Below are 115,343 nucleotides of genomic sequence, written 5' to 3' on the forward strand. Positions count from 1 at the left end.
GCCGAGATCACCAAACGCTACGGCTTCGATAAACCGCTGCACGAGCGCTACTTCACCATGCTGTGGAACTATATGCGCTTCGACTTCGGCGACAGCCTGTTCCGCGGCGCTTCGGTGATGCAATTGATTGGCCAGAGCCTGCCGGTTTCCATCACGTTGGGGCTATGGAGCACGCTGATTATCTACCTGGTGTCGATCCCGCTCGGCATCCGCAAGGCGGTCCGCAACGGCAGCGCTTTCGATACCTGGAGCAGCACGCTGATCATCGTCGGCTACGCCATTCCCGCCTTCCTGTTCGCCATTCTGATGATCGTGGTGTTCGCCGGCGGCAGCTATCTCGACTGGTTCCCGCTGCGTGGCCTGGTCTCCAGCAACTTCGACACTCTGCCCTGGTACGCCAAGATAACCGACTACCTGTGGCACATCACCCTGCCGGTGCTGGCGACGGTGATCGGCGGTTTCGCCACCCTGACCATGCTGACCAAAAACGCCTTCCTCGATGAGATCCGCAAACAGTATGTCACCACCGCCCGCGCCAAGGGGCTGGACGAGAATAAAATCCTGTACCGCCACGTGTTCCGCAATGCCATGCTGCTGGTGATCGCCGGCTTTCCGGCCACCTTCATCAGCATGTTTTTCACCGGTTCGCTGTTGATCGAGGTGATGTTCTCGCTCAATGGCCTGGGGCTGCTGGGCTACGACGCCACGCTGCAGCGCGACTACCCGGTGATGTTCGGGACGCTGTACATCTTCACCCTGATCGGCCTGCTGCTGAACATCCTCAGCGATATCACCTATACCCTGGTCGATCCGCGCATTGATTTCGAGGCCCGCCAATGAGCCGCCTTAGCCAAAACAATCAGGCGCGCTGGGCGCGTTTTCGCAGCAACCGCCGCGGCTACTGGTCTCTGTGGATCTTTTTGCTGCTGTTCACCCTCAGCCTGGCGGCCGATCTGATAGCCAACGACAAACCGCTGCTGGTGCGCTATGAGGGCCGGCTGTATCTGCCGTTTATGGTCAACTACAGCGAAACCACCTTCGGCGGCGAGCTGCATACCGCCACCGACTATCAGGATCCCTTCGTGCTGCGGCAGATAGAACGCCACGGCTGGGCGCTGTGGGCGCCGATCCGCTTCAGCTACGACACCATCAACTTCGCCACCGAGGTGCCGTTCCCCTCTCCCCCTTCGCGGCAAAACCTGTTGGGCACCGACAGCAACGGCGGCGACGTGCTGGCGCGCGTGCTGTACGGATTTCGCCTCTCGATGCTGTTCGGCCTGGCGCTGACGCTGTTTTCCAGCCTGATTGGCATTTGCGTCGGCGCCACCCAGGGCTATTACGGCGGGCGGTTTGATCTGTGGGGGCAGCGCTTTATCGAGGTATGGTCCGGCATGCCGACGCTGTTTCTGATCATTTTGCTGTCGAGCATCGTGCAGCCCGATTTCTGGTGGCTGCTGGGCATCACCATTCTGTTCGGCTGGATGAGCCTGGTGGGCGTGGTGCGCGCCGAATTCCTGCGCACCCGCAACTACGACTATATCCGCGCCGCGCGCGCCATGGGCGTGCCCGATCGAATCATTATGCTGCGGCACATGTTGCCCAACGCCATGGTGGCGACCTTGACCTTCCTGCCGTTTATTCTCTGCGGCTCCATCACGACGCTGACCTCGCTCGATTTTCTCGGCTTTGGCCTGCCCATCGGCTCGCCTTCGCTCGGCGAGCTGCTGCTGCAGGGCAAAAACAACCTGCAGGCGCCGTGGCTCGGCATTACCGCTTTCCTGGTGTTGGCGGTGCTGCTGTCGTTACTCATCTTTATTGGCGAAGCAGTGCGCGACGCCTTTGACCCCAGCAAGGCGCATTGATATGGCTAGCACTCCATTGCTTTCGATTCAGGATCTCAGCATCGCTTTTCGTCAGGGAGAGGCGCTGAATCCGGTGGTCAACGGCCTGTCGCTGCAGATAGAACAGGCGGAAACGCTGGCGCTGGTGGGGGAATCCGGCTCGGGCAAAAGCGTTACCGCGCTGTCGGTGCTGCGCCTGTTGCCCTCGCCGCCGGTGGTTTATCCCAGCGGCGATATCCTGTTCAACGGCGCCTCGCTGCTGCATGCGCCGGAACCCATGCTGCGCAGCGTGCGCGGCAACCGGATTGCGATGATATTTCAGGAGCCGATGGTGTCGCTCAACCCGCTGCACACCATCGAAAAACAGCTGGCGGAAGTGCTGATCCTGCACCGCGGCATGCGGCGCGACGCGGCGCGCAGTGAGATTATTCAATGTCTGGATCGCGTCGGCATCCGCAACGCCAAAGGCCGGCTGAAGGATTACCCGCATCAGCTGTCCGGCGGTGAACGCCAGCGGGTGATGATCGCCATGGCGGTACTGACCCGGCCCCAACTGCTGATCGCCGACGAGCCCACCACCGCCCTCGACGTGACCATTCAGGCGCAGATCCTGAAGCTGTTGCAAGAGTTGAAGCAGGAGCTGGGCATGGGGCTGTTGTTTATCACCCATAACCTGAACATCGTGCGCCGTCTGGCGGACAACGTGGCGGTGATGCGCGAAGGGCGCTGCGTGGAACAAAACGGCCGCGCGCTGCTGTTCAGCCAGCCGCAACATGCCTATACCCGCCAGCTGCTGGCCGCCGAAGACGTGGGCGAACCGCTGCCGCTGCCGCAGCAACCCAACGGCCGCCCCGGCGATGCCTGGCCGCTGCTCAAGGTGGAAAACCTGCAGGTCCGATTCCCCATTCGCCGCGGGCTGCTGCGCCGCACGGTGGATTATCACTATGCGTTGAAAGCCTTGAGCTTTGAGCTGCAACCCGGGGAAAGCCTGGGGCTGGTGGGCGAATCCGGATCGGGGAAAAGCACCACCGGGCTGGCATTGCTGCGCCTGCTGGCCTCGCAGGGCGCGATCTGGTTCAACGGCGAACCGCTGCACCAGCTCAACATGAAACAAATGCTGCCGTACCGCAGCCGGATGCAAATTGTCTTCCAGGATCCCTATTCCGCGCTGAACCCGCGGCTGAACGTGCAGCAGATCATCGCCGAAGGGCTGGAAGTGCATCAAAAGCTGAGCGCCGAACAGCGGGATCAACGGGTGATTGAGGTGCTGTGCGAGGTCGGGCTGGATCCGCAATTGCGCCACCGCTACCCCACCGAATTCTCCGGCGGCCAACGCCAGCGCATCGCTATCGCCCGTGCGCTGATCCTGCAGCCGCAGCTGTTGATCCTCGACGAGCCGACCTCTTCACTGGATAAATCGGTGCAGGCGCAGATCCTGACGCTGTTGAAATCGCTGCAACAACGCTACCGGCTGGCCTATCTGTTCATCAGCCATGATTTGCAGGTAGTGCGTTCACTGTGCCATCAGGTGATCGTACTGCGGCAGGGGGAAGTGGTGGAACAGGGGGATTGCAGAGCGATTTTCGCCTCGCCCGCAGCCGACTATACCCGGCAACTGCTGCAGCTGGCGGATTAGCGGCCCGGTCAGAAAGGGTATTGCGCGCTGAGCTGTTCGGCGATCGCCGCACCGACGTTTTTCAGGCGGCACATGGTGGCGCTTTCGTCGCTGCGCTGCACGAACAGGCAGGGCTCCCCTTCCCACTCGACCACGGCGCAGTCGACCTGGATCTCCTGCAGCGACAGATTGAGCTGCTGCATGACCTGCCAGGCTTCGGCGCCCTCATGGCTGAGCAGTTTCAGGCCAATCAGGTTGTTATCCTCGTCTATTCCGCTGAGCGGGATCGGTTCAACCTTGACGCCGGTAAAACCAGATAGCCAACGATAACTTTGCGGCAAGCGATGCACTACCGAAAGTTGGATACTCTCCACATGAAATCCCTAGATTAAAAAAGGTGAAACACGGTTACCTGACAGGGTTACTAAAGTTATAGCCGCTGACCTGCGACTTTGCCGCGAACAAATGTTATTTAAATGTAAATTTGCTACAGCCCATTAACCTAACCCTGCGCTTGCTGATGTCATACTGTTTTCATGCGCCGTGTGGTGTCGTTTCACGGCATTTTGCGACTCAGCTCGCATTTTTGCGTTATATGTAACCCTTTCCAGCGGCGATCTCAACTCTTTTTTCTTGCAATACGGTTACTTATTCGCCGTCATAATTTTACATTGCAGAAACATTTAACTTACTGCGCAGCCGCAAGCCTTGTTCTTAATATATTGATTTAATAAGGACATAAGGGAAATCGACATGCAACGACGCGCCCGGCGAGCGCCTGTACGGGAGGTGATAATCACGCAGCGGAACACCGCGATTTTTTAACAAAAAGCACACAGTCAACGAGAGGGGTAATTAATTACCAAGAGAATATTTAGCAACAAAACAATTATTGCCAATGCGGCGGCAAAACAACAGGCCCGGTCATTGGAACAGCCAGAGCCTGGGGCTCTGGCTGAGTAATGCCTCAGGCGGCGCCGTTGCGTGGCCGGCTGGCGTACAGATAGAACAGCACCGCAACGATGCTGCACAGCGCCATCGAAGAGACCATCGGCCAGGCGCTGGTGCCCGGCGCCATCGCCAACACCGCCCCCACCAGCGCGCCGATGCTGAAACGCAAGGTACCGGCCAGTGAGGAGGCGGTGCCCGCCATATGGGGGAAATCATCCAGGATCACCGCCATGGCGTTGGAGGAAATCATCGCAATACAGCCCAGATAAACCGCCACGCCGATGACCAGCGCCCAGAAGCCCAGACCGACGGCGCTGACCGCCAACAGCCACAACCCCATCGCCAACTGCACCAACAGCCCCAGGCGGAACATCCTGACCGCGCCTACCCGCCGCACGTTGCGGCTGTTGACCAGCGTGGTCAGGAACAGGAAGACGATGTTCAGCGCAAAGTAGTAACCAAAATGCTGCGGCGATACCTTGTTCAGCTCGATGTACACAAAGGGCCCGGCGCTGAGGAACGAGAACATGCCGGCAAACGAGAAGGCGCTGGCCAGCATGTAGCTCAGCACCCGCTTGTGGCGGAACAGCGACGCGAAATTGCCCAGCGTGGTGCGCAGGTGGAACTTCTGCCGCCGTTCTTTCGGCAGCGTTTCCTTGATAAACAGCGCCACCAGCAGTGAACCGATCAGCGCCGCGGCGCCCATGGTCCAGAAGATGGCGTGCCAACTGAACCACAGCAGCAGCGCGCCGCCGATCATCGGCGCCAGCAGCGGCGCAATGGTCATCACCAAAATGACGAACGACATCATGCGCGAAAACTCGTCCTTGGTGAACATGTCGCGCATCAGGGCGTTGATCACCACGCTGGCCGCCGCAGCCGCCAGGCCGTGCAGGAAGCGCAGGGCGATCAGTTGGTCGATGGACTGCGCCATGGCGCAGGCGCAGCCGGCGATGGCGAAGATCAAGGTGCCCCACAGGATCACCGGCTTGCGGCCGATGCTGTCCGACATCGGCCCATAGAACAGCTGACCGAAGGCGAAACCGAGCATATAGGCGCTGAGCGTCATCTGCACGCTGCCTGACTCGACGCCAAACTGTGCGGCGATCACCGGCATGCTGGGCAGGTACATGTCGATGGCCAACGGCATCAGCATGGAAAGCAGGCCCAGAATAAAAATCAAACCGAGGTGAGATGTCCGGTTCTGTTGCACGTTCAACGACTCCTTAGTCAGCCGCAATGGTCAGTCCTGCAGGTGCGGCGCACCCACGCTGGCGATTTCTTCTTCGGTGAGCGGGCGGTATTCGCCCGGCGCCAGATCCTCATCCATCACGATGGCGCCGATGCGCTCGCGGTGCAGTTCGATCACGCGGTTGCCGACCGCGGCAAACATGCGCTTCACCTGATGATAACGCCCTTCGCTGATGGTCAGACGCACCCGGTTTTCGTCCAGCTGCTCCAACTGCGCCGGGCGGGTCAGATCCTTTTCGTTGTGCAGCTGTACGCCTTCGGCGAAGCGCTGCGCGGTGTCTTCCGCCAGCGGATGCTCCAGCGTCACCAGATAGGTTTTCTCGCAGTGGTGCTTCGGCGAGGTCACGCGGTGCGACCACTGGCCGTCGTCGGTCATCAGCACCAAACCGGTGGTGTCGATATCCAGCCGGCCGGCGGCGTGCAGCTTGTAGGCGACCGGCTCATCGAGGAAATACAGCACCGTTGGATGATCGGGATCGTCGGTGGAGCACACATATCCCTGCGGCTTGTTGAGCATGAAATAGCGCGGGCCGTTCAATTGCAGCAGCGGATTGCCGTCGAACGCCACCTCCTGCTCCGGGGCCAGCTTGAGCGCCCCGCTCTTCACCACTTCACCGTCCACGGTGACGCGTTTAGCCCGAAGTTCGCGCGCTACCAGCGCACGGCTAATACCTAACTGCTGAGATAAAAACTTGTCCAGTCGCATTGGATCTGCTTTGCCTGTCGTTGTTATGATCGCATTGATCGTATTGCCAAAATATGACGCCCGCCGTTGCACCGGGTGCAAATGGCAGGTTCGAAGGGGAAATCGCGTGGGGAAACAGCGATTGCTGTCACGCCAGTATAGCGGCGGAAACCGCCCCCTGACAGGGGTAATTTCCACGCTTCTCGCACCGCGTGCGCTCAGAGGGCATAATAATAGAAATTTTTTGGCCGCCTGTGGAGTAAAATGTCACTGCTTCAGAGGGTTCAGATGTTACAAAAGCTGTTCCCGGCCGCTCACTTCAACCAACGGCGTTAATTTATGGCATTTACCCTGCGCCCCTACCAACTGGAGGCGGTTGAGGCCACCATCACGCACTTCCGTCGGCATCCCGAACCGGCGCTGATCGTGCTGCCGACCGGCGCCGGCAAAAGCCTGGTGATCGCCGAGCTGGCAAAACGCGCGCGCGGCCGGGTGCTGGTATTGGCCCACGTCAAGGAACTGGTGGCGCAAAACCACGCCAAATACTGCGCCTACGGCCTGGAGGCCGATATCTTCGCCGCCGGGCTGCAGCAAAAAGACAGCGCCGGTAAAGTGGTGTTCGGTAGCGTGCAGTCGGTGGCGCGTAACCTGCCGCTGTTCGACGGCGCCTTCTCCTTGCTGATTATCGATGAATGCCACCGCATCAGCGACGACGACGACAGCCAGTATCAGCAAATCATTCAGCATCTGCAAAAGTCCAACCCCCAGCTGCGGCTGCTGGGGTTGACCGCCACCCCCTACCGGCTGGGCAAAGGCTGGATCTATCAGTATCACTACCACGGCTTTACCCGCGGCGACGGCAGCAGCCTGTTTCGCGACTGCATTTATGAGTTGCCGCTGCGCTACATGATTAAAAACGGCTACCTGGTGCCGCCGGAGCGGCTGGACATGCCGATCGTGCAATATGACTTTAGCCGCCTGGAGGCCAGAAGCAATGGGCTGTTCAGCGAAGTGGACCTGAACCGCGAGCTGAAACGGCAAGACCGCATCACGCCGCACATCATCAGCCAGATAGTGGAGTACGCCGAAGCGCGCAAAGGGGTGATGATATTCGCCTCCACCGTTGAGCATGCGCGCGAGATCCACGGCCTGTTGCCGGCCGGGCAAGGCGCGCTGGTCAGCGCCGAAACGCCCGCCGCCGAACGGGATGCGCTGATCGAGGCCTTCAAACGGCAGCAGCTGCGCTATCTGGTCAACGTGGCGGTGCTGACCACCGGGTTCGACGCGCCGCATGTCGATCTGATCGCCATCTTGCGCCCCACCGAGTCCGTCAGCCTGTATCAGCAGATAGTCGGCCGCGGGCTGCGGCTGGCGCCCGGCAAAGAGGACTGCCTGATCCTCGACTACGCCGGCAACCCTCACGATCTGTTCACGCCGGAGGTCGGCGTCAGCAAGCCGCATGGCGACAGCCAACCGGTGCAGGTGTTTTGCCCGGGCTGCGGCTTCGCCAATCTGTTTTGGGGCAAGTGCACCGAAAGCGGCGACATTATCGAGCACTACGGCCGCCGCTGCCAGGGCTGGCTGGAGGATGACGAGGGCCATCGCGAACAGTGCGACTACCGCTTCCGCTTCAAGAGTTGCCCGCACTGCGGCGCGGAAAATGACATCGCCGCCCGCCGCTGCCACCAATGCCAGGAAGTGCTGGTCGATCCCGACGATATGCTGAAAGCGGCGCTGAAGCTGAAAGACGCCCTGGTGCTGCGCTGCGGCGGCATGGAACTGCACAGCGGCCGCGACGACAAGGGCGAATGGCTGAAGGCCACCTATTACGACGAAGACGGCACCAGCACCAGCGAACGCTTCCGCCTGCAAACGCCGGCGCAGCGCAAGGCGTTCGAAATGTTGTTCCTGCGGCCGCACCAGCGCGCGCCGGGGGTGCCGTTCAGTTGGCAAACCGCCGCCGACGTGCTGGCGCAACAGCAAGCGCTGCGCCACCCGGATTTTGTAGTGGCGCGCAAACGCGGCCAATTCTGGCAGGTGCGGGAAAAAGTATTCGATTATCAAGGCCGCTTCCGCCGCGCCAGCGCGCTCTATTAACGACGAAGGCCGGCTGGTTGGGCAGGTTTTCATTGCCCTGCGGGTGGCTTTCAGCTAAAATGCCGCCCGCTTTGCCCGGGTTCGCCCGGCGTTGAAGCAGGTTATCGAACTTGCTACTGGGTCGCCTGTAGCGAGGTAAATTTTCTTTTTAAGAGAAAAAACAATGTTCACTATCAATGTAGAAGTACGTAAAGACCAGGGTAAGGGTGCGAGCCGCCGCCTGCGTGCAGCTAACAAATTCCCAGCTATCGTTTACGGTGGCAAAGAAGCTGCAGTTTCCATCGAGTTGGACCATGATTCTGTAAAGAACATGGAAGCTAAACCAGAATTCTACAGCGAAGCAGTAACTCTGGTTATCGACGGTAAAGAAACCAAAGTTAAGGTTCAGGCTGTACAGCGTCACCCGTTCAAGCCAAAACTGGCTCACATCGACTTCGTTCGCGTTTAATCGCAACGTTTTCGAACCTTTCGGGACGCCGAAGTAGAAAACGCCGCAATTGCGGCGTTTTTTATTGTCTGCAATTCGGCAAACTTACTTATTGCCGCCGTTCAAACGGCGTTGCAACTGATCGCGCAAATTCGGCGGCGTGCCTTTAATGGTCAGCGTGTCGGTCGCCGCATCCCAGAAAATACGCTCGCCCAGCAGCATGGCGTCGAAGTTTATGCTGATGCCGCCGCCGCTGCCGGCAAACTTGGTCAGCTGGCGCAACGTGCCGCGATCCGCCGGGAAGCTGTCTTCCAGCTGATAGCCCTGTTCGCTGGAGAACTGCATGAAATCCTTCTCGCCGACCGGCGCGATTTCCTGCGACAGCGCCTGCAGCTCAATCTCTTCACCGGCCTGCAACTGCTCGTTGCAGTAGCTGTACACCTGCTGGCGTACCGACTGGCGTTCATTTTTGTCCAGCTGCGCATCGGCGCAGTAGTCGTCGACCGCCTGCAGCAGCCCGCGGTTCTGCGCCTTGGTGTCCAGCCCTTCGGCCGCAGCCAGGAAATCCATAAAGAAATCGGAGACCTTGCGCCCCACCCGCCCTTTCAGGAAGGTCAGGTAGCGGGTTGATTCCGGGTTGGTTTCCCACTCGGTCAGATCGATGCGCGCCACGATGTCGGCGTGGTTGATGTCCAGATAATGGGTGGTGTTGATATCCAGCTCTTCGTTGACGCGCATGCTGTTGCGGCTGTTCAGCACCGCAATCAGCAAATATTCCACCGCCAGATAACGGTATTGGCCAAACAGCACCACGCCGCCCTCGGCGAACGGATACTTGGCCAGCTCGTCGCGCAGGCGCCCGGTGGCGGCGCGGCTGAAGGCCAAAAAGTCTTTGTCTTCCTTGCGGCAGGTGCGCAGCGCTTGCGCCAGTTCGCTGCCTTCGTTGAACAGGCCATAGGCCTTGCTCTTGGCGCTGTAAACGCGATGCAGCTCCGCCATCATCTCTTCCACCGCCGCATTGGCCGGAAGCAGGGAATCGCGCAGCACCACGTCCAGCGTTTGCTCGTCGCGTTTAACCAACTGGTGCAGAGCGATCTGGTCGATATCCAGACTCATGGTAAATCCTCCTGTTCTTTAGCCGCGTATTCAAACACTGAAGGCCCCGCCCTGCAATACTAAAACCCGAAACACCCCGGGCAATCCGCAAACCGAACGATGCGACAACTTCAAGTACGAAAGGAGGCGATAAAAGAGCGGAAAATCACTGCCCTATACGGTAAGATATGGGACTTTGTCAGGTTACTAAGCGCAATTTTATGCCACAATCATCTCGTTACAGTGACGAACACGTTGAACAACTGCTCTCGGAGCTGGTCAATGTTCTGGAAAAACACCATGCTCCCACCGATCTTTCTCTGATGGTGTTGGGCAACATGGTCACTAATCTGATCAACACCAGCGTTGCTCCCGCGCAGCGGAAAACCCTGGCAAGATCGTTTGCTGAAGCCCTGCAGGCTTCTATTCGTGAAGATAAAGCGCATTAATACTTACTTATGGTGACAAACCGTCAGCGTTATCGTGAAAAAGTCTCCCAGATGATTAGCTGGGGGCACTGGTTCGCCTTGTTCAATATTTTGCTCGCCCTCGGGCTGGGCAGCCGCTACCTGTTTGTCACCGACTGGCCCTCTTCGCTGCTGGGCAGAGTCTATGCGCTGGTCAGCCTGTTGGGCCACTTCAGCTTTATCGTGTTCGCCGGCTATTTACTGGTGATCTTCCCGCTCACCTTCGTGGTGATGTCGCAGCGGCTGCTGCGATTTATTTCCGCGGCGTTGGCCACTACCGGGCTGACGCTGCTGCTGGTCGACAGCGAGGTATTCTCCCATTTCCACCTTCACCTTAACCCGGTGGTGTGGGAACTGGTGGTCAACCCGGATCAAAGCGAGCTCTCTCGCGACTGGCAGTTAATGTTCATCTGCGTGCCGATCATCTTCCTGGTGGAGATGCTGTTCGGCACCTGGAGCTGGCAAAAGCTGCGCAGCCTGAACCGCCAACATTTCGGCAAGCCGCTGGCGGTGCTGTTTATCAGCGCCTTTTTCGCGTCGCACCTGATTTACATCTGGGCCGACGCCAACTTCTATCGCCCAATCACCATGCAGCGCGCCAACCTGCCGCTGTCGTACCCGATGACCGCGCGCAAATTCCTTGAGAAGCATGGCCTGCTCGACCAACAAGAGTATGAACGGCGCCTGGTGCAGCAAGGCAATCCAGAGGCCGTGGCGGTGGAATATCCGCTCAGCGACCTCAGCTACAACGATAAAGGCAGCGGCTATAACCTGCTGATGATCGTGGTGGATGGCATGCGCCCGCAGGATATGACGCAAGATATGCCTGCCCTGACGCGCTTCGCGCAGGAAAACGTCCGTTTCAGCGACCACTACAGCTCGGGCAACCATGCCGATACCGGTTTGTTCGGCCTGTTCTACGGCATTTCGCCCACCTATCTGGACAGCATTCTCGCCGCGCGCAAACCTTCCGCGCTGGTGAACGCACTGGGCGATCAGGGTTACCAATTCGGCCTGTTTTCGTCTGACGGCTTTAACGCCAGCCTATATCGCCAGGCGCTGCTGACCGACTTCTCGCTGCCGGCGCCCGCCAAGCAAAGCGACGAGATGACCACCCAGCAGTGGCAGCATTGGCTGGCGGATCAGGGCAGCAGAGAGCCCTGGTTCTCCTATATCAACTTCAGCGGTGCGGAACCGGCTGACGGGGCGAAAACACCGGCGCCGGCCGACTTTATTCAGCGTTACCGCAGCGGCGCGCAAGACGTGGACTCGCAGATAGCCCAGGTGCTGGAGACGCTGAAACAACGCGGCTTGCTGGATAAAACCGTGGTGGTGATCACCGCCGAACACGGCGTTGAATTCAACGATACCGGCAAGGGGCAATGGGGCGCGGGCAGCAGCTTCAGCCAGCCGCAGCTGCATGTGCCGTTGGTGATCCACTGGCCAGGCACCCCGGCGCAGACCATCAATAAGCTGACCGGCCATAATGACGTGATGCGCACGCTGATGCAGCGCCTGCTGCACGTGAAAACTGCGCCGAAAGATTATTCGCAGGGTGAAGACCTGTTTGCCGCCCAGCGCCGCAACAACTGGATTGCCACCGGCGACAGCAACCTGTTGGTGATTACCACGCCAACGCAAACGCTGGTGCTGGACAACAACGGCAACTACCGTGCGTACGATAAAGACGACAAAGAGATAAAAGACGAAAAACCGCAGCTTGCCCTGCTGTTGCAGGTGCTAACCGATGTAAAACGCTTTATCGCCAACTAACTGCTTAAAACAAAAGCAATCGGGCGACATGGCTATTGCATTAGCATCGGGAATAGGTAGTATGATTTTCCATAGCGTCGGCATGTAGCGCAGCCTGGTAGCGCACCGTCATGGGGTGTCGGGGGTCGGAGGTTCGAATCCTCTCATGCCGACCAGATTCAAAAAAACCTGCTTTCGAGCAGGTTTTTTTATGCCTGCTATATGCCTTTGACCCGCATTGCAAAATTCTCTCGCCTCCCCTTGCCAAGGCCAAACCGCCGGGGCAAAATACTGTATATTCAATCAGCATTATAGGTAAGCCATGTTTGTAGAATTGGTGTACGACAAGCGCAACGTCGATGGGCTGCCCAACGCAGCGGAAATTATCCGCAACGAGTTGGAAAAACGGGTGCATGTGCTGTTTCCGGACGCGGAAGTGCGGGTGAAACCGATGCAGGCCAACGGCCTGAATTCCGACGCCAGCAAAAGCGACCGCGAAAAACTGAACCGCATGTTGGAAGAGATGTTTGAAGAAGCGGATCAGTGGCTGGTCACTGATATTTGACGGGAACATACTGCCTTCGCAGGGGAGAGCCCTCACTCAGCGAGAGCCCTGCATTGCCAAACGGGCGGTTAACCGCCCGTCCCTATCAGCCCCGTGATGCGCGGCGTAATGGCTGCATCACACGCCGCGCCGGGGAGTTAATCCGATTAAACCTTGAGTTCGCTTACCGGTTCCGCCTGGGCAGTACCCGGCGGCAGTTCTTCGGTTATTTCGCGTTCAGGCATGGCAAGACGCAGATCGATCCAGCGGCCCTCCGGAATATCCATCGGTTCACCGGCCACGATCGCCGCGGTATCGACGTCAAAGCGGCGTTTGCTGACCTTCAGCGTAATTGCCCCATCGCTGTCGATGGCAGTTTCTACAAAGCACAGACGGTTGCCGTTGACGTCCTGGGGCACTTCGATGGTCCAGCCTTCCACCGATAACCCCAGCGAACCGGTAATCTGGTAAACGCCAGTGGACATTCGTTTCGCCGAGACCCCTGCGGCTTCGCCGTTAACGGCTGCGTAGCCAGCCAGGGTAAAACCGCCGTCCAGGTAACCAGGCTGCATTTTCTCCGGCGCATTGGACAACCTGGCGATAGGCGAGGCCTTTTTGATAAAGCCGTTGCTGTCGACCGTAGTGTTAGCCTCCGACCACATCCAGACCCACGGCGAAAACACGGTACCATTCCAACTGCGCACGGCGATTTTGCCAACCTGAGTCGCGCTGACACCATAACCGTAGCAGGTTTGCACCGTTCTGAAACTGTCATCCGCTCCCGTCTGCGTAACTGCCCATGAGCGCGTATCAAGGAAATAGGTGCCGGTATCCTTGAAAGGGTTGCCAACGGGATCGGTGGCGACATAGCCGCGTCGACTTTGCATTTGCGCGTTGAAATCGCCTTTTGTCGCCGCAGTGACGCCTTTACTCAATCCCCAATCTTTGATGTTGCCAATATCCGCAACCATTGGCTGGTCTGAAGTGCTAAATAACCGAGACCAGGTGATAGATGAAGGTGAAGCAGTGCCTGAACTGCCTACCCATGCCTGTCGCGAAGCCGACGCAGCAAAATACGAGCACGACGGGCCACCATCCACCGGCAGCGTTAATACGCCCCCGGAAACGTTACCTGGTCGATTGACCGTCGCGCTGGTGTAACGCTGGATCGCAGATTTATTCTCTTTCGCAAATACGTCGGCAGTATGGATAGGACCAGAGCCAAAACCGGCAAGCGAGGGTTGAGCAACAGATGCATAGTCAGGTAACGCTAGCGTTTGCGGAAAGGATACGCCCGTGCGCATATCAATTTTCATTACCCCGACCGGATCCGCCGATTGTTTTTCTGCTTTATGCTCCCAGCGCAATCCCGCTGCATTGGCGTAGGTAATTTGTTCAACCCGATACCAACAGTTGATGGTAAAGGCGTTCACTTTCACATAAATATCGTAATTGTCACGGCTAGACTCGATAACCTGAATATCAGAAATCATGGTCCCAGTATCGTTGATAAAATTCCCGCCAATGCGATTGACCTTATTTGTCGTATCGCTGGCGACAAGATTACCCGTTCTTAACATTAACCGCGATATACCGGCGTTATACGTAAAACCGTTAAAACCACTTGAACCATAAAAATCAATCGCAATACCCACGCCATTTTGACCGGCGTTTTTAAATCGCCCAAGCAGGAACCATGCTGCAGCATTAGTATTATTTTCCGGGAATTTGAATCGCACATTATCGAAAGCAGTCGCGACCTGAGCTGCACTCTTTGCCGCATTCTGCTCACTGGCTTTCGCCGCTGCGGCAGATGCCGAAGACTTGCCGGCAGAAGCTGCAGCATCCGCACGGAGACGATCGACGGTTTGAACAATCTCCGGTGTGATGTCATTTTCCCCCGGCCGACGCAAGAAATCATTGAGCGTCCCAGGCAAAGAGTCGTTATAGACCTCGATGCTGCCCACTCGCTCCGGCTGGGAGCCGTAGACCGAAATAATGACGTCATAACCCCCTGGTTCCACAGACAGGGAATATTTACCAGCGTCATCAGTCACAGACTGAGATTTTGCCAAGCCCAATACCGTTGACGATGTTTTTACTGCGCGCATCGAAATAGTTACACCAGAACGGGGATCGCCATATGGCCCCTTTAATACACCGCTGATTAATGTCATTGTAATTTCTCCATTAGTTCTTTGATTAACTCATCTTGCCGGTCAATTCTATCCAGTGCCTGATTAAGTGCTGCCACTGCCACATAACCCAACGTTGAATAATCGACAGACTTTACTCTCTCAACAGTTTCACCATTCTGTAACTGCAAAGCCCCCCCCTCAGCAACCACCTGAGGTAATTTCCTTTCTATTTCCTGAGCAATACCACCGATGAATGGTTTGCCATCGCGTTTTCCAGTGTAAAGTTTTAGGCCACGAATTAATTCCAGGGGATTTTCAACTTCTTCGACTTCAGTTTTAATTCGCCGGTCTGAACCGGTAACCCAGTTTCCGGTGAGGTTGTTAAAGTCTCCATTGTTCTGTAAGCGAACCTCATGCCACGAACCGCGAAAATCACGGTATGATAAAAACATGTAATCCGTCACATTGATCTCCTGACGGACGGACATTATTGCTACCTTTTCCGTATTCTGTGCAGTCAAACGACAAAATACCCCACCCCCATCAACGGTACCTGATCCAGAAGTATATTTCCGAGAAATGCTGATAGCAGGATTTACGTTGTCATTATCCGCCCCCTCGATCTTTATCCCCTTTGGCGACCAAATAGTGTCATCAAAGGTGGTCGACTTTCTGAAGCGAGAAAAACCACTAACATCAAGGTTAGCCGCTGGCCCCATAACTAAAGATCCCAACAGCGACAACGGGCTCTTAACTTCCTGCGCTGTAGAGACTTTTTTATCTATTTTATTACTTAGCGAAGCGGTAAAACTATTCCAGGATGGCCCCGTAAAGGTACTGCCGTCTGGTAATTTAACGGCAATGTTTTCGTTACCACTAAATACCTGCTGCCAATTGTCTTTATCGAAGTTGAGGCCGCGCAGCGCCTTGGCGGTCTCGGCCGCCAGTTGGGCAGTGATGGCATTCATCGCATCTCGCGGGACGGCATGCCATGCGGCGCCGGCCTGCGTCGGGCCGTCATAGGCCTTAATCAGCGTCGCCTGCGTGGCGCTATCCACTGTTTTCACCGGCAGCGTATAGGTGACACCGCCGACGATACTCACCATCATATCGCCGGGTTTTAGCTCGGTGTTAAACGCCGTACCGCTGCCTTTTACTATTACGGAGTTGTTTGTTAGGGTAAGAGTGCCTGCTGGCATTGGTATTCTCCTAATTTAAATCAATTAAACCCTCGCCAAGGAAACGAAGATTATTCCAAGCGAAATGCCGTATATTGCGGAGTAGTAAAAATATTCACCAAGAAAGATGTTTTTTGATTCGAACCTTGGTTTAATTCCCCGGCAGCCAAGTGCCAAAAAACAGACTCTCCTCTTCCCGCAGAAATGTCGACATAGACGACCGAGACAGAAGGCTGATTATACCCTGAGCTTATTATCGTCTCGGGCAAATATCCGCCGTCCGTTCTGTTTTGACGCACGCCACCATAACCATGCGCGCCGTTATTTCCTCTTCTTGTTATCTGAATCTGCCCAAAAACGCGAACCGGGATGACATTATTACCGCCAAAGCGCAATACTCTGCTTGCATTGGTATGTACCCCCGTCCAGGTGAGCATGGAACCATCCATAATCGCGCCTTCGATATTAGCGGCGGATAGCTTGCCCTCAATAGAACAGTTTTCAAGGATCCGGCAGTTACCGATAACACCGTTTTTAAACTCACCGGTGTTTGCATATATCGTCCCGCGAGCGGTAATGTTGTTGAACTCGGCCCCGCCATCTTTATTTATCGCCCAGCCGCGCTGGCCACTTATCCAATTTGATGACTGAATATGCTGCGCGATCTTGGCGCTATCAATGGTGCCATTACGAATAAACGCATCGCTGATAAACACCTGACCATCAACGACGGCAAACGGCGAATATTGTGTGCCGCCGCTTCCACTCATCAACACGAACTGGTTGGCGTTAAACCCGACGCGGGTCGTGACCGGCCTGCCGGCCTCCGCCAATACCGCGATCGACATGCCGGCATTGTAGAAGACGCCGTTCACCCGCACGCCCGCTTTCAACGTATGAATGGCCGTGGCGCCATCGGCGTCTACCGTGGCGGTCAGCTTGTCCTCCAGCACTGCGCTGACGTCGTCAATCTGCGCCTGCACCTGGGTTTTCATCTCCGCCAGCCCGCGATCGACTTCCGCAACCGTGGTTTTCACCACCAGGATATCGGCGCGCACCGAGCCAAACTGTTCCCACTGCTGCTCCACCGTCGCGTTATTGGCCAGCGCATTCTGCAGGATGCCTTCGATATTGGTATCGATATCGCCGACCAGGCGTTCACCGTCTTTCGAGGTTAGAAGTCCGTCGCCGATGTTCTCCAGATAATCGCCGGCATCGGCGTTCGATTGTCCGTCGATCCAGCCGGTCCAGTCGCCCTGATTGCCGGTGCGATCCTGCAGCCGCGCGCGGAACCAAAACGTCTGGCCCGCCTTCAGCCCGGTCATGCTGTGCGTGTGCAGCGGGTACGGGATATCGGCCAACAACAGCGCGCTTTGGCCCGCTGCGTTATCCGCGTACTGAATCTCGGTTTTCAGCGTATCCTCGGCGCCGGCTGGGAATGCCCAGTCGAGCTGAATCCCCCACAGCAGCGGAGTGGCCTTGAACCCGACCGGCACCGGCGGCTTGCCTTCTTTGCCCTTGAGTATGGTTTCCGGCGCATTGGCCCAAATACTGGAAATCTCGGCAGCGTTAACCGCACGCACCCGGGCCTGATAGCGACCGGCGTATATGCCCGGCACCTCGAAACCCTGCGCCGACGTTCTGGCGGCCGGTATCCAGTTGCCGTTGTCTCTCCGCCATTCCGCCTCATACGCAATGGCATTGTCCGCCGGTTCCCAGGTTATGCGCAGGGTGGTAATTGCGATCCCCTGATTCACCGTTGAGAAACTGCCGATTGCCACATTCTTCGGTGGTGGCTGTACCCCTGGAGGGATGACCGTGATGGGGCGATCCTCAATACGCGCACCTGTATCGATCCGGGTATACTTGCCCGGGTCATGCTCGATAGCCGTAATATCAAAGGATACGCCATCGTCATTTTCAGTCACGCCGGTTACCCGAAACAGCTGTATAGCCAGGTCGGTAGCATCAATCGCCCATACGCATTCCGCGGCCGGCGTCTCAGCGTATGCCGTGGTAACCGTGACGGTACTGCCATTCACAGCTTGAATGGTTCTGGCCTGAGATTTACCCGATGGCAGGTTAACGATCAGACGCTCACCGACGGCGGCAGACGACTCACGATCAAGGGTAATATTGCGGCCGGAAACGGCGCTGATGCGGCCGCCGAGCGGCCGGCCGGCGAAAGTTTCATCCGCCACCCCGACGATATAGCCCGGCAGTGGAATATTACCGTCCATACCGACGGTAAAATTAATCACCCGATCCTTGTCGTTGGTCAGCAACAGCCATTTCCCGCGGCGGATAGCTTCCGTTTCGCGAGTACAGCCGATCGCCGTAATATCCGCCTGTTTAATGCCATAACGGCGAATAAGTGAGTTTTCAAATACTGGCGCCACAGAATCCTGGTAACCATTCGCAGGATCGGCCCAACTGACCATCGCCGTACTGTAGTGTGCCTTCTCACTCGAGCTGGAGTCCCTGAACTCACCGTCTTTCACATTGGCACGGGTATAGATGTAATCCAGATCGCGGGGCATATCGGCCAATGCGTTCATACTGCTTTTGGCCCAGTAAGTCATGCCGCGGAAAATGTTCGCGAAATCACGCAATACTGTCCAGGCTTCCTCCTGCGACTGAATATAGGCGTCGCAGAGAAAGCGCGGCTCCAGGCCATTACCGCCCCGTCCATCCGGCACCAGCTGATCGCAATATTGCGCAATGGCGTACAGATCGAACTTCGTCATCACCAGATTTTCAGCTTTAATGCGCTCGCCGATGCTGTAACGGTCGTTGACCAGTAGATCGTAAAACACCCATGCCGGATTGTTGCTCCAGGCCCACTTGAATGATCCGTCCCAGATGCCGGTATAGGACCGCGCAATAGGATCGTAGGTGGTGGGAACGCGTACGATCCCCATTTTAGGTTCACAGGTTACGGCCGGAATATTCTGGAATTGTCGGGCGTCGAACTGCACGAACAGTAACGCGGTATCCGGGTAACAGAGCTTCACGTCGATCAACTCGGTGATAGATTCGATCATCATTTTATCGGCAATGCGGTTGCTGGTGCTGTCAGGCGTCAGACGGCGGACGCGCACCTGCCACCCGGTGGTTGCCTTCGGCAGATCAATACGATGACTGCGCTCATATTTGGTGGTGGTCTTACCATCGACAGCGGTATTCAACACTTCCTGGTAGGCGCCGCCGTCCGTCGCAACATCTATCGCATAATTAATGCGGTAACCCACCACATCACCGTTATCCAACTGTTGTTGCAGCTGCTGCCAGGAAAAGCGCAGGCGAAACGCAGAAAGCTGAGGATTGGTCAACGAACGGACCCAGGGGCCCTTGCCGGTCAACTCCGCGCCAATGCTGATTTCGTTCTCGACATCGGGCATACCCTGAATGTATTCCTGATCCGGCGTACCTGGCCGAAACTCCCACTTGACGCCTGGGAAGTTGACCGTGCCGTCCTGGCTAATCAGCGGCGTGCCGTCGAGGAAAATATTCGTGCCGTCCAGGCCGCCTTGCCACTCCCCCTCACCCAGCGCCAACAAGATTTTGGCGTAGGAGGTGGATTGCAGGGAGTCCGGCGATTCCGTCGGGGTGGTTACGCTATTGCTCCCCCCTTTATTACCGCTGATAACCATCGTATTTCTCCAGGCATAAAAAAACCCGCACGCGGCGGGTCAATGGCTTATTCAAAACTTACTGTTGATCTTCGGCGTAAATGCCGGCTGAAATAATTGCGCCACCGACCCGGCGTTTGCCGTAACCAATCGGCACCGGGTTACCCTGCGCAATAGTGTTAACCGGCCCGCCAAAGGCATAGCTGGGTTTATTGTCCGGATCTTCTCGGCGGGCTAATCCATTTGGCATGGGGGACAGCATTTGGACGACACCACCAAGCATCATGACGCCACCTATTTGGAAGCCGTACGTTGAATAGGGATTGCCTGGTGCAAAGTAGTAACCAATAGCCGATGCGGCGACAATTACTGCGCCTAAAATAGTCTGGAAGATCCCGGCCTTTTTACTTCCAATAATCATTGGTGCAATTCGGATATCTTCACTGCCAGTAAATTTAATTTCATCCAGATCGATATTTTTTTTCCCATTAAATACAGCAAACGTCAGCCCTCGGTTCTTTGCTGTTTGCAAGAATCGCTCAAAACCAGGAATAGTTACAGACAAAGCCTTAATGGCTTCTCTGGGAGTATCAATTACCAAGCGATGTACGCGACCAAAAGTTGCCCCCAGAACACCATATAAACGTACTGTTCTGTATTCTTGGATGATTTTCGTCATATTATCCTCATAAAAAAAGACCGCATAGCGGCCTTATCATGGATGGGGTTTTATTTTACCGTTGTGGGTTTTATATCAACATTACCATTATTATCAGTAAACACTCTCAGAGTTTTGTCTTCACTAGGCTTAATGGTAAATTCACGTTCTTGCCTTTCTTTCCCCGTAGCGCACAAAGCTTTACCTTCATGGGAGGCCCCCACAACCCATGTACCGCTATTTACATAAAAGGTTACCTTCTCTTTTGGGTCAAGTTGTGCTGCTCTTTCACCGTTTAAAAAGACTGTTGTAAAACAACCACCACCGACAAACCCACTATCTCGAACAACCGTCATTACGGCATCCCCTTTGGTGGGGTTTTGGTATTTAAAAATACGCTCTGGCGGTGCCTTTATAGCCTGGCTTACAGGAACAATTTCCGTAGAGCACCCAGATAAAATAGCCGCGCCCGCAATAGCTAAAATGATTTTCCGCATTTTGACATCCCTTTTTATATGGAACTCAAGATGATAGCAGATTACCCTTATGCCGCAGAGTGATAATCGTTCGCGCCAGCCAGTAACCGCCATAGGGGACGCGCTGGCTAAGGCGGCCGTACATATGGTGGATGATGACGCCTTCGCCCAGGTATACCGCCGCATGGTTAGGCTCATCGGCACGCACCTGCATGATAACCACGTCGCCACTTTGCATCTCGCCCGAAGCCAGCACGAAGCCCGCCTCGGCGTAATGCTTCATGTAGAGATTCTCGCCACGCTCCCACCAGCAATCGGTGCGCTCAAAATTGGGCAAGGTGATATCGCGCTCCTGCGCATACCAATCGCGCACCAGAGCATAACAGTCCCAAATGCCGTGAACGAAAGGCCTTCCCAGCAGCGGTTTTATCCCCTGCGTCGGCATGATCTGCCGGACATCTCCCTCCGGCCAGCTGGCAATGATCCACGGCACCTGTGACAGATCGCACTGCGCCAGGTCGAGCTGGCTGGGCTGTGTCGTGGCGTCCGGGTGGCTGTGAACGATAGCGATAACCTCACCGCTGTCCTCCGCCTCAACGTAGTCCTCTGGCGCCAAACTGAACTGCTCGCTCGGTTCCGGCGCCAGGTTGCGGCAGGGCACATAGCGTTGCCGGCGGCCGCTTTGCACAACCACACCACAACTCTCATAAGGATACTCAGCCTCGGCATGCGCCAAAATGGCGCTGACAATGTACTTGCGCATGGCTACCTCTTCAGTAACGCGGAGCCGGGGAAGCCGCCGAACGGCAACGGATTCCCCTTCCCCCAACGTGGTTCGCAGCCGGTAGACAGCAACCCCGAACACTCATCTTTCGAAGGATCATCGACTGGATTACCATCGGCATCAAAGTACTGGCTACCGGTATACCCGCAGGATGCGCCACGATACTGCCCGCGCATGCACCAGGTGCAAAGACTGTGAATTTGCCGCGTCGGGATCATTAACCCCTGCAGATCCGCCGGCGAAGATAACGCAAACTCAATGACTTGGCTGTTGCCGCTTTGCTTGCTATCTATGTACCAGGTATCGATATTTTCCTGGGTGGGATCGGCCTCCGGATTGCCTTCGGGAAAATTGCGGGCATCCAGATAATGCGCGTAAGTATCTCGAATGATCACCTTTGCCTGAACCATATTCTGATAATGCAGACAAAGAGAGGCGATAGTGCCGTCGATATTGCTGACGGATAACGTAGGGCTAGGCGCCGAGCCGTCGCTCGTAACCTCCAGCCCTTCGACCTTTACCGGCCAGGGTTTGTACTCCCGCCCCTGCCACCAGATAGATTTAGCCAACAGCTTGCCGGGATCGTCCCCGGCTGCCGCCAAATCCTCTGCGGTATGAGGGATCGTATGGCTATGAAAATACAGATCCGGCCCGTTAAACCCAGTGCCATCCACCACAAACAGACGCACTTTGCTCCCAGGCTCCAGACGCTGGTGATCGGTGTTTATCGACATAATTAATCCTATGGACAGTAGGCGCGGCTAAAGGTAACGGACAGAGAGAAATAGGCTCCGCTGGCCTGCACCGTAAATTTGCCGGCTTGATACAGGCCCAGCTCAAACATCGGGTTTTGCCATTTAAAGGAGCGATACCCTTTATGTTCACGCAGAAACCTGACTATCGGCACGATTTCATCCCACACGCCGACAAACACTAATGGCCAGCTCTCTTTTTCACCGTTGATTCCGTCGCCGGTACTTTGTGCATACCCATCGCCGAATTGGGTTGTTCTCACCACCGGTTCAAAATCTCCGGAGGTACCAACCCGCGCCGGGAAATGGAACGTTTGTAATTTCATCTGCCCCCCTTAATGGCTCTGTTCAGCGTCCCGCCCTGGCCCAGGCTTCTATTCAGCAACAGCCGGAAACGCTGGTCGACATAGTTGGCAATGTCGTTGCCGGCGGACTCAAAGCCGCCGGTAGCCTGCACCTGGTTGACACCATCTGAATTGATGGTGATGCCGACGTTAATCAGCGATGAATTTCCCGTAATACCGTTAGCCTGCACCCCCAGCGAACCGTCCGCTCCACGCTTGAGCGGCATAATGGCTTCCGGCCCGGCTTCGCCCATCAAACCCGCGCCTCTGGCGAAGGCGAACAGGGTTGGGCTGCTGACAACCTGCCCGCTGTAAGCGCTCAGCGAAGGCGAGGTATAGACCCCGCCCCTGGCGTTGGGAACATAGCCTTGCCAGCCGGTCGGCATGCCCATCGCTCCGGAACCGGCGGCGCCTGCACCGGCGCTTGCCGCGCCGCCCAGCAGGCCACCGCCGATGTTCATAAACGTGGAGAGAATGGTTCTGGTCAACAGCGCCTGCATCGCCATATCGATCAGCTGCTGAACCACGGACTGGGTAATGGAGGAGAACAGCCCAAGCATGTTCTGTTTAAAATTTTGCGTGCCGGTCAGCAAATCGAACATCATGCCGGAGGTTCGCTCACGCGTCATATCCACCAGCCCCAGCGCCATTTTGTGTACGCGGTTCTGGCCGCCGTACAGGCTCAGCGCCTGCTGATACTGGGCGTCCGTCGATTCCTGCGTCGCCGCCTGCATCAGCTGTTCGTAGCGTTGTTTATCCAGATAGCCCTGCTGATAATAGGCCTGATATTGCGCCTGCTGCTGTACCAGTTGATTGCTCAGGCGGGCGGCAGGATCCACATCGCCGGCGATGCTCAGGCGCGGCGCAGCGAGCGCGTCGGTTTCTGCCTTCAGCCGCTGGCGCGTCGTTTCTTGCCGCTGCATCTGGCTGGCGGTCTGGTATTCGCGTTCGGTCAGCAACCGCCCGTCATACAGCGCTTTCAGCTCCTTGCTGGCCTCCTGCTCCTTGCGCACCGTCGCCTGCCCTGGGGCGTACTGCTCGGCCAGCCGTTGGCGCTGCCGCTGATAGCTCTCGGCATTCAGCGCCATCGCGCGCTGCACCTCCGCCTGACTGGCGCCGGCGGCCTTGGCCGTTGATGCCAGTTTGGTTTGCGAGCTCTGTTCGTCTCGGGTGATTTTGTCCAGGCTGCTCAGATGCGCCTGCTCGATCTCCTGGCGCAGCTGTTGGTACTGATCAAGAGCCTGCTGTTTGCCGTTATCATTGAAAATACGACTAACAGGAGTGGCACTTGTTTGATAGCCCTTAGGATTATCAGGTTTGGTCTCAACATGGCTGCCGTTACCATTCTGTGCATTAACGGCGTTGTTTCGCCGAAGCCGGATCGCTTTCTCGCTCTCAATGGCGTCTTCCAACTGCCCTTGTAAGACGTTCCGCTCTTTCCTCAGCTCTTTCGGATCAGAGTAGAGGGATCCCAGCATCCCTTTGCGACGGCGTTCCAGCCCAGCAAGACGGGTATCGCTCAAACGCGACAACTGACTCTCAATCTTGGCTTTTTCCTCTCCAAGCGTGCTTAACTGCTCGTCGAAGCTGTCAATTTTAATGGCGAGTTTTGCCTTGGATAACTTATGGAGATCTTCGGCCGTCTCGACCGCCACATCTTTCAATTCCAAAGCCGACTTACGAGCCAATTGGTTCTGCTCATGGAAATACAGCATCGCCAATCCCGCCTGGATGGCGACGCCAACCGGGCCGCCAAGCGCACCCAGGGCCACGTTGGCGACGCGGGATGCGGCGCCGACGCCGGCCGTTGCCTGGGCCGCCCCGCTCGCCGCCGCAGCCTGATCGCGCCAGGCCGCCGCGCTGTCGTTCAGGCCCGCGGCCAGTTTCAACACCTCCTCCGTTCGGCTGCCGCCTTCGCCGGAAGCGCTGCTGGCCTGGCGAGCCGCTTCGTCCAGCTGCTTCATCTGCGCCGTCGCGGCGACGGTTACCGACGAAAGCTCGGTGAGCGCCTGCCCATACTGGCGCGAGGTGGCGGCAAGCCCCTGCAGCGAAAGCTCGACGCCGGCCAGCCCCGCCAGTTTGCCTGCCAGGCCGCCAAGCGTGCCGCCGATGCGTTGATACGCCTCGTCGGTTTTCTTGGCGTCCTGCTGCGCCTGGCGGTTAAACTTGGCGGATTGTTCACCGGCGGTGCGGTAAGCCGCCGTCAGTTTGTTTTTAAAGTTGGTGTCATTCAGTTGCAACCCGACGACCAACAGTGCGGTATCAGCCATTTCCCAGCACTCGCATAACGTCAGCACACTGCATATCAATACTGCTTTGCGCGGGCTGACCGGATTGATGAACGGGGGCACGCTCCGCCGCATCGGCCGTCATGCCTTGCAGTTTGAAGTATGCCCGCCAGTGATTCAGGATTTGCGCCGGCATTGCGGCGATCTTGCGAGGATCCGACTCACCCCAGCGATCGGCCAGTTGGAACACCAACATCAGCCAGGGCGAGTCAGTCAGTTTTTTTCCGCTTCCTCCAGGCTGCCGACCGCGTGGCGCTTGACGGCGCCGATGGCTTCGACCAGCGTCGGGTTGTCGTGCGCCGCCAGCAGATCGTCCACGCTGGGCAAGGCGCTGGCCGGGATACGCTTGCCGTCCGGCGTCATCAGGCAAGACAGCAGCAGCTGAACGTTGAGCTTCGCGGCCTTGCTCATGTCGCCGCTGTCGATGGCGGCCTGCATGCCGTCTTCGTTTTCCTGCAGTTCCGCAGCCTTCAAGCGGCGGATAAAGGCCTTGGCGCCAAAGATTTGCGTTTCGAACACGTGGTCGTCGGATTTCAGCAACGCCGCTTTCAGCGCTTTCAGATCGTATTTCTCAGTCATGGGTATACCTTGTTATTCAATAATGTCTGGTCTGTAAAAAAGCTGCCGCAGGCTGCTTGCCTGCGGCGCGGTGGTCAGTGCGTCACACCTTTGGCGTTACCGCTCCCCAGGTGTTGCGGTTCTGCTTGCCCTGCACGGTGATTTGAATGACTTCGCTCGCCGGAGCGGTGATTTCATTCATTTTCCAGCCGGACAGCGACAGAATGGAGGTGGAAGTGCGGCCATTCGGCAGCTCAACGTAGAACTGCACCGTTTCACGGTTGTCCGCCGCGTTCAGCAGCGCTGCAAAATCTGCGTTGGCTGGGTCGTCGATAAAGCCGATGGATTTCTCCGCGCCTTCCGGCAGGTCGGAAATGAACTGCTTGGCGGTATCAAGCAGCGTGGTGCAGTCGACAAAACCGCCGGTTTGCCCCATTTCCCCTACCGCTTTACAGTTGGTCAGCGCCTTCATCGCCGTTGGCGCGGCCCCGACGGTGCCCCATTTGACGATAGTGCCGGCAGGCAGCATGGCGTATTCTGGCGAAGTTTTATCAGCCATAATTTTTCTCTCTCTCTTTTTTGATGATGGATGGTAGCGGTCGCTACCGGTTTTCGATGCCATAGCGGATGTTGGCCGCCAGGATGCGTAACACGTGGTTTTTGTGGTGATCCAGCGCAGGGCGGATAAACGGCGCGGCGGCTTGCGTCGCCGTGCCGTACTCCTGCGCCAGCGCTGTTTGGTAATGTTGCTTGCTGGGGCCGACGCGCAGCGTCACCCTGTCCCATCCGGCGAAGGCGGGCCGTATCGCGATGCCGGCGCTCAGCGGCAGGCCGCTTGCTGGCGCGCCTTGTTCGGCACTCTGCCGCATGGCGCCGAGCACCGGCGCCAACGCGGCATGGCCGGCATGCGGCAGAATTTGATTGGCGACATCGCGCCGAATCGCTGCCAACCGGCGGGTCAGCTCCGCCATGCCGGAAACGTTAATCGCGATCACACCGCCACCTCGGAATGAGTGATGAGGTAGTCTCGCGCCATGCGGTATTGAACTCGCTTATCGGCCAGCGTCGTGGCGCCTTGCAAAATAGTGCTGCGCGTTACCGCCTGTACCGGCCAGCGCCCGATATGGCCATGCTGAACCCCTTCCCAGGCGCTCAGAACGGCCCTGTCCAGGGCGATTAATCGGGGGTAATCGTCGATCACATACAGCACGACTTGAAAACGGCTCTGCACCAGCGAGGTGTCGACCAGGCCGGCATTCAGCTTCAAGTCGCTGATTTTCTGGTAGGTCACACCTTCCAGCCCGGGATCCGGCAGCATCAGCGGGTAAACCGGCAGGCGGGTTAACCCCTCCAGCGAGGTGTGAAGTTCATCTTCAATCATGTGGGTAAAGCCTCCATAGTATTGGCGGGCGAAGAGTTCTGCAGACGCACCCGGTCTGCAGGCAGTGTTCAGGCTGCGGCTTCAGGGGCAGGATAAAAACAACGCGCGTTCCGCCGCGCGCCGGGCAGCCAGCCCATCGAGCCGCACACCGCCCGCATTCACCCACCTGCCGAACTCGGCGGCGGCCCCCTGTCGATCGCCGGCATTCAATTTGCGCAGCAGCGTCGAATCGCCTAAGGCGCGCAGGCCGAGGTTATAGGCAAAGCTCACCAGCGCATCGAACTGCCCCTGCGCGATCGGCACTTTCACCAACCGGCTCACGCCCTGTTCAAATTGAACAACGCCGCATAGCAACAGGCTGTCGGCCATAGCCGAGCTAATCCTCATGCCGGCGCTCACCTTCCGCCCCGCAACCGGCTGAGTCCAGCCATAGCCAATCGTCCATACGCCGACCGGATCCTGATACGCCTGCAGCCGCACACCTTCGAAACGCTTAATCAGCGCAATCCCTTCGTCACTTATTTTCATGGTTTCCCCCTGACGCTTTATTGAGAAATCGGCGTTCCAGCGCCTTGATCAGCGATGCCCCCGACCAGCCGGCCATGCCGCACACGCCGCCCATCACTTCGGATGGCCAGTCGTAATGCAGCGCGATCATCACCATGGTCAAACCGGCGAAGATGGATACGAACAGCTGCAAAAACAACGTTCTCCAGCTGAAGGCCTCGCCATTCAATACCTTGAAGGAATAGCCGGCGATCGCTCCCAGCAACGTCATGCCAAAAGCAAGCAGCATTGAAAGAATGTTTGGTTCATTTTTCCACGGCATAGTTATCACCGCCCCTAATATCGGTAATTCAATATTTCTTGCAGGAAAATTTCATTGCTTATTCCCGAAACGAAAAACCCCGCCGAAGCGGGGTTTATTAATAGTATAGCGGCGTAAGTAACTAACCAGTTTTATCAGACTACAACCTTTTTTGCGTACGCGTTAGCGTTTTATTATAAAAATTTAAAGAAGCACAAAAAAAAATAAAACCTCGCCGAGGCGAGGTTTCTTAACAGCGTAACTACCTAAGCAACTAACCAGTTTTATCAGACTACAGCCTTTTTTGCGTACGCGTTAGCGTTTTATTAGTGAAATTCAAAAAACAGAAAATAAAAAAACACATAAAAACCATACTTTTCAACCAATTAACTGCACAAGCAACTCACTACCCTTATCAGACTACAACCTTTTTCGCGTACGCGTTAGCATTTATTATAAAATAAAAAAAATGTTATCATCACGGCTAAAAGTTTATTTAACAGCGTCATTTATTAATAACGTGAAATAGCAAGCCATCACCAAACGACAATACCAGCCGCTCCCAGGATTAATACTCAGGAGTCCATGCTCAGCTTTACGTCCAACATCGCCAGGCAACCGCCAATAAACCCCTCAGCAGTTTGCATCTCTTTACGTATCGTGCCGTCTGAGCACTTTCTCTTTAACGCTATCTTGCGCAGTGATATTCCATAAACATGATGCGCGATGAGCAAATCGAACTCTTCAGGTTTGTACTTCTTCAGCCTGCCGACGCAACCGTCGATCACCAAGCCATCGTCATCACAACATGAAAGTTCACCATTTGATTGATATGACAACAACCCTTTAAACCCGGCCGCGATAGGCGAATAGTCAATGCCACTGTGGTCTCTGGCCCATACTCCCCAGCGTTCCAAAATTTCGTTCATGTCTCTCATATTTTCATCTCCCGGCGTTCGCCAAATCGCCAATGGCTCCGTGTCGTCAACCTGAGTCGGTCGAGCAGTCCCTCTGCTTGTTGTGCACTGACGCGCGACATTTTCCAATCAGAGCGCGTCGAGGGAGACTCACACAAAACACTGTATAAATAAACAGTATTTAGTATACCCAAAGGTATTTTTTTATCAATACCGGAAAGCCATTTACCTGCCGGCAAATTTAGGTACGATGGCCTCATGAAAAATGAGCAGAAAATGCAATTGCAGGAGATGCGGCGAGAGCGCCTTGCCTTCCTGATCGATAACCTTGGCGTCGGGGGCCAAAAGCGCCTTGCCGAGGCGCTCGGCGTTGCCGCCGACTATGTTTCCCGGATGCTCTACCCGCCAGGCAAAAAAGGGAAAAAAGGCATCAGTGGCGACATGGCCAGAAGGGTTGAGCAATTCTTTGCCGTTCAAATTGGCTGGCTTGATGGCCTGGCGCAAACCGAGAAACGCCGCGTGAGGCAAACGCCCACGCCGCGCGCGAAGATCCATGCCAAAATGCTGCCGCTGCTGACGTGGGCATTGCCCCTGTCCCATGAGCAAAAAATCAAAGGCGAAGCCCTTTGCTATCCCGCCATGGTGCAGTGCAGTTCTCAGGCTTATTGGTTGCCGGTAAGGGATGACACCATGAGCGGCTCTGCAAGCGCCAATTACCCAAAAGGCACCTTGATACTGGTAGAACCCGTCACTGCAGGAGTGACCGAATTAGTGTCCGGCGATAAAGCTGTCGCAAAACGATACGATAACGGCGAGCTCATCTTCAGAATGTATATCGAAGACCACGGGCAAAGGTGGCTTAAGGGGCTCATGCCCGGTGGCCCTATCTTGAATGCTGATGAGTGCGATATTTTAGGTCTGGTACTCGGCGCCTGGCTTCCCTAAGCGCGCCCAGCGTGACGACACAAAGCAAAAACCCCGCTAACCTTTCGGCTGGCGGGGTTTCAGTAACGCAAATAGCGTTGGTGCTGCATGTTATGGTGCCGGCTACCGGAATCGAACTGGTGACCTACTGATTACAAGTCAGTTGCTCTACCTACTGAGCTAAGCCGGCTGAATTTGGCGGAAGGACAGAGATTCGAACTCTGGGAGCTGTTACACTCGACGGTTTTCAAGACCGTTGCCTTAAACCACTCGGCCATCCTTCCAATGGGCGCAGATATTAGCGATACCGTTATGAAATGTCTACCGTTTTCATGCAAAAAAATGCACATGAAAGCGCTTTTGCTTAAACTTCAGACCGCTAGCGGTGAAAAAATGAAAAACCCCGTAAAAACGGGGATTTTTTGTTCGACAAACTGCCGATTATTTAGGCTGAGAGTCGTAATCTGAACAGGTCTGATAGCCCTTGTTCATCACGTGGCCGGTGTCGTTGTAGCTGACAAAATAGGTTTGCACCTTGCCGTCACGCGGCGCTACCGCATAGGTATCACAGGTGCCCTGCGCATGAATCAGGGTCGCCGTGGTGGATGGCGCACCGGCAATGGCCCGCACCTGCTGCTTCGTCATCCCTACTTTTACATCGCTGACTACCGGTTCATCAACATAGCTGGCTGCACGATCGTACGCAGTACAACCAGCCAGAACGGAAAATGCCGCCGCCGTGCAAACGGCTAAAACCAGTTTCTTCGCCATAGCTTATCCTCTTGGAGTGCGTTTATTGTCCCCTAACTGTAGAAGAAGAAAGGCTTTTCGACAAATTTCGCTTTGTCTCTCGGTGCGGTTTCGCCTCTCCCCCGGCCGATAGCGCCGCGATAATCAAAAACCGAAGTCGCTCAGCGCCGGAATATCGTCGGGCCGGCGGCCAAGCGGCCAATGAAAGCGGCGATCCTGCTGGCGGATTGGCATATCGTTGATGCAGGCGTGCCGGTTGATCATCAAGCCATCCTGATTGAATTCCCAATTCTCGTTGCCGAAACTGCGGTACCAGTTGCCGGAGTCATCGCGCCACTCATACGCAAAGCGCACGGCAATCCGTGCGCCATCAAAGGCCCACAGTTCTTTGATTAGCCGGTACTCCAGCTCTTTGGCCCATTTGCGCTGCAGAAACGCGCACACCGCTTCGCGGCCATCGACAAACTCCGCCCGGTTGCGCCAGTGGGTATCCGGCGAGTAAACCTGCGAAACGCGCTCCGGATCGCGGCTGTTCCAGGCATCTTCCGCCAGGCGAACTTTCTCGATGGCCGATTCACGGGTAAAGGGCGGCAATGGGGGTTTGATGCTCATGATTCACCTCTGGGTTCGTTATGTAGACAGGTCTGTCTACTCAATTAAGCTAGCGCATGTAGACAGACTTGTCTACAATCGTCCCAGCAAATATTCAGGAGAGTTGCCATGTCCGTTGACCCCAACGCGCTGCCCGCCCGCGAACGCATCCTGCTGGCTGCACACGATCTGTTTTACCGTGAAGGGATCCGCGCCACCGGGATCGATCGGATCATCAAGGAATCGGGCGTGACCAAGGTGACGTTTTATCGCCACTTTCCCAGTAAAAATGGGTTGATCCAAGCCTTTCTCGCCTATCGCCATCAGCAATGGCTGGCGTGGTTCAGCGCGTCCCTGGCGCGCCATGTCGCACAGTCCGGCAATGTGTTGCAGGCTTTGCCGCCTTGCCTCGAGGAATGGTTCAGCGATCCGCACTACCGCGGCTGCGCTTTTATCAATACTGCGGTGGAGCTGGCGGACGTGCTGCCGGAAAGCCTGAGCGTTGCACATCAGCACAAGCAGCAGATGGCCGATGAAATTGCCCGCCACCTGCCTGCCGGCCCCGATCGGCCGCTACAGGCGGGCATGCTGGCAATGCTGATCGACGGGGCTATCGTTAAGGTGCAGATTGAGCAGCAGCCCCAGGGCGCGCTGCTGCTGCTGAAGGAAACGTTGAAAACGCTGGCGCAAGGCGGGTTCGCTCAGTAGTTGGCCCAGATGCCCGGCGTCACCAACTCCAGCAGGTGGCCATCGGGATCGCGGAAGTAAATGCTTTCTCCGCCGTGTTCCCAGCGCATACGCCCTTCTATCTCGACGTTATTGGCAGCCAGCTGCCGTTCCCAATGCGGCAGCTGCTCTTTCGCCACCGCCAGGCCGATATGCAGCGGCCCCACGCCGTCATGAGCGGGAATATACCCCTCGGGATAGTGGGCGCCGCGCAGTGAATCCCCCTCGATAAACAGCAGCAGCACGCTTTGGTCACCGACGTTGTAAGCGCGGAAGCGTTCGTTGGCCACCATCGCGGGCAGCTGCAGCACCCGCCGGTAAAAGGCGTCCGCTCGCTCGATATCGCTGACGTACAGTACGGTTTCAATCACCCGATCGATTTTGAGTTCCATATTCCCTCCTGATTTGGCTTCACTCATTCAGGCTAGTTCGCTTCTCCTTGCGTTAAATAGCATTCAGTGCCGGCCAGAGCACAATCTGTGCGTTATTGCGGGCAAAAAAAACGCGGCCCGAAGGCCGCGCTTTCATATTCACGCTGTTGCTTAGAACTGGTAAACCAGGCCCACTGCAACCACGTTGTCGGTGGTGATGCCGGCAGAATCGGTGAAGTCATTGTTGTCCAACAGGTTGATTTTGTAATCAACGTAGGTAGACATGTTTTTGTTGAAGAAGTAGGTCGCACCCAGGTCAACAAATTTGACCAGATCTTGATCGCCGTAGTCTTTGCCGTTGCCGGCGCGACCCAGATCTTTACCTTTGGTTTGGTTATAACCCACGAATGGACGCAGACCGAAGTCAAACTGGTAGTGCGCATAGGCTTCGAAGCTTTGCGCCTTGTTGGCGTAACCATAAACGTCGCTGGTTGAGTTGCCGAAGCGCGCCGCATTGTAAGACTGGGTGAACATGACGGCCAGGTAGGTGTTGTTGGCGTCGTATTTCAGACCGCCGGAGTAACCTTCCGCCTTATCGCCGCGGCCCATGATGTTGCCGTAGTTGCCGCCGCCGTTTTGCTCGTTGGTGCGTTTGGAGTTGAAGAAGGCACCAGCCGCGCTGATGCCGTAGCCCATGTCGTAGTTCAACGACATGCCGTAGCCTTCGCCGTTCTGGCCGAGCACGTCACGGCCGTTGTTGGTTTCTTCGGCGCTGCCGTTTTTACCCTGGTACTGCAGGGCAAAATTCAGGCCGTCAACCAGGCCGAAGAAATCGGTATTACGGTAGGTCGCCAGGCCGCTGGAACGCTGGAACATGAACTGGTCAGCGCCATAGGTGGAACCGTCGAACTCAGGCTGCAAGTCGGTGTAAGCAGCGACGTCGTACAGCACGCCGGTATTACGGCCGTAGTCGAATGAACCGTAATCGCCGAACTTCAGGCCGGCGAAGCCGTAACGGGTGAAGTTCTTGTTGTCCTGGCTTTCAGCGTGATTGAGGTTTGCCTGATATTCCCACTGGCCATAGCCGGTCAGTTGATCGCTGATTTGAGTTTCGCCGCGCAGGCCGAAACGCATATAAGACTGATCGCCGTCCACCCCATCGTCGCTAGAGAAATAGTGAAGACCATCGATTTTACCGTACAAATCCAGTTTATTACCGTCTTTGTTGTAGATTTCCGCCGCGCCTGCTGTGCCTGCAACCAGCAGAGCGGGTACTATCAGAGAGAGTACTCGAAGTTTCATCGTTATTATCCTCGTTTATTATGTCGAGCTATGGCCACTGCCCTTTTGAGCATTATTAGCACGACTGTGCATTACCATTCTGGTAACAAGGTTTATATTAATCCAGAAAGAAAATGATACCAAGTATCCGATAGTGTTTCATTGTAATTATTAAAGGTTTCAAAATGTAAAATTGCGCGAACTTTCACAAAACATTACCGACATACAAAATAAAGCACATAATGATAAAAAATACTTTACCTGATGAAAAATAACCAACCTATACAATTCTTTAAGAAAGAACAGGCAACTCTACAAAGCCGCAGAGCAATAAGCACGTTGTGACAAAACCGCTCAGTTTCCATAGCGCTATAATTACCCCGCTATCATCATTATTTTCATTATTACCTTCATTATCGAAAGATAATTTCTATACCTTTTAACCGGCTTCTGGCCGGTTTTTTATTTTCTCCACATTTGCCTCACAATTCCTCAACATTTCACCCTGCGGTAAAAAACAAATAACCTGATGATATTATTCCGCTAATTAACTTCCGCACTAATAGCTAATTTTTTTGGCTATTTTAGGCTACAACTTAACCGGTTTTGCTTTCGAGAGAACTTTCGCATTGTCGCGGCCGCAGGCTATAGCCAGTTTCCAGGGGAAATTAGCCGGCCGCCCGCGCATCTGGTAGCCTGAAAAAGTGAATCAGCCACAAGAAGACCCATTGATGATATTTAACCCCGACAGGCTGTGGCTCCGGCTGCAAAGTTCCCCCTTCCGCGCCAAATTCCGCCTTAATCCCAAAGACCGGCTTTATCTCGAGAGTAAAGGATTGCCTCTGATCCTCAGCCACGCGCGCGACTTTATCGAAAGTCGCCTGGCCGACGCCCAGCCAAAAAATGACGGCAAGCAAACCCCGATGCGCGGCCACCCGGTGTTCGTCGCTCAGCACGCCACCGCCACCTGCTGCCGCGGCTGCCTGGCCAAATGGCACGACATTGCGCTGGGGCAGCCGCTAAGCGAAGAACAAAAACGCTATATCGTGCAGGTTATCGCCCTGTGGCTGGTGCGGCGGGGTGGAGCGCAGCATGATGACTACGCGAATATTTTCGACCCGGATCGCGGATTGTGATAAAAACAGTTCATAACTTTCAGCCGGCATTTTCACCGTAGATCCAGACGCCCACATGACATCCACCTTGTGCAACGAACAGCAAACCCCCGGCGTGCCTCAACAGATCGCCACGCGTCTGGCCTTTTTTGTCGCCGGGCTGGGCATGGCCGCCTGGGCGCCGCTGGTGCCCTTCGCCAAAGCGCGCATCGGCATTGACGACGGCTCGCTGGGCCTGCTGCTGCTGTGCATCGGCGCCGGCTCCATGCTGGCGATGCCGCTCACCGGCTACCTGACGGGCAGGCTGGGTTGCCGCCCGGTGATCCTACTGGCCGGCCTCGCTTTATGCCTGGATTTGCCGCTGCTGGCGCTGATGAACTCTATCGGCGGGATGGCCGTGGCGCTGCTGCTGTTTGGCGCGGCCATCGGCATGATAGATGTGGCGATGAACGTGCAGGCGGTGATCGTCGAGCGCGCCAGCGGCAAGGCGATGATGTCCGGTTTCCACGGTTTTTTCAGCGTCGGCGGCATTGCCGGCGCCGGTGGCGTGAGCATTCTGTTGTGGTTGGGCCTGACGCCGCTGTTGGCGACGCTGGCCACCGTGCTGGTGGTGTTGGCACTGCTGGCGACCGCCAGCCGCAACCTGCTGCGCGAAAGCGGCGCCAGCGAAGGCGGCCCGATGTTCGCACTGCCGCGCGGCTGGGTGATGTTCATCGGCATTCTGTGCTTTATCATGTTTCTGGCGGAAGGCTCGATGCTCGACTGGAGCGCGCTGTTCCTCACCACGCTGCGCGGCGTCGAACACAGCCAGGCCGGCCTGGGCTATGCCCTGTTCTCGATAACCATGACGCTCGGCAGGCTGAATGGCGACCGGATAGTGAACTCCCTGGGCCGATACCGGGTGCTGCTGCTGGGCAGCCTGTGCGCCGCTATCGGCCTCGGCATGGCCATTGTCTTCAACCACGCCACCCTTTCGCTGGTAGGCTTTATGCTGGTCGGTTTGGGTGCCTCCAACGTGGTGCCTATCCTGTTCAGCGCCGCGGGCAATCAGCAGGATATGCCGGCCAACCTGGCGATCGCCTCCGTCACCACCGTGGGCTATGCCGGCATTCTCGCCGGGCCGGCGTTAATTGGCTTTATCGCCCAATTCTCCAGCCTGACGGTGGCTTTCGCCTGCGTCGCCGCGCTGCTGTTGGCGGTCACCGCCAGCGCCAAAGCCGTCACCCGCTGATCCAGGAAGGCGCAGCCGATTATGCAAAACAAACAACTGACCATCAGCTCAAACAATATTACCCGCTGCTTCTTGCTGTTCATCGTGCTGCTGACGATCGGCATCGGCCTCTACGGATACAACTACACCAATGCCTGGCTGGCGGAAAAAAAATACGCGCTGAACAACATTTCCAATTCGCTGCAAAAACGCATCGACAGCTATCGCTACATCACCTATCAGGTCTACGACAAATTCGGCAACGCGCCCTCGCAGAATGCCGATCCCAGCCTGCAGGAAACTCGCCTGCGCCCGGATGTGTACTATGTCGAAAAACCGCACAAAAAAACCGACGCGGTGATCTTCGGCAGCCATGACGACAATACGCTGGCGATGATCGCCAATATCTCGGACTACCTGGATAACCGCTGGGGCGCCAAGACCGAAAGTTACGCCATGTATTACCTCAACGGCCAGGATAACAGCCTCAGCCTGATCACCACCCAGCCGTTGAAAGAGTTGGCGTCGCGCTTCAGGGAAAGCTACCTGACCACGTCGGCGGAAGATCGCCGCGCGGAGATGCTGCAGCAGGCCAACCTGCTCGACGAGCGCGAGAGCTTCTCGGCCTTGCGCAAACAGCGCTTCCAGAACGCTTATTCGTTCTCTATTCGCACCACCTTTAACCAGCCAGGGCACCTGGCGACGGTGATCGCCTTCGATTTGCCGATTAACGACATCATTCCGGTCAATATGGCGCGCTCGAACTTTTTGCTGCAGCCGGACGATATCGATTTGGACGACGGCACCCTTCCGGCGGAAACCACCCTCGGCGCCGGCGTGGCGATGAGCGGCAGCTGGGTGGAATTCAGCGCGGCGCTGCCCAACGCACCGTTGAAGGTGGTTTACCGCGTTTCGGCCTTCAGTCTGGCTATCGATCTGCTGCGCAACAATATCTGGCTGATCGTCATCAACCTCCTGCTGCTGGCGCTATCGATGATGAGCATCTATTTCGTCCGTCGCCAATATATTCGCCCAAGCGAAAACCTGGCGGCCGAGCTGGAAACCGAACGCGCTCTGAATCAGGAAATCATCGCCAGCCTGCCTTCCGGCCTGTTGATCTACAACTTCGCCAGCAATACGGTGATCGCCAGCAACAAAATCGCCGAACACCTGCTGCCGCATCTCAGCCTGCAAAAAATCGCCCATATGGCCGAACAGCACCACGGCGTGATCCAGGCGACGGTCAACAATGAAGTCTATGAAATCCGCATCTTCCGCAGCCAGCTGTCGCCGGAAACCTACCTGTTCTTGTTGAACGATCAGGATAAAGAGGTGATGGTCAACAAACGCCTGCAGCAGGCGCGGCGCGAGTATGATAAGAACGTTCAGGCGCGCAAACTGATGTTGCACAATCTGGGCATCGAACTGAATCAGCCGGTGCGCCAGATGCACGATCTGGCCGATCGCCTGCGCAGCCAGCCGGATGGCGAGCAGCAGCAGGCGCTGCTGAATCAGCTGACGGCGGAGTCCTCCTCGGTGCTGGCGCTGATTGAAAACATCACCCTGCTCACCCGGCTGGAGACCCAGGACTGGCAACCCTCACGCCAGCCATTCAATCCGGCTGCGCTGATCGACGAACTGTTGCTGGAAGCCTTGCCCGCCATCAATCAAAAAGGGCTGGCCCTGTTCAACCATTTCCATCTGGATGTCGAGCAGAACTATATCGGCGATGCCCATGCGCTGCGCAAGGTGATCTCGCTGCTGGTGCACTACGCCATCATCACCACTGCCTGCGGCAAGATTTCACTGGTTGTCGATCATGAGCCGGGGCACCCGGATCGGTTGGTTTTCCATATCAACGATACCGGCTCCGGCATTTCCAATGAGGAAATCAGCAACCTCAACTATCCGTTCCTCAGCCAGACCCTGGTGGATCGATTCAACCACGGTTCCGGCCTCACCTTTTTCCTGTGCAATCAGCTGTGCAAAAGGCTCAACGGCCAGCTGGATATCCGCAGCAAGGTGGATATCGGCACTCGCTACACCATTCGCGTCGCCATGGAAATGGAGAAAAAAGAGGCGCAAGAGCAAGAGAAGCTGCTCGACGGCGTGACCGCCCTGCTGGACATCACCTCGGAAGAAGTGCGCGGCATCGTCACCCAGCAGCTGCAAGCCTATGGCGCCAGCTGCATCGTGGCAGAGGATCGCCAGATCAACCGCGATTATGACGTATTATTGACCGATAACCCGCAACGAGCCGACGATTACACGCTGCTGTTGGCCACGGATGAAGCCGGCTGGCAACAGCTGGAAAAGCGCTACATTCGTGTAAACTATAACCTGAATGGTGCAATGTTAGACGCCGTGCTGATGCTGATCGAACAGCAAATGGCCGCCCTGGAACAGGACGAAAGCCCGCTTTCTTTGACCGCCGAAGACATACAACTCTATGAAAAACAATTGAAATCAAGTGATTACTATAGCCTGTTTGTTGATACAGTACCCGATGATGTCAAAAAACTGTATACTGAAGCGGGCAGCAGTGATTTCAATGCTCTGTCACAAACCGCACACCGCCTGAAAGGCGTGTTTGCCATGTTAAATCTGCTTCCCGGCAAGCAACTGTGTGAATCGTTAGAACAGCACATCGCGGACGGTGATGCGCTCGAGATCGAGAATAACATCAGTCAGATTGATTTTTTCGTCAGCAGACTGCTGGAGCAAGGTAGCCAACAACATGAATAACCTGAACGTAATTATTGCTGATGACCATCCTATCGTACTGTTTGGCATCCGGAAGTCACTTGAGCAAATTGAATGGGTGAATGTCGTTGGGGAGTTTGAAGACTCAACAGCACTGATCAACAATCTGTCCAAGCTGGACGCCAACGTACTGATCACCGACCTTTCGATGCCGGGCGACAAATATGGCGACGGCATCACGCTGATTAAATACATCAAGCGTCACTATCCGCAGTTGTCGATCATCGTGCTGACCATGAACAACAACCCGGCGATTCTGAGCGCCGTGCTGGATCTGGACATCGAAGGCATCGTACTGAAACAGGGCGCACCCACCGACCTGCCTAAAGCGCTGGCGGCCCTGCAGAAAGGCAAGAAGTTCACCCCGGAAAGCGTATCGAAACTGCTGGAGAAAATCAGCGCCAGCGGCTATGGCGACAAACGCCTTTCGCCAAAAGAGAGCGAAGTGCTGCGTCTGTTCGCCGAAGGTTTCCTGGTGACCGAGATAGCCAAGAAGCTCAACCGCAGCATCAAAACCATCAGCAGCCAGAAGAAGTCGGCGATGATGAAGCTGGGTGTCGAAAACGACATCGCCCTGCTCAACTACCTGTCCTCCGTCAGCATGACGCCGTTGGACAAAGACTGATCGCCCTGGCGTTTAGCCTTTAAAAGGCACGGCTTCTGCCGTGCCTTTTGCTTTTTCAGGCCTCGGCGCGTGCGCGCCGCACCTGCTGGCTGTAATAGGCCAACGTCTGCTCAAGCGTTTCCAGCGTTACCGGTTTCGACAGGCAGTTATCCATGCCCGCCTCAATACAGCGCTGCTTTTCTTCCGCCAGCGCATTCGCCGTCACGCCGATCACCGGCGAAGTGAAGTTCAGCTGCCGCAGACGCTGCGTCAGACGATAACCGTCCATGTTCGGCATGTTGACGTCGGTCAGCACGATATCCACGCTATGCTGGTTCAGCACGCCAAGCGCATCGACGCCGTCATTGGCGGTCACCACCTGGTAGCCGAGCGAACCAAGCTGATCGGACAACAGCCGGCGGTTGATCGGATGATCGTCAACCACCAGCAGGTGGATATCGCCATTATCAATATCCACCGCGCTGGCCTTGGCCGGCACCGGCAGCTGCACCAAGGGGGCCGCGCCTACGGCGACGGCGCCGAACAGCCGGTTGAGCAGTGCCAACGTTTCGCGCGGCGTCGAGGTGCTGTGCAGCCAATAACCCGGCCGGGTTTCCTGCGACGGCCCAATATGCTCGGTCGAAAAGTGGATCTGCGCCAGCAACGGCGTGTTGATCATGATCGGGTGATCGCTGAGCATCACGTCGCCCTCGGCGGTGTCCTGCCCCTGGTGGCGCAGTATGCTGGCGCCGTAGCCGCCGAGGATCTCCATCAGATAGCTTTCCAACCGTTGGTTGCGGATATCCAGCCACAGGGTTTTTCCCTGCCAGGTGTCGCTGGCCTGCGGCACCGGGAACTGCGCGTTGAACAACGGAATGCGGATGCTGAACAGGCTGCCCAGCCCAGGTTCCGATTCGACGCCGATGTCGCCGTCCATCAGGTTGATCAGCTTCTCGCAGATAGCCAGCCCCAGCCCGGTCCCCTGGAAGTGGCGCTGAACGCCGGTGCCAACCTGGAAGAACGGATCGAACAAGCGGGTGATCTCTTTTTCCGGAATGCCAACGCCGGTATCGCGCACGCTGAACTCCAGGTAGCTACCCCGCGTGCAAACCTGCAACACAATGCAGCCGGTATCGGTAAACTTGATGGCGTTATTCAGCAGGTTGGACAACACCTGTTGCAACCGCACCGGATCGCCGTGAATGCGCTCCGGCACGTTCTGCTCGATAAAGCAGTACAGCCCCAGGCGTTTTTTCACCACCAGCGGCAAATAGTTACCGGCGATATGGGTAATCACCTCCAGGCAGGAAAACTCGCGCGGCTCAATCTTCAGCTGCTCTGATTCGATTTTGGAGAAGTCGAGAATGTCGCTGATGATTTTCAACAGCAGCCCGGAGGAGTTGTTCATGGCATTGACCAGGCGATCGACGCCCTGCGGCAGCGCCTTGGTCTGCAGCAGATCGAGGTTGCCGATAATGCCGTATAGCGGTGTGCGCAGCTCGTGGCTGACCGTGGCCAGGAACATCGATTTGGATTGGCTGGCCTGTTCCGCCGCCGCCGCCATCTCCTGCAGCGACTCTTCCATTTTCACGCGCGCGCTGACGTCCACCAGCACGCAGATCGCCACGTCCTCGTTGCGATAACGCGAATGCACAAAGCTGATTTGCAGGTTGTTGTTGTTGCTGGTCATGACATCGACAAAGTTCGCCTGCTGCTCGCAGATGATGCGCGTAATGCGGTCACGATCTTCGTGCGTCAACAGGTTGATGTAATTGTGCGCCAGCTCATTGCTCAGAATGTTGGTGCCGTCGCTGATGCGCAAGATACAAATACCCACCGGCGCCGAAGCCACGATCTTACGGTTGAACTGCTCATGCTCCTCCAGCCGGAAAGCGTTGTCCTCCGCCGGCAGGAACATCTTTCGTTCGAACAGCCAGGCCAGCGTGAACAGCACGATAGCCGAAAGCAGGTTCAGCAGCAGCGCGTTGAGGATCAGCATCTTGAAACGCTCCACCACGCTCTTCACCGGCAGCGCATAAACAATGCTGAGCGATGAAGGCGGCAGGGCCTTCTTCATGATCAGGTCGCGATAGTTATCCACATAGCCGAAGTAAGACGGCTCATTGGGGTAATGGTTAAGCGATGCGGCATAGCGCTCGCCATCGGCCAGGCGCAGCACCGGCTCGTTGTTCTCGTCCAGCAGCGTGACGCCAATCGGCAAAGCGCCGCCGGTGGCGAAATCTTCCAGCCTTATGGTCTGCTCAATACCGAGTAGCGCTTCCAGCTTGTTGCCGATGTAAATGGGCGTCAGCACGTACAGATAGCCGACGTCCGGCCGCTGCTGGCTGGGGCTGATCCAGTAAAGGTTGTTGTCTTTGTCCTGATTCTTGGCATTGCGGAATTTCAGAATACGTTCATGCAAAGATTTCAGCACGTTATCGCGGTTGGTTACGGGTTTGCCGCCACCGAACTCCGCCATGCACAGGCTGTCGCCGCCGATAAAGAACACCCGATTGAGATCGTAGGCCGCGACAAAGTTTTCTTTCCAGTACTGGATCAGCCCGCTCAGCGAATCAAGCGAGTTGCGGTAGGCGGTATTCAGCGTACAGTTGGATTCCGGGTACAGCGGGAAGAACTGCGGCGGGCTGCTTTTGCCGGGAAAGACGCCGCTGAACATATCCAGGCTGCTGACCGAACCGTTGAGGCGGTTCTCCACCATGTATTTGATGTCGCGAATAATATCGGCGGAATGGCGGACATACCCCTGCGCCTGATCGAAATCCAGGTTGTATTCCTGCCGCACGTCCGATTCTTTCTGATGCAGGATATTCAGAATATAAAAGGTGGTGAGCAGCGCCCCCAACGACCACAACATAAACGCCAGCACCCGGAACAGATAGCGGGATATTTTTAGCGTAGTTCGGAAAGAGGCTAAATATTTCAATCGGATACCATACAAAAGTCAGTGGCGGCGGCCGGCGGCTTGGTGCGCCAATTAAACCATATAACTGAAAAAGGGCCTAGCATCGCTGCCAGGCCCTTTTGTCTCAATGATGTTTCAGCCTTTAGGCGTTGTCATCATCTGCATCTGCGTCATCTGCGATATCCGCATCGTCGCCATCGTCCAGCGGCGTTGCGTCTTCCTCCACCGCTTCCGCGCCAGGTTCGAGACTGTCCAGCTCTTCGTCTTCCACCGGCTCGGCCACGCGCTGCAGGCCGACGACGTTCTCGTCTTCCGCAGTACGGATCAGCGTCACGCCCTGGGTATTACGGCCCACCACGCTGACTTCCGAAACGCGGGTGCGCACCAGCGTACCGGCATCGGTGATCATCATGATCTGGTCGGTGGTTTCCACCTGCACCGCACCGACGACCTGGCCATTACGTTCGCTCACCTTGATGGAGATAACCCCCTGGGTGGCGCGCGATTTGGTTGGGTACTCGGTGACCGCGGTGCGTTTACCGAAGCCGTTCTGCGTCACGGTCAGGATATCGCCTTCCCCACGCGGCACGATCAGCGAGATAACGCTGTCGCCTTCGCCCAGGTTGATGCCGCGCACGCCGGTGGCGGTACGGCCCATCGAACGCACCTGCGTTTCCGGGAAGCGCACCACTTTACCGTTGGCGGAGAACAGCATCACTTCGTTGCTGCCGTCGGTCAGATCAACGCCAATCAGCTCGTCGCCCTCATTGAGGTTAACGGCGATGATGCCGGCGCTGCGCGGGCGGCTGAACTCGGTCAGCGCGGTTTTCTTCACGGTGCCGCTGGCGGTCGCCATAAACACGTGGCGCCCTTCTTCATACTCGCGCACCGGCAGAATGGCGGTAATGCGCTCATTGGCTTCCAGCGGCAGCAGGTTGACGATTGGGCGGCCGCGCGCGCCGCGGCTGGCTTCAGGCAATTGGTACACCTTCATCCAGTACAGGCGGCCACGGCTGGAGAAGCACAGGATCGTATCGTGGGTGTTGGCCACCAGCAGGCGATCGATAAAGTCTTCTTCCTTGATGCGCGCAGCGGACTTGCCTTTGCCGCCGCGGCGCTGGGCTTCGTAGTCGGACAACGGCTGATACTTCACGTAGCCCTGGTGCGACAGCGTAACCACCACGTCTTCCTGATTGATCAGGTCTTCGATGTTGATGTCTGAAGTATTGGCGGTGATCTCGGTGCGGCGGCCGTCGTTGTACTGCTCTTTTACCGCCACCAGCTCTTCGCGGATCACTTCCATCAGACGGTCCGGGCTTTCCAGAATAAAGATCAGCTCAGCGATAAAGTTGAGCAGCTCTTTATACTCGTCCAGCAGTTTCTCGTGCTCCAGGCCGGTCAGTTTCTGCAGGCGCAGATCCAAAATCGCCTGAGCCTGCTGCTCGGTCAGATGGTATTTACCGTCGCGGATACCGAACTCCGGCTCCAGCCACTCTGGGCGGGCGGCGTCGTCACCGGCGCGTTCCAGCATCGCGCTCACGTTGCCCAGATCCCAGGCCTGAGCCACCAAGGCGATTTTCGCTTCGGCTGGGGTCGGCGCACGGCGGATCAGTTCAATGATCGGGTCGATGTTGGCCAGCGCGATGGCCAGCGCTTCCAGGATATGGGCGCGATCGCGGGCTTTGCGCAGTTCGAAGATGGTACGGCGCGTCACCACTTCACGGCGATGGCGTACGAACGCCTGCAGGATATCTTTCAGGTTCAGCAGCTTCGGCTGGCCCTGATGCAGCGCCACCATGTTGATGCCGAAGGTCACCTGCAGCTGGGTCAGCGAGTACAGGTTGTTCAGCACCACCTCGCCCACCGCGTCGCGTTTGACTTCGATCACGATGCGCATGCCGTCTTTGTCGGACTCGTCGCGCAGCGCGCTGATGCCTTCGACGCGTTTTTCTTTCACCAGCTCGGCGATCTTCTCGATCAGACGCGCCTTGTTCACCTGATACGGGATCTCGTGAACGATGATGGTTTCGCGGCCGGTTTTGGCGTCGGCTTCCACTTCTGCGCGCGCGCGCAGGTAGATTTTGCCGCGCCCGGTGCGGTAGGCTTCTTCGATGCCGCGGCGGCCGTTGATGATCGCCGCCGTCGGGAAGTCCGGCCCCGGAATGTGTTCCATCAGCCCTTCGATGCTGATGTTTTCATCATCGATGTAGGCCAGGCAGCCGTTGATAACCTCAGACAGGTTATGCGGCGGAATGTTGGTGGCCATGCCCACGGCGATGCCCGATGCGCCGTTGACCAGCAGGTTCGGGATTTTGGTCGGCATAACGGCCGGGATTTGCTCGGTGCCGTCATAGTTAGGCACGAAGTCGACGGTTTCTTTTTCCAGATCCGCCAGCAGTTCGTGAGCAATCTTGGACATGCGCACTTCGGTGTAACGCATCGCCGCGGCGGAGTCGCCGTCGACGGAACCGAAGTTACCCTGGCCGTCCACCAGCATATAGCGCAGTGAAAACGGCTGAGCCATACGCACGATGGTGTCGTAAACCGCGCTGTCACCGTGCGGGTGGTATTTACCGATCACGTCCCCGACGACACGGGCCGATTTCTTGTATGGTTTATTCCAGTCGTTACCCAATACACTCATCGCGTACAGAACGCGGCGGTGAACCGGCTTCAGCCCATCACGAACATCTGGCAGCGCACGTCCGACAATAACGGACATCGCGTAGTCCAGATACGAGTTTTTCAACTCGTCTTCGATGTTTACCGGTGTGATTTCTCTGGCAAGGTCGCTCATGGAGCTGCTATCCCTCTACTAATGATTCATCTGCCCGCTGCCATAGTGGCAAAGGTGTAAAACTATATCACAAAGCACGCTTTACGGGAAAATAACCGCCGCTGTTTGACGGAAATTGTGCAGATAAGTGCGCTAAAAACGCATCGGCGCAGACGTCGCTGCGCCGGAACATGTATAATCCGCGCAACGAGAACAAGGAGCCAGACACGCCCATGAATGCAGAATCATCCAGCCGCGCGCAAAACGTCGACCACCAGGAAATCGCCAAGTTCGAGGCCGTGGCCTCCCGCTGGTGGGACCTGGAAGGCGAATTCAAACCGCTGCACCGCATCAACCCGCTGCGCCTGAACTACATCATGCAGCGCGCCGAGGGTATTTTTGACAAGCAGGTGCTCGACGTCGGCTGCGGCGGCGGCATTCTGGCGGAAAGCATGGCGCGCGAAGGCGCACAGGTGACGGGCCTGGACATGGGCGCGGAGCCGCTGCAGGTGGCGCGCCTGCACGCGTTGGAAAGCGGCGTGAAGGTGACCTACGTGCAGGAGACGGTGGAAAGCCACGCCCATGAAAACCCGCAGCGCTACGACGTGGTCACCTGCATGGAAATGCTGGAACACGTGCCCGATCCGGCCTCGGTGGTGCGCGCCTGCGCTCACCTGGTGAAACCGGGCGGCCACGTCTTCTTCTCCACTATCAACCGCAACACCAAAGCCTGGCTGATGGCGGTGATCGGCGCGGAATACATCCTGAAGATGGTGCCGCAGGGCACCCATGACCATAAGAAGTTCATCCGCCCTTCCGAGCTGATCGGCTGGGTCGACGGCACGCCGCTGCGCGAAAAGCACATGATCGGCCTGCATTACAACCCGATCACCGATCATTTCAAGCTTGGCCGCAACGTTGACGTGAACTACATGGTTCATACCCGGCACGAAGGGTAATCGCCCTGAGCCGCGCCGGCCCTGGTTTGCCGGGGTTCGGCGCCCGTTCGGCATTAGGAAAAATACCCATTTTCCATATTTTCGATCAAAATCTGCGTTGTAAACAGTTTTTTAGAATATTAAATCAGATCAATATGCCGTTTTTTTCTAACGTTTAATAAAGCGGCAAACGATCATGTTTTTCAGGTTTTAAGGAAAATCTGATCCCGGTTATTGACAAGCTTGCCACACCAGTCACGGCGCGCACTCACAACGGCAAGTTACATTTCACCCCCAAGTTATCCACAAATTAGGCCGGTTTTGTTCACTTGCAAACGCCCTGTTTTCTCACTATCTTGTTACCTCACCGACATACAACCCCTATATATAGTGTTTACATACTGAGCAGAGCTACTACACTTCTGCTTAGGGGCACCATACGGACAGGTAAAACACCACATGAACCAAAGTCTGCTTGTAACTAAACGCGATGGCCGTAAAGAGCGCATCAACCTCGACAAAATCCACCGGGTCATCGACTGGGCCGCGGAAGGGTTAAACAACGTCTCGGTTTCTCAAGTAGAGTTGCGTTCGCACATTCAGTTTTATGACGGCATCAAAACCGCTGATATTCATGAAACCATCATCAAAGCCGCTGCCGATCTGATCTCCCGCGATGCGCCGGACTATCAGTACCTGGCCGCGCGCCTGGCTATCTTCCACCTGCGCAAAAAGGCCTACGGCCAGTTCGAGCCGCCGAAGCTGCTCGATCACGTGACCCGCATGGTAGAAATGGGCAAGTACGATAAACATCTGCTGGAAGACTACAGCGCTGAAGAGTTCGAGCAGATGGACTCCTTTATCGATCACTGGCGCGACATGAATTTCTCCTACGCGGCCGTTAAGCAGCTGGAAGGCAAATATCTGGCGCAGAACCGCGTCAGCGGCGAGATCTACGAGAGCGCCCAGTTCCTGTATATCCTGGTCTCCGCCTGCCTGTTCTCCAACTACCCGCGTGAAACCCGTCTGGACTACGTCAAACGTTTCTACGACGCGATTTCCACCTTCAAGATTTCTCTGCCTACGCCAATCATGTCCGGCGTGCGCACCCCAACCCGCCAGTTCAGCTCTTGTGTGCTGATCGAGTGCGGCGACAGCCTGGATTCCATCAACGCCACCTCCAGCGCCATTGTGAAATACGTTTCGCAACGCGCCGGCATCGGCATCAACGCCGGCCGCATCCGTGCGCTGGGCAGCCCGATCCGCGGCGGTGAAGCGTTCCACACCGGCTGTATCCCGTTCTACAAGCACTTCCAGACCGCCGTTAAGTCCTGTTCGCAGGGCGGCGTGCGCGGTGGCGCAGCGACGCTGTTCTACCCGATGTGGCATCTGGAAGTGGAAAGCCTGCTGGTGCTGAAAAACAACCGCGGCGTCGAAGGCAACCGCGTGCGCCACATGGACTACGGCGTGCAGCTGAACCGCCTGATGTACCAGCGCCTGATCAAAGGCCAGGACATCACCCTGTTCAGCCCGTCCGACGTGCCGGGGCTGTACGATGCGTTCTTCGCCGATCAGGACGAGTTCGAACGCCTCTACACCAAGTACGAGCAAGACGACAGCATTCGCCAGAAACGCGTGAAGGCGGTTGAGCTGTTCTCCCTGATGATGCAAGAGCGCGCCTCCACCGGCCGTATCTATATCCAGAACGTCGACCACTGCAATACCCACAGCCCGTTCGATCCGCAGATCGCGCCGGTGCGTCAGTCGAACCTGTGCCTGGAAATCGCTCTGCCGACCAAGCCGCTGGACGACGTCAACGACGAAAACGGCGAAATCGCCCTGTGTACGCTGTCCGCCTTCAACCTGGGCGCCATCGACAGCCTGGACGATCTGGAAGAGCTGGCGACTCTGGCGGTGCGTTCTCTCGACGCCCTGCTGGACTACCAGGACTACCCGATCAAAGCCGCTCACCGCGGTGCCATGGGCCGACGTACCCTGGGTATCGGCGTGATCAACTTCGCCTACTATCTGGCGAAGAACGGCGTGCGCTACTCCGACGGCAGCGCCAACAACCTGACCCACAAGACTTTCGAAGCCATTCAGTACTACCTGCTGAAAGCCTCCAACCGTCTGGCTCAGGAACAGGGCGCCTGCCCGTGGTTCAACGAAACCACTTATTCGCAGGGCATCCTGCCGATCGACACTTACAAGAAAGACCTGGATACCATCTGCAGCGAGCCGCTGCACTACGACTGGGAAGCGCTGCGTAAGGACATCCAGGAAACCGGCCTGCGCAACTCGACGCTGTCCGCTCTGATGCCGTCGGAAACCTCTTCGCAGATTTCCAACGCCACCAACGGCATCGAACCGCCGCGCGGCCACATCAGCATCAAGGCGTCGAAAGACGGCATCCTGCGCCAGGTGGTGCCTGAGTATGAGCGTCTGAAAAACGACTATGAGCTGCTGTGGGAAATGCCGAACAACGACGGTTACCTGCAGTTGGTGGGCCTGATGCAGAAATTCATCGACCAGTCGATCTCCGCCAATACCAACTACGATCCGACCCGCTTCCCGGGCGGCAAGGTGCCTATGAAGCAGCTGTTGAAAGACCTGCTCACCACCTACAAGTTTGGCGTCAAAACGCTGTATTACCAGAACACCCGCGACGGCGCGGAAGACGTGCAGGAAGACCTGCAGCCGACCAAGGCCGGCGATGACGACTGCGAAAGCGGCGCCTGCAAGATCTAAAGTTTGACACAGCGGGCCGGAATCTTCCGGCCCCTTCATTTAGCCACGTTACGATGGACTCAGGTTTATGGCTTACACCACTTTTTCTCAGAATAAAAACGACCAGCTGCTGGAACCGATGTTTTTCGGCCAGTCGGTTAACGTCGCCCGTTTCGACCAGCAAAAACATGAAATTTTCGAGAAACTGATCGAGAAGCAGCTGTCCTTCTTCTGGCGTCCGGAAGAAGTTGACGTTTCGCGCGACCGCATCGACTATCAGGCGCTGCCGGATCATGAGAAGCACATTTTCATCAGCAACCTGAAGTACCAGACGCTGCTGGACTCCATCCAGGGCCGCAGCCCGAACGTGGCCCTGCTGCCGCTGATCTCCATTCCTGAATTGGAAACCTGGGTGGAAACCTGGTCATTCTCCGAGACCATCCACTCGCGTTCTTACACCCATATCATCCGTAACATCGTCAACGATCCGGCGCTGGTGTTCGACGACATCGTCACCAACGAAGAGATCCTCAAGCGTGCGAAAGACATTTCCGGCTACTACGACGATCTGATCGAGATGACCAGTTACTATCATCTGCTGGGTGAAGGCACCCATCAGGTGAACGGCAAGACCGTTACCGTTAACCTGCGCGCGCTGAAGAAGCAGCTTTACCTGTGCCTGATGAGCGTCAACGCCCTGGAAGCGATCCGCTTCTACGTCAGCTTCGCCTGCTCCTTCGCCTTTGCCGAACGTGAACTGATGGAAGGCAACGCCAAGATCATCAAACTGATCGCCCGCGACGAAGCGCTGCACCTGACCGGCACCCAGCACATGCTGAACCTGATGCGTTCCGGCGCCGATGACCCGGAGATGGCTGAAATCGCCGTCGAGTGCCAGCAGCAGTGCTACGATCTGTTCGTGCTGGCTGCCCAGCAGGAAAAAGAGTGGGCGGAATACCTGTTCCGCGACGGCTCGATGATCGGCCTGAACAAAGACATCCTGTGCCAGTATGTGGAATACATCACCAATATCCGCATGCAGGCGGTCGGCCTCGGCCTGCCGTTCGAAACCCGCTCCAACCCGATCCCGTGGATCAACGCCTGGCTGGTGTCCGACAACGTACAGGTGGCGCCGCAGGAAGTGGAAGTCAGCTCCTACCTGGTCGGCCAGATCGACTCGGAAGTGCACGCCGACGACCTGAGCGACTTCGAACTCTAAGCGATGGCGACGCCAACCGTAACGCTGCGCGCCGCCGGTGCGCAGCTATCCTGCCCGAAAAGTGAAAGCTGCCTGCTCGACGTGCTGGAACTGCACGACGTGCAGGTGGAATATCAGTGCCGCTCCGGTTATTGCGGCGCCTGCCGCCTGAAGCTGGTGAAAGGGGAAGTGACCTATCGCCAACCGCCGCTGGCGTTTATCAACGACGGCGAAATCCTGCCCTGCTGCTGCATGCCGCTGACGGACATCGAGCTGGAAATCTAATAGGTTGGGTGCCTGAAACCGCGCCTGGAGACCAGAAGGCGGGGTTGCCCCCGCCCTATGATTTACCGCTTCACATACAGGTTAACGTCATTAGGACAGTGATATCTTTCTGGTAGATTTCCAACCCGCAAAAGCGATCTTTCATCATCCATACAAATATCAAAACCGTAATACATACAACAGTTAACGCGTATAGCGCATGTTTTTTATACATGCTTGCCTCCTTGCTGTGAAGGGGCTACCATACCGATGTCTAGGCGGTATGTGCAGCCCCATTCTGATTGAGAGTCAGTCTGGGGCTTTCATCTATCCGCCTTGTCACACAATGCCCAAGACGAACAGTCTCAAGCACCCGCACTGAGAGTAACAGCATTCTCCCACCGCGAATATCCCCTATAATATTATGATTAATAAGGGATATATCACTAAATCTAACGATTCCTTACTCGATGATCTCCACGATCTCCAGCCAGGCGTTTTTGCCGCATGCCTGCTCGCCATTCAGCCAACGGCGCAGCATGTCCAGTGCCAGCATCGCCACCGAATCCTGCCGCAGGCGCAAGCCATGGCGCGCCGCCCGGTAGCGTACCGTCTGGCCGATCCCCCCCTTCGGCGTGTGCAACGCAACGCTCACCCGATCGTCACTCATCGCGCTGACCGCCAGCGCCAACGACGCACCGGCCAGCTCCGCCAGCGAGCGGGCGCGCATTAGGGTGGCCTCCAACGCTTCCACACAGTGGGCGGGCAGCAGTTCGCCGCCGGCCAGCGGTGCGCCTTCGCTCTGCAGTTGCAGATTGATCAACCCGCCGCTGAACTGCTCGCTCAGCGCCAGCGTCAACCCCTGCTGCGTTAATCGCTGCGCCAGCAGGGCCGGCAAGCCAATCGTGCCTTCAAAGATGCAGTTGTCACCCGCCACGGCGCGTACTCGTTCCCAGGCCCGTTCCATCGCCGCACGTTGCCCCGCCGGACCGGTCAGCTTCAGTTCGATGATCGGGCTGGAAGATCGGTAGCCGAGCACCACTTCAGGCGGCAACGGCATGCCGTCCAGCTCGGCGGCCAGATCGCTTTCGGAGGTGCCGAACGTGGTCAAGCGCAAACACAGCGGCGGTTCGGGCAGGGTAAAGCGCTGGCGCAGACGCGGTACTATCTGCTGTTCGACCATCACTTTAAATTCGGAAGGAACGCCCGGGGTAAAAAACATCATGCACTTGTTCAACTGCAGCGCAAAGCCGCAGGCGGTGCCGACCGGGTTGTCGAGCATTTCGGCATTGGCGGGGATCAACGCCTGCTTGCGGTTGGAAGCGGCCATCGGCCGGCCGCGCGCGGCGAAATAGGCTTCGATGCGCGCCAGCCACTCGGCGTGTTCTGCCAACTCTACGCCGCTGGCTCTGGCGGCGGCCAGCGCGCTCAGATCGTCGCTGGTCGGCCCCAGGCCGCCGTTGACGATCAGCACATCGGCGATATGGCTGCGCTCCTGCAACGTTTCGATCAGAGAAGAGAGGCTGTCCCCTACCGTTTCGCGCCCGCTCATCGGCATACCTTGCTGGAACAGATAGTCCGCAAGCCAGGCGGCGTTAGTATCAATTATTTGCCCATGCAGCACCTCATCACCGGTGCTGAGCATCTCCACCCTTAACATTGATCTCTCCCACATTTTCGGATCATTCCACTATAGAAGGCCGTAAATAACTTTTCACTAGGCGCCGCCGGATAATTTCGGTCCGGGGCATTTTTTAGCGCGGGCGCGTCGCCCGCCGCAGTGTAAACATATCTAAACAGTAGCCGTAACGTCTGTTTGACACAAAATAGGCAATCAACTATCCTGCCGCACTCAGAATTAGTTACCTATAATTTTCCAAAATCTTTGGGCTGGTAGAGAAAAACGTGAAGAATCGCACTCTTGGCAGTGTTTTTATCGTGGCGGGCACCACCATCGGTGCAGGTATGCTGGCGATGCCGCTGGCGGCGGCCGGCGTCGGTTTCGGCGTAACCCTGGCGCTGTTGGTTGGCTTGTGGTTATTGATGTGTTACACCGCGCTGCTGCTGGTTGAAGTTTACCAGCACGAACAGGCGGATACCGGCCTCGGCACTCTCGCCAAACGCTACCTCGGCGGCGGCGGCCAATGGCTGACCAGCTTCAGCATGATGTTCCTGATGTATGCGCTGACCGCGGCCTACATCAGCGGCGCCGGCGAACTGCTGGCGACCAGCATCAGCCAATGGACTTCGCAAGACTTCCCTACCACGCTCGGCGTGTTGCTGTTTACCCTGGTAGCCGGCGGCGTGGTCTGCATCGGCACCCATTCGGTCGACCTGTTCAACCGTATCCTGTTCAGCGCCAAGGTGGTGTTCCTGGTGGTCATGCTCGGCCTGATGCTGCCGAATATTCACCAAACCAATCTGATGACCCTGCCGCTGGAGCAAGGCCTGGCGCTGTCGGCCATTCCGGTGATTTTCACCTCTTTCGGCTTCCACGGCAGCGTGCCGAGCATCGTCAATTACATGGGCGGCAACGTTCGCAAGCTGCGCTGGGTGTTCATCGTCGGCAGCGCCATCCCGCTGGTGGCCTATATCTTCTGGCAGTTGGCTACCCTCGGCAGCATCAGCTCCACCACCTTCGTCGGCATTCTGGCGCAGCAGGCGGGCCTGAACGGCTTGCTGCAGGCGGTGCGCGACGTGGTGGCTTCACCGCACGTCGAACTGGCGGTGCATCTGTTTGCCGATCTGGCGCTGGCGACGTCGTTCCTCGGCGTGGCTCTTGGGCTGTTCGATTTCCTGGCGGACTTGTTCAAACGGCAGGATAACGTGCGCGGCCGCCTGCAGACCGGCGCCATCACCTTCCTGCCGCCGCTGGCCTTCGCCCTGTTCTATCCGCGCGGCTTTGTGCTGGCGCTGGGCTTCGCCGCCATCGCGCTGTCGGTGCTGGCATTGCTGCTGCCGTCGCTGCTGGTATGGAAGACGCGCCAGAAGCATCAGGCGCAATACCGCGTATGGGGCGGCACGCCGGCGTTGGCGCTGGTATTTGTCTGCGGGGTGACGGTGATCGCCATTCAGCTGGGCATCGCCAGCGGTTTACTGCCTGCGGTAGGATAATAAAGGGGCCGCGGCCCCTTTTTTCTGCGTCAGAAGCTCAGGCCAACGCCGATGTACGGGCCATCGGCCAGCGTGTTGTCGCGGCGCCCGTCTTTACCTTCCATCTGCATATAGCGGTAACCCACGTCCACGCTCAGCGGGCGGAACTTCCAGCGCAGGCCGCCGCTGGCTTCGTTATAGGCCTTCACGCCGCTGGTGAAAGATTCAGGGGCGAAATAACCTTCGCCGTGCAGGCTGAAGTAACGGTTAATCTCCCACTCCAGGCCGCCGCCCAGTGCTACCGCTCCGCCGCTCTTCCCGTCTTTCGGGCTAAGGTACAGCGCTTTGGCGCCCACCGTCGCCGTCAACGGCCCCAGCGGCACGCCAAAGTTCAACCCCAGACTGCCGACGTTGCCGTCGTGGTCGCTGCGCGCCCAATTACCGGTCAGGCCCAGCCCAGAAGAGCCGGTGCTCATGCCGACGCCCAGGTTGGTGTAATGTTGTCCGGCTTCGCCCGACACGCTGATGGCGCTCGCCGAACCCGTTACAAACAGCAGTCCTGCCGCGCACGCGACCCAAGTCTTTTTCATTATCTTTCCCTCTGGTTTTGTCATCCATTCAGAATGATCGAGTCAACTGCTAATAATACCGTTACGAGTCTATACCAAAGTGCAACGACTCTTTAAGGGATAAAAGCGAAAAAATTCTTCACTAATCAAATAAATGTAAATTTATGAAAAGAAAAATCAAATTCAAGACGCCGACGCCAACGATAACTCAGACCTATTTGCCTGGCGGCGGCTAAAGGTCTACAACTAGTAATGGCATTGACCCAGGTCAGGGGGCGATGACCCTCTGCAGGATGATGATAACCAACGCTTAAGCCGCCCGAGTCTTAACTCAAGTGCAATACGATAAGGAGCAAGTGATGAGCAAGAAAGGACTGACCACCGCAGCCGGCGCACCGGTAGTCGATAACAATAATGTGATTACCGCGGGCAAACGCGGCCCCATGCTGCTGCAAGACGTGTGGTTCCTGGAAAAACTGGCCCATTTCGACCGTGAGGTCATCCCCGAACGCCGCATGCACGCCAAAGGGTCCGGCGCTTACGGCACCTTTACCGTCACCCACGATATTACCCAATATACCCGCGCGAAAATTTTCTCTGAAATCGGCAAGCAAACCGACATGTTCATCCGCTTCTCCACCGTCGCCGGTGAGCGCGGGGCCGCCGATGCCGAGCGCGATATTCGCGGCTTCGCGATGAAATTCTATACCGAAGAGGGCAACTGGGATCTGGTGGGCAACGATACGCCGGTGTTCTATCTGCGCGACCCGCTTAAATTCCCCGATCTCAACCACGTGGTGAAACGCGACCCGCATACCAACCTGCGCAACCCGGTATACAAATGGGACTTCTTCTCCCACCTGCCGGAGTCGCTGCACCAGCTGACCATCGACTTCAGCGACCGCGGCATCCCGAAATCCTACCGGCATATGCACGGCTTCGGCAGCCACACCTTCAGCTTTATCAATGCGCAAAACGAGCGTTTCTGGGTGAAATTCCACTTCCGCTGCGAACAGGGCATTGAAAACCTGATGGACGACGAAGCGGAAGCGATCATCGCCAAGGATCGCGAAAGCTCACAGCGCGACCTGTTCGAGGCGATCAAACGCGGCGACTTCCCGCGCTGGAAGCTGCAGATCCAGATCATGCCGGAGCACGAGGCCTCGCAAACGCCTTATAACCCGTTCGATCTGACCAAGGTATGGCCGCACGGCGACTACCCGCTGATCGACGTCGGCTTCTTCGAGCTGAACCGCAACCCGGACAACTACTTCTCCGAGGTTGAGCAGGTGGCGATGAACCCGGCCAACGTCGTGCCCGGCGTCAGCTTCTCGCCGGACAAGATGCTGCAGGGCCGCCTGTTCTCCTATGGCGATGCGCACCGCTACCGCCTGGGCGTCAATCATCACCAAATCCCGGTCAACGGCGCCAAATGCCCGTTCCACAACTACCACCGCGACGGCGCGATGCGCGTGGACGGCAACAGCGGCAACGGGGCGACCTACGAGCCGAACAGCTTCGGCCTGTTCCAGGAGCAGCCGGACTTCAGCGAACCGCCGTTGAGCATCGAAGGCGCCGCCGACCACTGGAATCACCGTGAAGACGATGATTACTACAGCCAGCCGCGCGCGTTGTTCAACCTGCTGAGCGCCGAAGAGCACCAGCGCATGTTCACCCGCATCGCCGGCGAGCTGTCGCAGGTACCGGAGCAGATCCAGCGCCGCCAGGTCGATCTGTTCAGCAAGGTGCATCCGGATTACGGCGCCGGCGTGGCCAAGGCATTGGGGCTGAAATAACCCCCTGCCGCCACCCACTCAGCCGCCCTTTCGGGCGGCTTTTTTATGCCTGAGAGAGGCGCTGCGCCGCCCACTGCTGCAATTGACGGCGCGAAATCTTGATGCCGCCGTTTTTCAGCTCGTCAGGCAGCGGGAGCAACGCCGCCGGGCGTTGGAAATTGGCCAGCTTATCCTGCGACCAGGCGAGCAACGTCGCCAGCGACAGCGACGGATCGCCGTCGATCACCGCTACCGGCCGTTGACCGAACTCCGCATCGTCCACCGGCACCACAAACGCCTGCAGAACCTGCGGATGCGCCGCCAGCACCCGCTCGATATCCTCCGGCTGCACGCCTTCGCCACCGCTGAAGAACAGATTGTCCAACCGGCCGAGAATGCACAGTTCGCCCCGCGCCATCACGCCGCGATCGCGGGTATGGAACCAGCCTTGTTCATCGGCCAGCGGCTGCACGGCCCCTCGTCGCCAATAGCCCTGCGCCAGGCTCTGCGCGCGGATCCACACTTCCTCGTTAACCAGCTTTATTTCGCGGCCAGCCAGCGGCAGCCCCACCCCCGGCCGCGCGTCGGCGCGCTTGGCGCACACCGTCGAGGCCAGTTCGGTCAGGCCGTAACCGCACCAGCAGCGAATGCCCGCCGCCTCGGCCTGCGCGGTCAAGGCTGGCGGGATCGCCGCGCCGCCCAGCAGCACCGCTTTCAGCGTCAGCCCCGGCAACGGTTGCGTCAGCAGGCGCCACAGCTGGGTCGGCACCAGCGAGGCATGAGTGCAGCCCGCCAGCGCCTCGGCCAGCGGCTGCATCTCGCGCACCACCAGAGTGGCGCCCACCGCCAACCAGCGCCAGACAATCCCCTGGCCGGAAACGTGAAACAGCGGCAGCGACAGCAGCCAGCGATCTTGCCGCTGAAAGTTCATCAGCTGCAATACGCCGGCGGCGCTGGCCAAATGAGCCGCGTAACTGTGCGCCGCCGCTTTCGGCGCGCCGCTGGAGCCGGAGGTCAGCGTCAGCGTCGCCAGCCGTTGCGGCTCCCAGGGCGCCGGGTCGGCCCTGCGCGGCTCGGTGGACGGCGGGGCCAGCGGAACAATCCCCGCCGGCAAGGGCGGCAGCGCGTCGGGACTGAAAGCGAAAGCCACGTCCAGCTCCGGCAGCAGCGTGGCCAGCTGGGCGGCCGGCAGCGCCGGGTTGAGCGGCAGCAGCCGCGCGCCGCACTGCAGCAGCGCCAAATAGGCCAACAGCAGCGGATAGCTGTTTTTACCGCACAATGCCACACCGCACTCCAGCACCACGCTCTGATGCTGAAAATCCCCCGCCAGCGCATCCACCTGCCGCTGCAGTTCAGCCCAGCTCACCGGCCGCTGCCCGACGATCAGCGCCGGTGCCTGCGGCCGCAGCTGCGCCCAGCGCCGCCACGGCCAATCATTCAGCTGCACCATAGGCGCTCCAGTTGATGCACATCCCACAGCGGCAGCGCGCTCTCCGGCCAGCGGCGCACCAATTGCGCCTGCATCAGCGCCAGCGTGTCCAGCCCGGGAAGGGTATCCGGCGTCAGCCAGCGGGCGATGCGCGCCAGCTGGGTCAGCCCCAGGCTGGATTCAATGCTCGAGCCGATCACCGCGGTCAGCCCCGCAGCGTGCGCCTGTTCCACCAGCGTACGGCAGCGCTCCAGGCTGCCGGTCAGCATCGGCTTGATGACTATCGCCGCGACGCCCGGCTCGGCCTGCACCACAAAATCCGCCTCGCGCACGCTTTCGTCCCAGGCGATGGCGATGCCGGTCGCCAGAGCGAAATCGCGCGACTCATCGCGGGTTTGACAAGGCTCCTCGAGAAAAGCGATGCGCTCGCGCAGCGCCGGGTTCACGTATTTGGCGAAACCGTCGGCTTTGGCGCGCGTCCAACTACGGTTGGCGTCCAGCCGCAGACGCAGATCCGGCAACGCCTCCAGCAGCACGTTGACTATCATGCCGTCGCGCACCGCCTCATACAGCCCCACCTTCACCTTGGCGACCTTCTCGCCCGGCAACGCGGCCAGCGCCTCGAACAGCGCATCGGGATCGCCGGTGCACAGCGGCGCCTTGCGATAATCCGCCTGCTGCGGCAGCCGTTGCTCCAGCTCGGCCAGCGCGCAGCTCAGGCCAAAGGCCACCGACGGCAGCGAGCTGTCGGCCGGGTTCTCCCCCGCCTGCCAACGCTGCAGCCACGCCAGCGCGGCCTGCTCGGCCTGCGCCAGGGTTTCCTGGCTGAACCCCGGCAGCGGCGCAATTTCCCCCCATCCCCGGCGTTCGCCCTGCTGCACCTGCAGCAACAGGCCCTCGCGGGTTTTCAGCCGCTGATTGCGCAGCACCACGCCCGCATCCATCGGCACACTGTAGCGGTACAGCGTCGCGCTACGCATTACGGGTTTCGCTTGAATTTGCTGAAGTCCGGCTGGCGCTTTTCATTGAATGCATTGCGCCCTTCCTGGCCTTCATCGGTCATATAGAACAGCATGGTGGCGTTGCCCGCCAGTTCCTGCAGCCCGGCCTGGCCGTCGCAGTCGGCGTTCAGCGCCGCTTTCAGGCAGCGCAGCGCCATCGGGCTGTTCTGCAGCATTTCGCGGCACCAGCGCACGGTTTCTTTTTCCAACTCGGCCAGCGGCACCACGGTGTTGACCAGCCCCATATCCAGCGCGGCGGCGGCGTCATACTGGCGGCACAGGAACCAGATCTCGCGCGCCTTCTTCTGCCCGACGATGCGCGCCATATAGGACGCGCCCCAGCCGCCGTCAAAAGAGCCGACCTTAGGCCCGGTTTGGCCGAAAACGGCGTTGTCCGCCGCAATGGTCAGATCGCACATCATGTGCAGCACGTGGCCGCCGCCGATCGAATAACCGGCCACCATCGCCACCACCGGCTTCGGGCAGGTGCGGATCTGGCGCTGGAAATCGAGCACGTTCAGGTGGTGCACGCCGCTGTCGTCGCGGTAGCCGCCGTAGTCACCGCGCACTTTCTGATCGCCGCCGGAGCAAAACGCCTTATCGCCGGCGCCGGTGAGAATAATAGTGCCGATGCCGTCGTCATAACGGGCGTTGGACAGCGCCTCGATCATCTCTTTTACCGTATGCGGGCGAAACGCGTTGCGCACCTGTGGCCGGTTGATGGTGATTTTGGCAATGCCGTCGGTAGACTTGTGATACAGGATATCTTCAAAATCGCCGGAACAATCCTGCCAATCAATGGCGGCGTACAGCTGTTCTTCATTTGGATAGAGCATATTCGATCCTTAACCTGGGTTAACGAGAAAATTCTGCAGCTCGGCGACGAACGCCTGCGGGTTGGCCAGGTGCGCGTTATGCCCGGCCTGCGGCACAATGCGCAACCTCAATCCGGCGTCGCGCGCCAGCCGTTGAAATTTGGGGTCATTGGCCCCGCACAACACCAGCAGCGGCACCGCCAGCTGCCGCAGCTGCGGCGCCAAATACGGCTGGCGGCCCAGCGAAGTGGCCTCCAGCATGTCGGCCACCGCCGGGCCGCTATTGTCGGCGCGCGCGGCGATCAGCGCCTGACGATGCACCTGGCTGAGTTCGGCGAACACCGGCAGCCGGTACCAGTCCGCCAACACCTCGGCAATCGGCTGATGGCGGAAGCGCTCGGCCCAAACGGCATCCTGTTCACGGCGTTGGCCGCGCAGCGCTTCGTCGGTCAGCCCCGGATTGCCGCCCTCGACAATCACCCCCTGCAGCCCCTCATGCTGGCCGTAGCAGGCGTGATACATGGCGATGCGCCCGCCGAGCGAGTAGCCCACCAGCCAATAACGTTCGATATTGCGCAGCTGCAGCGCGGCGCTGATTTGCGCGCTGATGTCGTCGAAGCCGCTGCACGCCACCGCCACCGAGTCGCCATGGCCCGGCAGATCGATGGCCAGCGACGGCCATTCCGGGCAACGCGAGGCGATCACCCGCCATTCATTGTTGTTGCCCAACAGGCCGTGCAGCCAGATAAGCCATGGGCGATCCCCTTCACCCCGTTGTAAAACGCGTGTTGCCAGCATCATTGCACCGCCATCTGTTGCACCAGGTGTTGCAGGCATGCGGCCCCATCGCCGGGGGGCACCTGCAGCTCGATTAGCGTCGCGCCGCCGTGGCGCCAGCCTTGCTCAACCGCCTGCTGCAGCTGGCCCCAATTCTCCGGCCGCGCGTAGTTCAGCCGGAACATCGCCGCCGCGTGGCTGAACTCCACGTCCTGCGGCATGCAGTAGAAACGCTGACGATCGGCCTCCGGCGTCGGCAGCAACGAGAAGATTTGGCCGCCGTTGTTATTGACCACCAGCAGCACCGTTGGCGCCGAACACTGCCGCAGCAGCGCCAGCGCGTTGATGTCGTACAGCGCGGAAAGGTCACCCACCACCGCCAGCGTCGGTCTGGCGGTGGCGCGCTGCACGCCGGCGGCGGTGGAAATCAGGCCATCGATGCCGCTGGCGCCGCGATTACCGTAGACCGGGTAGCCGGCCGGCAGTTGGGTCAGCGCATCGACCAGCCGCACCACCAGACTGTTGCCGAGAAACAGCTGGCCGTTTTCCGGCAACAGCTCCGGCAACCGATGCGCCAGCTGCGCCTCGCCGAAGCGGTTGACCAGGTGAGCCGACGCCGCATCCAGCGCATCATCGGCCAGCCGCGCCAGCTCACCGGCCCAGGGAGCGCGCGGCTGCGCCGGATGCAGCGCCAGCCACTGCGCCACCTCGGCGCGAATGCGTCGCCCCCGATGCTGGGCCGGATCGAGCCGGCCAGGCAGCGCGTCGATCAACCAGTATTCTTCGGGGCGGCACCGCTCCTGCCACTGCAGCAGGCGCTTGCCGGTCAGGCTGCCGCCGAACTGCAGCACCAGCTGCGCGTCCTGCAAAATGCGTTGCGCCTGCGGCTGGGCCAGCCAGAGATCGGCACAGGGCAGCGGCTGCCCGGTCTGCGACTGCACGTCGCCGATCAGCGGCCAGCCGAGCATCGCGGCCCACTCGGCCAGCTTCGCGCCCGCTTCGGTGCTCATGCGCCCGGCCACCACCACACCGCGCTTTTGCCGCCAGAAAAACCAGTCCGCCTGCGAATGCGCCAGGTGCGCATCTTCCTCCCGCAGCCACGGGCGGTTGTCCTGCCACCAGTCGCCCAACGCCGCAGACCAATCGGCATAACCCTGTTCATCACCGCCGTACAGCGGTTCGGCAAACGGACAATTGATGTGTAGCGCGCCGTGCCGCAGGCGCGCCATAGCGCTGTCGACGGCGGATGCCAGCCAACTGGCCGGGATGTCCGGCGTCGGGCGCGGCAGGTCGATATGCAATGTGGGGTGGCTGGCATAGAGGCCATGCTGGCGAATGGCCTGATTGGCGCCGCAGTCGATCAGTTCCGGCGGCCGATCGGCGGTGAGGAACACCAGCCGTTCACCGGTCAGCCCGGCCTCGATCAGCGAGGGATAGAGATTCGCCGCAGCGGTGCCGGAGGTGACGATCACCGCCACCGGCTCGCGCGCCGCCTTCGCCAGGCCGAGCGCCAGGTGGCCCAGCCCGCGCTCATCAAAATGGGTATGGCAGATAAAAGACCTGTTGGCTGCCGCAGCCAGCGTCAACGGCGTGGAGCGCGAGCCCGGAGCGATACAGACATGCCGCACCCCATGGCGGGACAACGCTTCCAACAGCAACACCGCCCATCGGCGATTAAAAACATTTGTCGACATAGTTCGCTCGCAGGTCAGTTGGCAGAGATCCTCTCTGGCGCAAGCCACCCAACGCCGCGCCAAAAGTTATGCTCTGCATTATATGGGGTGTTATTTCCCCGACTTTTGCGCCAGCGCAAGAACGCCGTACATCTCCGCGACTTTATGTCGGTCAATTCGCTGATTTATCACAAAAACAAAACATAAAAATCACACGGTGATTACAGCATCGGCCATTCGGCCTAAAACCCCACACGCTAAAAAGGGAAAACGCACATCGGCAGGCGAAAAATAAGGTACGTAATCAAGGCTCTCGCCCAATAAATGTTTATTAACGCTAAACAATCAGTTCGAAAAACAGCCAGGGCACCATTAAGCGACTATACTGAGTAGGCATGTTCCTGCCTGCTGTGAACCCATATCAGATCTGCCCAGCGCGAAAAACAGGATGTTCACGATCTCCCAGCGGTTTCACCGGCTGCCCTTTTGGTCAGATGTAAGGAGCTTTTGTGTGAAAGAAATACTTATCAATTGGTTAAAAAAACAGCGCAAATCATCAAAAATAAAACCGTCGGTCACCCGGCGAGGCAAGGGTGAACCCGAGCCCCTCGGCGGCACCATCAAGGCCGAGCTGTTTTCTGTCGACCAAATGGAGCGTTACGGCCAACGTCTGGCGCGCTCACACAAGCTGGCAACACGTAAGACCCCCTACTATTTACTGAAACGCCTGGATGATAACGAACGGGTGTTGGCGGAAAGTTGCCACCAGCTCAGCAACGGTAAAAAAACCAGCATGACGCCCGCCGGGGAATGGCTGCTCGATAACTACTATCTGATCGAAGAGCAGATCCGCGTGGTGCGCCATCACCTGCCAAAAACCTTCGGCCGCGGCCTGCCGCAGCTGACGACGCCACACAACTGTCCACGCATTTATGACGTCGCCGCCGAGGCCATCGCCCACGGCGACGGCCGCTGGGACGCCGAAAGCCTGACGCGCTATATCGCCGCCTATCAAAAGGAAACCAACCTGACGCTGGGTGAGCTCTGGGCCTTGCCCGGCATGCTGCGCCTGGCGCTGATAGAGAATCTGCGGCGCGTCAGCGTGGAGGTGGCGCAGGCGCAGCGGGAACGCAACCTGGCCGACGACTGGGTGACCAAAATGCTCGAATCGGCGGAAAACGATCCCGCCAACCTGATCGTGGTGATAGCCGACATGGCGCGCTCCAATCCGCCGCGCACCAGCGCCTTCGTCGCCGAGCTGGTGCGCCGCCTGCAGGGGCACGGCACCATGCTGGCGCTGCCGCTCACCTGGGTGGAACAGCGGTTGGCGGAGGTCAGCATGACCTCCGACGAACTGATCCACCGCTTTAACCAACAGTTGGCGGTCAATCAGCTGTCGGTCAGCAACAGCATCGCCGGCCTGCGCCAGCTAAGCGAAATGGACTGGGCGGAATTTGTCGAGACCATGAGCCAGGTCGATCAGACGCTGCGCGAGGATCCGGCCGGGGTCTACCCGATGATGCACTTCGACACCCGCGACAACTATCGCCACGTCATAGAAATACTGGCGCGCCACAGCCCGCACAACGAAGTGCAGGTGGCCCGCCACGTGCTCAATATGGCGCGCGTGGCGGCCGAAGATCCCGCCTGCGATCCGCGCCTGCATCACGTCGGCTATTACCTGATCGACGACGGCCGACCGGATCTGGAACAGCAGCTTGAGGTGCAGCTCGGCCGCATCACCCGGCTGCGCCATGCGTTGAGCCAGGCGCCGCTGCTGTCCTGGCTCGGCAGCCTAAGCCTGATCACCACCGCCTGTTGCGCGGAACTGCTGCGCCACGCCTACGGCAGCGGCATCAGTTGGGGGTTGGCGCTGCTGTTCTTCCCGCTGGCGATCGTCGTCAGCCAGTTCGTGCTTAATCTGCTCAGTGAAGTCACTACCCGCAGCCGGGCGCCGCGGCCGTTGCCGCGCCTCGATTTTTCCTGCGGCATTCCGTCTGAGTTCCGCTCGCTGGTGGTGATACCTACCCTGCTCGACGGCAAAGCCGGGATCGACAAGCTGGTCAACGCGCTTGAGGTCTGTTATCTGGGCAACGCGATGAAACACCTGCACTTTGCCCTGCTCACCGACTTCAACGACGCACCGCAACAGCAGCAAGCCGACGATGCCGCGCTGCTGGCCTATGCGACGGAAAAGATTGAAGCGCTGAATACGCGCTACCCTTGCGAAGGGCCGGGCCAGTTTTTCCTGTTCCACCGCGACCGCCAATGGAACGAAAAACAGGGGGTCTGGATGGGGCCGGAGCGCAAACGCGGCAAGCTGAATGCGCTGAACGACTGGTTGCGTAATCGCGACAACGCCTTTTGCACTCAGGTTGGCATCGGGCTGGAAGTGTTGAAAAACGTCAAATACGTCATCACCCTCGACAGCGATACCGTACTGCCGCGCGAAAGCGCCCACCAACTGATCGCCGCCATGGCGCACCCGCTTAACCGGCCGCAGTATGACGCTGACAAACAGCGGGTGGTGGAAGGCTACGCCATCCTGCAGCCACGCATGGCCGAAGAGATCCCCAGCTACGGCCAGGGCCGCTACGCCGCCCTGTGCAGCAGCACGCCGGGCAACGATCCCTACACGCTGATGGCTTCGGATATCTATCAGGATCTGTTTGGCGAAGGTTCGTTTATCGGCAAGGGCATCTACGACGTGGACGTGTTCTCACGCAGCCTGCAGGACACCTGCCCGGAAAACCTGGTGCTGAGCCACGACCTGCTGGAAGGCTGCTACGCACGTTCCGGCCTGCTGAGCGACGTATTGTTGTACGAACAGTACCCCAGCAACTATTTGGTGGACGTAGCGCGCCGCTCGCGTTGGATCCGCGGTGACTGGCAGTTGCTCAACTGGCTGCTGCCGCGGGTAAAAAAAGCCGACGGCACCCGCTGCGCCAATCCGCTGAGCACGCTGTCGCGCTGGAAACTGTTCGATAACCTGCGCCGCAGCCTGACGACGCCCAGCCTGCTGTTGCTGCTGTTCTGCGGCTTTGTCTGGCTGCCGAACACCCGCTATTGGCTGGCGGTATTCGCCATCATTCTGCTGCTGCCGACCCTGCTGGCACTGCTGCAGGATGTGGTGCGCAAGCCACCGCGTCGGCCGTTCCACCAGCACCTGCGGCTAGCGCTCAACGGCGCGTTGCACCGGCTGGCGCAGGTCGGCCTGCGGTTGGCGACGCTGCCGCACGAGTCGCTGTTCAGCCTGAAGGCGATAGCCGTCACCCTGTGGCGCTTGCTGATCAGCCGGCGCAACCTGCAGGAATGGACCAGCTACGATCAGACGAAAGATCGCCTGCAGGTGACGCTGGCCAACTTCTACCGCGCGATGTGGATCAACCCGGTGGCCGGCGTAGCGCTGCTGATCCTCACCTGTCTGCATAACCCGATGGCGCTGTTGATCACCCTGCCGTTTGCTACCCTGTGGATCCTGGCGCCGTTTCTGTTGTATTACCTCAGCCACGAACCGCAGCGCAGCAAAACCGCGCTTAACGATGAACAGCGCCGTTTCCTGCGCCACACCAGCCGCCAAACCTGGGACTTCTTCAATACCTTCGTCAACCAGCAGGAAAACTGGCTGCCGCCGGACAACTATCAGGAAATCCCCGAGCCGGTGGTGGCACACCGCACTTCGCCGACCAATATCGGCCTGTCGCTGCTGGCCAACCTCACCGCCTGCGATTTCGGCTACCTGACGCTGAGCGAAGCGCTGCGGCGCATCACGCTGACGCTCGATACGCTGGATAGCATGGAGCATTATCGCGGCCATCTGTACAACTGGTACGACACCCGCACGCTTGAACCGCTGAACCCGCGCTACATTTCCAGCGTCGACAGCGGCAACCTGGCCGGCCATCTGCTGACGCTGTGCGCCGGGCTGCCCGCAATGGCCTACCAACCGGTGATCGACCCGCAGCGCGTACTGGCCGGGCTCGGCGATAGCCTGGAACTGTTGGAACAGCATTGGGGCGATGCCGCGCCGAAGAATCTGCCGAAGCTGCGTACGCATTGGGAACAGGCGCAGATTAGCCCGCCTTTCGGCCTGCTGGCCGAGCTGAACGCCATGCGCAACTACAGTAACGGCCTGCAGGAGCCGGCGCTGAATCACGGTGAAGAAACCAAACGCTGGGCTGGCGCACTGCATCAGCAGCTCAACGAGCTGTGCGCGGAATGGGCATTGTGGTTCGACTGGCTGAGCGATGCTCAACCGGCGCTGGATCGGGTGCCGAGCCTGCACTGGCTGGCCAATCCTCCGGAGAACCTGACGCTGTCCGCCGAGCAGCAAAGCCGGCTGGACGACGCCGGCGCGCTGGCGCGGGAACGCCTGGCGCTGTTGAACAGCCTGCCGCCGCGGTTGGAAAGCATGGCGCAAATGGACTTCAACTTCCTGTATGACGAGTCGACCCACCTGCTGGCCGTCGGCTTCAACTGCGACCAAAACCGTATGGACGGCAGCAAATACGATCTGCTGGCCTCGGAAATTCGCCTGACCAATTACGTCGCCATCGCCACCAATCAGGTGCCGCAGCGCAGCTGGTTTGCGCTTGGCCGCTTATTTACGGTAATCGACAACGAGCCGGCGCTGATGTCGTGGAGCGGTTCGATGTTCGAATATCTGATGCCGCAGCTGGTGATGCCCGCCTACCCCGATTCGCTGCTGGTGCAGATGTGCCGGGCGGCGGTGGAACGGCAAATTGCCTGGGGCAAAGAACGCGGCGTGCCCTGGGGCATTTCCGAATCGGGCTATTTCGGCTTCGATGCGTCGCAAAATTACCAATATCACGCCTTTGGCGTTCCGGGCCTGGGCCTGCGGCGCGGGCTGGGCGACGACATGGTGATCGCCCCCTACGCCACGGTGATGGCCCTGATCGTCGATCCGCACGCCGCCTGCAGCAACCTGGTCACGCTGGAACAAAATGGCGCCAAGGGGCGCTACGGATTTTACGAGGCGCTGGATTACACCACCGCACGCCTGAGCCGCGGCCAGCTGTACGTGATTATTCGTTCCTATATGGCCCACCATCAGGGCATGAGTTTTCTGGCCCTGTCGCACCTGCTGCTGGACGCGCCGATGGTGGAGCGCTTCGCCCATTACCCGGCGTTCCAGTCGGCGCGCCTGCTGCTGCAGGAACGGGTGCCGGATGCGGTCGAACTGTACAGCACCCGTCGACACTTCGAAAGCCATGAAGGCACCATCCAGCCGGCCAGCTTCAGCGCACGCGAATTCGGCCGCGTCGATACCCCGCTGCCGGAAGTGCAGCTGCTGTCCAACGCCAATTATCATCTGATGCTGACCCAGGCCGGCGGCAGCTACAGCCGCTGGCAGAACCTGGCCCTGACCCGCTGGCGCGAAGACGCCACCTGCGATAACTGGGGCGCTTTCTGTTACCTGCGCGATCCGCAAACCGGTGAGGTATGGAGCAATACCTGGCAACCGATCGGCGGCGGCGCCAAAGGCTACCACGCGGTATTCAACGATGCTGGCGCCGAGTTCCAGCGCCAGCAGGGCTCGCTGTCGGTCAAAACCCAGGTGGTGGTGTCGCCGGAAGATGATATCGAGCTGCGCCGCCTGACGCTGGTAAACCGCGGCAAACAGCCGCGCACCATAGAGATCACCAGCTATGCCGAGGTGGTGCTGGCGCCGGCGAGCAATGACCTGGCGCACCCGGCATTCAGCAACCTGTTCGTGCAGACCGAACTGCTGCCAAAGCAGGAGGCTATCCTGTGCCATCGTCGTCCGCGCGAACCCAAGGAGAAATGCCCGTGGCTGCTGCATATGATGACGGTACAGGGAAGCAGCAGCCAGACCTCGTTTGAGACCGATCGCGCGCAGTTTATCGGCCGCGGCCGCACCCCGGCCAATCCGCAGGCGCTGTATCAAAATGCGCCGCTGAGCAACAGCGCCGGGCCGGTGATCGATCCGATTATCGCCATTCGCCAACGTGTGGTGCTGGAGCCGAACGTGCCGCTGACCCTGGATATCTTCTACGGCGTGTGCGAAGACCGCGCCGCCAGCCTGGCGATGCTGGAAAAATACCGCGACCGCCACCTGGCGGATCGCGTATTCGAGCTGGCCTGGTCGCACAGCCAGGTGGTGCTGCGCCAATTGAACGCCAATGAAGAAGACGCCAATCTGTTTAACCGGCTGGCCGGCGCAGTGGTGTTCCCGGCGCAGGAAATGCGCGCCGCCAGCAGCGAAATCATCAGCAACCGCCGCGGCCAGTCCGGGCTGTGGGGGCACTCGATCTCCGGCGATCTGCCGATCGTGCTGCTGACGGTCAGCGACGGCGAGAACATCGCGCTGGTGCAACAGCTGATCCAGGCGCACAACTACTGGCGGCTGAAAGGGCTGCAGGTGGATCTGGTGATCCTCAACGAAGACGCCGGCGGCTACCGGCAGGAGCTGCAAAACCAGATCATGGGCCTGATCGCCGCCGGCATGGAGTCCACGCTGACCGACAAGCCGGGCGGTATCTTTGTGCGCACCAGCGAACATATGTCGCCGGAAGATCATCGTTTGCTGCTCAGCGTAGCGCGCATTTATCTCGACGACCGGCGCGGCGGGCTCACCGAACAGCTCAATCAACGGCTGCAGCTGCCGCAGACCCTGCAGCAGCCGCTGTCGCCGGTCACCGCCTCGTCGAAGCTGCCGACGGTGGACAATCTGCCGCGCAATCTGCACTCGCCGCAGTTACCCGCTATCGACGATCTGCAGTTCTATAACGGGCTGGGCGGTTTCTCCGCCGATGGGCGCGAATACGTGATTGCGATGAACGAGAGCAAGATAACCCCGGCGCCCTGGTCGAACGTCATCGCCAATCCGCTGTTCGGCACGGTGGTTTCGGAAAGCGGCCAGGCTTACACCTGGTATGAAAACGCCCACGAATACCGGCTGACGCCGTGGGAAAACGATCCTGTCTGCGATCGCAGCGGCGAGGCATTCTACCTGCGCGACGAGGAGAGCGGCCACGTCTGGTCCCCCACCCCGCTGCCGGCGCGCGGCCGCGGGCACTACCTGACGCGCCACGGCTTCGGCTACAGCCTGTTCGACCACCGCGAAGGCGGCATCGACAGCCAGCTGACCCTGCTGGTGGCGCAGGACGCGCCGGTGAAACTGTTCCTGCTGACGCTGACCAACAACTCCGGCCGCACGCGCAAGCTCTCCGCTACCGGGTATATGGAGTTCATTCTCGGTGACCTGCGCAACAAGTCGGCCATGCATATCGTCACCCAGGCCGCATCGCCGGAAGGCGGCTGCGGCATTCTGGCCACCAACCACTACGGCGGCAGCGGTTCTGAACGCACCGCCTTCTTCGGCGTTACCGGCGCGCACTGTTCGATCAGCGGCGACCGGCGCGAGTTTATCGGCCGCAACGGCTCGCTGGCCAACCCGGCGGTGCTGAAACTGCGCCGGCTGTCCGGCAAGGTAGGCGCCGGGCTGGATCCCTGCGGTGCGGTGCAGTCGGCGCTCAGCCTGATCGACGGCGATCAGCGCAGCCTGGTGTTCGCGCTGGGGCTGGGGCAGAACGCCGACGAGGCCAGGGCGCTGCTGCAAAGCTATCTGGACGAAGACCGCCTGCAGGATGAACGCCGGCAGGTCGCCGCCCACTGGGACGGCATCCTGAACAAGGTGCAGATAGACACGCCGCATCCGGCGGTTAACCTGCTGGCCAACGGCTGGCTGCTGTATCAGACCCTCTCCTGCCGCATTCAGGCGCGCAGCGGCTACTATCAGTCGGGCGGCGCCTTTGGCTTTCGCGATCAGCTGCAGGACACGCTGGCGCTGACCCACGCCGCGCCGCAGAGGCTGCGCGAGCAAATCCTGCTGTGCGCCTCGCGCCAGTTCATCGAGGGCGACGTGCAGCACTGGTGGCATCCGCCTCAGGGCAACGGCGTGCGCACCCGCTGCTCAGACGACTACCTGTGGTTGCCGCTGGCGATTTGCCATTACCTGGACGCCACCGATGACGACGGCATTCTGGAAGAGGAGGTCGGCTATCTGGAGGCGCGCAAGCTGGCGCCGGGGGAAGAATCGTCCTATGAGCAGCCGGCGCAGAGCGCTACCCGCGAAACGCTGTACCAACACGGCGTGCGGGCGCTGAAACACGGCCTGAGCTTTGGCGAGCACGGGTTGCCGCTGATGGGCGCCGGCGACTGGAACGACGGCATGAACATGGTCGGGCTGGAGGGGCGCGGCGAAAGCGTCTGGCTCGGCTTCTTCCTGTTCCATATCCTGCAGCGCTACGGCGCGCTGGCGGAACGCCGCAGCGACGCCGAATTGGCCGCCCAGTGCCGCGAGCAGGCCGCCGCGCTGAAGGCCAATCTGCACGATCATGCCTGGGACGGCGAGTGGTACCGTCGCGGTTATTTCGACGGTGGGGAGCCGCTGGGCTCGCACCTGTCGACGGAGTGCCGCATCGACGCCATCGCGCAGAGCTGGTCCGTGCTCTCCGGCGCGGGCGACCCGACGCGCAGCCGGCAGGCGATGCAATCGCTGGATCACCATTTGGTCGATTCGCAGGCCGGGCTGATCAAACTGCTGACGCCGCCGTTCGACGGCAACGGCCCTAACCCCGGCTATATCCGCGGTTATCTGCCTGGAGTGCGGGAAAACGGCGGGCAATATACCCATGGCGCAGTGTGGGCGGTGATGGCCTTCGCCGAGATGGGAAATTACGCGCGCGCCTGGCAGCTGATGGCGTTGATTAACCCGATCAACCACAGCCTGGACAGCGCGGCCGCCGAACGCTACAAGGTGGAGCCTTATGTCGCCACCGCCGATATTTATGCGGTGGCGCCGCACACCGGCCGCGGCGGCTGGAGCTGGTATACCGGTTCCGCCGGCTGGATGTACCGGCTGATCCTGGAGTCGCTGCTGGGGCTGAAACGCCATGGCGATCGGCTCACCTTCAATACCCGCCTGCCTGACGACTGGCCGCAGGTGACGCTCAGTTACCGCGAAGGCGCCAGCGAGTATCGGCTGGTGCTGCGCCAGGGCGAGGGAGAAACGCAGATCAGCGTTGACGGTGAACGGCAGCCGCAGGCGGCGATAACGCTGGTGGACGATGGCAAAACCCATCAGGTGGAAGTGCTATTGGGGCGGGTCAACGCTTAACGACAGGGCGCGGCGCACGGCCGCGCCCTGAACGGACTATTTTCTGGCCAACAGCAGGCCGAACACCAAACCTACGGTGGCGCCGATGCCGACGCTGTGCCAGGGTTTTTCGCGCACGTAATCGTCGGTGCGGTACACCGCGTCTTTGGCGCGCGCATAGTAAGATTCGGTCTTATCCGCCAACCGCGACTTGACCTCACTCAGCGCCTGCTCGGCGTGCGCCTTGATGTCGACGTAGGCCTGATCGGCGCGATCGCCGGAGTACTGCAGCACTTCTTCCAGCGTGTCGGTCAGCATTCTCAGATCGTCATCCAGCGTGGTTTGATCCGCGTCCGTATATCTCGCCATAGTGAGTTCTCCGTGGTTGAAAAATTAAACATTCCTTAACTATAGACAAGGATCGCCGGCCGCAGCCATCAGACTTTTACCCTAAAACACCAACTGCACCTTGGCGGCCCTGCTTTTGTCGCCGGCAAACTCCAGCGCCTGCGCCAGCTGGTGGTTATCGAACTCGGCGGAGAGCAGCGGCAGCGGGTCCACCGCGCCGTCGGCCAGCCAGGCTACCGCCAGTTTAAACTCCTCGACGAAGCGGAACGACCCCAACAGGTTCAGTTCCTTGGCGATCAACAGCATCAGCGGGAAATCGGGGAAGCTGCCGCCCATGCCTACCTGCACCACCGTGCCTTTGGCGCGGGTGATTTCCAGGCAGCGCTGTAAAGACGACGGATGGCCGGCGACCTCAAAGGCGATGTCAAAGTAGCCTTTGTCCTGCAAATAAGCGCTGAAATCATCGTTGGCGGCATGCAAGAGAACGCCCGCCCCCATTTCGCCGGCGATGGCCAGGCAGCGCGGGCTGAGATCGGCGCAGACGATCTCGGCGGCCCCCAGCGCTTTCAGCGCCGCTACCAGCAGGCAGCCAATCGGCCCGACGCCGGAAACGAACACCTTCTTGCCCGCGACGTCGCCCGGCTGTTTCGCGGCGTGGATCGCCACCGCCAGGGGTTCGGCGAACACCATCACCTTGTCGTCGCGATCGGCCTCGAAGGAGATGCATTGCGCGCTGTCGACAATCTTGTACTGGGTAAAGGCACCGTCGACATGCGGGAAATACATCGCGCTGCCGAAAAAACGCATCCCGGTGCACTGATTTTGCTGCTGCGCCAGGCAATATTTACACTCGCCGCAGGGTTTGCTGGGGTTGAGCGCGACCTTCTGCCCCGGCGTCAGCCGCGGAGAATCGCTGGCGACCACCTCGCCGATCGCTTCGTGCCCCAGCACCATCGGCTGCCGCACCTGAAAATTGCCGACCTTGCCTTCCTGATAGTAATGCAGGTCCGAGCCGCAGATGCCGCCGCGGCTGATTTTCACCAGCGTGCCCTGCCCCTGGTACTCCACCTCCTGCGCCACCACCGCCACGTCATATTTGCCGTTGATCACGCAGGACTGGGTTTGAATTTTCATCTCGGTTCTCCCAAGCGGGCGTGTTATACCGCCGCAGACATGCCGCCATCGACAAACAGCAGGTGGCCGTTAACGAAATCGGAGGCTTTGGAAGACAGGAATACCGCCGCGCCGATCAACTCCTGCGGATCGCCCCAGCGCGCCGCCGGGGTGCGCTTGGTCAGCCAGGCGGTGAACTCCTGATTGTCGGCCAGCGCCTGGGTCATTTCCGTTTTGAAATACCCGGGCGCGATGCCGTTAACCTGGATGTTATAGCGCGCCAACTCTACGCACATGCCGCGCGTCAGCATTTTCACCGCCCCCTTCGAAGCGGCGTAAGGGGTGATGGTGTCGCGCCCCAGCTCGCTTTGCATCGAACCGATGTTGACTATCTTGCCGCTCTGGCGCCGAACCATATGCCGCGCTACGGCCTGCGACACCATAAATACCGCCTTCTGGTTAACGGCGATAATGTCGTCCCAGTCTTTTTCCGGGAACTCGGTAAAAGGATGGCGCCGCTGAATACCGGCATTGTTGATCAGTACGTCGATCGCGCCGATCTGCTCTTCAACGCGTTCGATGGCGGCGTGGATCGCCTGCGTATCGGTCACGTCGAAGGCCGCCGCGTCGGCGTTGAACCCCTCGCTGCGCAGGCTATCGACCGCGCGCAGCGCGTTATCTTCGGTAGTGGCGTTCACCAAAATATGCGCGCCGTACTGCGCCAGACCGCGCGCCAGCAAGAAACCGATACCGCGCGAGGCGCCGGTTATCAGTATTTTTTTATTATCCAGCGAAAACAAATTGTTCATAACCTTCCCCGGCAATCTCATTCTGAATAGGATCAGCGCCTATCTCACCGGATTGTTACCGGTAAAAACGTGAGGAAGATCACTTAAAATCATGTTACTAAACCCTGTTACCCCTAACGTGAAGCCGCGCAGTCAATCCTGCCGGAAAACTCCAATACCTTATTGAATTATATGATTTTTATAGTTACCCATGGCGATTGTTATCACCAGATCGATTTGTTAACATGGCCTATTCGCCATTGCCATGCCCGTTAAGGCGCCAAATGAAAAACCAACGCGTTACGCTGCAGGATATTGCGCTGCTCGCCGGCGTAACCAAAATGACGGTCAGCCGCTATCTGCGAACGCCGGAAAAAGTGGCGGCCGAGACCGCCGCGCGCATTGCCCAGGTGATGCAAGAAGTGAACTTCACCGACGGCGATGACGCGCGCGCCAGCCAAAAACCGCGCATCGGCGTGCTGATCCCTTCCTTCAACAATCAGATTTTCGCCGATCTGCTGGCGGGCATCGAGTCCATTGCGCTGGCGCAAGGCTACCAAACGCTGGTGGTGAACTACGACTACAGCCAACAACGCGAAGAAGAACACATCGTCCAACTGTTGGCCTACCCGATCGCCGGTTTGATCCTCACCGATTCGGCGCATACTTTGCGGGCGGAAAAATTCCTCGCCGCGGCGAAGATCCCCGTAGCGCAGGTGATGGATTTGGACGGGCCGCCGGGCCGCATTGCGGTGGGCTTCGACAACTATCAGGCGGGTTACGACATGACCGAAGCGCTGCTCGCCAGCGGCAAGCGGCAGGTGGTCTACTTCGGCGCGATGTCGGACGCGCGCGACAACAAGCGCTATCAGGGCTATTGCCGGGCCATGGAGAATCAGGGGCTGACGCCGCGGCAGATTACGCCGCACCGGGTATCTTCGGTCTCGGTCGGCGCCGACATGCTGGCAATGGCGCGCCGGCTTTACCCTGAACTGGACGGCATTCTGTGCACCAATGACGATTTGGCGGTGGGGGTATTGCAGGCCTGTCTGCGATTAGGGCTGCGGGTGCCGCAGGATATCGCCCTGTCGGGCTTCCACGGCCTGGACATCGGCCAGGCCACCACGCCGGGCATCGCCAGCGTGATCACCCCGCGTTTTGATATGGGCAAGGTGGCCACCGAAATTCTGCTTAAACGCGTTAACGGCGTGCCCTGCATCGAACGCGTTGATTTGCACTACCGCATTTCACTCGGCGGCACCATTTGACCCGGCGGTTTGATTGACCGCTTCAGGCCGCCGCGCCTTCTCGCTGCGCGCCGCCAGCCACAGACCGCTGTTTTTCATCGCATAGCCGAACAGCAGCCCCACCAGCAACGACATCGTCACCAGCGGCCAGTCGCCGCCGCCGGCGAAGGTGGCGCAGGCGCCGATAAAGGTGCCGGGCACGAATCCCAACCACCGCTGCCTGGCCTGAATGCACATCAGAAAAGCCACTGCGCCGGTCAGCAGGTAACCCAGCATGTTCCATTCCGGCGCCAGTTCGCTGCCGTGAACGATCGCCATTGCCCAGAATACGCCGCTGCAGCAGGTCAGCGTGCTGATAAGCAACCCTTTCAGCCCGCCCTGCGGGCAGGCGAAATACGCGGTGCAGCCGAGAAAACCGGCCCAGCCGATCAGGCCCAGGCTGACAGCCACCCAACCCCAAACGCCGGAAAGGATCCCGGTTGTCACAGCAATGGCGAAAAGAACGTTCATAAACCGACCCGCAGCAGAGAAAGCGCGCAGTTTACCCGAAAATCGGCAAAATCAAGTGATGACAATCACAAAAATAATGCAATAAGAGAAAATGAAATTACAAATACGTGCCTAATATCACAAAAAAGCCACCATTCAGCGAGGAAAACCGGCGCGGGTCACCATAACGCTCAACGCTATACAGACCACAGCGCTGGCCAGAAACAGCGCATCGGCCGCCAGACGCAGATCGGCGTGGTCGATCACCGCCCCCAACAGGATGGGCACCCAGTTGGCGACGTAAGCAATAACGTAAAACAAGGATATCAACCGCGCATGGCTGGCCTGGGGTGAAATCAGGTTCACCAGGGTGGCGCTGCCGACGAAAATGGCGCCATAAGCATAACCGGCAATCACCATGCCCACGGCGGCCAGCCCCGATGAACCTAGCTGAATTGCCCCGGCGAATACCGCCACCGACAGCGCCTGCGCCAGGCAGCCAAACAGCAGCGAACGGCGGGCCTTAATGCGGCGGCTGAGGATCTGACTGATACCGGCTATCAACAGGTACACCGCAATCACGTAGCCATAGAGGCCGCTGCTGCGCATCCCCAGAAGTTTTTCCGCCACGCTCGGGCCAATCGCCAGAATGCTGGCAGCCACCGCCCAACAGATGAACAACGCGGCGGCGCACAGAAAGAACTTGCCGCCGGTGGCGCGCAGGCCATCCGCCAATGCGCTTGGTTCTGCCGCGGTACCCAAAGACGCGTGCGCTACCGGCTCAGCCCGTGCCTCAGGCGGCCATTTGAGCATCACGCCCAGGGCGGCGACGGCGGCCACGCCCATGATGATAACGAACGGCATCGACGTGGTATGAAAGCCGGTCTGCAAAGCGATACCGCTAAAAATCGGCCCCAGCGCCAGACCGGTAGTGAAGGACAAGGTGGCGATCAGGGCGGCGCTTTTGCCGCCGTCCTGCGGCCCGAAACGCACCAGCGCAATGTTCGCCGCGCCGGTTAGCGCCCCGGTGCCGACCCCGGCCAGCAGCCGCGCCATCAGCATCATAAAGAAGGAATCCGCCAGCGCGAATACCCAAGCGCCGGCCAGCACCACCAGCAGCGCCGGTACGATCATGCTGCGCAGATCTTTCACCCTGCCGGCCATGTTGCCCACGCCGAACAGCGAAATCAGCACGCCGGCGGCATAGGCGCCGTAGATCATCGTCAGGCTGACGGAAGTCAGCCCCAGCTCATGTTGATAGTGCGGATAAAGCGGCGTCGGCGCGCTGCTGTTCAGCAGCGCCGACATTAACGCCAGCGCCAGGAACAGCAGGATGGCAAAATGCGACGTATTCGAATGCGTTTTATCCACGGCGGGGATATCTGACATTTTTTGCTCCCGAATGGGCCAGACGGCAACCTCGACTCAATGACCCGATCTGAAAACCTCACGGCATCGGGATACGCGTTTATCATACTGCTCGCCGCTGGCGCCCAACATAGCCAAGAATGCATCGGGGTGATTCATTAATGCATCGTCCGGCTCCGGCCGGCATTACTGTGGGTGCATTTGCCCGCAGGCTGAAACATAATAAATAACCGTCATATCGCGGCCCCCCCTCCAACAACAGGCCGACACAAAGGAAATGGCACCATGAATTGGGATGATGCACGCTTCTTTCTGGCCGTCGCGCGCTGCGGCACCTTAAGGAAGGCCGCCAATGAGCTGCACGTCGACCAGGCTACCGTCGGGCGGCGCATCGCCGCCTTCGAAGAGGCGCTGGGCTCGAAACTCTTTATCCGCACGCCGAAATCCTTCTGCCTCAGCCCGCTGGGCGAGGAGATGCTGGCCGACGTAATGAACATGGAAAACGCGGTGCAGGCGATTGGCCGCAAGGCCACCAGCGGCGACGACAGCCTGCGCGGCAACGTGCGCATCGCCACCACCGACACCATGGCCGAAGCTTTCATCATTCCGGCATTGAAACAGCTGCGGGAACAGTATCCGCTGATCACCGTCACGCTGCTGACGGCAGTCAATATCTCCGATATCTCTTATCGCGGCGCCGATCTGGCGATCCGTGGCGCACGCCCGGATTCCGATGAGCTGATCATCAAGCGCATGGCCACCATCGAAATGGGGCTGTATGCGACCCAAAGCTATCTCGACAAGCACGGCATGCCGACCCAGGGCAATCATCTGCGCGGTCATGATTTGCTGATGTTCCCGCGTGAGCTGGTGCCGCGCCACTGGAACGATTTTTGCGGCGAAACGCTTCTCGACCCCAACGTGGTGCTGCAGTGCAATTCGCAGCTGCTGCTGCGCTCGGCCACCCGCAATGGGTTAGGCATCGGCCTGCTCTCCGCCTTCCTGGCGGACAAGGATCCGGACCTGGTGCGCATCTTCCCGGAGAATAAGGACTGGGTGGATATCTGGCTGGTGCTGCACCCCGATCTGCAGCGCGCCGCCCGGGTGCGCGCGGTGGTGCAGGCGCTGGAGACTTCGTTTGAAAACCCTCAGGGCTGAACCGCCCGCCTTTCTCTGTGCATAAAAAAAGGTCGCCGAAGCGACCTTTTTACCGTCTGAACCCGTATCAGAACATCGGCTGTGCCATCTGCACCAGGGTAATCAGCGGTTGCGGATAAACCCCCAGCAGCAGCACCAGCGCCGCGGAGATCAACACCACCACGCCGCCGGCGGTCAACGCCCAGTTGTTCGGGGTATCGCGCTGCAGCGATTCCGGCGCGCTGAGGAACAGGCTGACGGTTACGCGCAGATAGTAGTACAGGCCAATCGCACTGCCCACCACAACCGCGCCGGTCAGCCACCACAGGTGCGCGCTGACGCCCATCGCAATCACGAAGAACTTGCCGATAAAGCCCAGAGTCATCGGGATACCGGCCAGCGACAGCATCATCACCGTCATCACCGCAGACAGGATTGGCTTATGCCAGAACAGGCCGCGGTAGGAGAACAGCGAATCCGCATCCGGCCCGCGGTACGGGCTGGACATCAGGCTGACCACGCCGAACGCGCCCAGGCTGCTGAACAGGTAACCGGCCAGGTAAACCCCGGCGGTTTCCAGCGACAGCTGATGCGTTTGCACCGCAATCAGCGCCACCAGCAGATAACCCAGGTGAGCGATAGACGAGTAACCCAGCAGACGCTTGATGTTGGTCTGGCTGATGGCCATCAGGTTGCCGAACAGGATAGAACAGAACGCGATGATCGACAGCACCAGGCGCAGCGCCTCGCTGTCGGCCGCCGGGGCGTACAGGAACAGGCGCATCACTACCGCGAAGATCGCAATCTTGCTGGCGGTGGCCAGGAAGGTCGAGACCGGCGCAGGCGCCCCCTGATACACGTCCGGCGTCCACAGTTGGAACGGCACCAGCGACAGCTTGAAGCCCAGACCGACGATCATCATGCCCATGCCGGCCAGGATCAGCGGCTGGTGCATCATGTTTTCCTGCAGGCTTTTGCCCAGGCCGGCCAGCGACAGGTCGCCGGACTCAGCGTACAGCAGCGCCATGCCGAACAGCAGGAATGACGAGGCGGCGGCGGACAGCAGCATGTACTTGATGGCGGCTTCCAGCGGACGTTTCTGGCGGTAGGCATAGCCCACCAGGCCGAACAGCGGCAGCGAGATCAGTTCGATACCGATGAACAGCGAGGCCAGATGGTTGGCGCTCGCCAGCAGAATGCCACCCATGGCGGCGATCAGCACCAGCAGGTAGAACTCTTCGCGGTTGTCCGGGTAACCGACCAGCCATGGGTAGGCGAAGGTACAGGTCGCCAGACTCGCCAGCAGCACCAGCCCGGTATAGAACATCGAGTAACCGTCAACCCGCAGCAGCGGGGTGACGTCCATTGGGCCGGCCTGGCCGACAAAGTACAGCGAAAGCAGCGCCAGGTTGAGACCGATCACTGTCAGGGTGGCGTTGATAAAGTGGTCGCGTCGCCACGCAATGCCTAGCATCACAACCACCACCGTCAATCCGACGATCAACAGCGGCAACAGTGCGATCAGTTGTTGAGGAGTTATTGTCATGGCGAATTACGGCCTTGTTGTTGAAATTGCTGAAACTGACGAACCAAACCAGTGTTGCACGTTGCTCATCGCCGCATGTGAAGTATCCAGAATCGGCTGCGGGTAGAACCCCAGCAGAACCAGCAACACCACCAACAGCAGAATGATGAACAGTTCGCGCGCGGTCATGCCCGGCAACGGTTGGTCAGATTTGGCTTTGCCGTAGTAGGCGCGCTGCATCATGATCAACGAGTAAACCGAAGCAAACACCAGACCGAAGGTAGAGATCACGGTGATCACCGGCACCACCTGGTAGCTGCCGAACAGGATCATGAACTCACCGACGAAGTTACCGGTGCCCGGCATCCCCAGCGTCGCCACGGCGAAGAACAGCGACAGCGCGGGAATGTACTTGATACGCCCCCACAGGCCGCCCATCTGACGCATGTCGCGAGTATGCAGACGCTCGTACAGCTGGCCGCAGATGATGAACATGCCGGCGGCGGACAGGCCGTGCGCGATCATCTGGATCACCGCCCCCTGGTAAGCCAGCTGGCTACCGGTGTAGATGGCGATCAGCACGAAGCCCATGTGAGAAACCGAGGTGTAGGCGATCAGACGCTTGATGTCGGTCTGCGCGAACGCCATCCAGGCGCCGTAGAAGATGCCGATCACGCCCAGCCACATGGCGATTGGCGCAAACTCGTGCGAAGCTTCCGGGAACAGCGGCAGGCTGAAACGCAGCAGGCCGTAGGCCGCGGTTTTCAGCAAGATCCCCGCCAGATCGACGGAACCGGCGGTCGGCGCCTGGCTGTGCGCGTCAGGCAGCCAGCCATGCAGCGGCACCACCGGCATTTTCACCGCGAAGGCGATGAAGAAGCCCAGCATCAGCAGATACTGCACGTTATGGGACATCGGGGTTTGCAGCAGGTCTTCGTAATCGAAGGTCCACACGCCGGTGGCGTTGTAGTGCACGAACACCAGGCCCAGGATCGCAATCAACATCACCAGACCGCTGGCCTGGGTGTAGATGAAGAACTTGGTGGCCGCGGTGATGCGGGTTTTACCGTCCGACGCCTTGTGACCCCACAGGGCTATCAGGAAGTACATCGGCACCAACATCATTTCCCAGAAGAAGAAGAACAGGAACATGTCGATGGCGAGGAACACGCCGATAACGCCGCCCAGGATCCACAGCAGGTTGAGGTGGAAGAAGCCCTGATATTTCTGGATTTCACGCCAGGAACAGAGGATCGCCAGCACGCCCAGCAGGCCGGTCAGCACCACCATCAGCAGCGACAGGCCGTCCAGCGCCAGGTGGATGGAAATGCCAAAGCGCGGGATCCACGGCAACAGGAACTCGCTCTGCCATTGCGGAATGCCTTTCGGCGTGGTCAATGTGTAGCCACCCTGCAACCACAGCTGCAGAGAAAGCGCCAACGTCAGCCCCATTGCGATCAACGCTATCCAGCGCGGCACCTTTGTACCGAAGCGCTCCAGCTGCCAGCACAGCAGACCGCCGATAAAGGGGATAAGAATTAGCCAAGGTAATAGCATGGCGTTTTGTGTCCCTTATTCTACCGTTGTCTTTCACGCTGTGGCGTCGTTGGCTACGTTCGCTCACCCCGGTCACTTACTACCGTAAGCTCCCGGGGATTCACGCACTTGCCGCCTGGCCACAACTCGAAATCCTTAGGTATAAAGCAAAAACATTGTACATAGCGCTGATTATAAGGAGCGCTACGCCCGATAACCGTATTCGAATTGTTCTGTTAAACCAAAATCAACAGAGCCAATACGACCACTGCACCCACACCCATAGACGCTATATACCAACGCACCTGGCCGTTCTCGCTCACCGTCAGGCCACGGTTCCCCCAGCGGGAGAAGATGGCCGGCAGGTTCATCAGCGAGTTCAGCGGATCGCGCTGCAACAGCTTCGCAATGCCCAGATAAGGTTTGACGAAGACTTTGTCGTACAGCCAGTCGAAGCCCCAGGCATGGAACCACCAGGTCGAGAAGAAGCGGCCCGGCGCGCTGTTGGCGATGCGGGTGACCAGGCTGCGTTTGCCCAGCCACAGTGCGGCCGCCAGCAGGATGCCGACGATAGCCACCACGCCGGAAGCGATCTCCAGCTGCAGCACGCTGCCGTGCGCCAGCTCGGTGGTGTCCGGCAGTACGCCCTGCAGCGGCGGCACGATCATCGCGCCGACGAAGGTGGACAGCACCAGCAGAACCAGCAGCGGCAGGTGGTGAGTGATGCCTTTACCGGCATGCGCTTTGATTTTCTCTTCGCCGTGGAACACGATGAAAATCATGCGGAAGGTGTACAGCGAGGTCATGAACGCACCGACCAGACCGGCAATCATCAGGTTGATGTGGCCGTTGGCCATCGCGCCCGCCAGGATCTCATCCTTACTGAAGAAGCCGGCGGTAATCAGCGGCAAGGCCGACAGCGCCGCGCCGCCCACCAGGAAGCAGACGTAAACCAGCGGGATGCTCTTGCGCAGGCCGCCCATCTTGAAGATGTTCTGCTCGTGGTGGCAGGCCAGGATCACCGAACCGGACGACAGGAACAGCAGCGCCTTGAAGAACGCGTGGGTCATCAGGTGGAAGATCGCCGCGTCCCACGCCTGCACGCCCAGCGCCAGGAACATGTAGCCAATCTGGCTCATGGTGGAGTAAGCGAGCACGCGTTTGATGTCGGTCTGCACCAGCGCGGCGAAGCCGGCCAGCAGCAGGGTCACCGCACCGACGATGCCCACCAGGTGCAGCACTTCCGGCGCCATCAGGAACAGGCCGTGCGTGCGGGCAATCAGGTAAACGCCCGCGGTCACCATGGTCGCCGCGTGGATCAGAGCGGAAACCGGCGTTGGGCCCGCCATCGCGTCCGCCAGCCAGGTTTGCAACGGCAGCTGCGCCGATTTACCGACCGCGCCGCCCAGCAGCATCAGGGTCGCCCAGGTGATGGCCGTATCCCCTACCGCCAGCTTTTGCGGTGCCAGGATCATCAGTTCACGGATGTTCAGGGTGCCCAGCTCGTTGTAGAGAATGAACAGCGCGAACGCCAGGAACACGTCGCCGACGCGGGTCACGATGAAGGCTTTCATCGCCGCCGCGCCGTTGGCCGGATCCTTGTAGTAGAAACCGATCAGCAGGTAGCTGCACAGGCCCACGCCTTCCCAACCCAGGTACATCAGCAACAGGTTGTCCGCCAGCACCAATACCACCATGCTGGCGATAAACAGGTTGGTGTAGGCGAAGAAGCGCGAGTAGCCCTCTTCACCGCGCATGTACCAGGAGGCGAACATGTGGATGAAGAAGCCGACGCCGGTCACTACCGACAGCATGGTCAGCGACAGGCCGTCCAGCGTCAGGGTTACGCCGATATTGAAATTGCCGACCGACATCCAGGTCCACAGGCTTTGTTCGAACAGCTGTACGCCGGCGGCCTTCTGGGCGAAGAAGTCCATCGCCACATGAACCGTCACCAGCGCAGCCAGGCCGATAGAGCCCACGCCGACGGTTGCCGAGGTGTTCTCGGACCAGCGACCGCGGGAAAATGCCAACAGCAGGAACCCGATCAGCGGTAGCAGAATTGTTAAATATAATAGGTTCATCCGCGCATCTCACTGACAGTATCAATATTCAGGGTATGACGACGACGGTAGAGCTGCAGCAACAGCGCCAGGCCGATACTGGCCTCGGCTGCCGCCAGGCTGATCGCCAGGATGTACATCACCTGCCCGTCCGCCTGGCCCCAATAGCTTCCCGCCACGATAAACGCCAACGCCGCGGCGTTGATCATCACTTCCAGACTGATCAGCATAAACAGCAGGTTGCGGCGCACCAGCAGCCCGGTCAGCCCGAGCACAAACAGGATAGCCGCCAGGATCAGGCCGTGTTGAAGAGGGATCATGCTTGCTCCTCCGATTTTCTTCTCGCCATTTCGCCACTCGCCGGCGCGTTGCTCAGCACCTCGCCAGGCTTATGCTCACGGCCGATATGGAAGGCGACAACCAGACCCGCCAACAGCAGCATTGAAGCCAGCTCAACCGCCAACACGTAAGGACCGAACAGGCTGATGCCTACCGCCTTCGCGTCCACCATCTCGCCGCTGATACCCTGATCGGATACGCTGCGGATAGCGATAATCAGCACCACCAGCAACGCCAGCGACATCAGGCCAGGCCCGATCCACACCGTCGGCTTCATCCAGTCGCGTTCTTGCTGCTGCACGTTGCCGAGGTTCAGCATCATCACCACGAACACGAACAACACCATGATGGCGCCCGCATAAACGATGATTTCCAGCGCGGCGGCAAAGTAGGCGCCGAGGGAGAAGAAAACTGCCGAGATCGCCAACAACGAGACGATCAGATACAGCAGCGCATGTACAGGGTTGGTATGGGTGATCACGCGGATCGTCGCGACCACCGCAATCAAACCTGCCAGATAAAATGCAATTTCCATGCTTGCTGGCTCCTTAGGGCAACAGACCTTTGACGTCGATCGGTTTGGCTTCGTTTTCGGCTTCGCCCTTGGCTTTGCCGTCAATCGCCATACCGGCCATCCGGTAGAAGTTATATTCCGGATATTTACCCGGCCCCGAGATCAACAGATCTTCTTTTTCGTACACCAGATCCTGACGCTTGTACTCGCCCAGTTCGAAATCCGGCGTCAGCTGGATAGCGGTGGTCGGGCAAGCTTCTTCGCACAGGCCGCAGAAGATGCAGCGCGAGAAGTTGATGCGGAAGAATTCCGGATACCAACGGCCGTCTTTCTGTTCTGCTTTTTGCAGCGAGATACAGCCGACCGGGCAGGCAACCGCACACAGGTTACAGGCGACGCAGCGCTCTTCGCCGTCCGGATCGCGCGTCAGCACGATGCGGCCGCGGTAGCGCGGCGGCAGGTAAACCGGTTCTTCCGGATACATCTGGGTTTCGCGCTTGGCGAAGGCATGCATGCCAATCATCCAAATGCTGCGCACCTGGGTGCCGAAACCAACCAATAACTCTTTCAATGTCATGGTTTATTCACCCCTTATTGAGCGTTGTACAAAATGACCGCGGCGGTTGCCAGCAGGTTCAGCAGCGTCAGCGGCAGGCACACTTTCCAGCCGAAAGACATCACCTGGTCGTAGCGCGGGCGCGGCAAGGCAGCACGAATCAGAATGAACATCATCATGAAGAAGGCCGTTTTCAGTGCGAACCAGATGAATGGCGGCAGGAACGGACCCTGCCAGCCGCCGAAGAACAACGTCACAATCAGGGCGGACACGGTGACGATACCGATGTATTCCCCCACGAAGAACAGACCGAACTTCATGCCGGAATATTCGATGTGGTAACCGTCGGCCAGTTCCTGCTCGGCTTCCGGTTGGTCAAACGGGTGGCGGTGACACACCGCAACCCCGGCAATCGCAAAGGTCACGAAGCCGAAGAACTGCGGAATGACGTTCCAGACGTGCGCCTGAGATTCAACGATGGCCTGCATGTTGAACGAGTCAGCCTGCATCACCACGCCCATCAGCGACAGGCCGATGAACACTTCATAGCTCAGGGTTTGCGCGGAGGCGCGCATCGCGCCCAACAGCGAGTATTTGTTGTTGCTCGACCAACCGGCGAACAGCACGGCGTATACCGCCAGGCCGGCCATCATCAGGAAGAACAAAATACCGATGTTGAGATCGGACACCGCCCAGGTCGGGCTGACCGGCACGATGGCGAATGCCAGCAACAGGGAAGTAAAGGCGATCATCGGCGCCAGGGTGAAGATCACCCGGTCGGAGAATCTCGGTACCCAGTCTTCCTTGAAGAACATTTTGATCATGTCGGCGACCAGCTGCAGCGAGCCGCCCCAGCCGACGCGGTTAGGTCCGTAGCGGTTCTGGAACAGGCCGAGCAGACGGCGTTCGCCGAAGCTCATGAATGCGCCGCAGGCCACGACCACCAGCAGGATCACTACCGCTTTAAGAATGGCGATCAGAATGTCGATCACCTCAGGGGTAAACCAGCTCATCGTGCCGCCTCCCGCAGATTTTCAACCGTTGCACCCACCAAAATCGGCGGGATCCCTGGCAAGCCGAGCGGCAAACCAACCTGGCCCTGGCTCAGGGTTTCGCTCAGGCGCACCGGCAGACGCAGCGTCTGGCCCGCACAGCTGAACTCCACCAATGCGCCGGCATTCACGCCAAGCGCAGCGGCGTCGGCCGGGTTGACCATCACGTAGGCTTCCGGCATGCGCTGCTGGATAACGCTGGAGCGCTGCGACATTTCATCGCTGCCGAACAGGTGGTAGTAAGGCGCGACGCGCCAGCCTTCGGCCGGATTAAAGGCGGCAGGCACCTCGGTGAAGTAATCCAGGCTGCCCTCCCCCGCTTCGATCAGGCGTACGCCCGGATCGCCGTGGCGCAGCTTGCCGCCCACTTCGGCCTGGAACTTGTTCCATGCCTGCGGTGAGTTCCAGCCTGGCGCCCAGGCGAACGGGATCTGCTGACGATCGGCCAGCGGGCTGTTGTTCCCTTCCATCGAGAAGGCGAACATGGTGTCTTTATCCTGCGGCTGACGCGGCTCGTGCACGCTGATGTTGGCGCGCATGGCGGTGCGGCCGCTGGAGCGGTGCGGAGAACGCGCCAGCTTCTGGCCGCGGATGCGGAAGGTCGCGTCCGGCGCCGCGTCGACGATGGCCTGCAGCTGCGGCAACGCCTCGACGCAGGCGGCGATCACGTCGTCGAGCTGGGTCCAGTCCACGTGGCGGCTGGTGTAGGTGGAGTGCAGCGAGTGCATCCAGCGCCAGCTTTCCAGCATCACGGTGAACTGATTCTTTTTGGCGTCATCGTAATAGGCCGGATCGTACACCTGGAAGAAGCGCTGCGCGCGGCCTTCCTGGTTGATCAGCGTGCCGTCGCTTTCGGCGAAGCTGGCCGCCGACAGGATCAGGTTGGCCTTGTCCATGATGGCGGTGCGCTGATGATCGGCAACGATCAGGTTGCTGACCTTGGCCAGCGCGGCGTCCACTTTCTCCGCCGGCGCATGGCGATAGAGATCGTTCTCCATCACGATGGCGGTGTCGGCTGCGCCGCTGGCCAGCTGTTCCAGCGCCTGATCGAGCGAACCGCCGCCGATCATCGCCAGGCCCATGCTGTTGGCCGCGCCCGCTACGAAGGTGATGCCGACGTCAGAACCGCGGCCTTTCAACGCCTTGGCGATGTTGGCCGCCGCTTCGATGATGGCTTCGCTGCCGGCGTTGCTGCCGGTGACGATCAGCGGTTTGCGAGCGCCGGTCAGCGCCTGCACGATGATGTCGACTTTCTTGTTCAGGCCTTCGGCCAGCGAGTTCACCGCCGGCGCCGCGTTATCCAGCGCATGGGCGATGGCGAAGCCGAAGCGCGCCTGCTCATCGACCGGCGCGCGGTAGTTCCACGCGGCGATGTCGTCGAGGCGGGTGTTGTCGACGTTGGTGGTGAACAGCGGATACTTGGCGTGCTGACCGATGTTCTGCACCGCCGCGATCTGCCAGTCGGCAACGCGTTGCGCCGCCGCCATCGCGCGGGCCTTGCCCTTGACGGCCTGGCGCACCGACAGCGCGATGCGCGCGCCGGTTTGGGTCAGATCTTCACCCAGCACCAACACCGCGTCGTAATCTTCGATTTCACGCAGCGCCGGGGTATGAACGCCGCCGTTTTTCAGCACGTTCAGCATCAGCGCCAGGCGCGACTGCTCGGCCTGAGCGATGCCGGTGTAGTAGTTCTCGGCGCCGACCAGCTCGCGCAGCGCGAAGTTGCTTTCCAGGCTGGCGCGCGGGGAGCCGATGCCGATGGTTTTCTTCGCCTGACGCAGGATGTCCGCAGCGCCCTGCATCGCCTGTTCGGCGTTGAGGGTGATCCAGTCGTTGCCGCGCAGCTGCTGCGGCTGACGCGGACGATCCTTCTGGTTGACGTAGCCGTAGCCGAAGCGGCCGCGGTCGCACAGGAAGTAGTGGTTCACGCTGCCGTTGTAACGGTTCTCGATGCGGCGCAGCTCGCCATAGCGCTCGCCCGGGCTGGTGTTGCAACCGATGCTGCACTGCTGGCAGATGCTTGGCGCAAACTGCATGTCCCATTTACGGTTGTAGCGTTCGGAATGCGTCTTGTCGGTGAATACGCCGGTCGGGCAGACTTCCACCAGGTTGCCGGAGAACTCGCTTTCCAGCGTGCCGCTTTCCGGACGGCCGAAGTAGACGTTGTCGTGCGCGCCGTAAACGCCGAAGTCGGTGCCGTCCGCGTAGTCTTTGTAGTAACGCACGCAGCGGTAGCAGGCGATGCAGCGGTTCATCTCGTGCGAGATAAACGGCCCCAGCTCCTGGTTGTTGTGCGTGCGCTTGGTGAAGCGGTAGCGACGGAAGCTGTGGCCGGTCATTACCGTCATATCCTGCAGGTGACAGTTACCGCCTTCCTCACAGACCGGACAGTCGTGCGGGTGGTTGGTCATCAACCACTCGACCACGCTCTCGCGGAACTGTTTCGCTTCGCCATCGTCGATGGAAATAAAGGTTCCATCGGATGCCGGTGTCATACAGGACATCACCAAACGGCCACGCGTATCTTCCGCGTTTTGGTATTGCTTTACCGCACATTGGCGGCAAGCGCCGACGCTTCCCAGCGCCGGGTGCCAGCAAAAGTAAGGAATATCGAGCCCGAGGGAGAGACAGGCCTGCAACAGGTTGTCCGCTCCGTCTACGTCGTATTCTTTGCCGTCTACATGAATCGTAGCCATAGTCAGCATGCTTCCAAGTGGCCCATCTTACGATGAGCTGTTAATCAAAAATTCTGGCCGTGTTGCGGGCTAGCCGGCTTACCAGCGTTGCTTCAGCAGGTTGTTCGGCTGAATGCCGCCAATCGCATGTGCGTTGCTGTAGTGCTTAACGGCAATACCCGCTTCGAACTCTTCACGGAAATATTTAATCGCGCTTTGCAGTGGCTCTACGGCACCTGGCGCATGGGCGCAGAAGGTTTTGCCCGGGCCGAGGGAACGGCACAGCTGCTCGAGGGTTTCGATATCCCCCGGCTGCCCTTCGCCGTTTTCCAACGCGCGCAGGATCTTCACGCTCCACGGCAGGCCGTCGCGGCATGGCGTACACCAGCCGCAGGACTCGCGGGAGAAGAACTCTTCCAGGTTGCGCACCAGCGGAACCATGCCGATTTCGTGGTCTACCGCCATCGCCAGCGCGGTGCCCAAACGGCTGCCGGCCTTGCCGATTGCGCCGTACTCCATCGGCAGATCGAGGTGATCGGCGGTCAGGAAGTCGGTGCCCGCGCCGCCCGGTTGCCAGGCTTTAAAGCGCAGGCCGTCGCGCATACCGCCGGCGTAGTCTTCGAGGATCTCGCGTGCGGTAGTGCCGAACGGCAGTTCCCAGACCCCCGGGTTTTTCACCCGGCCGGAGAAGCCCATCAGCTTGGTGCCTTTGTCTTCGCTGCCGGAGATGCCGGTGTACCACTCAACGCCGTTGGCCAGAATGGCCGGCACGTTGCACAGCGTTTCCACGTTGTTGACGCAGGTCGGCTTGCCCCAGGCGCCGGCGGTGGCCGGGAATGGCGGCTTGGAACGCGGGTTGGCGCGGCGGCCTTCCAGCGAGTTGATCAGGGCGGTTTCTTCGCCGCAAATATAGCGGCCGGCGCCGGTGTGAACGATCAGCTCGAAATCAAAGCCGGTGCCGAGAATGTTCTTGCCCAGGTAGCCCGCTTCTGTGGCTTCCGCGATGGCGCGGCGCAGGTGCACCGCCGCTTCGACGTATTCGCCGCGCAGGAAGATGTAACCGCGGTAAGCCTTCAGCGCGAACGCGGAGATCAGCATGCCTTCCACCAGCAGGTGCGGCAGCTGTTCCATCAGCAGACGGTCTTTATAGGTGCCCGGCTCCATTTCATCGGCGTTACACAGCAGGTAACGGATGTTCATGGACTCGTCTTTCGGCATCAGGCTCCACTTCAAACCGGTGGAGAAGCCTGCACCGCCGCGGCCTTTCAACCCGGAGTCTTTCACCAGGTTGACGATCTCGTCCGGGGCCAGGCCCTTGAGGGCTTTTTCCGCACCGGCATAGCCGTTCTTGCTGCGATATTCATCCAGCCACAGCGGCTGTTTGTCATCGCGCAGGCGCCAGGTCAGCGGATGCGTTTCGGGAGTGCGTACAATGTCTTTAATCATTGATACTGCTCCAGTAGCGTCTCGATATCTTCAGGCTTCAGCTGACTGTGAGTGTCCTCATCAATCATCATGGTTGGCCCTTTATCGCAGTTACCCAGGCAGCAGGTCGGCAGCAGAGTGAAGCGGCCATCAAAGGTGGTTTGACCCGGCTTGATGTTCAGCTTCTTCTCAATGGCGGCCTGAATGCCCTGGTAACCGGTGATGTGACAAACAACGCTGTCACAATAACGGATCACGTGACGTCCTACCGGCTGACGGAAAATCTGGCTGTAGAACGTGGCCACGCCTTCTACGTCGCTGGCAGGGATGCCCAGCACTTCTGCGATGGCGTAAATCGCACCGTCCGGAACCCAGCCGCGTTTCTTCTGCACAATTTTCAGTGCTTCGATGGAAGCGGCGCGCGGATCCTCGTAATGGTGCTTTTCATGCTCGATCGCATCACGTTCTTCCGCACTCAGCTCAAATGCATCAACGCCGCTCTGAGGAGCGGCTGCATTGATGGGCTCAAGCGCATCGTGACTCGCGTGATTGTCTTTTTGAGAGTGCATAATTAGCGGTCCACATCTGACATAACAAAATCGATACTACCCAGATAGACGATCAGGTCGGAGACCAGGCTGCCACGGATTACCGACGGGATCTGCTGCAGGTGCGCAAAGCTTGGCGTACGTACCCGGGTGCGGTAGCTCATGGTGCTGCCGTCGCTGGTCAGGTAGTAGCTGTTGATCCCTTTGGTGGCTTCAATCATCTGGAATGATTCGTTGGCTGGCATCACCGGGCCCCAGGAAACCTGCAGGAAGTGGGTGATCAGCGTTTCAATATGCTGCAACGTACGCTCTTTCGGCGGCGGCGTGGTCAGCGGGTGATCGGCCTTGAACGGGCCTTCCGGCATGTTGTTCAGGCACTGCTCGAGGATGCGCAGGCTCTGGCGCAGCTCTTCCACCTTCAGCATCACGCGGGTATAGCAGTCGCTGTTGCCGTCGCCGACCGGGATTTCGAAATCGAAATTCTCGTAGCCGGAGTACGGGCGCCATTTACGTACGTCAAACTCGATGCCGGTAGCGCGTAGGCCGGCGCCGGTCACGCCCCACTCCAGCGCTTCTTTGGCGTTATAAGACGCCACGCCGACGGAACGGCCTTTCAGAATGCTGTTCTTCAGCGCCGCCTTGACGTAAGAGTCCAGGCGCTTCGGCATCCACTCGAGGAACTCGCGCAGCAGGCGATCCCAGCCGCGCGGCAGGTCGTGGGCGACGCCGCCGATGCGGAACCAGGCCGGGTGCATACGGAAACCGGTAATCGCTTCCACCAGATCGTAAATTTTCTGACGATCGGTAAAGGCGAAGAACACCGGGGTCATGGCGCCGACGTCCTGAATGAAGGTGCTGATGTACAGCAGGTGGCTGTTGATGCGGAACAGTTCGGACAGCATCACGCGGATGGTGTCGACGCGCTCCGGTACCTTGATGCCGGCCAGCTTCTCGACCGCCAGCACGTAAGGCATCTCGTTCACGCAGCCGCCGAGGTACTCGATGCGGTCGGTGTACGGAATGTAGCTGTGCCAGGACTGGCGCTCGCCCATTTTTTCGGCGCCGCGGTGGTGGTAGCCGATGTCAGGCACGCAGTCGACGATCTCTTCGCCGTCCAGCTGCAGAATGATGCGGAATGCCCCGTGCGCCGACGGGTGGTTAGGGCCGAGGTTGAGGAACATGAAGTCCTCGTTTTCGGTGCCGCGCTTCATGCCCCAGTCTTCCGGCTTGAAGGTCAGCGATTCCATTTCCAGATCTTCTTTCTGTTTGGTCAACACGAAAGGATCGAACTCGGTGGCGCGCGCCGGGTAGTCTTTACGCAGCGGGTGGCCTTCCCAGGTCTGCGGCATCATGATGCGCGACAGGTGCGGGTGGCCGTCGAAGGTAATACCGAACATCTCCCAGGTTTCACGCTCATACCAGTTGGCGTTCGGGAAAACCCTGGTGGCTGTGGGCACGTGCAGGTCTTTCTCAGACAGCGCCACTTTCAGCATGATGTCGCGGTTGCGTTCGATGGAAATCAGATGATAGAAAACAGAAAAATCCGCGGCGGGCAAACCGTCACGGTGGGTGCGAAGACGCTCGTCCACGCCATGCAGATCAAACAGCATGACGTAAGGCTTCGGCTGTTTTCTCAGGAACGTCATTACTTCCAGCAACTGGTCAGGTTTGACCCATACCACGGGCATTCCGGTACGGGTGGGCTGAACAGTAAAGGCTTCCGGCCCAAAGCGGTTGCGCAGCTCGCCGATCACCGGGTCGTCAAGGTGATCTCGGGTTTGCCAGGCCGGCAAGGCGTCGTGCGTCGTCAAATCTGTCATAATTTTTTTCACCACACTAAAGGGTTATTTCGCCGCAATTTTCACTTTTCGCTGTGTTAACCAATAGCGCACTAAGATGGACGTTAAATGAACGTCTTAAATCTCGTCAGGCGTCCGAAGGTTGGTCACCGCGATGCGCTCGCCGTGTTTACGCTCTCTTTCAGACTGCATGTTGGCGCGGTAAACGCCCTGATCGCCGACAACCCACGACAGCGGGCGGCGTTCTTTGCCAATGGATTCCTGCAGCAGCATCAGCGCCTGCATGTAGGCTTCCGGACGCGGCGGACAGCCGGGAATGTACACGTCGACCGGCAGGAACTTGTCCACGCCCTGCACCACGGAATAGATGTCGTACATGCCGCCGGAGTTGGCGCAGGCGCCCATCGAGATCACCCACTTGGGTTCCAGCATCTGCTCGTACAGGCGCTGAATGACCGGGGCCATCTTGGTGAAGCAGGTGCCGGCGACCACCATCAGGTCAGCCTGACGCGGCGATGCACGCAACACTTCGGCGCCGAAACGCGCCACGTCGTGAACGGCGGTAAACGACGTCACCATCTCCACGTAACAGCACGAAAGGCCAAAGTTATATGGCCAAATAGAGTTTTTACGCCCCCAGTTCACCATGTCATGCAATGCATGTTCGAGTTTACCCATGTAAACCGTGCGGTGGACCTGTTGTTCCAGGGGATCGGCGACGATCTCCTGTTTTTGCAGGGGATAACGGTCGTTCTCACCGTTCGGGTCTATGCGGGTGAGCGTATAGTCCATCTTAATGCCTCGCTGTTACTGCGGATGACTGTTGGTGTTAGTGATAGTGCTGGGTTTGCTCTGGCGACGAGAACGCGCCGGAGTCCAATCCAACGCGCCGATGCGCACCAGATAAACCAGACCCGCCAATAGCACCAAAATGAAAATGGCGGCTTCGATAAAGCCTACCCAGCCACTCTCGCGAACCGAGACCGACCAGGCATACAGGTATAAGGCTTCAACATCGAAAATAACGAAGAACATGGCAACCAGGTAAAACTTGGCGGACAAACGCATACGCGCCGTACCGACAGAGTCGATCCCGGATTCGAACGGGGTGTGTTTGGCGCGCGCCCGGGCTCTCCCGCCCAGGAAGAACGCACCCAGCAGCATTAAGCCGCAGAGCCCGATAGCCACGACAAGAAATACGGCGAACGCCCAGTGATGAGCGATAACTTCAGTGGTTGTTGACATACTCTATGCTTACTCATCAAAAGTGGCGTCGATCGCTCTGCTCTTGTAACCGGCAGTTAGTGCACCACATCGATTTAAGGGAAGGATAAATTAACCACACAAACAAACTGCTTTTACAGCGAGTTAGGCAGCGTTTTACTGTGGGCTTTTTACTCCTTTCTATAACCTTTTGTCAACTTTGACAAAAGTATCTACACACTAGTTTACATACGTATCATTTGATTAACATTTGATGCGCCAGCCTTAGGCTAAATCGTGTCAGTTAATTTTTGTGTAGAAACAGATAGATATAAACCAACATGCATATTTCAGTTTTACTATACCATTGTCTCAGGAATTCCCTGTTCTTCCACTCACTACCTAGGGGTATTTTTTTGATCCAGGACACGTTTTCAGCATAAATCCTCAAAAAAAGTGTGGGCCTTTAACAATTTTTGTCAAATTCAGCCGTAAAAACGCTCGGCATAACCTAACAAAATAACCATATTATTTCCAGGTCTTTACGCCGCTCCGCCGGCTGTTCAAAAAACAGACAAAACAAACTCGTAGGGGCAGAACCCGGTTTCTCATTACGACAAAAACTTAAACAAATAACCAACTCGCGATAAAATTAAAACAAAGTTCATAAAAATGTCACTTTCCGCTGATTCGCGGCAAAAAAAAACCTCCGCCGAAGCAGAGGTTTTCTCATCAGATTTAACGCGCCGGAGCGTTATTCTTCTTCGTCGACCAAACTGGCGTCGTCCGGCAGAGCGCCGCCCGGCCCGTTGAAGCTATAGCTGTCGTTGCCGCCCTGCATCGCGCTGAAGATGGCCATCGCCAGCTCGTTGCCACACTGGGCGTCCTTGCACAGGGCGTATTGGGTATCCGGCAGAGCCGGCAAGCCCTCCGCCGCCCCCAGCACCCGCAGATCGGGGCTCATCATCTCGACAGGCCGCACGGTGACGCCCAGGCCGGCCTTGCAAGCGGCGCGAACGGCGGACAGCGTGGAAGCCACGTAGGCAATGCGCCACGGAATGCCGGCCTCATCCAGATGTTTGATAGCCATGGTGCGGAACGGGCTGGGTTCATCCATCACCACCAGCGGAACGGGTTCGCCGGCCTGGTAATGGTAATCCGCCGCGCAATACCACAGCGTCGGCGAGGTGCGCAGCACGATGTGCGGATGCCCCTCGGTGTCAGCCGTGGTGATCGCCAGATCAACCTCGCCGTCTTTCAGCATGTCGACCATCTGCGGGCTGCGTTTCACCCGTACGTCAATCGACAGCTTGGGATAAATCGAGGTCACGCGGTTCAGCAGGAAAGGCAAAATGGTATCGGCGGTATCGTCTGAAGCGCCAATGGTCAAAACGCCCTTGATATTGTTGTACATCAGAGAGGTACAGGCTTCGTCGTTAAAGCGCAGGATTTTCCTGGCATAGCCGAGAAGCTGAATACCGTGCTCAGTCAATAGCTTGTTACGCCCATGGCGGGCAAACAGCTCTTTACCGACCAGTTGCTCTAACCGCTGCATTTGCTGGCTAACTGCTGATTGAGTGCGACAAACGGCGACTGCCGCCGCCGCAAAGGTATTCAAATCAGCAACAGCAACAAAGGTTCTTAGCAGATCGAGGTCGAGATTAAGTATCGGACGATTTGCAGTTGTCATAGTGTATTCTTCACTTTTTTAAATTCTAATTTACAAACTACCCTGGTGTGTTTCTAAGACATCGTTGAAAAGGGACGATGCCTCTTATGACAGTACCCCACTCATTAGTGGAGGGCAAAAAAATTACTTATATTTCGTTACCTCTATCGCCTTTTAAAATGCGATCTATCGCAGATGCTTATAGAACGCGGTGGGTTAATACGAGTAAAAGTGTTTAATTCTTACCGGACCAAAGATTTTACTCATGCTCCCCGGTTAATTTCCACTCCAATCGTGCTGCTGAGATCCCCACGCATCAGGTGAGGACTGCCTATATTGGAGCCCGAAATATAAAGCGGCCGCCGCGTATCATCCGGTCCGTTCTCGACTGATTTTAATAAATTCAATCAGTAAGATTTTCCTAATGAATAATATTCCGAAATTCACTTAAAGATTTCTTAAGATGAAAGATAAAGCACAGCTAATGTAATTAACCCTTTTGCTTAGTCTGCGCAGGCGAACGTCAACCCGCTATCAGACTACTCCGGTATTATCATTTCTTTACAGTTTATCGGGCGCTATCCTCCCCCGCCGCTTATCAGTGCCCGCATGCCGCCAGGCGGGAAGCGGAGCGGCAACTCCTGCGCCCCCTAAAACCAGAACAAACGACCAACAAAATGATAAACGAAGGGATTATAGACCACAAACACAGTTTCTCTTTGTTTATCATCACTAAAATTCCCCTTTGCGCCATGCTATTGCACCAAAGGCGTGCATGACACTTCAAAAGCACCGGCGCCAGGAGTACATTGGGCGGGTTGCGGCGTTCCACGGTAGGAACGCCCCTATCCCAGCAAAAGGCTCAACTTTCTATGTCCCCCATTGAGAAATCCAGCAAACTGGACAACGTCTGCTATGACATTCGCGGCCCGGTGCTCAAAGAAGCTAAACGTCTTGAAGAAGAAGGCAATAAAGTCCTGAAACTGAACATCGGCAACCCCGCCCCGTTCGGTTTCGACGCCCCGGATGAAATCCTGGTCGACGTGATCCGCAATTTGCCGACGGCGCAAGGCTATTGTGATTCCAAAGGGCTCTTCTCGGCGCGCAAGGCGATCATGCAGCACTACCAGGCGCGCAACATGCGTGACGTGACCGTTGAGGATATCTACATTGGCAACGGCGTATCCGAACTGATCGTCCAATCCATGCAGGCGCTGCTCAACAGCGGCGACGAACTGCTGGTGCCGGCGCCGGATTACCCGCTGTGGACCGCCGCAGTGTCGCTTTCCGGCGGCAAGGCGGTGCACTACCTGTGCGACGAGCAGGCCGGCTGGTTCCCCGATCTGGACGACATCGTCAGCAAAATCACCCCGCGCACCCGCGGCATCGTGATCATTAACCCGAACAACCCGACCGGCGCGGTCTACAGCAAAGCCTTGCTGGAACAGATCGTCGAGATCGCCCGCCAGCACAATCTGATCATCTTCTCCGACGAGATTTACGACAAGATCCTGTATGACGAAGCAGAGCATCACTCGATCGCCGCGCTGGCGCCGGACCTGCTGACCGTCACCTTCAACGGGTTGTCGAAGACCTATCGCGTGGCGGGCTTCCGCCAGGGCTGGATGGTGCTCAACGGGCCGAAAAAACACGCCAAGGGCTACATTGAAGGGCTGGAAATGCTGGCCTCGATGCGCCTGTGCGCCAACGTGCCGATGCAGCACGCCATCCAGACCGCGCTGGGCGGCTATCAGAGCATCAGCGAGTTCATTCAGCCGGGCGGCCGCCTGTATGAACAGCGCAACCGCACCTGGGAACTGCTCAACGACATCCCGGGCGTTTCCTGCGTGAAACCTCAGGGTGCGCTGTATATGTTCCCACGCATCGACGCCAAGCGCTTCAATATTCACGATGACCAGAAAATGGTGCTGGACCTGCTGCTGCAGGAAAAAGTGCTGCTGGTGCAGGGCAGCGCCTTCAACTGGCCGTATCCGGACCACGTGCGCATCGTCACGCTGCCGCGCGTGGACGAGCTCGAAATGGCGGTCGGCAAGCTGGGCCGCTTCCTGGAAAGCTATCGCCAGTAATAGCCTCGGGCGCAGCACCCTGCTGCGCCCTTTCCTACACGCTGCGGTTGCATAACTTCAGGTCACTGCTTCACAATGGAGCCCTCACTTGCCGTTGTAAAAGAGAGCACCATGAGCCAGAGCCATTTCTTTGCCCACCTGTCCCGCCTGAAACTGATCAACCGCTGGCCGCTGATGCGCAACGTGCGTACCGAAAACGTCTCCGAGCACAGCCTGCAGGTGGCGTTTGTCGCCCACGCGCTGGCGGTGATCAAGAACCGCAAATTCAATGGCAATCTGAACGCCGACCGGGTCGCGCTATTGGCGATGTACCATGACGCCAGCGAAGTGATCACCGGCGACATGCCGACGCCGATCAAGTACTACAATCCGCAGATCGCCCACGAGTACAAGAAGATCGAAAAGATCGCCCAGCAGAAGCTGCTGGACATGATCCCGGCGGAGCTGCGCAACGATTTTCGCTCGATTCTCGATGAGCACTACTACAGCGAAGATGAAAAGCTGGTGGTGAAGCAGGCCGATGCGCTGTGCGCCTACCTGAAGTGTCTGGAAGAGCTGTCCGCCGGCAATAACGAATTCACGCTGGCCAAGGCGCGGCTGGACAAAACCCTGCAGCAGCGCCGCAGCCCGGAAATGGACTACTTCATGGAGGTGTTTATCCCGAGTTTCAGCCTGTCGCTGGATGAAATCAGCCTTGACGCCTCGCTGTGACCTCGCCGGCGCGGCAACCGCCGCGCCGTCAAAAACCGTATAACCAGGGCACCACCGTTACGCTGACCGCCATCACCAGCAGGGTGAAGGGCACGCCGATGCGCACGAAATCCCCGAACCTGTAGTTGCCCGGCCCCAGCACCAGCGTGTTGACCGGCGACGACACCGGCGTCATAAAGGCGGCGGAAGCGGCGATGGCGATAATCATGGCGAACGGGTATGGCGATACGCCCATTTCCCGCGCGGCGGCGATGGCTATCGGCGCCATCAGCACCGCAGTGGCGGTGTTGGAGATAAACAGGCCGATGGTGGCGCACAGCACGAACAGGCACAGCAGCATCACGCGCGGCCCGGCGCCGCCGGCGACGTCCATCAACCCCTGCACGATCAGGTCTACCCCGCCGGTTTTTTGCAGCGCCTGGGCAAACGGCATCATGCCGACGATCAAAATAATGCTTGGCCAGTGAATCGATTTATAGGCGCTTTCCATATCGATACAGCGGAACTTGCCCATCAGCAGGCAGGCAATCAGGGCGGCGATCGGGTTGGGAATTTCATCGGTCAGCATCATCGCCACCATCAGCGCCAGGCAGAACAGCGCATGCGGCGCCTGGGTGATGGCCGGCGCCACTTCGTCTACCTCGGCAGGCAGGTTGAGCACGATAAAATCGTGGGTTTTGGCCTGCAGCTGACGTATCGCCTTCCAGTCGCCGATCACCAATAGAATGTCGCCCAGCGCCAGCGGTTCGTCGACCAACTTGCCGGCCAGCGTCTCGCCGTTGCGGCGAATGCCCACCACGTTCAGGTCATAGCGGCTGCGGAACGCCGCCTCACGCAGGCTTTTGCCCAACAGCGCCGAGTCGGGGATCAGCGTCACCTCCGCCATACCGACGTTGCGCGACTGCTCGGAGAAATAGTCGCCGCGCAGCACCAGCGGCTCCAGCAGTTGCTCGCCGCAAAACTCGCGCAGATCGACCTGGCTGTCGGACATGTCGATCAACAACACGTCCCCTTCCCGCAGCTCGGTACTGCCGGAAGCACTGACCATCACCCGCCGGAAGCGTTTCCAGCGCTCAATGCCCACCACGTTGGCGCCATAGCGGGCGCGCAGGTGCAGCTCGTCCAGCGAACGGCCAATCAGCGGCGAGGCGCTGCGAACGGCCAAACGCCGCGCGCGGCCGGTCAGCTTATAGTCGCGAATAAGATCGCGGAAGGTACGGCGCTGCCAGACCTCCCTGGCCTTGCCGCCGTCGTCGTTGCCTAACCAACGCCGCGCCACCAGCATGTAACCCACGCCCAGCACCAGCACCGCCAGGCCAATCGGCGTCACGCCGAAGAAGCCGAATCCAATGATGCCTTCGCGCACCAGCTCGCTGTTCACCACCATGTTCGGCGGCGTCGCCACCAGCGTCATCATGCCGCTGATCAGGCCGGCGAAGCTCAACGGCATCATCAGCCGCGCCGGCGCAATTTTCATCCGCGCCGTCACGCTAAGCACCACTGGAATAAAGATCGCCACCACACCGGTCGAGCTCATAAAGGCGCCCAGCCCGGTCACCGTCACCATCAGCAGCATCAGCATGCGGGTTTCGCTGCTGCCGGCCACTTTCACCAGCCAGTCGCCCACCTGGTAGGCTACGCCGGTACGCACCAGCCCTTCGCCGATCACGAACAGCGCGGCGATCAGAATCACGTTGGGATCGCTGAACCCTATCGTCGCCTCTTGCAGGCTCAGCGTGCCGCTCAGCACGAAGGCGATAATCACCAACAGCGCCACTACGTCCATTCGCAGCTTGTTGGTGGTAAACAGCACGATGGCAATCAACAGTAAACTCAGCACCCACAGTAATTCGCTGTTCAAAACGGCCTCATCCGGCAACATGTCCAAGGGCTTAAAAATTAGCACAAAAAAACCCCGCCGATGCGGGGTCTAATCAATTTGGGTGAAGATAACGCCGATCAGTTCAGCAGGCTTATCTCAGCGCCCCGATCATTTTTACTGACGGCGATCTGCTCCAGCGAAGACAACAGCAGATCGACCTGCTCCAGCTTCGGCGCATCCGCCGGGGCGTTGACCGCGATCACCTGGCAACCGGCCGCCAGGCCGGACAGGATGCCGGCGGGCGCATCTTCCACCACCACGCAGTCTTGCGGCGCCAACCCCAGGCGTTCAGCGCCCAGCAGATAAGCATCCGGCTGCGGCTTGCCGTGTTTCACCTGCTCGGCGGTGATGAACACTTCCGGCTGCGGCAGGCCGCCGGCCTGGCGACGTGCGCTGGCCACCGGGACCGAACCCGAGGTGACGATCGCCCAGGGAATGCCGAGCGCATTCAGGCGCGCCAGCAACGCGGCCGCCCCGGGCAACGCGCGCACGCCGTCGGTATCCTGCGCCTCTACCTGCTCCAGCAGCTGAAACTCCCGCTGAATGGCCTCTTCGCTTTCGCCCGGCATAAAGTGGCGCAATGAGGTTATGGCCTGTTTACCGTGAATGAAATCCAGCACGTCCTGCGGGTTGACGCCGCGGCGTTTGGCCCAGTTCGTCCAGGCCCGCTCCACCGCCGGCAGCGAATCCACCAGGGTGCCATCAAGATCGAACAGAAAACCCTTACACTCCACAGTAAACCTCTTTTTCATCAAGCATTGATAATTTGCGCTATCTCGACGGCGCTCAAATGGTACTGACGCGGGCAGGACAGCCAGATTGCCAGCATGCGCTGGTATTTGTCCCACATCTTGGTTTGGGCGTTGAAGCCGTGGCTGCCGGAATCGAAGTGAGTATAGCGCCCCTCGGTGCCGACCAGAAAACGCACGTAGCTCAAACAGCGCGCTTCGGTGGCGGCGTCGAAGCCAAGGAACGCCAGGCGACGCTCGTCCAGCCCCTGCCGGTCTTTCAGGTTGCCCCAGGAGACCTGCAGCGCGTGATGCATCTCCATCACGTTGATAATGGTGCGGCACACCTCTTCGCTCATCTCGCCAAAATCGCGGTCCAGCTCGCGCATCTGCAGGCCAAAGCCGCGTTCGATAACGGTTTGCAGCCGGCGATAGCGGTCGGCGTTATCCGGATCCAGCAGGGTCATCATCTTATACTGGTTCGACAGGATCAGCCGTTGGGCATGGGTCATTTCCATCAGGATTTCCTCGTTTCTGTATGATGGCCAGAGCATCGCACAGCGCAATAACGCAGGAAATCACAACTCGACCCTTCTTTGATTTAAACCGGGGTTATTGGCGCTATCGTCAAAAAGGCCGCTCTCAGCGCGGCCTTTTTCGCTCACAGATCGTCGAGGAAGGTTTTATCCAGCTGCTTGAAAGCGCGTTTCAGCAGATCGGCCAACGTCTGGTAGGTGGGCGTGCCTTCGACCGGCGCCACCGCCTGGCCGGCTTCCGCCAGCCTATTGCGCACTTCGTGGAACCACTGCAGCAGCGTCGGCGGCAACGGCGTCGCCGAGCGGCGGCCCAGCCACCATAGCCCCTGCATCGGCAGGCTGCAGGCAAACAGCGCGGTGGCGATCGCCGGGCCGAGCTGGCCGCCCAGCGCTATCTGCCAGGTCAGGGTAAATATCGCCAGCGGCGGCATAAAGCGGATGGCAAAACGGGTGGCACGCGCAACGCGGTTTTCCGGAAAGACCGGAGCCAGACGTTTGTCTGACGGCCAGGTTTTCATATAATGCTGCCCGCGCTGGAAGACCTGAAACCAGCTTACGGAACCAGACGGTTTGCTCGTCATCGCGTACCTCAACTTCACGTAAAGAAAATAAAAAGCGGCTGCACACACAATACTAAAAAATTTGAAGCTTTAAATTTATTTTGTGTTTGCGACGGGCTATCGGTATCCTAGGCCGGCCTTTTGGCCGGTAGAAGATGACAAGAATTCTGTCAACTTTTAGCCCTATAAAAATCAAGATTATTTAAACCGCAGAGAAATCATCGGTTTTTTCATCATCATGCGATTTGTGCAATTCGCATGATGTTAATCATAAATGTCAACGGCATTATGCGCTACGCTTGTTGTCTGATTGACGATTAATTCACCACGTGTTTTTTTGGTTTTCTTTAACAACACGAACTATTAAGTAGGTACTTCCATGTCGAGTAAGCTAGTACTGGTTCTTAACTGCGGCAGTTCTTCCCTGAAATTCGCCATCATCGATGCCGTTAACGGTGAAGAATACCTCTCCGGTTTGGCCGAGTGTTTCCACCTGCCTGAAGCCCGCATCAAGTGGAAAATGGACGGCGCCAAACACGAAGCCGCTCTGGGTGCCGGCGCTGCACACAGCGAAGCGCTGAACTTCATTGTTAATACTATTTTGGCACAAAAACCGGAGCTTTCAGCCCAGCTGACCGCTATCGGCCACCGCATCGTGCACGGCGGCGAGAAGTTTACCGCCTCCGCCGTGATCAACGACGAAGTCCTGCAGGGTATCAAAGATTCGGTGCCTTTTGCACCACTGCATAACCCGGCGCACCTGATCGGTATCGCTGAAGCGTTGAAATCTTTCCCTAACCTGGCGGATAAAAACGTTGCCGTGTTCGACACCGCGTTCCACCAGACCATGCCGGAAGAATCTTACCTGTACGCCCTGCCGTACAGCCTGTACCGCGACCACGGCGTTCGCCGCTACGGCGCGCACGGCACCAGCCACTTCTACGTGACGCAAGAAGCCGCGAAGATGCTGAACAAGCCGGTTGAAGAAGTGAACGTGATCACCTGCCACCTGGGCAACGGCGGTTCCGTTACCGCAGTGCGCAACGGCAAGTGCGTCGACACCTCCATGGGTCTGACCCCGCTGGAAGGCCTGGTGATGGGCACCCGCAGCGGTGACATCGATCCGGCGATCATCTTCCACCTGCACGACTCCCTGGGCATGAGCGTTGACCAGATCAACAAAATGCTGACCAAAGAGTCTGGCCTGCTGGGCCTGACCGAAGTCACCAGCGACTGCCGCTATGTTGAAGACAACTACGACAGCAAAGCCGACGCCAAACGCGCGATGGACGTATTCTGCCACCGCCTGGCCAAATACATCGGCGCCTACAGCGCGCTGATGGACGGCCGTCTGGACGCGGTGATCTTCACCGGCGGCATCGGCGAAAACGCCGGTATGGTGCGTGAGCTGACCCTCGACAAACTGGGCCTGCTGGGCTTCGAAATCGACCACGACCGCAACATGGCCGCGCGCTTCGGCAAGTCCGGCGCCATCACCAAAGACGGCAGCCGCCTGGCGCTGGTTATCCCGACCAACGAAGAATTGGTCATCGCGCAGGACGCTTCCCGCCTGACCGCGTAATGCTCTCAAACACCGTCAGCCCAGGCTGACGGTGTTGTTTTAGCCTCATGTTAATCGTGAAGAGGACTATTCTGTGTCACGTACAATTATGTTGATCCCCACCGGCACCAGCGTCGGCCTGACCAGCGTCAGCCTGGGCGTCATCCGCTCCATGGAGCAGCAAGGCGTTCGTCTGAGCGTGTTCAAACCTATCGCCCAGCCGCGTACCGGCGGCGACTCTCTCGACCAGACCACCACCATCATCCGCAGCAACTCCACCATCCCGGCGGCCGAACCGCTGCGCATGAGCTACGTTGAGGGCCTGCTGAGCTCCAACCAGCAGGACGTGCTGATGGAAGAGATCGTGGCGCGCTACCACGAAAACACCAAAGACGCGGAAGTGGTGCTGATCGAAGGCCTGGTGCCGACCCGCAAGCATCAGTTCGCCAACGCGCTGAACTACGAAATCGCCAAAACCCTGAATGCGGAAATCGTCTTCGTGCTGGCGCTGGGCAACGATTCCCCGGCGCAGTTGAAAGAGCGCATCGAACTGGCGCGCAGCAGCTTCGGCGGCAGCAAGAACAAAAACATCACCGGCGTGATCATCAACAAGCTGAACGCCCCGGTCGACGAGCAGGGCCGCACCCGTCCTGACCTGTCCGAAATCTTCGACGACTCCACCAAGGCCAGCGTCACCAACGTCGATCCGGCGCAGCTGTTCGCCAACAGCCCGCTGCCGGTGCTGGGCTGCGTGCCGTGGAGCTTCGATCTGATCGCCACCCGCGCCATCGATATGGCCCGCCACCTGAAGGCCCGCGTGGTCAACGAAGGCGACATCATGACCCGCCGCGTGAAGTCCGTGACCTTCTGCGCGCGCAGCATCCCGCACATGCTGGAACACTTCCGCCCGGGCTCCCTGCTGGTGACCTCCGCAGACCGCCCTGACGTGCTGGTTTCCGCCTGTCTGGCGGCGATGAACGGCGTGGAAATCGGCGCCATCCTGTTGACCGGCGGCTACGCCATCGACGAGCCGATCAGAAAGCTGTGCGAACGCGCCTTCCAGACCGGCCTGCCGGTCTTTATGGTCGACACCAACACCTGGCAGACCTCGCTCAGCCTGCAGAGCTTCAACCTCGAAGTGCCGTCTGACGACCATCAGCGCATCGAGAAAGTGCAGAACTACGTGGCCAGCCACATCAACGCCGAGTGGATCGAGTCGCTGACCGCCACCTCCGAGCGTTCACGCCGCCTGTCACCGCCGGCGTTCCGCTACGAGCTGACCGAGCTGGCGCGCAAAGCCGGCAAGCGCATCGTTCTGCCGGAAGGCGACGAGCCGCGTACCGTGAAAGCGGCGGCCATCTGCGCCGAACGCGGCATTGCGGAATGCGTGCTGCTGGGCAACCCGGAAGAGATCCAGCGCGTTGCCGCTGCGCAGGGCGTTGAACTGGGCAAAGGCATCGAGATCGTCGATCCGGTGGCCGTGCGTGAAAACTACGTGCCGCGCCTGGTCGAACTGCGCAAGAGCAAGGGCATGACCGAAGTGGTTGCCCGCGAACAGCTGGAAGACAACGTGGTGCTCGGCACCCTGATGCTGGAAAAAGGCGAAGTCGACGGTCTGGTATCCGGCGCGGTTCACACCACCGCCAACACCATCCGCCCGCCGCTGCAGCTGATCAAAACCGCACCGGGCAGCTCGCTGGTGTCTTCCGTGTTCTTCATGCTGCTGCCTGACCAGGTTCTGGTGTACGGCGACTGCGCGATCAACCCGGATCCGACCGCTGAACAGCTGTCTGAAATCGCCATCCAGTCGGCGGATTCCGCCGCCGCCTTCGGCATCGAACCGCGCGTGGCGATGATCTCCTACTCCACCGGCAACTCCGGCGCGGGCAGCGACGTTGAGAAAGTGCGTGAAGCGACCCGCCTGGCGCAGGAAAAACGCCCGGACCTGATCATCGACGGCCCGCTGCAGTACGACGCCGCCATCATGGCCGACGTTGCCAAGTCCAAGGCGCCGAACTCACCGGTCGCCGGCCAGGCTACCGTGTTCATCTTCCCGGATTTGAACACCGGCAACACCACCTACAAAGCGGTACAGCGTTCCGCCGATCTGGTGTCCATCGGGCCGATGCTGCAAGGCATGCGCAAGCCGGTGAACGACCTGTCGCGCGGTGCACTGGTAGACGATATCGTATATACCGTAGCGCTGACGGCGATCCAGTCCTCCCAGGCTGACGCCGCCGCCAAGGCGTAATTCATCGCCTAACGAAAACAAGGGCCGGCTTTGCCGGCCCTTGTTATGTCACTCGTCCCCTTCCAGACTTCACTGTTCCGCGCTGACGATGATCTGCGAGATACTGCCATCCCTACTGATTTTTAGAGAGAAATCACGCTGCCAGAAACGTTTGGAATCGGCATCCTGCGGCTCCACGGTGCTGATTGCCACGGTATAGAGCGCACTATCCTTAAAGGCGTTGTAAGAGTAAGGGATACACTGTCCGGGAGTCACCCGCTCAACAGGACTTGGCGGCATATTGGTTCTGCGCCAGAGCTCACGCGTTTGGTTATCCAACCGTTGTTCAATAGCGATACTGACCAGACTAACCCTGTCGCTTTGCGCCAGATACGTTTCCGGCAGGGAGAAACAGAGTTCATTCCCCCGCAGAGTAATATCTGCTGTATAAAAACGTTGCTTCTCGACCACGCAGCCGGCGAGCAACATCATGATGATGAGCGTATAGATCTTTCTCATTTCAGGTTTTTCCTGTCCGTGGGGTCATGAAGAAATCCTTTCAAAACAAACTCATAACGACTTTTCAAATCGGGACCGATAATACCCTGCATAAGTTTTACCTCAAACCATCTTTCCCTGCCGTAACGAGAAAGGATGAAGTAGTCCGCAATAAGGCTGGCTTGCGCTTCCATACCATAATCAGCTAACGAGTAATAATCAGGCAACGAATATTTATAAGATACCGCCCAACTCATTATTCCCCGCAGCCGGACATTCATGCCCATTTGATACTGCCAGACATGAGCCATTTCATGCATGAACCACCATTGGTACTGCGTTGTTTCTGTTGAAAAATCCTCTCTAAAGTGCTTTTCAGGCCAATAAAGTTCGCCATTAGGCGTAACGGCAGTTTCCTCGTTCTGCAAACCAAAGGGGAAATAATCTGCGTTATGCACTTTAACAAGACTGTAATTGATAGAATTTTTATAGAGAGAACGGGACAGGGTGATCTCGCTTAGCGTCAACCGTCTAAACGAACCTCTTATCGTTGTTATCATCTTTATTCACTCCTTGAATATAACAATATGTATTTATTGAATTTATTTCCTGATTATCGCTTTTTGTCTCAAAAGTGACCAACTTTTTATCAATGAAAAGCAAAAAAGTCCCCTAAGGGACTTTGCGGTCGGTAACGCGTTGATAAACGTCTCCGGGTATTGCAACATGCGGGTAATAACAGGTTTGAGTCACTCTGTGAGGGCCGGTAGTACCGGCCCTGCTGTTACAACAACTGCTGCGCCGCATCCAGAATATGCTCGGCGGTCAGGCCGTACTCCTGCTGCAGAAATGCCTGGGTGCCTACCTGGCCGTAACGTTCTTTCACCCCCACCCGCCGCATCGGCACCGGGCATTCTTCCGCCAGCACCTCGGCCACCGCCGAACCCAGGCCGTTATGGATACTGTGGTTTTCGCAGGTGACGATTTTTCCGGTCTTGGCGGCATAGGTTTTGATGATGTCGCGGTCGATAGGCTTGAGGGTGAACATGTCGATCACCGCCGCGCTGACGCCCTGCTGCTCCAGCATCTGCGCCGCCTTCAGCGCCTCGGCCACCATGATGCCGTTGGCGATCAGCGTGATGTCGTCGCCGTCGCGCAGCAGGTTGCCCTTGCCGATGGTGAAGCGCGAACCGTCCTGATAGATGCGGGTCGCCTGCTTGCGGATGGTGCGCACCCAGTAGAAGCCTTGCAAATCCATCAGCTGCTGCAGGATATCGGCAAACATGGTGGCGTCGGTCACTTCCAGCACCACCGAATGCGCCAGGCCGCGCACGATGCCCATGTCTTCGAACGACATGTGGGTGCCGCCGTTGTGGCAGGCGGTTACCCCGGCGTCGGAGGCGATCACCTTGACGTTGTTGCGCTGGTAATCCAGCGACATAAACAGCTGATCGAAACAGCGGCGGCTGGCGAAGGCGGTGAAGGTGTGCACGAAAGGCACCCGGCCGGTGAGCGACAGCCCGGCGGAAACGCCAATCACGTTGGCCTCCATGATGCCGCAGTTGATCACGTGCCGCGGATGGTCCTTGTGCACCCCGTCCATCGCCATCGAACTCATCAGATCCGCTTCCAGCGCGATGATCGGCGTATCCGCCTCAATTTGCCGGCGCACCATGCCGGCGTACACTTTGCGCATCTCTATAGCGTCGTTTTCCAGCTCGGTTACTACGTTAAACATGGTCGGCCTCCAGTTCGGCGATGGCTTTTTCGATTTCCTGCTGCACGTCCGGCGTCAGGCGCAGGTGATGCGAGTTCTGCAGGTTCTCCAGATAGCTCACGCCCTGCCCCTTGATGCTGTCGAGGATCACCACCAGCGGCCGCTGATCGCCGCCACGCACCGGCGAAACCGCCTCGCGCAATGCAGCGATGTCGTCGCCTTTGATGGTCTGCACTTCAAAACCGAAAGCGCGGAACTTGCCGGCCAGGTCAAACGGCTTAATCACCTCATCCAGCTGTCCATCCAGCTGCTGCTTGTTGTAATCGATAAACAGCGTCAGGTTATTCAGGTTGTGGTGGGCAATAAACTGGAAGGCTTCCCAGCACTGTCCTTCGTTCAGCTCACCGTCGCCGAGGATGCTGAATACCCGATTGCGTCGCCCCGCCAACCGGTGCGACAGCGCCATGCCCGCGGCGATGGACACGCCCTGCCCCAGCGACCCGGTGGTGGCGTCCACCCCACGGGTGCGCAGCCGGTCCGGGTGGCTCGGCAGCCGGGTACCGTTCTGGTTGAGCGTTTTCAGCTCCGCCTGCGGGAAATACCCCTTGATTGCCAGCGTGCTGTACAGCGCCGGGCCGGCGTGGCCCTTCGACAACACAAAGTAGTCGCGCTCCGGCCAGTCCGGGTCCGCCGGATCGATGCGCATCACGCCGCCGTACAGCACTGCCAGCGTTTCCACCACCGACATGCAGCCGCCGTAGTGGCCAAAACCCAGCCCGGTCAGCGCCTTCAGCGTTTCCAGGCGAATATCGCGCGCCAACGTGCGCAGCTCTTCAATTTCCGTGCTTGTGTGACTCATCAGACAGCCCTCGCTTATTTTTCAACGCGGTCGGCGGCAGGCGCGCTTTTGCGTTTTCCCAGGAAGTTGTGCGCCACCAGCAGCGCGAACAGGGCGACAATCGCCAGCATGATCATTTCTTTCGACATAAAGCGCGCCATGTTGCCCAACAGGATGCCCACCACGCCGAAGTCGGCGTCGGAGAAGGTGGTGTTGGCGAAGCCCAGCGCTCCCAACACCGGCAGCAGCAGCACCGGCAGGAAAGTGATCAACAGCCCGTTGGCGAAGGCACCCAGCATCGCGCCGCGGCGCCCGCCGGTGGCGTTGCCGAACACTCCGGCGGTGGCGCCGGTGAAGAAGTGGGGCACCACGCCGGGCAGGATCAGCACCATCTTCAGTTGCCCCAGCAGGAACAACCCGGCCAGGCCGCCGAGGAAGCTGAACAGAAAGCCGATCAGCACCGCGTTGGGGGCGTAGGGATAAACCACCGGGCAGTCCAGCGCCGGCCGCGCGTTAGGCACCAGTTTTTCCGAAAAGCCGGTAAACGCCGGCACGATTTCCGCCAGGATCAGACGCACGCCCTGCAAGATGATGAACACCCCGGCGGCGAAGGTGATGGCCTGAATAATCGAATACACCAGATAGTTCTGGCCGCCGCTGAGCTGACTTTCGACGTAGGCGCGCCCGGCGCAGATCGCCAGGATCAGGTAGATCACAATCATGGTCATCGAGATGGAAATGGAGCTGTCGCGCAGGAAGCTGAGGTTTTTCGGCAGGTTCATTTCCTCGGTGGAGCGCGAGTTTTTGCCAACCTTCGAACCGATCCAACCGGACAGCACATAGCCCAGGGTGCCGAAATGGCCGAAGGCGATGTCGTCGTTGCCGGTGATGCGGCGCATATAGCGCTGAGCGATCGCCGGGAAGAACGCCATGATCAGCCCCAGCGTCAGCGCGCCGGTAAACACCAGCTGCACGCCTTCAAAGCCCGCCACCGTCAGGATGATGCCGATCATGCAGGCCATGTAGAAGGTGTGATGGCCGGTCAGGAAGATGTATTTCAGCCGGGTAAAGCGCGCCACCACGATGTTCGCCACCATGCCGAACGCCATGATCAACGCGGTGGAAGCGCCGTATTTCTCCAGCGCGATGGAGACTATCGCTTCGTTATTCGGAATGATGCCCTGAATATTGAAGGCGTGTTCGAACATGCCGCCGAGCGGATTCAGCGATCCCACCAGCACGGTGGCGCCGCCGCCCAACACGATAAAGCCGAGAATGGTTTTTACCGTGCCTTTCACTACGTCGGAAAATGATTTCTTTTGCGCCAGCAAACCGATCAGGGCAATAAGGCCGACCAGCACTGAAGGCACCTTTAATATATCGACTACAAATTTAAGCGTTTCCTGGATAAACATATCCACCTCGCCAATCGGTTTAATCAGATAATTGAATGGGCTTCAAAGTAAGCGCGTAGCTTGGCTTCCAGCTCATTGATGTCGATGATATTGCTGATGACCACCAGCTGGTCCGCCGGCACGCTGGCGCTGTCGGCGATGTCCTTCGCCATCACGAAAATATCGGCGGCGCCCGGCGTGGCGGAGGAAAGATCCGAGTGTTCGACCTCGGCTTCTATCGCCATTTTTTTCAGCACCTTTTTAATGTTCATTTCCACCATAAAACTGCTGCCAAGACCGGAACCGCAAATCGCCATGATTTTCATTATATTCACCTGTTAAATTTTTCATGTAGGGTAGCGCCGCCAGAAATAAATCTGACGGAGTAAGACGTCATTCTTTGGCCTGGTGATTAAAAATTAATAGCGGGCAATAATATCCTCGATCTGTTGTTTATCTTGCGCCTGAAATAAGGCGCCCATCGCCTGATTATCCGAAAACAACTCCGCCAGTTGGGAGATCAGTTCAATATGGCTGCTGCTGTCGGGCGCGGAGAGCATCACCACCAGCTGCACCGGATCGTTATCCTCGGAATGGAAAGGTACGCCCTGATGGATTTTCAGCAACGACAGCCCCAGCGCGTTAGCGCCCTCTTCCGGCCGGGCGTGCGGCATGGCGATGCCCGGCGCCAGCACGAAATACGGCCCCAGCGCCGCATGCTGCCGAAAAATCGCCGTCAGATAATCCGGCGTGATGATATTGCGTTGCAGCAGCGGCTGGGCGCTCAGCGTTACCGCCTGCCGCCAGTCTTCCACCCGTTCGCGTAATTGAATATGGTCGGCGGTCAGCCAGTCTTTCAGCACCTCGTCCCCCTGGTCATCCGATTGTTATGGGCGCCGACCGGTGATTATTCCACCGGCGACGCTAAAACTTTAATCAACGCCCCGGCGGCACACTGTGATTGACATCACAAAGATAGCGCTACCAAAGTTCTATCATGCAGATCTGTGATAGCGCTATCAAAAAGCCGGGGCGCGGGATGGCGTTAACCACAATTTTTTATCGCTGGCCCGGGGAACGGGTTAGAATGTATCCCATACCGGGATCGTCGAAGCCGCTCAGTCGGCTTCCCATCATCACAATTTTTATGCGCGGCATGCGCATTTCAGTCGGGATTACGAATGTCGATCGGCAAAAAACGACGCAGCACAGGAAGAGTGACGCTGGCCGACGTGGCGCAGCTGGCGGGCGTCGGTACCATGACCGTCTCGCGAGCATTACGCACGCCGGAGCAGGTATCAGACAAGCTGAGGGAAAAGATCGAAGCGGCAGTCAGCGAACTGGGCTATCTGCCCAACCTCGCCGCCAGTTCGCTGGCGTCGGCCTCGTCCTATACCATCGCCATGGTGGTGCCCAGCCTGTCCGAGTCCGGCTGCGCCGACATGTTCGCCGGGCTGCAGCGGGTGCTGCAACCGGCGGGCTACCAGATCATGCTGGCCGAGTCGCAGCACCATCTGGAGCGCGAGGAAAAGCTGCTGGAAACCCTGCTCTCCTACAATCTGGCGGCGGCGGTGCTGCTCAGCGTAGAGCACTCGCAGAACACCCGCAATGCGCTGATTGCCGCCAACATCCCGGTGGTGGAGATTGGCGCGATGCGCGCCGATCCGATCGACATGAATATCGGCATCGATTACGTGGCGGCCATGTATCAGCTGACGCAAACGGTGATCGCCAGCGGCTATCAAAACCTCGGCCTGCTGTGCGCCAATCAGGAGCAATGGATTTTCCAGCAGCACCTGCAGGGCTGGCACAAGGCGCTGCTGCGCAACCATATGTCGCCGCATCGGGTGATCAACGCCGCGCAGCCCGCCAGCTTCAGCACCGGCGCGCAACAGCTGCCGGAGTTTCTGCTGGCCTGGCCGGAGCTGGATGCGCTGGTGTGCGCCTCGGACGAGCTGGCCTGCGGCGCGCTGTATGAATGCCAGCGGCGGCGCATCAAAGTGCCGGACCAGCTGGCGGTGGTGGGCTTCGGCAACGGCGAGTTCAGCAAGGTGTGCCAGCCGCCGCTGACCACCATGACCATCCCGCATCACGAGATCGGCATTCAGGCCGGCAAGGCATTGCTGGCGCGGCTGAACGACGAGCCCTGGCGCCAGGAAGGTTCCCTGCCCTCCACCCTGTGCCGCCGCGACAGCTGCTGATTGCGGGCATAAAAAAGCCGGTCATCGACCGGCGGTTATTTTCAGCGTAACGCCGCGTCAGGCGTTTTCATCGGTATCGCGCAGCGGTTTGCCATAGGCCTGTTCGTTATTGCGCGTCAGCCACAGCGACAGCGCCTTCAGCGAATCTGGCGTGAACTCGTCGCAGCGGGCGGTGATCTCTTCCGGCGTCAGCCAGCTTACTTCAACCACTTCCTCTTCCTGCAGCGCAAAAGGACCGTGCGATACGCAGCTGAACAGTGCGCCCCAGACCCGGCACTGTTCTTCTTCGAAGTAGAACAGCCCGTGCTCGGCGAACGGCACGCCGGCGATCCCCAACTCTTCTTCCGCTTCGCGGCGCGCCGAATCCAGCACGTTTTCACCGCTCTGCACCACGCCACCCGCGGTGGCGTCCAGCCAGCCCGGATAGAAATCCTTGATGTCGGTGCGACGCTGCACCAGAATTTTTCCCATTCCATCATGCACCACAATATAGGTAGCACGATGACGCAGCCGTTGAGCCCGCATCTGTTGACGACTGGATTGAGCAACCACCTCGTTGTGCTCGTCGACGATATCAACCCACTCGGTATCTGCAGCCTGACCCTGTTCCGCCATCCTCTAAAACCTTCTATTTTGGCGCGATGCATCCCGCGCGCTGGTTAATCAATGAGTATTTTTCAAAGATTTTTATTGTGTGTGTGTATAAATTAGTGCGTTAACGCCACCTCTGCAACAGCCTTGCCGCCATCGAGCGTGACCACACTCAAAATGCCCAGATCCAGTATGCCATAACTGGCCGGAAAGCCCCCTTTGGGAATGCTGACCGACCCCGGATTAAAGCAGTAAATATTCCCCCGCCGCTCCGCCTGCGGCAGATGCGTATGGCCATAGACCAAAACATCGCCGGAAGACAACGGCGGCAGTGCCGAGGGATGATAAAGGTGACCGTGGGTTAAAAACAATCGTCTTTTTTGCAACAGCACCTGTTGCCAAGGGGCCGTGATCGGGAAGTTCAGTAACATTTGATCAACTTCGCTGTCGCAATTGCCGCGAACGGCGATGATCTTGTCGCTATAGCGATTCAACTGTTCGGCAACCTGAGCCGGCCGATAGCCCACAGGCAGCGCGTTGCGCGGGCCGTGATTCAGCAAATCACCCAGAAGAATCAGCCAATCGGCGGCGCTTTGTTCAAAACGCTCCAGCACCCGTTCGGCGGCGGGCAGCGACCCATGAATGTCGGAGACGAACATCAGTTTCATAACCTTGTCCTTAGCAGGGAAATAACCGCTATTTTACCCTGCCTCCGCCGCGCGGCAAGCCGCAGCCACGCCTGGAAAAAATTATGCTACGGCGCGTACAGATAGCATCGGACGAATCTCACATAGCCTGCTATTCTTAGCTGCTATTGTTGGTATCCCTATAGTTAGATCTCTGAAATACCTTTGTGCGCGGCGAAGACCGCAGCAACGTGCAATGAATTGCAGATCACCTTACCGCAGGAGGCAACATGATTGACCTGTCAATTGCAACATTTTCCTCCCGAACACGAACCCAATAAAAGGAGCCAATTTAGCTCCTTTTCAGTCAGTTAGTATCTTTAGGTGGATATGGATCGTGTCCAGGCGAATCAGAGTTAGAAATATTTCCATAAGCATAGGGTTGGTTTGTCCGGTGTACTAATACATTACTTTGGGTGACGCCCTTTATTAGTACACCGGACCTTATTATGCGATCAAACTCTAAACTTTGAGAAAAGATAGATTGTTATCCAAGAAATAACGATCGAAAGTAAAATGAGCATGGCAATTAGAGAGTCAAACGATGAACTCATTAAACCTAATGGGTTTGAGATCTTCGCCACCTTTAAGTATGTGTCCTCTGATAGACGCCTGAAAACTACTTCAGTCAGTACTACAAAGTAGATCAGAGTCAATACGATATATGCAATTGCTCTCTTCATTGGTCATCCTTGCATTATTTACTGTTCAATATATAATCACCTAATGGATTCTACATCAAAGGAAGTGATAACGCATGTCCTATCTCAAGTTAAAGATGCAAGCAGACCAAGCCATTGCCCTAAGTATTGAGAGATCCCTTGTACAGTTAAAGAAAGACACTACCAGTATTGTACAGAGTGTTAGGTCTGGAACCGAGCGAGCAAGTTGGTATGGTTCCTGTTTGTTTGATGACTACAAAGACGTATGCCGGCAGTTGAGACAAGAAGATACCCGCATGTTGTTATCGATACGGCAGTTATACCAGCGTAAAGATGTAGTACTTGATATGGTGGAAATCTATTTTAAGATAAAACTCAGTAGGATCAGCAGCCCAGGTCAGAATAAGGTTATGCAAACCATCATTGAAAAACTTGCTAACCATGCCTCAGAAAAGTTTTCAAAATTGTCAGTTGCCTATACGATCGCAAAACTAATTACTGAATCCCAGGATTTCAAAGAATCACATATTAACATCATCAATAAAAGTAGTTTAGTTGCCGTAAACGTTTTAAGCTTCTATGGAAAAATGCAAAAAGCTGCACTATCTGCTAGAAAACTTCAATTTTCAGATCCTAACTATTACGCAGCTCTCTACAAAGAAAACCTAGAGTTGTTGTATTTTATGATCGAGCCAGAAATGAACAAGATCATCTACCTGACTAATTCAGGTTCTAGTGATGAAGAAGAAATAATTTTCCTAATGAACAAGATTCTCACAAAATGAAGTGGTTAATTGATTGGCTGGGTAACTCGTTCGCTTACCTAATCCCTATCGTACTCATTATTGTTGGCGGAGTTATTTTCGTTTCAGTGTTCCCAAACTCTGGTTTTTATCTCACTCTTCTTTGGGCTATCGTCGTATGTGTAGCCTATGTGAAGTGGTCCAAGTGGTTGTAGTTACTTTTGTAATCCATAGTAATATTATAGTCCGGTAAAATCATGTACCAGTGGTTGCCGCCACTGCTAGAAAGCCCCCTTGTAAGCAATCCCTGCAAAACGACCCATTCACTTTTAGAGATCAGATAGCCCACAGGCAGCGCGTTGCGCGGGCCGTGATTCAGCAAATCACCCAGAAGAATCAGCCACTTTGTTCAAAACGCTCCAGCACCCGTTCGGCGGCGGGCAGTGACCCATGAATGTCGTAGGCGAACATCAGTTTCATAACCTTGTACTTAGCAGGGAAATAACCGCTATTTTACCCTGCCTCCGCCGCGCGGCAAGCCGCAGCCGCGCCTGGAAAAAATTATGCTACGGCGCGTACAGATAGCATCGGACGAATCTCACATAGCCTGCTATTCTTAGCTGCTATTGTTGGTATCCCTATAGTTAGATCTCTGAAATACCTTTGTGCGCGGCGAAGACCGCAGCAACGTGCAATGAATTGCAGATCACCTTACCGCAGGAGGCAACATGATTGACCTGTATTACGCACCGACTCCCAATGGTCACAAGATCACTCTGTTTCTGGAAGAGGTTGGCTTACCCTATCGTATCCACCGCGTAAACATCAGCGCCGGCGACCAGTTCAAGCCGGAGTTCCTGAGCATTTCCCCCAACAACAAAATCCCGGCGATCGTCGATCAGCAGCCGGTGGACGGCGGCGCCCCCATCAGCCTGTTCGAATCCGGCGAAATTCTGCTCTATCTGGCGGAGAAGACCGGCAAGCTGTTGAGCAAAGGCCTGCGCGAACGCGCCGCCACGCTGCAATGGCTGTTCTGGCAGGTGGCAGGCTTCGGGCCAATGCTTGGGCAGAACCACCACTTCAATCACTACGCCCCGCAACCGGTGCCATACGCCATCGAGCGTTACCACCTGGAAACCAAGCGGCTGTATGGCGTGCTGGAAGCCGAACTGCAAAAACATCCCTACCTGGGCGGCGACAACTACAGCATCGCTGATATCGCCACCTACCCTTGGGTGGTGTCGCATCCGCGCCAGCGCATCGATCTGGCGGATTATCCGGCGGTGCGCAACTGGTTCGAACGCATCAGCAACCGGCCGGCGACCGAGCGCGCCTACAAGCTAGCCGAGCAGGCTTAATTCTTGCGGCTCCCCGGCCCGCCGGGGAGTTCGCCCGCACGTTATCTTTTCCCTACTTTCCGTGTATTCTGATCGCCAATAATCAGACCTATGGAGAATCTCTGATGTCTTTCAGTCAACCCGACGCCATTATTCGTATCAAAAACCTGCGGTTGCGTACGTTCATCGGTATCAAGGAAGAGGAAATCAACAACCGTCAGGATATCCTGATAAACGTGGCGATCCACTACCCGGCGGAGCGGGCGCGCAACAGCGAGAATATCGACGACGCGCTCAACTACCGCACCATCACCAAGGCGATCATCCGCCACGTGGAGGATAACCGCTTCGCCTTGCTGGAAAAATTAACTCAGGATGTGCTCGATATCGTAAAAGAACACGCCTGGGTAACCTATGCTGAAGTGGAGATAGATAAATTATTGGCCCTGCGCTATGCCGATTCGGTTTCCATGACCATGAGCTATCGCCGGGGCTAAATCTAAATCAGGGAGACAGATCATGCGAGTCCTGATCACCGGCGCAACAGGATTGATAGGGAGCAGCCTGACAACGCGGCTGCTGGCGCTTTCTCATCAGATAACCGTGCTGACGCGCGACCCACAACGCGCCCGCAGCCGCCTCGGCGATCGGCCAACCTACCGGCAAACGCTGGATGACTGCACCTCGCTGGACGAGTTTGACGCGGTGATCAACCTGGCCGGCGAGCCTATCGCCGACAAACGCTGGAGCGCGGCGCAGAAAGAGCGCCTGTGCCATAGCCGCTGGGATCTGACCGAACGCCTGGCGGCGCTGATCGGCGCCGGCAGCGCGCCGCCCAGCGTGCTGATTTCCGGCTCCGCCGTCGGCTATTATGGCGATCAGGGCCAGGCGGTGGTCACTGAAGAAGAGCCTC

The 115,343-nt window shown here is 58.2% G+C and carries 99 protein-coding genes, 3 tRNA genes and 1 pseudogene (2 of these 103 running past the window's edge); 33 read left to right on the forward strand and 70 right to left on the reverse strand.

Going from position 1 to position 115,343, the window contains the following annotated elements; genetic code table 11:
* The 3 genes in view from KHA73_RS16265 to yejF are tightly spaced (at most 1 nt apart) and all read left to right on the forward strand, a layout consistent with a single transcriptional unit that may run on beyond the window.
* Nucleotides 1–840 carry the 3' portion of a microcin C ABC transporter permease YejB gene (locus KHA73_RS16265; RefSeq protein ID WP_234585421.1) on the forward strand. Its footprint begins 255 nt before the window's first position, so the window shows 840 of its 1,095 coding nt (coding positions 256–1,095); its start codon lies off the left edge, out of view; it ends in the stop codon at nucleotides 838–840.
* Nucleotides 837–1,862 (forward strand): ABC transporter permease, encoded by a 1,026-nt coding sequence (locus tag KHA73_RS16270; RefSeq protein ID WP_234585422.1) that lies wholly within the window; start codon nucleotides 837–839, stop codon nucleotides 1,860–1,862. Before KHA73_RS16265 ends, KHA73_RS16270 begins: the two co-directional genes overlap by 4 nt.
* Nucleotide 1,863: 1 nt before the next feature.
* A complete protein-coding gene (gene yejF / locus KHA73_RS16275) occupies nucleotides 1,864–3,477 on the forward strand; it encodes a microcin C ABC transporter ATP-binding protein YejF (RefSeq protein WP_234585423.1) in 1,614 nt (537 codons plus the stop codon).
* 8 nt (nucleotides 3,478–3,485) lie between these two features.
* Here yejF and KHA73_RS16280 read toward each other — a convergent pair whose 3' ends face one another.
* From KHA73_RS16280 to rsuA, 3 genes are all read right to left on the reverse strand, one after another.
* Complete coding sequence (locus KHA73_RS16280) at nucleotides 3,486–3,830, reverse strand: YejG family protein (RefSeq protein ID WP_061795855.1); 345 nt, start codon at nucleotides 3,828–3,830, stop codon at nucleotides 3,486–3,488.
* A gap of 593 nt (nucleotides 3,831–4,423) precedes the next feature.
* Nucleotides 4,424–5,620: a Bcr/CflA family multidrug efflux MFS transporter gene (locus KHA73_RS16285; RefSeq protein ID WP_261081152.1), complete on the reverse strand. Its 1,197-nt coding sequence runs from the start codon at nucleotides 5,618–5,620 to the stop codon at nucleotides 4,424–4,426.
* Between the two features lie 30 nt (nucleotides 5,621–5,650).
* Complete coding sequence (rsuA, locus tag KHA73_RS16290) at nucleotides 5,651–6,364, reverse strand: 16S rRNA pseudouridine(516) synthase RsuA (RefSeq protein WP_234585424.1); 714 nt, start codon at nucleotides 6,362–6,364, stop codon at nucleotides 5,651–5,653.
* A 318-nt stretch (nucleotides 6,365–6,682) separates the two neighbouring features.
* Here rsuA and KHA73_RS16295 point away from each other — a divergent pair, with 318 nt between their 5' ends.
* Both KHA73_RS16295 and rplY read left to right on the forward strand, forming a co-directional pair.
* Complete coding sequence (locus KHA73_RS16295; RefSeq protein WP_234585425.1) at nucleotides 6,683–8,440, forward strand: DEAD/DEAH box helicase; 1,758 nt, start codon at nucleotides 6,683–6,685, stop codon at nucleotides 8,438–8,440.
* Nucleotides 8,441–8,603: 163 nt separating this feature from the next.
* Nucleotides 8,604–8,888 carry a 50S ribosomal protein L25 gene (rplY, locus tag KHA73_RS16300; RefSeq protein WP_019453645.1) on the forward strand — a complete coding sequence of 95 codons (285 nt, stop codon included), beginning with the start codon at nucleotides 8,604–8,606 and terminating at the stop codon, nucleotides 8,886–8,888.
* An 84-nt stretch (nucleotides 8,889–8,972) separates the two neighbouring features.
* On the opposite strand, the gene yejK is transcribed toward rplY, so the two are convergent.
* The gene (gene yejK, locus KHA73_RS16305) at nucleotides 8,973–9,983 is read right to left on the reverse strand and encodes a nucleoid-associated protein YejK (protein ID WP_234585426.1); all 1,011 of its coding nucleotides are present in this window, start codon (nucleotides 9,981–9,983) and stop codon (nucleotides 8,973–8,975) included.
* Between the two features lie 200 nt (nucleotides 9,984–10,183).
* Between yejK and KHA73_RS16310 the strand changes: the two genes are divergently transcribed.
* The 4 genes from KHA73_RS16310 (at nucleotide 10,184) to KHA73_RS16325 (ending at nucleotide 12,746) form a co-directional block, all read left to right on the forward strand.
* On the forward strand, nucleotides 10,184–10,411 hold the full coding sequence (locus KHA73_RS16310) for a YejL family protein (protein ID WP_234585428.1): 228 nt from the start codon (nucleotides 10,184–10,186) through the stop codon (nucleotides 10,409–10,411).
* A 9-nt stretch (nucleotides 10,412–10,420) separates the two neighbouring features.
* Nucleotides 10,421–12,202, forward strand: coding sequence for an LPS biosynthesis-modulating metalloenzyme YejM (gene yejM, locus KHA73_RS16315; RefSeq protein ID WP_234585429.1), 1,782 nt, complete (start codon nucleotides 10,421–10,423; stop codon nucleotides 12,200–12,202).
* Between the two features lie 78 nt (nucleotides 12,203–12,280).
* Nucleotides 12,281–12,357 (forward strand) — tRNA-Pro (locus tag KHA73_RS16320).
* Between the two features lie 146 nt (nucleotides 12,358–12,503).
* Nucleotides 12,504–12,746: a DinI family protein gene (locus tag KHA73_RS16325; RefSeq protein WP_234585430.1), complete on the forward strand. Its 243-nt coding sequence runs from the start codon at nucleotides 12,504–12,506 to the stop codon at nucleotides 12,744–12,746.
* 146 nt (nucleotides 12,747–12,892) lie between these two features.
* Here the strand turns inward: KHA73_RS16325 and KHA73_RS16330 are convergent, their stop codons facing one another.
* The 17 genes from KHA73_RS16330 to KHA73_RS16410 all read right to left on the reverse strand — a co-directional run bounded on the left by KHA73_RS16330 (nucleotide 12,893) and on the right by KHA73_RS16410 (nucleotide 28,660).
* Nucleotides 12,893–14,902: a phage tail fiber protein gene (locus KHA73_RS16330; RefSeq protein ID WP_234585431.1), complete on the reverse strand. Its 2,010-nt coding sequence runs from the start codon at nucleotides 14,900–14,902 to the stop codon at nucleotides 12,893–12,895.
* Nucleotides 14,899–16,062: a tail fiber domain-containing protein gene (locus KHA73_RS16335; protein ID WP_234585432.1), complete on the reverse strand. Its 1,164-nt coding sequence runs from the start codon at nucleotides 16,060–16,062 to the stop codon at nucleotides 14,899–14,901. The genes KHA73_RS16330 and KHA73_RS16335 overlap by 4 nt, the downstream gene beginning before the upstream one ends.
* 50 nt (nucleotides 16,063–16,112) lie before the next feature.
* The gene (gene gpJ / locus KHA73_RS16340; RefSeq protein ID WP_234585433.1) at nucleotides 16,113–19,694 is read right to left on the reverse strand and encodes a TipJ family phage tail tip protein; all 3,582 of its coding nucleotides are present in this window, start codon (nucleotides 19,692–19,694) and stop codon (nucleotides 16,113–16,115) included.
* Between the two features lie 58 nt (nucleotides 19,695–19,752).
* Nucleotides 19,753–20,352, reverse strand: a complete 600-nt coding sequence (locus tag KHA73_RS16345; RefSeq protein WP_234585434.1) for a tail assembly protein — start codon at nucleotides 20,350–20,352, stop codon at nucleotides 19,753–19,755.
* A 50-nt stretch (nucleotides 20,353–20,402) separates the two neighbouring features.
* Nucleotides 20,403–20,828: a lipoprotein gene (locus tag KHA73_RS16350; protein ID WP_234585435.1), complete on the reverse strand. Its 426-nt coding sequence runs from the start codon at nucleotides 20,826–20,828 to the stop codon at nucleotides 20,403–20,405.
* 25 nt (nucleotides 20,829–20,853) lie between these two features.
* Nucleotides 20,854–21,570: a C40 family peptidase gene (locus KHA73_RS16355; protein ID WP_234585436.1), complete on the reverse strand. Its 717-nt coding sequence runs from the start codon at nucleotides 21,568–21,570 to the stop codon at nucleotides 20,854–20,856.
* A 2-nt stretch (nucleotides 21,571–21,572) separates the two neighbouring features.
* Complete coding sequence (locus KHA73_RS16360; protein WP_234585437.1) at nucleotides 21,573–22,325, reverse strand: phage minor tail protein L; 753 nt, start codon at nucleotides 22,323–22,325, stop codon at nucleotides 21,573–21,575.
* A gap of 8 nt (nucleotides 22,326–22,333) precedes the next feature.
* Nucleotides 22,334–22,669: a phage tail protein gene (locus KHA73_RS16365; RefSeq protein WP_234585438.1), complete on the reverse strand. Its 336-nt coding sequence runs from the start codon at nucleotides 22,667–22,669 to the stop codon at nucleotides 22,334–22,336.
* Nucleotides 22,666–24,957 (reverse strand): phage tail tape measure protein, encoded by a 2,292-nt coding sequence (locus KHA73_RS16370; protein ID WP_234585439.1) that lies wholly within the window; start codon nucleotides 24,955–24,957, stop codon nucleotides 22,666–22,668. The genes KHA73_RS16365 and KHA73_RS16370 overlap by 4 nt, the downstream gene beginning before the upstream one ends.
* Nucleotides 24,950–25,171 (reverse strand): hypothetical protein, encoded by a 222-nt coding sequence (locus KHA73_RS16375; protein ID WP_234585440.1) that lies wholly within the window; start codon nucleotides 25,169–25,171, stop codon nucleotides 24,950–24,952. Before KHA73_RS16375 ends, KHA73_RS16370 begins: the two co-directional genes overlap by 8 nt.
* Before the next feature lie 17 nt (nucleotides 25,172–25,188).
* Nucleotides 25,189–25,554, reverse strand: a complete 366-nt coding sequence (locus KHA73_RS16380; protein ID WP_234585442.1) for a phage tail protein — start codon at nucleotides 25,552–25,554, stop codon at nucleotides 25,189–25,191.
* A gap of 82 nt (nucleotides 25,555–25,636) precedes the next feature.
* Nucleotides 25,637–26,092 carry a phage tail protein gene (locus KHA73_RS16385; protein WP_234585443.1) on the reverse strand — a complete coding sequence of 152 codons (456 nt, stop codon included), beginning with the start codon at nucleotides 26,090–26,092 and terminating at the stop codon, nucleotides 25,637–25,639.
* 43 nt (nucleotides 26,093–26,135) lie between these two features.
* Nucleotides 26,136–26,528 carry an HK97-gp10 family putative phage morphogenesis protein gene (locus KHA73_RS16390; RefSeq protein ID WP_234585445.1) on the reverse strand — a complete coding sequence of 131 codons (393 nt, stop codon included), beginning with the start codon at nucleotides 26,526–26,528 and terminating at the stop codon, nucleotides 26,136–26,138.
* A complete protein-coding gene (locus KHA73_RS16395; RefSeq protein WP_234585447.1) occupies nucleotides 26,525–26,914 on the reverse strand; it encodes a hypothetical protein in 390 nt (129 codons plus the stop codon). The genes KHA73_RS16390 and KHA73_RS16395 overlap by 4 nt, the downstream gene beginning before the upstream one ends.
* An 81-nt stretch (nucleotides 26,915–26,995) precedes the next feature.
* Nucleotides 26,996–27,442 carry a lysozyme gene (locus tag KHA73_RS16400; protein ID WP_234585448.1) on the reverse strand — a complete coding sequence of 149 codons (447 nt, stop codon included), beginning with the start codon at nucleotides 27,440–27,442 and terminating at the stop codon, nucleotides 26,996–26,998.
* A complete protein-coding gene (locus KHA73_RS16405) occupies nucleotides 27,429–27,749 on the reverse strand; it encodes a phage holin family protein (protein ID WP_234591305.1) in 321 nt (106 codons plus the stop codon). Before KHA73_RS16405 ends, KHA73_RS16400 begins: the two co-directional genes overlap by 14 nt.
* Before the next feature lie 548 nt (nucleotides 27,750–28,297).
* On the reverse strand, nucleotides 28,298–28,660 hold the full coding sequence (locus KHA73_RS16410) for an antiterminator Q family protein (RefSeq protein ID WP_234585449.1): 363 nt from the start codon (nucleotides 28,658–28,660) through the stop codon (nucleotides 28,298–28,300).
* Nucleotides 28,661–28,897: 237 nt separating this feature from the next.
* On the opposite strand from KHA73_RS16410, the gene KHA73_RS16415 reads away from it, so the two are divergent.
* Entirely contained in the window at nucleotides 28,898–29,584 is a 687-nt protein-coding gene (locus tag KHA73_RS16415; protein ID WP_234585450.1) for a LexA family protein, read from the forward strand.
* Nucleotides 29,585–29,677: 93 nt separating this feature from the next.
* Here KHA73_RS16415 and KHA73_RS16420 read toward each other — a convergent pair.
* The 4 genes from KHA73_RS16420 to KHA73_RS16435 all read right to left on the reverse strand — a co-directional run bounded on the left by KHA73_RS16420 (nucleotide 29,678) and on the right by KHA73_RS16435 (nucleotide 30,925).
* A tRNA-Thr gene (locus tag KHA73_RS16420) sits at nucleotides 29,678–29,753 on the reverse strand.
* A 6-nt stretch (nucleotides 29,754–29,759) separates the two neighbouring features.
* Nucleotides 29,760–29,847: transfer RNA gene (locus KHA73_RS16425), tRNA-Ser, on the reverse strand.
* 157 nt (nucleotides 29,848–30,004) lie between these two features.
* Nucleotides 30,005–30,334 (reverse strand): osmotically-inducible lipoprotein OsmE, encoded by a 330-nt coding sequence (osmE, locus tag KHA73_RS16430; protein ID WP_234585451.1) that lies wholly within the window; start codon nucleotides 30,332–30,334, stop codon nucleotides 30,005–30,007.
* Between the two features lie 123 nt (nucleotides 30,335–30,457).
* A complete protein-coding gene (locus tag KHA73_RS16435; RefSeq protein WP_234585452.1) occupies nucleotides 30,458–30,925 on the reverse strand; it encodes a nuclear transport factor 2 family protein in 468 nt (155 codons plus the stop codon).
* A 108-nt stretch (nucleotides 30,926–31,033) separates the two neighbouring features.
* On the opposite strand from KHA73_RS16435, the gene KHA73_RS16440 reads away from it, so the two are divergent.
* Entirely contained in the window at nucleotides 31,034–31,612 is a 579-nt protein-coding gene (locus KHA73_RS16440) for a TetR/AcrR family transcriptional regulator (RefSeq protein ID WP_234585453.1), read from the forward strand.
* Here the strand turns inward: KHA73_RS16440 and KHA73_RS16445 are convergent.
* Nucleotides 31,606–32,022 carry a VOC family protein gene (locus tag KHA73_RS16445; protein WP_234585454.1) on the reverse strand — a complete coding sequence of 139 codons (417 nt, stop codon included), beginning with the start codon at nucleotides 32,020–32,022 and terminating at the stop codon, nucleotides 31,606–31,608. The two genes, KHA73_RS16440 and KHA73_RS16445, sit on opposite strands and share 7 nt — an antisense overlap.
* 150 nt (nucleotides 32,023–32,172) lie before the next feature.
* On the reverse strand, nucleotides 32,173–33,303 hold the full coding sequence (gene ompC, locus KHA73_RS16450; RefSeq protein ID WP_234585455.1) for a porin OmpC: 1,131 nt from the start codon (nucleotides 33,301–33,303) through the stop codon (nucleotides 32,173–32,175).
* A gap of 710 nt (nucleotides 33,304–34,013) precedes the next feature.
* Here ompC and KHA73_RS16455 point away from each other — a divergent pair.
* The 4 genes from KHA73_RS16455 to rcsB are packed head-to-tail and all read left to right on the forward strand — an operon-like array spanning nucleotide 34,014 to nucleotide 38,995.
* Entirely contained in the window at nucleotides 34,014–34,418 is a 405-nt protein-coding gene (locus KHA73_RS16455) for a DUF4186 domain-containing protein (protein WP_234585456.1), read from the forward strand.
* A gap of 55 nt (nucleotides 34,419–34,473) precedes the next feature.
* The gene (locus tag KHA73_RS16460) at nucleotides 34,474–35,628 is read left to right on the forward strand and encodes an MFS transporter (RefSeq protein ID WP_234585457.1); all 1,155 of its coding nucleotides are present in this window, start codon (nucleotides 34,474–34,476) and stop codon (nucleotides 35,626–35,628) included.
* Nucleotides 35,629–35,649: 21 nt separating this feature from the next.
* Nucleotides 35,650–38,352, forward strand: coding sequence for a phosphotransferase RcsD (gene rcsD, locus KHA73_RS16465; RefSeq protein WP_234585458.1), 2,703 nt, complete (start codon nucleotides 35,650–35,652; stop codon nucleotides 38,350–38,352).
* A complete protein-coding gene (gene rcsB, locus KHA73_RS16470) occupies nucleotides 38,345–38,995 on the forward strand; it encodes a response regulator transcription factor RcsB (protein ID WP_004935900.1) in 651 nt (216 codons plus the stop codon). The genes rcsD and rcsB overlap by 8 nt, the downstream gene beginning before the upstream one ends.
* Nucleotides 38,996–39,050: 55 nt before the next feature.
* On the opposite strand, the gene rcsC is transcribed toward rcsB, so the two are convergent.
* Entirely contained in the window at nucleotides 39,051–41,918 is a 2,868-nt protein-coding gene (gene rcsC, locus KHA73_RS16475; protein WP_234585459.1) for a two-component system sensor histidine kinase RcsC, read from the reverse strand.
* Between the two features lie 121 nt (nucleotides 41,919–42,039).
* Complete coding sequence (gyrA, locus tag KHA73_RS16480; protein ID WP_234585461.1) at nucleotides 42,040–44,694, reverse strand: DNA topoisomerase (ATP-hydrolyzing) subunit A; 2,655 nt, start codon at nucleotides 44,692–44,694, stop codon at nucleotides 42,040–42,042.
* Nucleotides 44,695–44,906: 212 nt separating this feature from the next.
* Here gyrA and ubiG point away from each other — a divergent pair, with 212 nt between their 5' ends.
* The 4 genes from ubiG (at nucleotide 44,907) to yfaE (ending at nucleotide 49,821) form a co-directional block, all read left to right on the forward strand.
* Nucleotides 44,907–45,632: a bifunctional 2-polyprenyl-6-hydroxyphenol methylase/3-demethylubiquinol 3-O-methyltransferase UbiG gene (gene ubiG / locus KHA73_RS16485; protein ID WP_234585463.1), complete on the forward strand. Its 726-nt coding sequence runs from the start codon at nucleotides 44,907–44,909 to the stop codon at nucleotides 45,630–45,632.
* Between the two features lie 438 nt (nucleotides 45,633–46,070).
* Nucleotides 46,071–48,359, forward strand: coding sequence for a class 1a ribonucleoside-diphosphate reductase subunit alpha (gene nrdA / locus KHA73_RS16490; protein ID WP_234585465.1), 2,289 nt, complete (start codon nucleotides 46,071–46,073; stop codon nucleotides 48,357–48,359).
* A 67-nt stretch (nucleotides 48,360–48,426) separates the two neighbouring features.
* The gene (gene nrdB / locus KHA73_RS16495; protein ID WP_234585467.1) at nucleotides 48,427–49,557 is read left to right on the forward strand and encodes a class Ia ribonucleoside-diphosphate reductase subunit beta; all 1,131 of its coding nucleotides are present in this window, start codon (nucleotides 48,427–48,429) and stop codon (nucleotides 49,555–49,557) included.
* Nucleotides 49,558–49,560: 3 nt separating this feature from the next.
* A complete protein-coding gene (gene yfaE, locus KHA73_RS16500; protein ID WP_234585468.1) occupies nucleotides 49,561–49,821 on the forward strand; it encodes a class I ribonucleotide reductase maintenance protein YfaE in 261 nt (86 codons plus the stop codon).
* Between the two features lie 70 nt (nucleotides 49,822–49,891).
* On the opposite strand, the gene KHA73_RS24575 is transcribed toward yfaE, so the two are convergent.
* Both KHA73_RS24575 and KHA73_RS16505 read right to left on the reverse strand, forming a co-directional pair.
* On the reverse strand, nucleotides 49,892–50,035 hold the full coding sequence (locus KHA73_RS24575) for a Hok/Gef family protein (protein WP_073970250.1): 144 nt from the start codon (nucleotides 50,033–50,035) through the stop codon (nucleotides 49,892–49,894).
* Between the two features lie 228 nt (nucleotides 50,036–50,263).
* On the reverse strand, nucleotides 50,264–51,460 hold the full coding sequence (locus KHA73_RS16505; protein WP_234585469.1) for a nicotinamide mononucleotide deamidase-related protein YfaY: 1,197 nt from the start codon (nucleotides 51,458–51,460) through the stop codon (nucleotides 50,264–50,266).
* A gap of 245 nt (nucleotides 51,461–51,705) precedes the next feature.
* Here KHA73_RS16505 and tyrP point away from each other — a divergent pair, with 245 nt between their 5' ends.
* The gene (gene tyrP / locus KHA73_RS16510) at nucleotides 51,706–52,914 is read left to right on the forward strand and encodes a tyrosine transporter TyrP (RefSeq protein WP_380737749.1); all 1,209 of its coding nucleotides are present in this window, start codon (nucleotides 51,706–51,708) and stop codon (nucleotides 52,912–52,914) included.
* A gap of 29 nt (nucleotides 52,915–52,943) precedes the next feature.
* Here the strand turns inward: tyrP and KHA73_RS16515 are convergent, their stop codons facing one another.
* Nucleotides 52,944–53,483 carry a YfaZ family outer membrane protein gene (locus KHA73_RS16515; RefSeq protein ID WP_234585470.1) on the reverse strand — a complete coding sequence of 180 codons (540 nt, stop codon included), beginning with the start codon at nucleotides 53,481–53,483 and terminating at the stop codon, nucleotides 52,944–52,946.
* 338 nt (nucleotides 53,484–53,821) lie between these two features.
* Between KHA73_RS16515 and katA the strand changes: the two genes are divergently transcribed.
* Entirely contained in the window at nucleotides 53,822–55,258 is a 1,437-nt protein-coding gene (gene katA, locus KHA73_RS16520) for a catalase KatA (RefSeq protein WP_234585471.1), read from the forward strand.
* Between the two features lie 43 nt (nucleotides 55,259–55,301).
* Here katA and menE read toward each other — a convergent pair whose 3' ends face one another.
* From menE to menD, 5 genes are read right to left on the reverse strand one after another with little or no spacing between them, the layout of a single operon-like run.
* Nucleotides 55,302–56,687: an o-succinylbenzoate--CoA ligase gene (menE, locus tag KHA73_RS16525; RefSeq protein WP_234585472.1), complete on the reverse strand. Its 1,386-nt coding sequence runs from the start codon at nucleotides 56,685–56,687 to the stop codon at nucleotides 55,302–55,304.
* The gene (menC, locus tag KHA73_RS16530) at nucleotides 56,675–57,646 is read right to left on the reverse strand and encodes an o-succinylbenzoate synthase (protein WP_234585473.1); all 972 of its coding nucleotides are present in this window, start codon (nucleotides 57,644–57,646) and stop codon (nucleotides 56,675–56,677) included. The genes menE and menC overlap by 13 nt, the downstream gene beginning before the upstream one ends.
* Nucleotides 57,646–58,503 carry a 1,4-dihydroxy-2-naphthoyl-CoA synthase gene (menB, locus tag KHA73_RS16535; RefSeq protein WP_234585474.1) on the reverse strand — a complete coding sequence of 286 codons (858 nt, stop codon included), beginning with the start codon at nucleotides 58,501–58,503 and terminating at the stop codon, nucleotides 57,646–57,648. The genes menC and menB overlap by 1 nt, the downstream gene beginning before the upstream one ends.
* 9 nt (nucleotides 58,504–58,512) lie before the next feature.
* Complete coding sequence (menH, locus tag KHA73_RS16540) at nucleotides 58,513–59,283, reverse strand: 2-succinyl-6-hydroxy-2,4-cyclohexadiene-1-carboxylate synthase (RefSeq protein ID WP_234585475.1); 771 nt, start codon at nucleotides 59,281–59,283, stop codon at nucleotides 58,513–58,515.
* Nucleotides 59,280–60,953, reverse strand: coding sequence for a 2-succinyl-5-enolpyruvyl-6-hydroxy-3-cyclohexene-1-carboxylic-acid synthase (gene menD / locus KHA73_RS16545; protein WP_234585476.1), 1,674 nt, complete (start codon nucleotides 60,951–60,953; stop codon nucleotides 59,280–59,282). The genes menH and menD overlap by 4 nt, the downstream gene beginning before the upstream one ends.
* Nucleotides 60,954–61,443: 490 nt before the next feature.
* Here menD and KHA73_RS16550 point away from each other — a divergent pair, with 490 nt between their 5' ends.
* Entirely contained in the window at nucleotides 61,444–70,095 is an 8,652-nt protein-coding gene (locus tag KHA73_RS16550) for a glycoside hydrolase family 94 protein (protein ID WP_234585477.1), read from the forward strand.
* 36 nt (nucleotides 70,096–70,131) lie between these two features.
* Here KHA73_RS16550 and elaB read toward each other — a convergent pair whose 3' ends face one another.
* The 3 genes from elaB to idnO form a co-directional block, all read right to left on the reverse strand.
* Entirely contained in the window at nucleotides 70,132–70,443 is a 312-nt protein-coding gene (gene elaB, locus KHA73_RS16555; protein ID WP_234585478.1) for a stress response protein ElaB, read from the reverse strand.
* An 81-nt stretch (nucleotides 70,444–70,524) separates the two neighbouring features.
* Nucleotides 70,525–71,556 carry an L-idonate 5-dehydrogenase gene (gene idnD / locus KHA73_RS16560; RefSeq protein WP_234585479.1) on the reverse strand — a complete coding sequence of 344 codons (1,032 nt, stop codon included), beginning with the start codon at nucleotides 71,554–71,556 and terminating at the stop codon, nucleotides 70,525–70,527.
* Between the two features lie 23 nt (nucleotides 71,557–71,579).
* The gene (gene idnO, locus KHA73_RS16565; protein WP_234585480.1) at nucleotides 71,580–72,344 is read right to left on the reverse strand and encodes a gluconate 5-dehydrogenase; all 765 of its coding nucleotides are present in this window, start codon (nucleotides 72,342–72,344) and stop codon (nucleotides 71,580–71,582) included.
* A 263-nt stretch (nucleotides 72,345–72,607) separates the two neighbouring features.
* Here idnO and KHA73_RS16570 point away from each other — a divergent pair, with 263 nt between their 5' ends.
* Complete coding sequence (locus KHA73_RS16570) at nucleotides 72,608–73,591, forward strand: LacI family DNA-binding transcriptional regulator (RefSeq protein WP_234585481.1); 984 nt, start codon at nucleotides 72,608–72,610, stop codon at nucleotides 73,589–73,591.
* On the opposite strand, the gene KHA73_RS16575 is transcribed toward KHA73_RS16570, so the two are convergent.
* Together KHA73_RS16575 and KHA73_RS16580 are read right to left on the reverse strand one after the other, a co-directional pair.
* Nucleotides 73,571–74,080 carry a DUF1097 domain-containing protein gene (locus KHA73_RS16575; RefSeq protein ID WP_234585482.1) on the reverse strand — a complete coding sequence of 170 codons (510 nt, stop codon included), beginning with the start codon at nucleotides 74,078–74,080 and terminating at the stop codon, nucleotides 73,571–73,573. The two genes, KHA73_RS16570 and KHA73_RS16575, sit on opposite strands and share 21 nt — an antisense overlap.
* 135 nt (nucleotides 74,081–74,215) lie before the next feature.
* Nucleotides 74,216–75,448, reverse strand: a complete 1,233-nt coding sequence (locus KHA73_RS16580) for an MFS transporter (RefSeq protein ID WP_234585483.1) — start codon at nucleotides 75,446–75,448, stop codon at nucleotides 74,216–74,218.
* Nucleotides 75,449–75,712: 264 nt separating this feature from the next.
* Between KHA73_RS16580 and KHA73_RS16585 the strand changes: the two genes are divergently transcribed.
* Nucleotides 75,713–76,585 (forward strand): LysR family transcriptional regulator, encoded by an 873-nt coding sequence (locus KHA73_RS16585; RefSeq protein WP_234585484.1) that lies wholly within the window; start codon nucleotides 75,713–75,715, stop codon nucleotides 76,583–76,585.
* Between the two features lie 67 nt (nucleotides 76,586–76,652).
* On the opposite strand, the gene nuoN is transcribed toward KHA73_RS16585, so the two are convergent.
* From nuoN to lrhA, 14 genes are all read right to left on the reverse strand, one after another.
* Entirely contained in the window at nucleotides 76,653–78,110 is a 1,458-nt protein-coding gene (gene nuoN, locus KHA73_RS16590) for an NADH-quinone oxidoreductase subunit NuoN (protein ID WP_234585485.1), read from the reverse strand.
* A gap of 6 nt (nucleotides 78,111–78,116) precedes the next feature.
* Nucleotides 78,117–79,646 (reverse strand): NADH-quinone oxidoreductase subunit M, encoded by a 1,530-nt coding sequence (gene nuoM, locus KHA73_RS16595; protein WP_234585486.1) that lies wholly within the window; start codon nucleotides 79,644–79,646, stop codon nucleotides 78,117–78,119.
* A gap of 215 nt (nucleotides 79,647–79,861) precedes the next feature.
* Nucleotides 79,862–81,709: an NADH-quinone oxidoreductase subunit L gene (gene nuoL / locus KHA73_RS16600; protein ID WP_234585487.1), complete on the reverse strand. Its 1,848-nt coding sequence runs from the start codon at nucleotides 81,707–81,709 to the stop codon at nucleotides 79,862–79,864.
* Nucleotides 81,706–82,008: an NADH-quinone oxidoreductase subunit NuoK gene (gene nuoK / locus KHA73_RS16605; protein WP_004936014.1), complete on the reverse strand. Its 303-nt coding sequence runs from the start codon at nucleotides 82,006–82,008 to the stop codon at nucleotides 81,706–81,708. Before nuoK ends, nuoL begins: the two co-directional genes overlap by 4 nt.
* Nucleotides 82,005–82,562 (reverse strand): NADH-quinone oxidoreductase subunit J, encoded by a 558-nt coding sequence (gene nuoJ / locus KHA73_RS16610; RefSeq protein ID WP_234585488.1) that lies wholly within the window; start codon nucleotides 82,560–82,562, stop codon nucleotides 82,005–82,007. The genes nuoK and nuoJ overlap by 4 nt, the downstream gene beginning before the upstream one ends.
* A gap of 13 nt (nucleotides 82,563–82,575) precedes the next feature.
* Nucleotides 82,576–83,118, reverse strand: coding sequence for an NADH-quinone oxidoreductase subunit NuoI (gene nuoI, locus KHA73_RS16615; protein ID WP_061795803.1), 543 nt, complete (start codon nucleotides 83,116–83,118; stop codon nucleotides 82,576–82,578).
* A gap of 14 nt (nucleotides 83,119–83,132) precedes the next feature.
* A complete protein-coding gene (nuoH, locus tag KHA73_RS16620) occupies nucleotides 83,133–84,110 on the reverse strand; it encodes an NADH-quinone oxidoreductase subunit NuoH (RefSeq protein ID WP_004936022.1) in 978 nt (325 codons plus the stop codon).
* Nucleotides 84,107–86,845: an NADH-quinone oxidoreductase subunit NuoG gene (gene nuoG, locus KHA73_RS16625; protein ID WP_234585489.1), complete on the reverse strand. Its 2,739-nt coding sequence runs from the start codon at nucleotides 86,843–86,845 to the stop codon at nucleotides 84,107–84,109. Before nuoG ends, nuoH begins: the two co-directional genes overlap by 4 nt.
* Before the next feature lie 78 nt (nucleotides 86,846–86,923).
* Entirely contained in the window at nucleotides 86,924–88,270 is a 1,347-nt protein-coding gene (gene nuoF, locus KHA73_RS16630) for an NADH-quinone oxidoreductase subunit NuoF (protein ID WP_234585490.1), read from the reverse strand.
* A complete protein-coding gene (gene nuoE / locus KHA73_RS16635) occupies nucleotides 88,267–88,818 on the reverse strand; it encodes an NADH-quinone oxidoreductase subunit NuoE (protein WP_234585491.1) in 552 nt (183 codons plus the stop codon). The genes nuoF and nuoE overlap by 4 nt, the downstream gene beginning before the upstream one ends.
* Nucleotides 88,819–88,820: 2 nt before the next feature.
* Nucleotides 88,821–90,617: an NADH-quinone oxidoreductase subunit C/D gene (nuoC, locus tag KHA73_RS16640; RefSeq protein WP_261232419.1), complete on the reverse strand. Its 1,797-nt coding sequence runs from the start codon at nucleotides 90,615–90,617 to the stop codon at nucleotides 88,821–88,823.
* Nucleotides 90,618–90,713: 96 nt separating this feature from the next.
* Complete coding sequence (locus KHA73_RS16645) at nucleotides 90,714–91,388, reverse strand: NuoB/complex I 20 kDa subunit family protein (protein ID WP_004936039.1); 675 nt, start codon at nucleotides 91,386–91,388, stop codon at nucleotides 90,714–90,716.
* A gap of 15 nt (nucleotides 91,389–91,403) precedes the next feature.
* The gene (locus tag KHA73_RS16650; protein WP_234585492.1) at nucleotides 91,404–91,841 is read right to left on the reverse strand and encodes an NADH-quinone oxidoreductase subunit A; all 438 of its coding nucleotides are present in this window, start codon (nucleotides 91,839–91,841) and stop codon (nucleotides 91,404–91,406) included.
* Between the two features lie 712 nt (nucleotides 91,842–92,553).
* Nucleotides 92,554–93,489, reverse strand: a complete 936-nt coding sequence (gene lrhA / locus KHA73_RS16655; protein ID WP_234585493.1) for a transcriptional regulator LrhA — start codon at nucleotides 93,487–93,489, stop codon at nucleotides 92,554–92,556.
* An 851-nt stretch (nucleotides 93,490–94,340) separates the two neighbouring features.
* On the opposite strand from lrhA, the gene KHA73_RS16660 reads away from it, so the two are divergent.
* Both KHA73_RS16660 and yfbR read left to right on the forward strand, forming a co-directional pair.
* A complete protein-coding gene (locus KHA73_RS16660) occupies nucleotides 94,341–95,555 on the forward strand; it encodes a pyridoxal phosphate-dependent aminotransferase (protein WP_234585494.1) in 1,215 nt (404 codons plus the stop codon).
* Between the two features lie 111 nt (nucleotides 95,556–95,666).
* On the forward strand, nucleotides 95,667–96,266 hold the full coding sequence (gene yfbR, locus KHA73_RS16665; RefSeq protein ID WP_234585495.1) for a 5'-deoxynucleotidase: 600 nt from the start codon (nucleotides 95,667–95,669) through the stop codon (nucleotides 96,264–96,266).
* A gap of 28 nt (nucleotides 96,267–96,294) precedes the next feature.
* Here the strand turns inward: yfbR and KHA73_RS16670 are convergent, their stop codons facing one another.
* The 4 genes from KHA73_RS16670 to yfbV form a co-directional block, all read right to left on the reverse strand.
* A complete protein-coding gene (locus tag KHA73_RS16670; protein ID WP_261081285.1) occupies nucleotides 96,295–98,166 on the reverse strand; it encodes an SLC13 family permease in 1,872 nt (623 codons plus the stop codon).
* Nucleotides 98,167–98,225: 59 nt separating this feature from the next.
* Nucleotides 98,226–98,882 carry a sugar phosphatase gene (locus tag KHA73_RS16675; protein WP_234585497.1) on the reverse strand — a complete coding sequence of 219 codons (657 nt, stop codon included), beginning with the start codon at nucleotides 98,880–98,882 and terminating at the stop codon, nucleotides 98,226–98,228.
* A gap of 17 nt (nucleotides 98,883–98,899) precedes the next feature.
* On the reverse strand, nucleotides 98,900–99,394 hold the full coding sequence (locus KHA73_RS16680; protein WP_234585498.1) for a YfbU family protein: 495 nt from the start codon (nucleotides 99,392–99,394) through the stop codon (nucleotides 98,900–98,902).
* A gap of 143 nt (nucleotides 99,395–99,537) precedes the next feature.
* Nucleotides 99,538–99,993, reverse strand: a complete 456-nt coding sequence (gene yfbV, locus KHA73_RS16685; protein ID WP_234585499.1) for a terminus macrodomain insulation protein YfbV — start codon at nucleotides 99,991–99,993, stop codon at nucleotides 99,538–99,540.
* A gap of 358 nt (nucleotides 99,994–100,351) precedes the next feature.
* Here yfbV and ackA point away from each other — a divergent pair, with 358 nt between their 5' ends.
* Together ackA and pta are read left to right on the forward strand one after the other, a co-directional pair.
* Nucleotides 100,352–101,554, forward strand: coding sequence for an acetate kinase (gene ackA / locus KHA73_RS16690; RefSeq protein WP_234585500.1), 1,203 nt, complete (start codon nucleotides 100,352–100,354; stop codon nucleotides 101,552–101,554).
* Between the two features lie 73 nt (nucleotides 101,555–101,627).
* On the forward strand, nucleotides 101,628–103,784 hold the full coding sequence (pta, locus tag KHA73_RS16695; RefSeq protein WP_234585501.1) for a phosphate acetyltransferase: 2,157 nt from the start codon (nucleotides 101,628–101,630) through the stop codon (nucleotides 103,782–103,784).
* Nucleotides 103,785–103,853: 69 nt separating this feature from the next.
* Here the strand turns inward: pta and KHA73_RS16700 are convergent, their stop codons facing one another.
* The 7 genes from KHA73_RS16700 to KHA73_RS16730 all read right to left on the reverse strand — a co-directional run bounded on the left by KHA73_RS16700 (nucleotide 103,854) and on the right by KHA73_RS16730 (nucleotide 109,073).
* Nucleotides 103,854–104,282 (reverse strand): putative T6SS immunity periplasmic lipoprotein, encoded by a 429-nt coding sequence (locus KHA73_RS16700; protein WP_234585502.1) that lies wholly within the window; start codon nucleotides 104,280–104,282, stop codon nucleotides 103,854–103,856.
* The gene (locus tag KHA73_RS16705; RefSeq protein ID WP_234585503.1) at nucleotides 104,279–104,821 is read right to left on the reverse strand and encodes a hypothetical protein; all 543 of its coding nucleotides are present in this window, start codon (nucleotides 104,819–104,821) and stop codon (nucleotides 104,279–104,281) included. The genes KHA73_RS16700 and KHA73_RS16705 overlap by 4 nt, the downstream gene beginning before the upstream one ends.
* Nucleotides 104,822–105,045: 224 nt before the next feature.
* A complete protein-coding gene (locus KHA73_RS16710; protein WP_234585504.1) occupies nucleotides 105,046–105,999 on the reverse strand; it encodes a transketolase family protein in 954 nt (317 codons plus the stop codon).
* On the reverse strand, nucleotides 105,992–106,837 hold the full coding sequence (locus KHA73_RS16715; protein ID WP_234585505.1) for a transketolase: 846 nt from the start codon (nucleotides 106,835–106,837) through the stop codon (nucleotides 105,992–105,994). The genes KHA73_RS16710 and KHA73_RS16715 overlap by 8 nt, the downstream gene beginning before the upstream one ends.
* A 14-nt stretch (nucleotides 106,838–106,851) precedes the next feature.
* Nucleotides 106,852–108,231 carry a PTS ascorbate transporter subunit IIC gene (locus KHA73_RS16720; RefSeq protein WP_234585506.1) on the reverse strand — a complete coding sequence of 460 codons (1,380 nt, stop codon included), beginning with the start codon at nucleotides 108,229–108,231 and terminating at the stop codon, nucleotides 106,852–106,854.
* Nucleotides 108,232–108,254: 23 nt separating this feature from the next.
* The gene (locus tag KHA73_RS16725; protein ID WP_234585507.1) at nucleotides 108,255–108,536 is read right to left on the reverse strand and encodes a PTS sugar transporter subunit IIB; all 282 of its coding nucleotides are present in this window, start codon (nucleotides 108,534–108,536) and stop codon (nucleotides 108,255–108,257) included.
* A gap of 93 nt (nucleotides 108,537–108,629) precedes the next feature.
* Entirely contained in the window at nucleotides 108,630–109,073 is a 444-nt protein-coding gene (locus KHA73_RS16730; protein ID WP_234585508.1) for a PTS sugar transporter subunit IIA, read from the reverse strand.
* Between the two features lie 318 nt (nucleotides 109,074–109,391).
* On the opposite strand from KHA73_RS16730, the gene KHA73_RS16735 reads away from it, so the two are divergent.
* Entirely contained in the window at nucleotides 109,392–110,411 is a 1,020-nt protein-coding gene (locus KHA73_RS16735) for a LacI family DNA-binding transcriptional regulator (protein ID WP_234585509.1), read from the forward strand.
* Between the two features lie 57 nt (nucleotides 110,412–110,468).
* Here the strand turns inward: KHA73_RS16735 and yfcD are convergent, their stop codons facing one another.
* The gene (gene yfcD, locus KHA73_RS16740; protein ID WP_234585510.1) at nucleotides 110,469–111,026 is read right to left on the reverse strand and encodes an NUDIX hydrolase YfcD; all 558 of its coding nucleotides are present in this window, start codon (nucleotides 111,024–111,026) and stop codon (nucleotides 110,469–110,471) included.
* A gap of 92 nt (nucleotides 111,027–111,118) precedes the next feature.
* Nucleotides 111,119–111,670 carry a phosphodiesterase gene (gene yfcE, locus KHA73_RS16745; protein ID WP_234585511.1) on the reverse strand — a complete coding sequence of 184 codons (552 nt, stop codon included), beginning with the start codon at nucleotides 111,668–111,670 and terminating at the stop codon, nucleotides 111,119–111,121.
* Between the two features lie 775 nt (nucleotides 111,671–112,445).
* Between yfcE and KHA73_RS16750 the strand changes: the two genes are divergently transcribed.
* Nucleotides 112,446–113,135, forward strand: coding sequence for a hypothetical protein (locus KHA73_RS16750; RefSeq protein ID WP_234585512.1), 690 nt, complete (start codon nucleotides 112,446–112,448; stop codon nucleotides 113,133–113,135).
* 298 nt (nucleotides 113,136–113,433) lie between these two features.
* Here KHA73_RS16750 and KHA73_RS16755 read toward each other — a convergent pair.
* A pseudogene (locus tag KHA73_RS16755) lies at nucleotides 113,434–113,573 on the reverse strand (phosphodiesterase); the annotation flags it as partial.
* Nucleotides 113,574–113,821: 248 nt separating this feature from the next.
* Here KHA73_RS16755 and yfcG point away from each other — a divergent pair.
* From yfcG to KHA73_RS16770, 3 genes are all read left to right on the forward strand, one after another.
* Complete coding sequence (gene yfcG / locus KHA73_RS16760) at nucleotides 113,822–114,451, forward strand: GSH-dependent disulfide bond oxidoreductase (protein ID WP_234585513.1); 630 nt, start codon at nucleotides 113,822–113,824, stop codon at nucleotides 114,449–114,451.
* A gap of 104 nt (nucleotides 114,452–114,555) precedes the next feature.
* Complete coding sequence (gene folX / locus KHA73_RS16765; RefSeq protein ID WP_234585514.1) at nucleotides 114,556–114,927, forward strand: dihydroneopterin triphosphate 2'-epimerase; 372 nt, start codon at nucleotides 114,556–114,558, stop codon at nucleotides 114,925–114,927.
* 22 nt (nucleotides 114,928–114,949) lie between these two features.
* Nucleotides 114,950–115,343: the beginning of a TIGR01777 family oxidoreductase gene (locus KHA73_RS16770; RefSeq protein ID WP_234585515.1), read on the forward strand. It continues 524 nt past the right edge of the window; only the first 394 of its 918 coding nucleotides appear in the window; its start codon is at nucleotides 114,950–114,952; the stop codon falls past the right edge of the window.

The sequence above is a fragment of the Serratia entomophila genome, assembly GCF_021462285.1.
In the GTDB taxonomy this organism is placed as follows: Bacteria; Pseudomonadota; Gammaproteobacteria; order Enterobacterales; family Enterobacteriaceae; genus Serratia; species Serratia entomophila.

Bases quoted from the DNA above. Each gene is read 5' to 3' on its own strand.
- KHA73_RS16270 (WP_234585422.1), top strand. From the start codon at position 837: ATGAGCCGCCTTAGCCAAAACAATCAGGCGCGCTGGGCGCGTTTTCGC.
- yejF (WP_234585423.1), top strand. From the start codon at position 1,864: ATGGCTAGCACTCCATTGCTTTCGATTCAGGATCTCAGCATCGCTTTT.
- rsuA (WP_234585424.1), bottom strand. From the start codon at position 6,364: ATGCGACTGGACAAGTTTTTATCTCAGCAGTTAGGTATTAGCCGTGCG.
- KHA73_RS16295 (WP_234585425.1), top strand. From the start codon at position 6,683: ATGGCATTTACCCTGCGCCCCTACCAACTGGAGGCGGTTGAGGCCACC.
- rplY (WP_019453645.1), top strand. From the start codon at position 8,604: ATGTTCACTATCAATGTAGAAGTACGTAAAGACCAGGGTAAGGGTGCG.
- yejK (WP_234585426.1), bottom strand. From the start codon at position 9,983: ATGAGTCTGGATATCGACCAGATCGCTCTGCACCAGTTGGTTAAACGC.
- KHA73_RS16310 (WP_234585428.1), top strand. From the start codon at position 10,184: ATGCCACAATCATCTCGTTACAGTGACGAACACGTTGAACAACTGCTC.
- yejM (WP_234585429.1), top strand. From the start codon at position 10,421: ATGGTGACAAACCGTCAGCGTTATCGTGAAAAAGTCTCCCAGATGATT.
- KHA73_RS16325 (WP_234585430.1), top strand. From the start codon at position 12,504: ATGTTTGTAGAATTGGTGTACGACAAGCGCAACGTCGATGGGCTGCCC.
- KHA73_RS16330 (WP_234585431.1), bottom strand. From the start codon at position 14,902: ATGACATTAATCAGCGGTGTATTAAAGGGGCCATATGGCGATCCCCGT.
- KHA73_RS16335 (WP_234585432.1), bottom strand. From the start codon at position 16,062: ATGCCAGCAGGCACTCTTACCCTAACAAACAACTCCGTAATAGTAAAA.
- gpJ (WP_234585433.1), bottom strand. From the start codon at position 19,694: ATGGTTATCAGCGGTAATAAAGGGGGGAGCAATAGCGTAACCACCCCG.
- KHA73_RS16345 (WP_234585434.1), bottom strand. From the start codon at position 20,352: ATGACGAAAATCATCCAAGAATACAGAACAGTACGTTTATATGGTGTT.
- KHA73_RS16350 (WP_234585435.1), bottom strand. From the start codon at position 20,828: ATGCGGAAAATCATTTTAGCTATTGCGGGCGCGGCTATTTTATCTGGG.
- KHA73_RS16355 (WP_234585436.1), bottom strand. From the start codon at position 21,570: ATGCGCAAGTACATTGTCAGCGCCATTTTGGCGCATGCCGAGGCTGAG.
- KHA73_RS16360 (WP_234585437.1), bottom strand. From the start codon at position 22,325: ATGTCGATAAACACCGATCACCAGCGTCTGGAGCCTGGGAGCAAAGTG.
- KHA73_RS16365 (WP_234585438.1), bottom strand. From the start codon at position 22,669: ATGAAATTACAAACGTTCCATTTCCCGGCGCGGGTTGGTACCTCCGGA.
- KHA73_RS16370 (WP_234585439.1), bottom strand. From the start codon at position 24,957: ATGGCTGATACCGCACTGTTGGTCGTCGGGTTGCAACTGAATGACACC.
- KHA73_RS16375 (WP_234585440.1), bottom strand. From the start codon at position 25,171: ATGTTGGTGTTCCAACTGGCCGATCGCTGGGGTGAGTCGGATCCTCGC.
- KHA73_RS16380 (WP_234585442.1), bottom strand. From the start codon at position 25,554: ATGACTGAGAAATACGATCTGAAAGCGCTGAAAGCGGCGTTGCTGAAA.
- KHA73_RS16385 (WP_234585443.1), bottom strand. From the start codon at position 26,092: ATGGCTGATAAAACTTCGCCAGAATACGCCATGCTGCCTGCCGGCACT.
- KHA73_RS16395 (WP_234585447.1), bottom strand. From the start codon at position 26,914: ATGATTGAAGATGAACTTCACACCTCGCTGGAGGGGTTAACCCGCCTG.
- KHA73_RS16400 (WP_234585448.1), bottom strand. From the start codon at position 27,442: ATGAAAATAAGTGACGAAGGGATTGCGCTGATTAAGCGTTTCGAAGGT.
- KHA73_RS16410 (WP_234585449.1), bottom strand. From the start codon at position 28,660: ATGAGAGACATGAACGAAATTTTGGAACGCTGGGGAGTATGGGCCAGA.
- KHA73_RS16415 (WP_234585450.1), top strand. From the start codon at position 28,898: ATGAAAAATGAGCAGAAAATGCAATTGCAGGAGATGCGGCGAGAGCGC.
- osmE (WP_234585451.1), bottom strand. From the start codon at position 30,334: ATGGCGAAGAAACTGGTTTTAGCCGTTTGCACGGCGGCGGCATTTTCC.
- KHA73_RS16435 (WP_234585452.1), bottom strand. From the start codon at position 30,925: ATGAGCATCAAACCCCCATTGCCGCCCTTTACCCGTGAATCGGCCATC.
- KHA73_RS16440 (WP_234585453.1), top strand. From the start codon at position 31,034: ATGTCCGTTGACCCCAACGCGCTGCCCGCCCGCGAACGCATCCTGCTG.
- KHA73_RS16445 (WP_234585454.1), bottom strand. From the start codon at position 32,022: ATGGAACTCAAAATCGATCGGGTGATTGAAACCGTACTGTACGTCAGC.
- ompC (WP_234585455.1), bottom strand. From the start codon at position 33,303: ATGAAACTTCGAGTACTCTCTCTGATAGTACCCGCTCTGCTGGTTGCA.
- KHA73_RS16455 (WP_234585456.1), top strand. From the start codon at position 34,014: ATGATATTTAACCCCGACAGGCTGTGGCTCCGGCTGCAAAGTTCCCCC.
- KHA73_RS16460 (WP_234585457.1), top strand. From the start codon at position 34,474: ATGACATCCACCTTGTGCAACGAACAGCAAACCCCCGGCGTGCCTCAA.
- rcsD (WP_234585458.1), top strand. From the start codon at position 35,650: ATGCAAAACAAACAACTGACCATCAGCTCAAACAATATTACCCGCTGC.
- rcsB (WP_004935900.1), top strand. From the start codon at position 38,345: ATGAATAACCTGAACGTAATTATTGCTGATGACCATCCTATCGTACTG.
- gyrA (WP_234585461.1), bottom strand. From the start codon at position 44,694: ATGAGCGACCTTGCCAGAGAAATCACACCGGTAAACATCGAAGACGAG.
- ubiG (WP_234585463.1), top strand. From the start codon at position 44,907: ATGAATGCAGAATCATCCAGCCGCGCGCAAAACGTCGACCACCAGGAA.
- nrdA (WP_234585465.1), top strand. From the start codon at position 46,071: ATGAACCAAAGTCTGCTTGTAACTAAACGCGATGGCCGTAAAGAGCGC.
- nrdB (WP_234585467.1), top strand. From the start codon at position 48,427: ATGGCTTACACCACTTTTTCTCAGAATAAAAACGACCAGCTGCTGGAA.
- yfaE (WP_234585468.1), top strand. From the start codon at position 49,561: ATGGCGACGCCAACCGTAACGCTGCGCGCCGCCGGTGCGCAGCTATCC.
- KHA73_RS24575 (WP_073970250.1), bottom strand. From the start codon at position 50,035: ATGTATAAAAAACATGCGCTATACGCGTTAACTGTTGTATGTATTACG.
- KHA73_RS16505 (WP_234585469.1), bottom strand. From the start codon at position 51,460: ATGTTAAGGGTGGAGATGCTCAGCACCGGTGATGAGGTGCTGCATGGG.
- KHA73_RS16515 (WP_234585470.1), bottom strand. From the start codon at position 53,483: ATGAAAAAGACTTGGGTCGCGTGCGCGGCAGGACTGCTGTTTGTAACG.
- katA (WP_234585471.1), top strand. From the start codon at position 53,822: ATGAGCAAGAAAGGACTGACCACCGCAGCCGGCGCACCGGTAGTCGAT.
- menE (WP_234585472.1), bottom strand. From the start codon at position 56,687: ATGGTGCAGCTGAATGATTGGCCGTGGCGGCGCTGGGCGCAGCTGCGG.
- menC (WP_234585473.1), bottom strand. From the start codon at position 57,646: ATGCGTAGCGCGACGCTGTACCGCTACAGTGTGCCGATGGATGCGGGC.
- menB (WP_234585474.1), bottom strand. From the start codon at position 58,503: ATGCTCTATCCAAATGAAGAACAGCTGTACGCCGCCATTGATTGGCAG.
- menH (WP_234585475.1), bottom strand. From the start codon at position 59,283: ATGATGCTGGCAACACGCGTTTTACAACGGGGTGAAGGGGATCGCCCA.
- menD (WP_234585476.1), bottom strand. From the start codon at position 60,953: ATGTCGACAAATGTTTTTAATCGCCGATGGGCGGTGTTGCTGTTGGAA.
- elaB (WP_234585478.1), bottom strand. From the start codon at position 70,443: ATGGCGAGATATACGGACGCGGATCAAACCACGCTGGATGACGATCTG.
- idnD (WP_234585479.1), bottom strand. From the start codon at position 71,556: ATGAAAATTCAAACCCAGTCCTGCGTGATCAACGGCAAATATGACGTG.
- idnO (WP_234585480.1), bottom strand. From the start codon at position 72,344: ATGAACAATTTGTTTTCGCTGGATAATAAAAAAATACTGATAACCGGC.
- KHA73_RS16570 (WP_234585481.1), top strand. From the start codon at position 72,608: ATGAAAAACCAACGCGTTACGCTGCAGGATATTGCGCTGCTCGCCGGC.
- KHA73_RS16575 (WP_234585482.1), bottom strand. From the start codon at position 74,080: ATGAACGTTCTTTTCGCCATTGCTGTGACAACCGGGATCCTTTCCGGC.
- KHA73_RS16580 (WP_234585483.1), bottom strand. From the start codon at position 75,448: ATGTCAGATATCCCCGCCGTGGATAAAACGCATTCGAATACGTCGCAT.
- KHA73_RS16585 (WP_234585484.1), top strand. From the start codon at position 75,713: ATGAATTGGGATGATGCACGCTTCTTTCTGGCCGTCGCGCGCTGCGGC.
- nuoN (WP_234585485.1), bottom strand. From the start codon at position 78,110: ATGACAATAACTCCTCAACAACTGATCGCACTGTTGCCGCTGTTGATC.
- nuoM (WP_234585486.1), bottom strand. From the start codon at position 79,646: ATGCTATTACCTTGGCTAATTCTTATCCCCTTTATCGGCGGTCTGCTG.
- nuoL (WP_234585487.1), bottom strand. From the start codon at position 81,709: ATGAACCTATTATATTTAACAATTCTGCTACCGCTGATCGGGTTCCTG.
- nuoK (WP_004936014.1), bottom strand. From the start codon at position 82,008: ATGATCCCTCTTCAACACGGCCTGATCCTGGCGGCTATCCTGTTTGTG.
- nuoJ (WP_234585488.1), bottom strand. From the start codon at position 82,562: ATGGAAATTGCATTTTATCTGGCAGGTTTGATTGCGGTGGTCGCGACG.
- nuoI (WP_061795803.1), bottom strand. From the start codon at position 83,118: ATGACATTGAAAGAGTTATTGGTTGGTTTCGGCACCCAGGTGCGCAGC.
- nuoH (WP_004936022.1), bottom strand. From the start codon at position 84,110: ATGAGCTGGTTTACCCCTGAGGTGATCGACATTCTGATCGCCATTCTT.
- nuoG (WP_234585489.1), bottom strand. From the start codon at position 86,845: ATGGCTACGATTCATGTAGACGGCAAAGAATACGACGTAGACGGAGCG.
- nuoF (WP_234585490.1), bottom strand. From the start codon at position 88,270: ATGATTAAAGACATTGTACGCACTCCCGAAACGCATCCGCTGACCTGG.
- nuoE (WP_234585491.1), bottom strand. From the start codon at position 88,818: ATGCACTCTCAAAAAGACAATCACGCGAGTCACGATGCGCTTGAGCCC.
- nuoC (WP_261232419.1), bottom strand. From the start codon at position 90,617: ATGACAGATTTGACGACGCACGACGCCTTGCCGGCCTGGCAAACCCGA.
- KHA73_RS16645 (WP_004936039.1), bottom strand. From the start codon at position 91,388: ATGGACTATACGCTCACCCGCATAGACCCGAACGGTGAGAACGACCGT.
- KHA73_RS16650 (WP_234585492.1), bottom strand. From the start codon at position 91,841: ATGTCAACAACCACTGAAGTTATCGCTCATCACTGGGCGTTCGCCGTA.
- lrhA (WP_234585493.1), bottom strand. From the start codon at position 93,489: ATGACAACTGCAAATCGTCCGATACTTAATCTCGACCTCGATCTGCTA.
- KHA73_RS16660 (WP_234585494.1), top strand. From the start codon at position 94,341: ATGTCCCCCATTGAGAAATCCAGCAAACTGGACAACGTCTGCTATGAC.
- yfbR (WP_234585495.1), top strand. From the start codon at position 95,667: ATGAGCCAGAGCCATTTCTTTGCCCACCTGTCCCGCCTGAAACTGATC.
- KHA73_RS16680 (WP_234585498.1), bottom strand. From the start codon at position 99,394: ATGGAAATGACCCATGCCCAACGGCTGATCCTGTCGAACCAGTATAAG.
- yfbV (WP_234585499.1), bottom strand. From the start codon at position 99,993: ATGACGAGCAAACCGTCTGGTTCCGTAAGCTGGTTTCAGGTCTTCCAG.
- ackA (WP_234585500.1), top strand. From the start codon at position 100,352: ATGTCGAGTAAGCTAGTACTGGTTCTTAACTGCGGCAGTTCTTCCCTG.
- KHA73_RS16700 (WP_234585502.1), bottom strand. From the start codon at position 104,282: ATGAGAAAGATCTATACGCTCATCATCATGATGTTGCTCGCCGGCTGC.
- KHA73_RS16705 (WP_234585503.1), bottom strand. From the start codon at position 104,821: ATGATAACAACGATAAGAGGTTCGTTTAGACGGTTGACGCTAAGCGAG.
- KHA73_RS16710 (WP_234585504.1), bottom strand. From the start codon at position 105,999: ATGTTTAACGTAGTAACCGAGCTGGAAAACGACGCTATAGAGATGCGC.
- KHA73_RS16715 (WP_234585505.1), bottom strand. From the start codon at position 106,837: ATGAGTCACACAAGCACGGAAATTGAAGAGCTGCGCACGTTGGCGCGC.
- KHA73_RS16720 (WP_234585506.1), bottom strand. From the start codon at position 108,231: ATGTTTATCCAGGAAACGCTTAAATTTGTAGTCGATATATTAAAGGTG.
- KHA73_RS16725 (WP_234585507.1), bottom strand. From the start codon at position 108,536: ATGAAAATCATGGCGATTTGCGGTTCCGGTCTTGGCAGCAGTTTTATG.
- KHA73_RS16735 (WP_234585509.1), top strand. From the start codon at position 109,392: ATGTCGATCGGCAAAAAACGACGCAGCACAGGAAGAGTGACGCTGGCC.
- yfcD (WP_234585510.1), bottom strand. From the start codon at position 111,026: ATGGCGGAACAGGGTCAGGCTGCAGATACCGAGTGGGTTGATATCGTC.
- yfcE (WP_234585511.1), bottom strand. From the start codon at position 111,670: ATGAAACTGATGTTCGTCTCCGACATTCATGGGTCGCTGCCCGCCGCC.
- KHA73_RS16750 (WP_234585512.1), top strand. From the start codon at position 112,446: ATGTCCTATCTCAAGTTAAAGATGCAAGCAGACCAAGCCATTGCCCTA.
- yfcG (WP_234585513.1), top strand. From the start codon at position 113,822: ATGATTGACCTGTATTACGCACCGACTCCCAATGGTCACAAGATCACT.
- folX (WP_234585514.1), top strand. From the start codon at position 114,556: ATGTCTTTCAGTCAACCCGACGCCATTATTCGTATCAAAAACCTGCGG.